Raw genomic sequence first — 115,343 nt, forward strand, 5'->3', positions numbered from 1 at the left:
CCAATTCGGCAGGGACTTTTTGACTGATTGTAATCAAACCTTCCATCTCAATCGGTGTTTTTCCTTCTTCATTTTCTGCGGTCAGTTTTACTTTATACACACCCTCTTTATCATAAGTAACGACAGGCTCATTTTCGGTACTTGTTTCAATATCGCCACCTTCAAATTCCCAAGTTACTTTGTCCGTATTGGAAGAAGATGTATTTGTGAAACTAATTTGTTCCCCGGGAGCCGCCAATGTTTTAGAAGCCGTAAAACTTGCTTTTGGTAATGTATTATCTGGCCATTCAAAAGAGATTGGATCTGATGCCATGCCTCGATTTCCAAGAGCATCAACGGGAACTATTTCCAATTTTGTCTGTTGCACGTTCTTTTGTCTTTCCAGTCCATTGATGTAATGTGTCGTCGCAGGTGTTGCACCTAGGAAAGAACGAGTATTATCTTTATTTATTCGATAAATTTCATAATGTTCTGCTTCACTGTCTTTACTATCCCATGTCAAACGAATCCCTGCATAATTACTTTCTTCTTCATCAAAAACAACATCTTCCACTTCAGCATTTGCAACAGCCATTTTTTCTGTAGCAGGTGAGTCCGTCATTGCAAGCTGTCCTAAATGTAATTCATAAGTGTCATTTGTTTTTTCTGAAGTTATTTTATAAGAAAGTGATGTGACTGTTTTTCCTGCAAATTTTTCTAATGAATACTTCAAGGTTGTCCAATCATTTGTTACTTTTTGACTTGATGCAACTGTTTCTGTACTTCCGTCTTCAAACGTCAAGACAATCTCCAGCTTGGTAGCATCTGATGCTTTAGCGGTTGTAGTTATCTCTGAATCTTTTGTTAGCGTTGTTTCCATTCGATAAAGCTTCGCTTGGCTAACCGCATTTTTTGTCATATTTCCTCTAAACAATAATGAATTACCTCCATTGAAAGCATCTGCATAATCCATTCTAATTGATAAATCATTGTTATTTTCATGCTCCATTATCCAACGGTAAGTCGGCATGATATCTTGCATGCTTCGGTTATTCCAATCTAGACTTGATACCTTTTGGCCTTTGATAAAATAATTATACCCATTTCCTGTATTGAAATTCGTTACAAAAGGCAAAGAAGTGATTGCTGTTTGCTCCAGCGCATACGTCGAAACTCCCGGCCAATCTTGCCCTTTTAAGGCGATATTTTGAGTTGGATCTCCCTTGTCATTGACCCAAAAACGTTCTTCTCGATTTTGAAAATCATCTGGATCACTAGCAGAACTGTACGTCCAACTAGGAACGTATAATCCCAAAGAAGTATAAGGGACACCTTTATCATCCACAAATAACTCCCAATCAACTGGGGTAGCGTAACCTTTTTCTTGAACATCGATTCCTGCAAATAAATCATAAGGATCAATGCCTAATTCATTTGCTTTTTTCTTAGATGCTTTCAAAAGTTCCTTGCTTGCTAATTGCTCCGTATTCCACCAAAAATTCAAAAACATGCTATCCGCTACTGGATTCATGTCTGCATCTACTAAATAAGCTTGGTTTTGATCGGTCAAAGCATTTTGCCAATCCATTTTTCCTTCAGATGTCATCGAATCATACCACATGATATCTAAATCAGCTTGTTTCCCTTTAAATTCTTTGATAAATTCTTGCATCAAATCGGCATGTTCTTTGTTCAATCCACCAGCTTTATCTGCTGTTTGAGCATTTTTGTTTTCTTTAGCTTCATCAAAGCTAGTCACAACTGTATCTGTTTCTTGGTTAATGAACCAGCCATCAAACCCGTAACTTTGCGCAACTTCAATCAGCTTGTCAACTAAAGGAAATGTCCCATTAGCATCTTTTTCCAAGAAAGTATCTAGCCATTCGATTTTTCCACCATGCGCAGTTTGTGGAAAGAACACAGTTCCTAACACTGGCACACCATTTTTATGAGCCGCATCAATCACATCCGGACTTGGTGGAACAATAATTCCTTCACCAGATGAACCCCCCCAGTAAACTAATTGATCGATATATTGCCAGTTAGAAAAAACATTGGCATCAAAAGTGTTCACACCTCGTGGTGCATTGCCACTGGTACTACTGTTCATAATGGATAAAGCGACTACTTTCATCTCTGTATTTTGTGTTTTATTTGAAGGAATCAACTTTGTTTTATCTACCCGTTGTGCCAATGGTACAGCACTAACATTGTATTTTGCATCTTCGTCTTTTGAAAAGTCCCATTGCAATAACTCTTCTGGAAACCAATAAGAAGATTCTGGCTGATTAGCCATCCCTCGATCAACTTTTGCTTCTTCCGTTTCTTGATAGTCAATCGAATTTGACTCTGCTTGATTTTTGACGCCACATCCTGAGACACCAACTACACCAATTGCCAACAACAGCCCTACTCCACTTTTAAACCAACACTTCATCCATGATTCCTCCTATAGTTTTTTTATCCCAGTAAAATGATAGCGCTTACTTAGAGATAAGTACATGAACAAACTATAGAAATGTGAATACAAAATATAGATTCAAACTAATTTATTATGTGCGATTTTTTCTTTGTTTTCAATGAACTAATTCGGCTATGTCGAGAACCAAGTATAAAAAACCTGCAAAAAAACAGACCCCATCCGAAGATGAGGCCTGCCAAATATTGCATAAACAATAATTTGATTATTCTGCAGCGTTTTGATCTTTGAGACCGTATTTTTTGTTGAAACGGTCCACACGTCCGTCTGCTTGTGTGAATTTTTGACGTCCAGTGTAGAATGGATGTGAGTCAGAAGTTACTTCGACACGGATTACTGGGTATGTATTACCGTCTTCCCATTCAACTGTTTCTTGTGAAGATTTTGTTGAACCTGACAAGAATTTGAAACCAGTTGTTGAATCCATGAATACTACTGGATGGTAATCTGGATGAATGTTTGCTTTCATAGTTTTTTCGCTCCTTTGCCCTGCTTCATTTGCTGAACCAGAGTTGATTTGTCGATTTACAACAGTAACATCTTATCATGTTTCATTCAAGGTTGCAATTATCTTTTTTGATTTCTCATTTGATTTTTCTTACCAAAGGAAACATCTTGAAACTCCGCAAAAAATTGTTGATTGTTCTTCGTTTTTCGTAAGAAACGAATCAATTGCTCAGTGTATTCCAAAGAATCACCAATCATATTTTTCCGTAGCTTCCAAATTTCTTCTAATTGCGCACTTGGAATCAATAACTCTTCTTTACGAGTTCCTGATTTTTTGATGTCGATTGCTGGGAAAATTCTTCTTTCTGCCAATTCACGTGACAATTGGAGTTCAAGATTTCCCGTTCCTTTGAACTCTTCGTAAATGACATCGTCCATTCGACTACCCGTATCGACTAAAGCAGTTGCTAGAATCGTTAAGCTCCCGCCTTCTTCAATATTACGTGCCGCTCCAAAAAATTTCTTTGGTTTGTACAACGCAGCTGGATCAATCCCTCCACTTAAAGTTCTACCACTTGGCGGAACGACTAAGTTATAGGCTCTGGCAAGTCGCGTGATACTGTCCATTAAAATGACAACATCTCGCTTATCTTCAACCAAACGCATTGCACGTTCTAAAACTAATTCCGCGACACGCGTATGATTCTGTGGTTGTAAATCAAACGTTGAAGACACCACATCACCTTTTACGCTACGCTCTAAATCGGTCACTTCTTCTGGTCGTTCATCAATTAATAAAACAATCAATTCAACATCAGGATAATTCTCAGTGATGCCATTTGCAATTTCTTTTAAAACCGTTGTTTTCCCTGCTTTAGGTGGAGCAACGATTAAGCCACGTTGACCAAAACCAACAGGAGAAAAAATGTCAATCATTCGTGTGGATAATCGATTAGTAGTCGTTTCTAACGTTAACTGTTCTTGTGGATAAAGAGGTGTTAGTGCTGGAAAATGAGGGCGCTCTTTCGCTTCTTCTGGGTCTTTTCCATTGACACTTTCAACATGCATCAAGCCATAATAACGTTCTGATTCTTTCGGTGGGCGGGCTTTCCCGGCAACTTTATCCCCATTTCTCAAACCAAAACGGCGAATTTGTGAAGCAGAAATATAGATGTCTTCTACACTGGGACCATAATTAATTGGACGTAAAAATCCATACCCATCTTGTCCTACGATATCTAAAATTCCTTCCATATAATAGAATCCTTGTTTTTCTGCTTGTGCACGAATGACAGAGAGTGCGAGTTCTTTTTTATTCATTTTACTGTAATAAGGAATTTTAAAATCCTTTGCGTAACTGTAAATTTCTTTTAACGTTTTATTTTCCAGCTCCGCCATTGTCAAATAATCGCTCATTCGGCCTCCACTTCCTCAATCATTTCAATTGATGCACCTAAAGCAGTCAACTTTTCAATAATATGATCATAGCCACGTAAAATATATTCGACATTATAAATTGTCGTCGTTCCTTCTGCTAGCAACCCAGCAATAACTAAACAAGCTCCTGCACGAAGATCAGATGCCACAACTTCTGCCCCATGTAACTTACTTGGACCATTTATAATAATCATGTTTCCTTCAACTGAAATGTCTGCACCCATTCGCGCTAGCTCAGGTACATGATTGACACGCTTGGCATAGATCGTATCAATGATTTCTGCGGTGCCAGATGTCATTAACAATAATGGCGTCAATGGTTGTTGCAAATCTGTCGCAAAACCTGGATATGGATAAGTCATCACATTCACAGCTTTCAACTCCATCGCCGGATAGACTTCAATCTCGTCCTCACTGATTTTCATTTTGACACCAATTTCTTGTAATTTAGCAATGAAGCTTTCAAGATGCTCATAAATAACGTTTTTTACTTTTATTCCATCTCCTGCAGCTGCTGCAAGAGCTAAGTACGTTCCCGCCTCAATTCGGTCAGGAATCATGAAATGACGACAACCATGTAATTCATCAACACCGTCGATACGGATAATGTCCGTACCTGCACCACGAACGTTTGCACCCATGTTGTTCAATAATGTCGCAACGTCAATAATTTCTGGCTCACGAGCCGCGTTTTCAATAATTGTTTGGCCTTTTGCTTTTACTGCCGCAAGCATGACATTGATTGTCGCACCTACAGAAACAACATCCATAAAAATTCGATTTCCTTGCATTTGGCCATTTTCAGTTCGCAAATACATTGCGCCATGTTCATTTGTAACTTGTGCGCCTAGCGCCTCGAATCCTTTAACATGTAAATCAATTGGTCGCGGACCTAAATAACAGCCACCAGGCAAGCCAACTACAGCTTCACCAAATTTTCCTAATAATGTTCCCATAAAATAGTACGATGCACGTAAACTATTGATTTTCCCATTTGGCATTGGCACAGATACGATTTCTGTTGGATCAATTTCTAATACGTTATTTGAAAAAGTAATCTTTGCACCCATAATTTCTAAAATTTCAATTAATGAATGGACATCCTGAATATCAGGGACACCTTCTAAAATCACTGGGGAATTTGCTAAAATAGCCGCCGGAATCAATGCCACAGCACTATTTTTTGCCCCACTAATCGTTACTTCACCTGTTAGTGAACGGCCACCATTGATAACGATTTTCTTCATAAAATCCACCTATTCTTAATTTATTCATACTCGCTAATTTTACCATAGACTGTCATTTTTCAAAAGCTTGGGATCATATCTACACATAAACAACTTTTTATTGTCCCTTTCGACCACTTTTTTACAAAAAAAAAGAGACTGAAAAATAATTTTCCAGCCTGCTTTCTATTTACTAATTTGAACTATTTTTTCTCAAACGTTCTTTGAATAATCAAGTGCTTTATTCACTTTGTCACTTGACGATGAATTTGATAAACAGCACCAATCATGCCTGCATCATTTTGTAATTTAGCTGGGCGAACAGCAGCAATCGTTTTGTTTTTAAGATAATGAATTGATTCGTGACGATTCATCACTTCTTCCAAACGTTTTTGAAATCGTTGATTAAATTCCTCGTTGGAACTGATTCCTCCACCAAATAAAATCAGTTCTGGATCAAAACAACTAATCAGATTCAACATTCCCACAGATAGATCTGTTAAAAATTGTTCTACTATATTGATTGCCAGCACTTCTCCTTCTGCCTCTCTTTGAAAAATTTCTCGAGCATCTAAAATCATTGGTGCAGCTGCATCTAATTTTTTTTGGCTCAAATTATATTGATAACAGAGACCGCCAACGGTTGCTGCTCGTTTGTTCCACGAAACTTCTTCGATATCGCCTTCTGCTGGTAAGTGATCAATGATACTCCACCCAAATTCGCCAGCCATCCCATGAGCGCCTCGAAAAACTTCCCCATTGAGCACGATTCCTCCGCCAATACCTGTTCCTAAAACAATGCATAAATAATTTTCTAGCCCTTGTGCATTCCCAATCCAATGTTCTGCAATCGCTGCGGCATTCGCATCATTTTCGATAGAAACGGGCAAGCCAGTTAGTCGTTCCAGTTCTATTTTGATATTGGCTCCATAAAAAGGTCTAATTGCACCAGCAGTAAGCATGTATCCATCTTCTTGGATAATACCTGGCGCACTAATACCAATCCCCTCAATTTTTTCATATCGTTTTTGAGCATCTTTCACGATTGTATCTAGCTCAACCAAAAAGTCTGCCAACTGATAATTTGTTGGAATTGCAGATTTTTCTAAAATATTCCCAACTTCATCTAGAACACCATATTTGACAGTCGTTCCACCAATATCAAATCCTACATACATATGATCAACTTCCCTCTTCTAAATTCTCGTACGAATGAAAAACGCCCAACAATAACTTTGCTTTGATAAAAATGATCGTGCCGATTCCTAAAAAGAGCCATGCAAATAATAAACTTGGCAAATAAAGAGGCAGCATTATCCCTCCACCAATTGTTATAAAAAACAACAGGATACTACTTGGTAAATGTTTTAGTGATAAGATGCAAGCATTGACCAATGTTCCTGTTAAATTATTTTCAAAACGAGCAATTAACGGAAACAGATATAATCCCATCAAAACAAGTAATGTGACAAATAACATTACTAAATAATAGGCAATTTTATTTCCAATCAATAACGGTTGAATGAAAGGCAACAGAAAAAAAACACCACTACTCACACCCAAAATCAGCAACCACATTTTCGTTGCCAGAACAAAATTTTGTTTAAACTGATGAACATATTCTTTATACAAGATGCCTTCTCTATGATCTACCATTTTATAAGCAGTCCCATAAGCACTAGCCATCGCCGCACCAATTGTGAGTACTGGTAAACAGGAAAGTATAAAAATAATCGTCAATAATAGCACTTGATAAATTCGTTGCATTCCTTCGTAGATTTTACCTTCTGTACTAAAAATTTTTTGCATTTTTTTTCCTCCTGAATAATCCTGTTCACACAAATCAAAAAGATGGTCACAGATTAGAAATGTTTCGTTGCTCGCATTTTAACTTTTCGTCACAAGGTAGTTCAGTCATTTCGCCTCAATTCAAAACTATGGCACTTATTTTGATTCTTTGAACATTTTTAGCCGTCATTCAGCTAGCTTATTTGAACGAACTCTGTTTATTTCGTAGGTGTTCACAGACTTCTTTTTTCAAAAAGAAGTCGAGCTTCTCGAAAATTGATGCGTACATTTTTGAGAAACTCTTTTTTATTTAAGACTTCTTTTTTATTTTTAAAGATTACATCGCTAATTTTTCTTTATTCTCTTGAATTTTCTCATTACGAACTTTATTCACATCATCGATTTTGTTTTCTTCTTGGAACGTTTTGTACTTAGCTAATAAATCATCTAGTTCTTTTTCATCTTTAGCACGTAACATACCAACCAATGTTGTACTCCAGTTTGTTTGGATGGCACTTAAGGCACGCGCTTCTTGACTTCCAGCATCTGGTCCAATATTTTCCGTTAAGAATTGAGAAGTTAGTTTGCCTTCTCCCCATTGTTGCATTTGTTTAACTGCATCAACGTAGGAATCATCGTTCATTGCTTTAAAACGGTCATGACCAAACTGGATAAATTCACCCATTCGATACTCCAATTGCCATTTTTCTGGATCTTCTTGTTGAATTTTTCTTGCTTCATCTGTCCATTGTACTTTATCACCATCTTTGGTATAAGTTTCGCCTTCAATCCCAAAGTTCGTTAACATTTCTCCTTCATCACTTAGCAAATAAGTAAATAATTGGATTGCTTTTGCAGGATCTTGACAATTTTTACCAATATAGTTGATCATCCAACCAGAGATACCTGCCTGTGTTAACGTTGGATCATTTCCTTTGGTGCTTTGAATTCCATCAACTGCAATGTATTCAGAATCAGGATTAGCAGCTTTAAATGTTTGCAGCGGGATACCTTGGTTAACAAATGAACCAATCATTACAGCGCCATATTTTCCAGTTTGTAATTTTTCTTTGAATTTATCACCATCATCAGTAAACGTGTCATCCGAGATATTTCCATCTTCATGGACTTGGCGGAATGCTTTGACCCATTTGATATAATCTTCGTCTAAATTACGATCGTAGTAATCATCACCATCTGTATAAGGAACACCCAGCATATCTTGAACCACACTATCCATTGAACCATTGGATGAACCATCTTTGGCAAAGTCATTAAATCCAAACGGAATCAATTCAGGAAACTGTTCTTTGATTTTCTTCATTCCAGCAACAAAACCATCTGGTGTAGTGAAATCTGGTTTGCCAATTGCTTCATAGACATCTTTTCGAATAATGAACGCATCACGGGCAAAAATATCACCACTGTCAAAATCTGCTTGAACATTTGAATAATCTGGATAGCCATAAGATTTTCCATCTGAGAGTTTGTACCAGTTTAATGTTTCTTGACGTGCCACTTGATTGAAATATGGATCATACTTTTCAGCTAGATCTTGTAATGGAAGCGCCCAAGAGTTGGCTTTTCTAGCTACTTGTGAATTTGAATCAAAGACAGTCACGATATCTGGCATGTCACCACCAGCAAAATAAGTATTTAATTTTGTGTCATCACCTGTGATGAATTTAATATCAATATTCAAGTCTTCTTTTACTTTTTTTGTCACCATATCTTTCCCAAATTCAGTATTCCACCAGTCGGCATTGACATACCAAGTTAATTTCGTTGCCTCTTCTTTTTTATCTAACTTCCAAGCAGGTGTATCTTTCTCTGGTGTATAGCGATCTTCAATTGAGGGAAGTTCTACTGTTTTATCTGCTGATGCTTCCTCTTTGCCGCTACCACAAGCACCTAAAGCTAGTAACACCGTACTCGTTAATGCCAACATACCTACGACCTTTTTCTTTGAGACTCCAAACATTGATTATTCCTCCTATTCTTTGACTGCCCCAAGCATCATGCCTGAGATAAAATGTTTTTGTAGCAATGGATAAATGATTAAAATTGGAACGGTCGTAACAACGATCGTTGCCAACTGTACTCCTTTAGATGTAGTACTGATTTCAACAGCAGCATTCAATCCTTGCTGCGAAGCTGCCTGAGATTGTGTAATGATTTCATAAAGTTTCATTTGTAATGGATAGAGTGCTTTATCCGTAACATACAGTTTTGCTGTCATGAAATCATTCCATTGCCAGACACCGTGAAAGAGGGCAATTGTTGCAAGTGCTGGCTTTGATAATGGCACAAAAATTTTTAAGAAAACGCCCCAATCGCTTGCGCCATCAATTTTTGCTGACTCTTCTAGTGAAGTCGGTACATCACGGAAAAAATTCATTAAAATAATAACATCATAGTATGACAACAACGCCGGGATAATATAAACCCAAAAAGTATTCAACAGGCCTAACGATTTGATTAATAAATAGGTTGGGATCATTCCCCCTGAGAAAAACATCGTAATAATTCCCATTGTCGAGTAAAGATTGCGACCTTTTAAATTGCGCTTAGACAAAGCATAGGCCATAATTGCACAAAAAGCCGTATGTGCTAACACACCAAGAACCGTTTTTCCAATCGAGATAATCAATGCCTGCCACATAGAGGAATCGCCAAGCACTTTTCGATAGTTATCCATCGAGATTTCCGAAGGCCAAAAGACAAAATCTCCTTTTGCCAAAGCATCACTTGAAGCAAAAGAGGAAGCAACAATATTCCAAACAGGTACGATAATCATGATTGTGAAAACTAGCAAGAGCAAGACATTGACAAAGTTAAAGATCTTACTGTCTTTGTCTTGTACAACATTACTCTTGGGTTTTGATAAAGATAATTTTCTTTTTTCCATCGTCTTTACTCCTTTCTTATAAAACGGACTGATTATCGTTTAATTTCTTAGTTACGATATTCGTTGCAACCAGTAAGATAACTGAAATGATTGAAATACCTAATCCAACAGCCGTGGCGTAAGAAAAATCTCCCTGCATTAAACCAACTCGATAAACATATGAATTGATTACTTCTGCTTTGGGTTGATTTTGTGAGTTCATTAAAACCAATGTCTGATCTAAATTCGAATTAAATAAACCGCTTACACTAAGGATCAAGTTTAAAGAAATAATATTTCGGATCATCGGGATCGTGATACTCCAAATTTGACGCATTCGAGTGGCACCATCCATTTTTGCTGCTTCGTAATACGTGGGATCAATTCGTGACATCGTCGCAAGGTACAAAATCGTTCCCCACCCGGCTTCTTTCCATACATCAGATAAAGAAGCAATCCACCAATATTTTCCTGCATCCAACATATGGTTTTGCTTCGCTTGGATACCAATGAAATTCAAAAGTTCATTAATCATTCCGTTAGAAGAAAACCAAGTAATCAACATCCCGCCGAGTATGATCCAAGAAAGGAAATGTGGTAAGTAAGAAATCGTTTGGATCGTCCGTTTGAAGACGCTGTCTCTTAATTCATAAATCATCACCGCAATAATAATCGGTAGGACAAAACCAAAAGCTAGTTTTAAGCCACTAATTCCTAACGTATTGACCACTGATTGCCAGAAATATTTATCTTCCATAATAATTTTAAAGTTTTCCAGTCCCACCCATTGTGCACTTTCAATCGTATCAATCACTGTATAATTTTTAAAAGCAATCACTAAGCCATAGATGGGAATAAAGCTGAATATAATCATGTAGACAATACCTGGAATCGCCATCGATTGTAATTGCCACTGGCGACCAAAATTTCGAAACCACTTCTTGATACGAACGTTTAGTGTTGGTTTTACTTTTGCTTCCAACTGATCTTCCTCCTCGTTATTTTTCCTTTTAAATCTATTACGCTAACTTTCGTGTTTGTTACGCAACTCTTTCGCTGTTTCTCCCGCAATCAACTGGCAGTCTAAACTTTTATTCTCACCAGTTTTTTGGTTATCAATCAAATGCAATAGCTCAATAACTGCTTGACGTCCCTGCTCACGAATCGGATTCCGAATCGTCGATATCTTTGGTTTGAAATAACGAAGTAATTCAATATCATCAAACCCAACCACACTAAAATCTTCTGGTACCGACATGGCTAACCCTTCGATTGCTTTGATAACGCCGATTGCACTTAAATCATTTCCAGCAATCCACGCTGTAGGCCAGCTGTTCTTTTCTTGCATGTTTAAGTACTGTTTCATATTGTTAAAACTAGCTTTTTCTTCAAATAATCCTGGGATAATCCACTGTTCGTTAATTGTCAATCCAGCTTCCTTCATGGTCTCTTCAAAGCCTAAATAACGTTCATCACTATCATAGACACCTGGATGTCCGGGTAAAAAACCAATTTTTTGATGTCCTTTTTCAATTAAATACTGTGTCGCTAATTTTCCAGCCTTTCGAGAAGAAAAGACCACACTACTGATACTTTGATCCTCAATTTCTCGATCCATAAAAACAGCTTTGATTCCTTCTGACTGAATCGTACCTAGTGCTTCATCATCAATCAGATCTTCAAATCCGATAAACCCATCAACCATATTTCCTAATAGATGCGAGCTTAGCACCTTTTTATCAGAAGAAATAATTACGTTCACACCATAGTGATGCTGTTCTGCTTCCTTCACGATTGCTTCGATCAGGGTACTAAAGTAAGGACCGATAATCGTATGCGTATAAAAGCCAATCATATTGGTGTGTTTTGCTTTTAGATTTTTACCAAATAAATTCGGTGTATAATGCAGTTTTTTAGCCGCAGTCAGGACTTTTTCTTTTGTTTTTGGTGTTACCACATCAACATTATTCAATGCTTTTGAAACAGTCGCAATTGAGACATTCGCTTCTTGAGCAACTTCACGAATAGTTATTCGTTCTTTCATAACTCCCTCCAAATAAAAACGTTTTTATTTTTCTTAAATAAGTAAAGAAGTTTTTTTTACATTCACATCATAAATAAAAACGTTTTCAAAAACAATAACTTGTCCTCTTAATGGTTTTCGTTTCCCACTTTTGAAAAAAAAGTCATAGTGGCACAAGCTGTACCACTAAAAAAATTATGTTAGGAGAAATCGGCTTTCTGCCACAATATTCGCTACACTTTCCCCTAAAAATAAACGAAATCCGCCCGATTCAATCGTCTTTTTTAAATCTATATGACTATAGGCCAATTCAGCTGGCGAAACTACAAACTCGACTTTCTTCGTTTCGCCTGCAGCTAGTTCAACTTTTGTCCACTTCAAAAGTTCGATTTTTGGTCGAATAACTTCGGTAACCTCATCTTGGAAATAAAGTTGTGGTAACGCCCACCCTTTAATCTTGGAGTTATTCCTCACTTCAAAACTCACTGTCAACTCTTCCTCTTTTGTTAGCGTATCACTTGAGAGGGAAAAATTTTTATATTGAAACTCGCTATAAGACAATCCATGACCGAAACAGTACAATGGATGGTTTTCTTCATCCATATAGCGTGAAATATATTTTTCATGATAGTTTTCTTTTGTTTGTGGCCGTCCAGTCGACATCTCTTGATAAGAATAAGGCAGTTGCCCAACACTACGAGGAAAACTCATCGGTAAGTGTGCCGTAAAATTTTCTGCACCACTCAAAAGCATCGCTAAAGCATCTCCTGTTTGGCTACCTAAAAACCAAGCAGAAACAATAGCATCTACTTTCTCAACGACATCTGTCAGAACTAATGGGCGTCCACTAAAGGTCACTAAAATCTTTTCAATCTCATCTGTCGCTAATAAATCAATCAATTCGAGTTCGATCGCTGTTAATTTTAATTCTGCGCGACTTGCAGCTTCGCCCGCTTCTTCGCTTTTCTCCCCAACTGCGATGATAACTTTATCAGCGACTTGGATTGCTTGCTCAATTGCTTTTTTGTCAAGTTGGTCAGTCACTGAAATAAGCTGGACTTCAGAAAATTGCTGTTTTAGCCCACTAGCAAATGAAATGGCTTTTTTCGAATCGCCAATCCATGACCATGCTCCAAGTACGTCTTGTGTTGTTGCTTTCGTACCGATCAATAAAATTTTTTCTGTTGATTCTAAAGGTAGAACAGCATTATTTTTCAAAAGTACAGCAGAATTAAGAGCTGCTTGATAACTTAATTCTTGGAGTTCAGATAAATCAACCGTCACGTCCAGCCCACGATACGGATTTTCAAATAAGCCTAACTCATTCTTCAAAGTCAAGATACGCCAAACTGCTTCATCTAATTTTTTTAATTGCTCTTTTGTTTCAATCATTTCTGCAAGCTCATTTAAATAGCAATCTGTCATCATATCGATATCAACGGTTGCCTCGAAGGCTTTTTTTGCTGCTTCACGTGGGTTTTCAGCTACGCGGTGATTCATCAACTCAGCAATTGCTGCCCAATCTGAAATTACGACACCGTCAAAACCCAATTCATCTCGCAAAATTCCTTTAATCAGCTTTCGATTTCCCGTTACTGGTACCCCATGTAAACTATTGAATGACGTCATAACCATTTTTACGCCATTCGCAATTGCTCCTTCAAAAGCAGGCAGATAGTTTTGGTACAACTCAACATCAGAAAAATCTACCGTATTATAATCACGACCACCCTCGGCAGCTCCGTAACCAACAAAGTGCTTCACACAAGCCGCTACACGATGTGATTCTGTTGCTAAATTTGTTCCTTGATAGCCTTTGACATACGCTTCTGTTAATGCGCGAGAAAGTCTAGGGTCTTCACCATTACTTTCTAATACGCGTCCCCAACGAGGATCTTTGACATAGTCTGCCATCGGAGAAAAAGTTACTTGAATACCCTCACTGGCAGCTTCTGCGGCAGATGCCTTTGCTACTTTTTCAATCAATTCAGGATCAAAACTACTAGCTAGCGCTAATGGAATCGGAAAAATCGTTTCATAACCATGAATAACATCTGCCATAAACATTAAAGGAATCTGATGTTGACTGTGCGCTAAATAATCTTCTTGAATTTTTCTGACTTCCGTTCCTCGGTGGGTACCTAAAACAGATCCTACTTGATAAAGCTGATCCATCCCCATTGACCACTCTGACATTGGGCCAGTAATTTCTCCTTGATTTCCAAAAAAATTAGGCGTTACTTGAGCTAATTGCCCAATTTTTTCAGCTAGACTTAACTTGTCCATTACTTTTTTTAGTTCACGAATTTCCATGATGTGCTCCTTTAGGCTATTGATTTTCTTGAATCAATTTTTGATACCAAGCAAAGGAATCTTTTTTCAAACGAACCAAACTTCCCTTGCCTTCATTATCTTTATCAACATAAATCATACCGTAGCGTTTTTCCATTTCACCGGAACCAAAGCTAACTAAATCAATGATCCCCCAAGGTGTATAGCCCAGCAAATCAACACCATCAACATGTACAGCCAGATTCATTTGCTCAATGTGTTTTTGCAAATAGTCAATCCGATAGGTATCATGGACTTGCCCATCTTCTAATCGGTCGTAGGCACCAAAACCATTTTCAACAATAAAAAGAGGTAGATTATAACGTTCATAGACAACATTCAAGGTATAACGCAGCCCGACTGGATCAATTTGCCAACCCCAATCACTTGCTTGAACATAAGGATTTCGAACTACTTTTGCACCTGGAAAATCAGTGATGTTTTCCCCTGAAATCTCTGGTAAAGTCGTTACTGCACCAGACATATAATAACTGAAACCAATATAATCAACTGTTCCTTCTTTCAAAGCTTGTGTTTCGTCTTCGGTAATTTCGATTTGATACCCTTTTTCTTCCCAATATTTTTTGGCATAAGTAGGAATAACACCACGAGCATGAATATCAGAATAAAAGAAGCGACGATCCATTACTTTGACGGATGCCATTAAATCTTCTGGATTACAAGAATATGGATAAACTGATACGTACGCCATCATGCAACCAATTTGAAACTCAGGATTGATTTTATGTCCTAGTCGAACGACTTTTGCACTGGCAATCAACTCATTTAAACCTGCTTGAAAAGTCAATTCTTCTTTATTTTCACCCGCCTGAAAAAGCATGGCAGAATTGGTCCAAGTGTGTAGCTCATGTTGTCCGTCTGCCTGATTATTGATTTCGTTAAAGGTCATCCAATATTTCACTTTTTTCTGATAGCGTGTCATGACTGTTTCAGCATAATGAACGAAGAAATCAATCAACTTTTTGTTTTTGAATCCACCGTATGCTTCATGTAAATGATAAGGAATTTCAAAATGTGATAAAGTAATCACCGGTTCAATTCCATTTCTCAATAATTCATCAAATAAATCATCATAGAATTGCAAACCTGCTTCATTTGGCTCTTCCTCATCTCCATTCGGAAAAATTCTTGCCCAGTTGATTGATGTTCGAAACACGTTTAAGCCTAATTCTTTAAACAAAGCAATATCTTCTTTGTAACGATGATAGAAGTCGATTGCTTCATGGTTGGGATAATTTTTACCAGGGATCACACCTTTCGTAATTTCTCGTGCAACCCCATTTGCACCAGCTGTCATTACGTCAGCAATACTGATTCCTTTGCCGTCAGCATTCCAAGCACCTTCAATTTGATGAGCTGCTACTGCGCCACCCCATAAAAAATCTTTTGGAAATTTATTTGCCATTATTGGTCACCTCAATTAGTTAATGCCCTTAGTATAGTTAGGAAATCTGACTTACTCAATGCCTGTACAAAACTCTGGCATGAAATCCAGTAAATAGAAAAAAACACCATCATGGTACATTCTGTACCAAAATAGTGTTTTCCAAAACGCCATGTACCTAAAAGTAATAATCTTTTTAGTCGCGTTGTTGAAGTCGATCCGCGAGTTGTTCAATCAAAAAAATACAAGGTATCTGACTTGTTAAATCTTCATGTTTTTTTACTCGGCGAACATCCACATGATAGTCTAGCACATAATCAGACATTCGACTCAAGGTCGAATTGATATCTGAAGTAATGGCAATCGTCAAACAATCGTCTTGATTTCGGAAACCATTCACTACTTCAACCACCTCATTTGTCATTCCTGAAACGGATAAGGTCACTAGCACATTGTCACTCGTATTTTGCAGTTTCGATTTAATTGGATAAGTCGGATCAATTAATGGATAACTATTGTACCCCATCAAAGCAAAACGACGTGCCGCATACTCACAAATCGCCCCTGATGCTCCCATACCAAAAAAGACGATATTCTCACAATATTGGATTTTTTCCACAACTTGATTTAATTTACTTTCAATATCTTTACGAAAACTATCCCGACTCAAAATTGTCAAAGCCGCGTTAAAATCTTCTCCTTCTACCACACTCGTACTAAACTGACTGCGAAATTCAGTATAACTTTCATAACCTAGCTTACGAATCAAACGCATCACGGAAGATGCCGAGGTATGCGATTCTTGTGCAATGTCTCGTACGCGCATATACGGAACTTTATCCACATTGCTACTCATATAATGATAAATTGCTTGGTCGGTATCAGACAAAGCATTAAAATCAATATTACCAAAAAAACTCATTTGTTCTCCCCCTAGTTGCAACTAAATTCAAATTTTCCCACTTATTTCTATTTTTTCAAGTAGCGAAAAAACGGTTACAAAGCTTATTCTAGAACAAAATAACTCATAATAGCTAGCAAATCAAGTAAGGAATAATTTTTTAAATAGTTCACGATAAGATTTTTCAGATTTTTTGTTAAACAATTCAGGAACAAAGGAACAAAAATGTTTATGTAAGCCTCGTTTTATTTCGCCATTAAATCAATGAGGCTTCAATTAAGATTAACTCGTCATCTTCCATTTTGTGCATGACAGCAACCTCTTCTTTTTTTAATTTAGAGAAACGAAAATCTTTAGTAAACAAAAAAGAGTGAGACAAAACGAATCCGTTTTGTCCCACCCTTTTCATCAGTCAACAAAGGAAGCAAATTAAGCTTTGTTTGCTGAACCGAACCAGTCAATATGAGATTCTGCATCTTTAACGATTGCAGCTTTACCTGGTGCTAATAATTTACGAGGGTCAAATCCTTTACCTTCGCGGTCTTTACCAGCTTCGATGTATTCACGAGTAGCAGCAGCAAATGATAATTGGAATTCAGTATTAACATTAACTTTTGAAATACCCATTGAGATAGCTTTTTCGATTTGGTCTTGAGGAATACCTGATCCGCCGTGTAATACTAAAGGCATGTCTGGACCTACAGCATCAGCAATTGCTTGTAAGTGATCAAATGCTAATCCGTTCCAGTTTTCTGGGTATTGACCGTGAATGTTACCGATACCACATGCTAAGTAGTCGATACCTGTAGCAACCATTTGTTTACATTCTTCAATGTCAGCTAATTCGCCGTTACCGATGATTCCGTCTTCTTCTCCGCCGATTGAACCAACTTCACATTCTACAGAGATTCCTTTAGCGTGAGCTCTTTCAACAACGTCTTTAGCTAATTTCAAGTTTTCTTCGAATGGTAAATGAGAACCATCGAACATAACTGAAGTATAGCCGATTTCGATACATTCTAAAGCTGCATCGTAGTCACCATGGTCTAAGTGGATAGCAACTGGAACAGTGATGTTCATTGCTTCAACTAAATCAGTGATTAAATCTTTACATACTTTGTAACCACCCATGTATTTAGCTGCACCCATTGAAGTTTGGATAAGTACTGGTGCTTTTTTAGCTTCAGCTGCTTCAAGAATAGCTTGAGTCCATTCTAAGTTGTTTGTGTTGAATCCGCCGACAGCGTAACCGCCTTTACGAGCAGCTTTTAAAAATTCAGCTCCTGATACTACTGGCATAATAAAATTCCTCCTAAGTTTTGTAAAAACTAAATTTGTTAAGACAATTCTTAACCAACGACCTTATTTTACCAAACATTGTGGTACTTTTCTACTAAAATCATTGAAAATGAAAATTTTCAACAAGTTTTTTGTAAAAAAGAAACACAATAACGAACCACAATTAGATAAAAATACTGTTTTATTATGTTTCTTCTTCTCATTTAATAACAAAAAAACAAATAGAAAAAATCATTCTTTTTTCATAAACCCGCATTTATTTCACTTAATTCCTGCTTTTGACTCTTCCCGCAAAAAAACAGAGCAGTTTATGAAAACTACTCTGTTTGACCTATTTCTTATTTTGCTTCGCGATCTGCTAGCGAAGCACCAACAAATGCTTTGATTAATTTTTGTGGACGATTTGGTCGTGAAATCAACTCTGGATGGAATTGACAACCAACAAAGAATTTCTTCTCAGGAATTTCAACGATTTCAACCAAGCGATTGTCTGGTGAAACACCAGAGAAAACCAATCCTTGTTCTTCAAACATTTCACGGTATTGGTTGTTGAATTCATAACGATGACGGTGACGTTCTTGAACGACATCTGCCTCTTCGTATGCTGTTGCTGTTTTCGTTCCTTTTTTGATTTTACATGGATATAAGCCCAAACGAAGTGTGCCACCAAGGTTTTCAACATTTTCTTGGTCAGCCATCAAATCAATAATATTATTTTGAGCATCAGGATTTGTTTCAGCTGAAGCTGCGTCAGGAAGACCCACTACATTGCGTGCAAATTCAACACAAGCCATTTGCATACCTAAACAAATACCTAAAAATGGAATATCATTTTCTCTGGCAAAACGAATTGCTTCAATTTTACCTTCAACGCCTCGATCACCAAATCCACCAGGAACTAAAATTCCGTCAGCATCTTTCAAGCGTTCTGCGACATTTTCTTCCGTTAATTCTTGTGCTTTGACCCAATCCAATTCAATATCTGCATCATAAGCAAAGCCTGAATGTTTCAAAGCTTCTACTACTGAGATATAAGCATCAGGTAACTCAACATATTTACCAACTAAAGCAATACGGACTTTTTTCTTCAAGTTCAAGACACGTTCTTCTAATTCTTTCCATTCCGTCATGTCTGCTTCTGGTGTTTCAAGTTTCAAGTGCTCGCAAACAATTCGGTCCATCCCTTGTTTTTGTAGCAATAATGGAATGGAATATAATGTATCCACATCCGGTGATTCAATCACGGCTTCTGGTTCAACGTCACAAAATTGTGCTAATTTATTTTTTACGTTTTGTGAAACAGGTTGTTCCGTACGAACGACTAAAATATTTGGTTGGATTCCCAAGCCACGTAATTCTTTCACACTGTGTTGTGTTGGTTTTGTTTTCATTTCACCAGCAGCTTTTAAATAAGGAATCAATGTTGTATGCACGTACATTACGTTATCTGCACCAACATCAGCTTTCATTTGACGCAAAGCCTCCAAGAATGGTAATGATTCGATATCACCCACTGTTCCGCCAACTTCGGTGATGATGACATCAGAGTCTGTTAATTTTGCGGCACGCATGATCTTTTCTTTGATTTCATTTGTGATATGTGGAATCACTTGGACAGTTGCTCCTAAGTATTCCCCTTTACGTTCTTTACGCAATACTTCAGAATAGATTTTTCCTGTGGTAACATTGGAGTATTTGTTCAAATTGATGTCGATAAAACGTTCATAGTGTCCTAAGTCTAAGTCTGTTTCCGCACCATCATCTGTTACAAATACTTCTCCATGTTGATAAGGACTCATTGTTCCTGGGTCAACATTGATATACGGATCAAATTTTTGGATAGTTACCTTTAGGCCACGATTTTTCAACAAGCGACCCAATGAAGCTGCTACGATCCCTTTACCAATCGAAGATACAACGCCGCCAGTTACAAAAATGTATTTTGTCATAAATTCAAAAACTCCTTCTTGTTTTATCTGCAGGAAAAGTCCCAGAAAAAATAAAGAAAGCTCCCTATTCTTCTAACAAGAATAGGGAGCTGAAATTTCTGTAAACTTCTGACCCTTTAAAAGGGTGCCCAAGGAGTATAATACAAGCTCCAGAATTGAAAGTCAAGACATCAATTTGATGATTGCGATTTCAAAAAAATTTGTTGGTGTTGGAAGCATTCTAAACAACATAGCTCTAAAACAACTAAAATCAGTGTTGTCATGTGGGGTGCAGTTTTGGAAGCATTCTAAACAACATAGCTCTAAAACAGGTTGATTTCTCCATCAATCTGTAGATAGGTTTTGGAAGCATTCTAAACAACATAGCTCTAAAACTTATATTCTGGGTTTTTGTTTGTTTTTTCCGTTTTGGAAGCATTCTAAACAACATAGCTCTAAAACATGTTAAAGTCCTCTTTTCAATATATTTTTGTTTTGGAAGCATTCTAAACAACATAGCTCTAAAACAATCATAGAGTTTTTCAAGTGTTAGTGCTTGTTTTGGAAGCATTCTAAACAACATAGCTCTAAAACCTCGCAAAAAAATTCAAGGTTTCGTAATCGCACTACTCGTCCATAGCAAAACTTCAGTTAGAGTACTTCAACAATTGTTTTTTCTTATTATATCATGGGAAAATAAACCTGTGGGAAACAAAACATAATGGATGAAAAAAACACAGAGACAAAAGATTGCCTCTGTGTTTACTACTTTTTTGACTTAATAAAGTTCTAAATATTGTTCTCTTTCCCACTCAGAAACTGTTTGACGGAAAGCTGCCCATTCCAAACGTTTCGCTTCAACAAAGTTTGAGAAGATGTGTTGACCTAGTGCATCAATCATCACTTCATCTTTACGCAATTCTTTAATTGCGTTGTGAATCGTTGAAGGTAAATCTTGAATTTGCGCTGCTTCACGTTCTTCTTCATTCATCACATAAATATTACGGTCAACCGCATCTGGCGGTGTTAATTCACGACGGATACCATCTAAACCAGCTTGCAATAATACGGCCATTGCCAAGTAAGGATTTGCAGATGGATCAACTGAACGTAATTCTAAACGAGTGGATACGCCACGTGATTCAGGAACTCGAACTAATGGTGAACGATTATGCCCACTCCATGCAACGTAAACAGGTGCTTCATATCCAGGAACTAAACGTTTGTATGAGTTCACTGTCGGATTGCAAACAGCTGTGTAAGCACGCGCATGATGCAACAACCCACCTAAGAAATGATAAGCGGTTTGACTTAATTCTAACTCGCCATCTTTATCATAAAAAGCGTTGCCGTCTTCATTAAACAAGGACATATTACAATGCATTCCTGATCCATTGATTCCATATAATGGTTTTGGCATAAAGGTTGCGTGTAGGCCATGTTTTCTAGCAATTGTTTTGACAACCAACTTGAACGTTTGAATGTTATCACAGGCATCTACTACATCTGCATATTTAAAATCAATTTCATGTTGTCCTGGCGCAACTTCATGGTGAGAAGCTTCGACTTCAAATCCTAAACTCTCCAATTCTAAAACGATATCACGACGACAATTTTCCCCTAAATCTGTTGGGGCAAAATCAAAGTAACCGCCCTTGTCATTTAATGTCGTAGTAATTCCGCCATCCTCATCAAGTTTAAATAAGAAGAATTCAGGTTCTGGGCCTAAGTTGAAAGAGGTAAAACCAAGTTCTCTCATGTCTGACAACGCACGTTTTAAGTTTCCACGAGGGTCGCCAGCAAACGGTGTTCCATTTGGGTTGTAAATATCACAAATTAAACGTGCAACTTTTCCATGCGCACTCTCCCATGGGAAAATCATCCAAGTTGAAAGATCTGGATACAAATACATATCGCTTTCTTCAATTCGAACAAATCCTTCGATTGAAGAACCATCAAACATCATTTTATTTTCTAAAACCTTGTCAATTTGACTTACTGGAACTTCAACATTTTTGATTGTTCCTAAAATATCTGTGAACATTAAACGTAAAAAACGTACGTTTTCTTCCTCAATAATTCGTTTGATTTCTTCGCCAGTTATTTGTTTCTTTACCATGGTATCCCTCTTTCATTTTTATTTTTTTATTTTATTCAGTCATAGAATTGATGTTGCATTCCTTGCGACTGATAGTGCCCAGTTTTACTTAGCCCACCTTGTGATAACATTTCATCACGAAAGATTTGACGGACATCATGATCGGTCAATGGTCGTTTTTTCTTGGCTTCTTTTTTCTTCGCCTGCGCCATTTCATATACACGTTTGATTCCTGCCATATTCAGACCATCCGAAAGATAATCTTTGATTTCCAACAATGTATCAATATCATTCAACGAATACATACGACGATTTCCTTCGCTACGTTCAGGATGAACAAGCTCTTGCTCCTCATAATAACGAATCTGTCTCGCAGTTAGATCAGTCAACTTCATAACTGTACCAATTGGAAAAACTGACATTGAGCGTCGTAATTCCTTTTCTCCCATCAGATGTCCCCTTTCGTTTTCTAAGTTGAGAAAAGTGTACCAATTTATTTTTTACTTGTCAACGATTCATGTTAGGTTTTCTAACATGAAAGATAAAAAATTTTTCCGTACAAAAAAATGAGCTCTTTCTTTGCTAGAAAAAGCTCATAGATAGATTGATTATTTATTGATGGTAAACAGCATTCACTGCGTGAGAAACCGCAATTTTTACATGTTCAAAGGTCAAGCCACCTTGAATATACAGAGCATAGGGCTCTCTCAAAGGACCGTCTGCACTTAGTTCAATACTCGCACCTTGGACAAAAGTACCTGCTGCCATAATAATATCGTCTTCATATCCAGCCATATAAGAAGGAATCGGCGCAACAAATGAATCAATTGGTGAAAACTTTTGGATTGCTTGGCAAAACGTGACCATCGCTTCCGCATTTTCCATTTCAACTAATTGAATCAAATCCGTTCGTGGCTCATCCCAACGTGGTGTCGAACGTAGTTGATAACTCTCTAATAAAGCTGCCGTAAATACTGCACCTTGAATCGCTTGACTAACTACATGTGGCGCTAGGAAAAATCCTTGCAGCATATCATAAACATTCCCTAACATTGCGCCCCCTTCTGCACCAACGCCTGGTGTAGTCAAACGATAAGCCGCACGCTCAACAAACTCTTTTTTCCCAGCAATGTAACCACCCGTTTTCGCAATTCCACCACCAGGATTCTTGATTAATGACCCAGCAATGAGATCCGCACCAATTTGAGTGGGTTCCATTAGTTCAGCAAATTCTCCATAACAATTATCAACGAAAATGACCACATTTGGATCAATTTCATGCACAAATGTACACATTTCTTTTATTTTTTCAATCGTAAAGGATGGACGTGTAGCATAACCTCGTGAACGTTGAATCGCAACCACTTTTGTTTTGCTTGTCATCTTCTTTTTAACTTGTTCAAAGTCTACTTTTCCATTTGTTTGCAAGTCAACATGATCGTAGCCAATCCCGTACTCTTTAAACGAACCAATCCCGTTTCCGGCAACACCGATGACTTCTAATAAAGTATCATATGGAGTTCCTGTAATATAAAGCAAATCATCCCCAGGGCGCAATACACCAAAAAGGGCTGTCGCAATTGCATGTGTCCCCGAAACAATTTGTGGACGAACAAGTGCAGCTTCCGCCCCGAAAACTTGAGCATACACAGCTTCCAGAACGTCGCGACCTAAATCGTCATTTCCATAACCAGTTGATGGTAAAAAGTGAGTTTCTGATACTTGTTGCTCTCGAAATGCTGTTAATACTTTTGCTTGATTCGTCAATGCTACTTCTCGAACCTCCGCTAATCGCTTAGCAATCTTTTGATCCACTTCATCTATTTTTTCAACTAGCTCAGGCGCTAACTCAGCTGTCCAACTCATCTGTCATTCTCCTTATCCATTTCGAAGTACTTTTAGCAAAGCCTCTGACTTCATAGCTATTCTTTTCTTCGATAAATTCTTCACTTAACACCAAGGTTTGCCGCTTGATTTCACTTAACTGTTGCCCTGCCTCACTTGGTAAGAAAAGCGTATAGGGGGTTAGTAGTTCCATGATTTCTCGCTTGATTGCTCGTGTTAATTCTTGTTTTCCCGATTCACTTTTGGCTGAAATTAAACGATTAGGAAATAAAGTTGGTGTGAAAGCTCCACGATTGACTTGGTCTGCTTTATTATAAACAGTCAAGATTGGTACATCTTTCATTTCAAGTTCATCCATTAATTTCAAAACCGTTTGTTCCTGTAAAATTCGTTCAGGCGCGCTAGCATCTACGACATGTAGAAGTAAATCCATGTTTTGGCTTTCTTCTAACGTTGAATGGAACGCATCAATCAGTTGTGTTGGCAAATCTTGAATAAAACCAACAGTATCCGTCATCGTTACTTCAAACCCTTCAGGAAAATGCCATTTTTTTGTCAATGGATCAAGTGTTGCAAATAACTGATCTTTTGAATACGTATCTGCTTGGGTCAACAGATTTAAAATCGTTGATTTACCAGCATTCGTGTAACCAATTAGACCAATTTGAAAAATCTCATTGTTTTTTCGTTGTTGTCGATTGCGCTCACGATGTGCCTCAACTTCTTTCAGTTCACGTTTGACTGCATAGATTTTGTTGCGAATATGCCGACGATCCGTTTCCAGTTTTGTTTCCCCAGGTCCTCTTGTCCCAATTCCCCCGCCTAAACGAGATAAAGTCTTCCCTTGTCCCACCAATCGCGGCAACAAATATTCAAGTTGTGCCAACTCAACTTGCAATTTACCTTCTCTTGAACGCGCACGCATCGCAAAAATATCTAAAATCAATTGTACTCGGTCGATCACCGGCAATCCTACGGCATCCGAAATGATTTGGCTTTGTCGTGGCGTTAGCTCGTGGTTAAAAATAATCAAATCAGCTTCATAAGCAGTTGCTTGCTGGATTAATTCTTCTAATTTACCTTTACCAATCAATGTTTGGCGATCAACTTGCGGTCTTTTTTGTGTAAGCGAAAAAACCACTTCTCCTGCCGCGGTTTTCGTTAATTGAATCAATTCTTTCATTGATTCTGCAAAATAAGATTGATTTTTTTCCGTTTCGACCCCGACGATCACCACTTTTTCTTTCTCTTCAATCATTGTGATTCCTCCAGCCATTTTTGAATTTTCGTTTCAATTACTTGCTGTTTTTCGGGTTGCTCCACCAAATCAAACCACTGGGCAGTTAGTCGATTTCTAAACCAAGTGAGTTGCCGTTTTGCATAACGTCTGGAATTCTGTTTGATTTGTTCTGCGACTTCTTCTAAAGAATTCTGTCCATTAAAATAAGGGAAAAATTCTTTATAACCAATTCCTTGACTCGCTTGTGTGTCACCTAATTGATAAACAAAACGTGCCTCCTCTTCCAAACCAGCTTTTAGCATCAAATCCACGCGTAAATTGATTCGCTCGTAAAGCTTTTCTCGGTTCGTATCCAAACCAATCATGTAATAATCATAGAATTGTTTTGGCTGTTCTTTGGGAGCAGTAATACTGAAGCCTGTCATTTCTAAAACTTCCAGTGCCCGGACAACTTTTCGTTGATTGTTCCAATGGATTTTTTCTGCTGCTTCTGGATCTTTTTCCTTAAGCATCGTCCATAAAGCTTCGTTTCCATACTCGTCAGCAAATGCTTCGTATTTTTGGCGAACTATTTTTGTTTCCTCTTGCTGTTTGTCTGCAGCGCCTAATTGATAATCATAAAGTAAAGACTGAATATATAACCCCGTACCACCTGCAATAATTGGCAAATGACCTCGAGCCGTGATTTCAGCAATCAATTGTCTAGCAGACCGCTGAAAATCAGCAGCTGAGTAGCGTTGCGTCGGCTCAATCACATCAATTAAATGATGTGGCACGCCCGCCATTTCTTCTGAGGTGACCTTGGCTGTTCCAATGTCTAGTTTTCGGTACACTTGCAAAGAATCACCGCTAATAATTTCTCCATTAAATTTTTTTGCTAATTCAATGCTCAAAGCTGTTTTACCAACAGCCGTTGGGCCAACAATTACTAATACTTTTTCCATAAACATCCTACTTTTTCATAAATTGTTTCAGGCGAATGGCTCTCTCTGGATAATCGGTAATGATTCCTGTCACTCCAAGTCCATAACACCAATTGATTTCTTCTTCTGTATTGATTGTCCACGGTCGAATAGGCTTGTCAAAGATTCCTAATTGTTCGGGCTGTTCTTGCAACCAAGTTTTCTTAGGATGAACGCCTTCGATAAATTTGTTTTCCTTTGCATACATGATTTTATTTTTTGAAGTCCCTGTCAAAACATCTAATTGAACATCGGGTTCTAGTTTCGCCATGCGCTCCAAAGAAGCCAGGTTAAAACTGCAATACCCATGTTCAAACGGCCAAGACTGTTGCAACAAAGCAGACACTTTTTCCTCAATTTGAGGATACTCATACTTGTCTGTCTTTAATTCAATCATTAATACACCGCGATAGTTTTTTTGGAGCAAAAGGTTCAGTACCTCTTTTAACGTTGGCACTTTTGCCGCAGAAAAATCTTTGCTAAACCAACTACCGGCGTTCAACTTTTTGATTTCTTCCAACGTTTTTTCGCGAATCAATCCTTTACCATTCGTTGTCCGATCGACTTCTTCATCATGCATCACAACTATTTGGCCATCTGCACTAAGATGAACGTCTAACTCGATTCCATCTGAACCAACCCGAACTGCTTCGGCAAATGCTGGTAATGTATTTTCAGGATGCGTTCCGCTACTTCCACGATGTGCATAAATCTGTACCATATTCATTCACTCCAATCGAGTACTATTGTAACATATGGAAGAAGTTCTAGCTCAAGCACTGAGCCTAGTTGAACAAGTACATAAGCACTTCAAAGAACTTTCCCTGTTTTTAGATAGCTATGCATTTTTTGATTTCTTACTTTAAAAAGCTCACGAGTAAATTTGTTACTAAAAAACATTCATTGCGCAAAAACAAAAAATCGTTTTAAGAAAGTTTTTCTATTGACAACAAAAAAGAACCCTGACTCTCGTCACGGTTCTGTTGCTAGTTGATTTGCTAGTTAGCTCCACACGTCGTCTTTTGAAAAGAAGCCGATTGGTTGTTTCGTCAGATTTTTTAATTGCAATTTTTTCTCGTTAATCATCTCAGTCAAATTATCGCTAAAGTTTTCTAAAATGACACGACCACCTTTGTACGCGTACCCGCCTACTTTCATCGTTTCATCAGGTGAAAGAATTACTTTTCGATGAGCGATTGTTTTGAATAATTCATCTAAAATGTAATTAGGTAAATAAAAATTGTTTTGTGTCGCATATGATTGCAAATAAGCAAAGTCATCAATCGTGATGTAACAGTCATCAAATGCATCAAAGCTAACATACTCTTCCATTAAAGTCGAACGTTTTTGCAAAATCTCGTTGACCTTCTTATTCAATTGATTCAACGTTTCAATTTCTTTGACCTTTAGTTCTAGTTCACGTCGACGTGTTTCTTTATTTTCTAAATGACGCATCTGGATTGCCATGCCAAGATAGACAACCAACGCACCCAAAAGAACGCCAATAAATCCTATGATTCCCACTTCCAAATCTACTGCTCCCCCTTGTTTCTATTCTCTTTTTATCATAACATAAAGATGACTTTCTTCGATTAATTTATCGAAGTTTTTTCATTTGACCTTTGTTGACCAAAAAGGTATACTTCTTCTTAGGTATTAAGAATACTTTATGTTACACTAACTTTGAAAGAATTTTAAGGAGGAAATTTAGAATGAATTTAATTCCTACAGTTATCGAACAATCATCTCGTGGTGAAAGAGCCTACGATATTTATTCTCGCCTATTAAAAGACCGCATCATCATGTTGAGTGGACAAGTAACAGATGATCTTGCAAATTCAATCATTGCACAATTGCTTTTCCTTGATGCACAAGACTCTGAAAAAGATATTTATCTTTACATCAACTCTCCAGGTGGATCTGTGACAGCAGGTATGGCTATTTATGACACAATGAACTTTGTCAAAGCAGATGTTCAAACAATCGTTATGGGGATGGCTGCTTCAATGGGTAGCTTCTTACTAACTGCTGGTACAAAAGGGAAACGTTTTGCTTTACCAAACGCAGAAATCATGATTCACCAACCACTTGGTGGCGCGCAAGGCCAAGCAACTGAGATTGAAATCGCTGCTCGCCATATTTTACAAACCCGTGAACGCTTAAATAAAATCTTGGCTGAACGCACAGGTCAACCACTTGAAGTCATCGAAAAAGATACTGATCGTGACAACTATATGACTGCTCAACAAGCAAAAGATTATGGCTTGATCGACGAAGTAATGGAAAACAATTCTGCTTTAAAATAAGCATAAAAAGACTGGGACAAAACTAGAAAACCAGTCTTCCGTAACACCTTTTTCAATTTTAAAACCGCCTAAAGTTCGTTTTTGGAAACGAACTTTAGGCGGTTTTTCTATTTAGGATATTTTGCCTCAAACTTTTTTTACGAATAAACAGTGTTCCGAAAACAACTCCTCAATATAACTTGATAGCTTGCATTTACTTCAAAATATAAAATGCTATTTTTAATCCCTGCTCGCTAGATTGTCAGAGCTCAGCATTTTGCACCACAACTTTATCCACGGTGTTCCACAAGCAACTTCTCAAAATAATTCATAACTGTCTAAAAACATGAACAGCTATTTTTGTCAGTTGCTCTTTATTTTTTCGAAGCTGACCGCTTGGAACCACAACCTTTTCATTTAATATTTGCCTGCTAAATATTCTTGCCCTAACTCAATATAGTGTTGGATATTTGCTTGATTTTTTTGAATTTCTTCCTCCGTTAACGGACGGATCACTCTAGCTGGTCGTCCAAATGCCAAAACATTTGGTGGAATCACTTTGCCCTCGGTTACCAAAGATCCTGCCCCAATCAAACTATTCTCTCCGATTTGAGCATGGTTTAGAATTGTTGAACCCATTCCAATCAACGCACCTTTTTCTATTTTACACCCATGGAGCATACATTGATGACCAACAGTAACATTTTCTGCAATTTCTGTCGGCGCATCATGATCCACATGGATGATTGTTCCATCTTGAATATTGGTTCCTTGTCCTACCTTAATCCAGTTACTATCTCCTCGCAAAACGGCTTGATACCAAATCGTTACATCCTTTGCTAAAGTAACATCACCGACTACTGTTGCATTTGGTGCAATAAAGAGTTTCTCCATTTGTCTCCCGCCTTCACTCGTTATTTGTTCAAAGTATAGCAATACTTTTCAGTGAATACTAGAAAAACTAGACGAAAAAAGGTTGCAACAAAAGTCCACAGACTTCATGTTACAACCTTAAACTTCGTTTGAATCTTATAGTTGTTCTAAAACAGCTTCATAAGCTTCAACTTGTGCTAATAAACGTTCAATTTGTACTTCGTTTTCGATAAAATTGATTGAATTGCCTAGTTCTTCTTCTCGGCGTGTTGTCAAACGGTCGATTTCTTTTTTTGCTTCAGCAATTTGTTTGTTTAGGAATTGTTCCATTATTTCCATCTCCGTTTCTTCTTGATACTTTAACTGTATCACCAAGTTTTTGGAAAAACAAAAATTTCGCATCGAAAAATAATCTCTCATTTAACAAGTTAACACTACTACTCGACTTCTTCTGCAAATTGGCTGTTATAAAGTTTCTCATAAAAACCACCTTGCGCAAGCAAACTTTCATGTGTTCCTTTTTCGATAATTGATCCTTGATCCATTACTAAAATCAAATCCGCATCACGAATCGTCGACAATCGGTGCGCAATCACAAAGCTCGTGCGCCCTTTCATGACACGATCCATTGCCTTTTGAATCAAAGCTTCAAGACGTGTGTCAACTGAACTTGTTGCCTCATCCAAAATCAAAATCTTAGGATCAGAAATCACAGCACGGGCAATTGTTAATAACTGCTTCTGTCCAAGAGAAACATTGTCACCTTCAGCATTGATTTCCATTTCATAACCGTCTGGCATTGTACGAATAAAGTGATCGACATTCGCTGTTTTCGCTGCATCAACGACTTCATAATCAGTAGCATCTAATTTCCCAAAGCGAATATTGTCCGCAATGGTTCCTTCATATAACCAAGCATCTTGCAGCACCATTCCAAATAATGAACGGACATCACTTCGACTCAAGGATTTTGTGTCAATACCGTCAATTTTGATTGCACCGCTGTTCACATCATAAAAGCGCATCAATAAATTAATCAAGGTCGTTTTCCCTGCACCAGTTGGTCCAACTACAGCAACCATCTGTCCTGCTTTGACTTCAAAATTCAAGTCTTGAATCAACGGCTTACTTGGATCGTATGCAAAGTCAACATGTTCAAACTTGACTGCACCTTCAACAACCTCGGGTAAAATCGCATCAACTTCATTTAATGGTTCTTCTGGCTCATCAAGAATTTCAAATACGCGTTTTGTTGCTGCAGAAGCACTTTGCAATACAGAAGAAAGTTGAGTGATATTCCCCATTGGTTGACTGATTTGCCAAATGTATTGAATAAACGCTTGAAGTTGCCCCACAACGATTACACCAGTAATAACATAAAAACTTCCCATAACAGCCATACCAATATACGTTGCATAAGCAGTCAATTGAACTAATGGCATCATTAAACCAGAAATAAAGGCCGCTTTGAATCCAAAGTATTTTAGTTGATGATTGACAGCTTTAAAACCATCTAATGTTTGTTTTTCACGTCCATAAACTTTTAAAACAGTAAATCCTGTCATATTTTCTTGGACATATCCGTTCAAATCACCAAGTGAATTTTGCATGTTTTGGAAATCTTTTTGCGAAACATTCACGATTTTTTTAGAAATCCAAATGGAAGCTGGAATCATAATCATTGAGATAAGTGCCATGATTGGTTGGATATAAAACATCATCACTGCAGCCATTGCAATCGCAAGTACAGCATTGACAATTCCGATAAAAGCTTGCTGTAATGCACCACTCACAGCATCCACATCATTGGTTACCCGAGATAAAATATTACCTTGCTGGTTTTTATCAAAATAAGATACGGGCAAACGATTGATCTTTTCTTCGATATCACGACGTAAATCCTGCATCGCACTTTGCACCACATTCGTCATCAGCACACCTGATAACAATTGCGAAACACAGTAACCGATTCCGACAATCGTGATCCAAATCAGACATTGAATAATATAAGAAAAGTTGATTGGTTCATTGTTTGCTAAATTTCGGCTGATTTCCGTTGTTGGTAGCCCCGTTACATAAGGAAGAGCCGCATTGAACGCAACCGTTAAGACCGTAAATAAAAGAACTAGCATAAATGTTGCTTTATAAGGATTAATATAATGTGCCAGTCTTTTTAAAGAAGAAAATGTTTGTTTCATGCTAATTCCTCCTTCGATAGTTGAGAGGCAGCAATATCGTAATAGATTGGGCAATTTTCCAGTAATTCACGGTGCGTACCCATTCCAACAACTTCCCCTTCGTTCAACACAACAATTTTATCTGCGTGCATAATCGTTCCGACACGTTGCGCCACAATCAAAACAGTGGATTCCGTTGTTTCTTTCTTCAAGCGAGCACGAAGTTTCGCGTCTGTTTGGTAATCCAAAGCAGAGAAACTATCGTCAAAAATGTAAATTTCTGGTCGGCGGATAATTGCGCGGGCAATGGCTAATCGTTGCTTTTGTCCACCAGAAAAGTTTGCGCCTCCCTCTGAAAGATGTTCATTGAATCCATCTGGTTTACGAGAAATAAAGTCAGTGGCTTGTGCAATATCTGCTGCTTCTTTCATTTCTTCATCTGTCGCATCTTCTTTTCCGTAACGGAGATTTTCTGCGATTGTTCCAGTAAACAACAAGGCTTTTTGCGGAATAAAACCAATCTTGTCACGTAAAGTGCTTAAACGATAGTCTCGCACATCTACCCCGTCAATCAGAACTTCGCCTTCACTCACGTCATAAAATCGCGGGATCAGCTGGATCAAGGTTGACTTGCCACTCCCCGTACTTCCGATAAATGCAACCGTCTCACCTGGTGAAGCGGTAAAACTTACATTACGAATGACTGGTTCTTGTGCATGACCAGGGTAAGCAAATGTTACATTCTTAAATTCAACAAATCCTTTCGTTTTCGTTTCCGAAACACCTTCAGGATTTTCTGAAATCTCAGGTTGAGCATCTAAAGCTTCTTGGATACGCGAAGCAGAAACAGCTGCCCGTGGATACATCATAAAGACACTTGCAAAGAGCATGAACGAGAAGAGCGCATGGAAAATATATTCGATAAATGCAATCAAGTCCCCTACTTTTAGTGACCCAGCATCAATTTGTAGTGTCCCGCTCCAAATAATCAAGACCATTACAATATTAAACAGGAAGTAAAAACCTGGTTGTGCTACTGCCATCAAACGAAATAAACTTTTTGAGCTTGATGCATAATTTTCATTGACTTCGCCAAAACGTTTTTCTTCGAATTTTTCATTCACAAAAGCGCGGATGACACGCAGACCAGATAAATTCTCTCTTAGTATACTGTTGATTTTATCTAAATTCTTTTGTTGCTTTTTGGATAATGGTTCAGAAACTTTCGCAATCGCTATCACTGCGAGTAATAAGAAAGGGAGTGCGCCGACTACATACAGCCCTAATATCGCACTTGTCCGAACAACCATATATAGACTGACTGCAAACATCATCGGTGTCATAAAACCAATTCGCAAAATGTTTTGTAAAAACAACATAATCTGATACGCATCATTCGTCGTACGCGTAATCAGAGAAGAAACACCTAAATTTTCATACTCTTGATGCGAATAACTTTGAATTTTTTCAAATAAATCATCACGAATATCTGCAACAATATTCGTCGTGATTCTTGAACCAAAATAGCCTAAAAGAATATTTAAAATAATTCCGATAACGGTGATTACAATCATGACAATCCCTTGTTGTTTGACGTAATCAAAATCATCTTGTAATATCCCAAAGTCAATCATTCGCGCCAAAATCGTTGGTAAACCTAATTCAATGAGGATAAAACCAAATACACAAATAAAATTCAAAAGTAAGAATTTCTTGTACCTCATTGTGTAGTGCCACATTAACTTCACTTTCTCATCTCCCTTTTAAAAATTTCATTTTTTTGCCATTAAATCCCATGATAGCACACTAAAAACCTTATTAGAACACTTCACGTTCAAAAAATTACTGGAAATAAATCCTCAAGATTTTTTTAGGACTCTGCTGTTGATTTCTATACTTATTCCCCAATTTGTGCTAGAATAACAAGTAATTATTGTATAATTTTTTATACAAAGGTACGGTTGAAGAAAATTCCGAACAGAACAAGCAAAGCGAGGCTTGTCTCTTTGATTCAAATAATTAATTTGAGTCAAAGCATATCAAAATTCAGGTGGCTTGCCCACTCGTTTTGTGTTGTCTAAAAAATCAACTAGCTAAATTCCTGCGTATGCAGATAAAGGAGACAAAATAAATGATTTACAAAGTTTACTATCAAGAATCAAAAATCCGTAACCCTAAACGGGAAGAAACACAAGTGCTTTACATTGACGCGAAAGATGATGTCGAAGCACGTCAACGCGTTGAAGAAAATACCCCATACAATATCGAGTTCGTTCAACTTCTAGAAGGAAATCACCTAGAATACGAAAAAGAGAACGTTCAATTTACTTTAGTGGAGTTTTAAGATGAAACTTTCCATCAAAAATAATGAGACAGGCGTCTTTGCAATTGGTGGATTAGGTGAAATTGGGAAAAACACGTATGGGGTACAATTTCAAGATGAAATTATCATCATTGATGCTGGAATTAAATTCCCAGAAGATGATTTACTTGGAATTGACTATGTGATTCCTGACTACAGCTACATCGTTCAAAACTTGCACAAGGTGAAAGCTCTTGTGATCACTCATGGCCATGAAGATCATATCGGCGGTATTCCTTATCTTTTGAAACAAGCAAACATTCCTATTTATGCTGGACCTCTTGCATTAGCCTTGATTACAAATAAATTGGATGAACATGGCTTGCTTCGTGATGCTGAGCTTCACGAAATCAATGAAGATACGATTATTCGTTTTAGAAAAACATCAGTTAGCTTTTTCCGTACAACTCATAGTATTCCAGATGCTTTAGGTGTTGTAGTTAAAACGCCATCTGGAAACATCGTTGCAACAGGTGACTTCAAATTTGATTTCACACCCGTTGGCGAACCAGCTAACTTACACAAAATGGCACGTATCGGCGAAGAAGGTGTTCTATGTTTACTATCCGATAGTACGAACGCTGAAATTCCAACCTTTACAAAGTCAGAAAAAACCATTGGCTTATCCATTTTAAAAATCTTTGAAAAAATCGAAGGACGCATTATTTTTGCCAGCTTTGCTTCAAACATCTTCCGTTTACAGCAAGCCGCAGATGCAGCAGTCGCAACGGGTCGAAAAATTGCAGTCTTTGGTCGAAGCATGGAAAATGCAATCGTTAATGGACAACGTCTAGGCTACATCAATGTTCCTGATGGTACATTTGTCGATGCTCATGAGATTAATCGTTTGCCTGCAAATGAAACAATGATTTTATGTACTGGTTCTCAAGGTGAACCAATGGCAGCTCTTAGTCGTATCGCTAATGGAACTCACCGTCAAATTCAAATCCAACCAGATGATACTGTGATTTTTTCAAGCTCACCAATTCCAGGAAATACAACAAGTGTTAATCACTTGATTAATTTGTTATCTGAAGCTGGTGCTGAAGTTATTCACGGAAAAATCAACAACATCCATACTTCTGGTCATGGTGGCCAAGAAGAACAAAAATTGATGTTGCGTTTAATGAAACCAAAATATTTCATTCCCGTTCACGGTGAATTTCGAATGTTAAAAATCCATGCTTCCTTAGCACAAGATGTAGGTGTTCCTGCTGAAAACTGCTTTATTATGGAAAACGGGGATGTCTTAGCATTAACTGCGGACTCTGCTCGACCAGCCGGTCACTTTATTTCTGGCGATGTCTATATTGATGGTAGCGGAATTGGTGACATCGGTAATGTTGTCTTGCGTGATCGCCACACCTTATCTCAAGAAGGACTTGTGTTAGCTGTCGCTACAGTTGACATCAAGAAAAAAGAAATCTTGGCTGGACCAGATATCTTATCACGCGGCTTTGTTTATATGCGTGAATCTGGTGAAATGATCAACGAGGCACAGCGAATTTTATTCCACGCCTTACGAGAATGTTTGAACGCACCTGATTGCTCAGAACATAAATTAAAAGAAGCAATGACTAGTGCATTACAACCTTTCTTATTTGATCGAACAGAAAGACATCCAATGATTTTACCAATGATTATGACTCCCGATATGGGCGAATAACTAGCAACTTACTCCCACAAAATAAGTGAGAATAAACAAAAAAACACTTCTATTCCCTTCATTTTAATAATGAAGAAAGTAGAGGTGTTTTTTTGGTCTAAAAAAGTAACTTGTTTTTTCTCTTATTACCACATATTCACCTAAAAAAAAGACAGTAACCACATGAATTGTAGTTACCGCCTTTTGAATATTGAGTGAATTAAGCTTTCTCAACGTTTGTAGCTTGTGGTCCACGATCTGAATCTTCTACATCAAAAGTTACAGCTTGGCCTTCTTCTAATGTTTTGAATCCGTCGCCTTGAATTGCTGAGAAGTGAACGAATACGTCGCTTCCGTCTTCACGTGAAATGAAGCCAAATCCTTTTTCAGCATTAAACCATTTAACTGTTCCATGTTCCATTATATAATAGCCTCCTCGTGCATAAGAGCACTTATTTGTTTGTAACATTGCTCGTGTACGATAGAGGTGAACAAATGTCTAACTTCTATTCCCAAACAAAATTACACTATAATTGTACACTTGCTCAGTTTTTTTTGCAAGAATGTCACTTACTCCTCTTCCAGTAATCCCTCTTCTCTTAAGCTCAAATATTGCTTCGTACCAATAATCAAATGATCTAATACTTCGATTCCCATCAACTCGCCACACTCTCTCACCCGTTTAGTAAAATGTAGATCTTGTTTGGATGGAAGAACATTACCAGATGGATGATTATGCGCCAAGATGATTTTTGCTGCAGAAACTCTCACAGCAAAATGAAAAATTTCTCGTGGATGAGCAATCGACTGATTTAAAGAACCAATAAACAACGTTTTCTTCAAAATGAGTTGATTCTGGGTATCCAAATAAATACATACTAAATGTTCTTGTTGAAAATCACGCATCTCCATAATCAGCTGTTGCGCAAGGTCATAGCTTGAGCGTATCAGTGCACTTGCTGGTCGGGCTTCCACTTGAATGCGTTGACCTAACTCAATCAACGCACAAATTTCTAATGCTTTGACTCGACCGATTCCACGAATTTCCCGCAACTCAGTTAATGATGCTTGTCGTAATGCAGTTAAATTAGCAAATTTTTTCAAGACCTCACCTGCAATATCCATTACATTATATGGGTGTTGTCCTGTACGTAGTAAAATCGCTAGCAATTCTTGATCAGACAAAGCCTCTACACCATAAGATTCCATTCGCTCTCTTGGAAGTGATGTCGTCGGTACTTCTTTCATCAATCGTTTTCCCATAAAAAAACCTCCTATTCCGTTCACTATAACTTACGAAAAAAGAGGTGTTTTTTATCAAATAAATGTTGGAATTTCATGTAATGAAGAGACCACAGCAACTGTTTTATCTGCAAGTTCAGCAGATGGCTCCAATAAATCTGGTACCATAATAACAGGTATTTCTGCTGCTTCTGCTGCTAAAATCCCATTTTGTGAATCTTCTAAAATCAAGGTATTTTCTTTAGTTGTTCCTAACTTTTGTTGCGCTAATAAAAAGATTTCTGGATCTGGTTTGGCACGTTTTACATTTTCAGCAGAAACGATCATATCAAAACGAGTCAATAAATTATTTTTTTCTAATAAGAGTTCGATCACTTTTCGTTGATTGCTAGAAGCCACCACTTTAGGAATATCTTGTTCCTCCAAGAAATCTAGTAGTTCCATCACACCAGGCTTTAGTTGAACATTTCCGGAAGCAAAACGAGTAAGCGTTTCCTGGAAAGACTCGTCAATAAATCGCTGAACGGTTTCTCGGCCATACTCAGCAAAAATCTCATGATAATTTGCCCAGACTTCTTCATCAGAAACACCGAGAAAGCGCAAATAAAATTCTTTATCGTACGGAAAACCCATTTGATCGGCTACCATCTGAGTTGCTTCATAATAAACCATTTCTGTATCAAACAATAAGCCATCCATGTCAAAAATCACTGCGTTAACCTTCATCATTTCCTCCTAATTCAACTAATAGTTTACGAACTTCTGAAATAAAGTAAAGAGAACCTGTTACCAGTAATACATCTTCGTCTGTCATTTTTTCTAAAATTTCCGCTAATCCAAATTGCCAAAGTGAAACGATTGACACTTTTTGATTGGCTAAATCTGCTACTTGATCCAGTTCAATTGCTTTTGGATACTCAAATGTAGTGAGATAAATATGGGCGTTAGGAATATCTTGTAATTGTTGCAACATACTATTTACATTTTTGGTAGTCAATGCCGAAAACAAGATATTGATTCGATAACCAGAAAATTCTTTTTTCATATTTTGAACCAATCGCTTCATCGCATGGGGGTTATGTGCACCATCTAAAATAACTAATGGTTCTTCACTTAAACGTTCCATTCTGCCAGGCCAGTGTGCTTGTTTCAAGCCATTTTTGACTTCTTTTTCGCGAAACGGCAATTTTTCCATTTGGCAATAAAGTGCATACAATTCAATAGCAACGCCTGCATTTTCTACCTGATGTTGGCCCAACATACTTGTACTTAGACCGACCATTTTTCCGGATTCATTATAAAAGTCAAAAACTTCACCCCAATTTTTTGCTGGATGTTGATAGATGACTCGATACTCTTCACCAAATAAATAATGTTTCGCATTTTTATTTTTAGCTGTCTCATTAATCACGGCTAATGCATTTGGTTCAATTTTCCCTGTCACAACGGGTATACCTTGCTTAATGATTCCCGCTTTTTGTGCTGCAATTTCTTCTAGTGTTTTTCCAAGAACCTCCGTATGATCCAGCCCAATCGTTGTGATGGCTGTCAGCATTGGCTGGGCAACATTCGTTGAGTCCAACAAGCCACCTAAGCCAACTTCAATAATTGCGATATCGACCTGTTTTTCTAAAAAATAATCAAATGCCATTGCAGTTAAAGTTTCAAACTCCGTAATTCCAGCAACTACTTCAAATTTATCAAGATGTTCAACCAGTGGCTGATACTTTTCCACTAATTGAATCAATTCTTCATCAGGAATTCCTTTCCCATTGATTGAAATTCGTTCATTAAATGTTTCAATGTAAGGAGAGGTAAAGGTTCCTACTGTTAACCCTGCTTCTTCTAACAAACAACGTAGATATGTCACAGTTGAACCCTTGCCATTGGTCCCAGCAATATGAATCGTTTTGACTTTTTTTTCTGGGTGATCAACGACTTCCAGTAATGCATTCACGCGATCTAAACCTGGACGTGAGCCAAAAGGTAATCGGCTATGGATCCAAGCAATTGCTTCTTCAATTGTCATCAACAATGCCCCCATTTCTCTTTCATTATAGCAAAAAGAACGGCTGAAAGAAGTGTTCCGCTTAAAGAAAACCGAAAAATCATTCAAAATCAGCTTTCTACTTTTTTATTTTGTCTTCTTCTGAGAAAAAGACAAAAAATTTCTTAGTCTTCATTTCAAAAAAAGAGAAGACCAAAAAATTCTGGCCTCCCCTTTATGCTTAAATTTCTTTAGTTGTAAGCATTATTTTGTTGAAAGTAGTTCTTTTTTCACTGTTTAGCCAATCGTACGCAAACTTTCAATACGATCTTTAACAGCGGCTTGTTTTTCTAAATAATCTTTTTCTTTTGCACGTTCTGCCTCAACAACATCATCAGGCGCATTGGATACAAAACGTTCATTACCAAGTTTTCCTTGAACTCGTTTCACTTCACCTGTCCATTTAGCTAATTCTTTTTCAAGACGTTTGATTTCTTCTTCAATATTGATCAATCCAGCCAATGGTAAGAAAATTTCAGCCCCTGTTAGGACAGCAGACATTGCTAAATCTGGTGCAGTAATCTCACTTGAAATAACTAATTCTTCCGGATTACAGAAACGTTCAATATAATTGGTATTCTCAACCAAGAATTGATCAATTTTGGGATCCGTCGTCTTAATCAATAGAGTGATTGGTTTTGATAACGGTGTATTCACTTCTGAACGAATATTACGTACTGCACGAATCAACTCTTTTAGAACTTCCATTCCTTTTGAAGCTGTTTCGTCATCAAATTCAGGACGAACAACAGGATAGTTAGCAACAACCAATGAAGTACCTTCATGTGGGATATGTTGCCAAATTTCTTCCGTTACAAATGGCATGATTGGATGCAACAGACGCAAGATTTGATCTAACGTGTGGACTAAGATACTACGTGTTGTTTGTTTTGAATCAGTATCATCCCCGTAAAGAACTTCTTTGCTCATTTCGATATACCAATCACAAAAGTCATCCCAGATAAAGTTGTACAATTGACGACCTGCTTCACCAAATTCAAAGTGGTCAAATAAATCTGTTACTTTAGCAACAGTTTCATTTAGACGTGTCAAAATCCAACGATCAGCAACTGATTTTTCACCAGTTAGATCAATGTCGTTAATTGTCATGCCTTCCACATTCATGATAACAAAACGTGAAGCATTCCAAATTTTATTGATAAAGTTCCAAGCAGCATCCATTTTTTCATAACTGAAACGCATATCTTGTCCTGGCGCAGAACCATTTGATAAGAACCAACGAAGTGCATCAGCACCATATTTTTCAATGACTTCCATTGGATCAATTCCGTTGCCCAGTGATTTACTCATCTTGCGACCATCTTCTGCACGAATCAATCCATGGATTAAGACGTTATTAAATGGTCGTTCCCCAGTAAACTCTAAACTTTGGAAAATCATTCGGCTAACCCAGAAGAAAATAATATCGTAGCCAGTCACCAATGTGCTTGTTGGGAAATAACGTTGATAGTCTTCACTCTCTGTATCGGGCCAGCCCATTGTTGAAAACGGCCATAGAGCAGAGCTGAACCATGTATCTAAAACATCAGGATCTTGTACCCAGTTTTCGCTATCTGCAGGTGCTTCCATTCCAACATACATTTCGCCAGTTTCTTTGTGATACCAAGCAGGAATTTGATGTCCCCACCATAATTGACGAGAGATAACCCAGTCATGCACATTGTCCATCCAACGTAAGAACGTCTGGTCAAAACGTGGTGGGAAAAACTCTACGGCATTATCTGTTTCTTGGTTTTCAATTGCTTTTTGAGCAAGTGGTTGCATTTTAACAAACCATTGTGTTGATAAGCGAGGTTCAACAACAACTCCTGTACGTTCAGAGTGACCGACACTATGCGTCATCGTCTCGATTTTGATTAAACGCCCAATTTCTTTTAAGTCATTGACAACCGCTTTTCTTGCTTCAAAACGATCCATACCAGCATATTTTCCAGCTAACTCGTTCATTGTGCCATCTTCATTCATTACATTGACACGAGGTAAATCATGACGATTACCAACCTCAAAGTCATTCGGATCATGTGCTGGTGTAATTTTAACAACACCTGTTCCAAATTCCATATCAACGTACGTATCCGCAACAACCGGAATTTCTTTGTTAACTAATGGTAAGATAACTGTTTTGCCAATCAACTCTTGGTAACGTTCGTCATCGGGATGAACGGCTACTGCTGTATCCCCAAGCATTGTTTCCGGACGCGTTGTTGCAATCTCAACAACACCAGAGCCATCAGCTAGTTCATAGCTCATATGGTAAAATGCGCCTTCGATGTCTTTGTGGATTACTTCAATATCAGATAACGCCGTTCTAGCTTGTGGATCCCAGTTGATAATGTACTCACCACGATAGATCAACTCTTTTTCATATAAAGTCACGAAAACTTTACGGACAGCTTCTGACAAACCATCATCCAAAGTGAAACGTTCACGACTATAGTCTAAAGACAATCCCATTGTTGCCCATTGTTCCCGGATATGGCTAGCATATTCTTCCTTCCAATCCCAAACTTGATCGATAAATTTTTCACGCCCTAAATCATAACGAGAGATTCCTTGCTCACGAAGCTTTTCTTCTACTTTTGCTTGCGTTGCAATTCCTGCATGGTCCATTCCTGGTAACCATAATGTATCGAAACCTTGCATTCTCTTTTGGCGAATCAACATATCTTGTAATGTTGTATCCCAAGCATGACCCAAATGTAATTTACCTGTTACATTTGGTGGTGGAATAACAATCGAATAAGGTTTCGCTTTCTTGTCACCACTCGGTTTGAATAAATCTTGATCTAACCAGTTTTGATAGCGACCAGCTTCAACTTCTTGCGGATTGTATTTTGTTGATAAGTTTTTTTCTTCCGTCATCCTGTTTCCTCCTTTAAAATAAAAAAAGTCCTAAAATACTTTCGTATTTTAGGACGTATAATTTACGCGGTACCACCTAATTTGTACTAGCAAGTTTTGCTACTACCTCTCAAGTGAGTTAACGATCACGACTCGTTTATCTCTACTCCCTCATTGAATAGCATAATGAGATTCAAGACAAAGACTTCCAAGCTACCTTCACCAGCTATTATTAAGAACGTTTCAGCTATTCGCTCTCTCTCTAAAAATAAATCACTAGTTACTCCTCTTGTTCAACGTCATGATTCATTCTACATTCCTTTTTTTTATGTGTCAACTAGACTTTATTATTAGCTAACAGTTAAGAGAAAACAGTTGAATAATTTTCGTCAAAATAAATCAGGGTTTGCAGTTCTGTTGTTAAGTCAATGTACTGAATATTGATATGCTCCGGCACAACGACCCGGTCAGGTGCAAAATTTAAGATAGCTGTAACTTCACTTTTGACAATTTCATCAATAGCTGACTGTGAGTATTTGCTTGGCACAGTGGTAATCGCTACGCTGACTTGCATTTCTTTTGAGACTTCGGCAAAACGTTCGATTGGATAAATCGTTAAGCCATCTATTTCTCGGCCAATTAGTTCAGGATCATTGTCAAACACACAAACGATATTTAAGTTATCATTCCGACGAAAGTTATTATGTCGTAAAGCTTTTCCTAAATTTCCATAACCAACTAACGCGATTCTTTTTTCTTCACGGGTATTTAAAATACTATTAAAAACTTCGATTAGGAAAGGAACATCATACCCATAACCACTTCTTCCCAACTCGCCAAGATGTGAAAAATCTCTTCGAATCGTTGCAGGCGGTACTTGCGTAATCTCACTAAATTCTTTTGATTTGATGCGAACAATTCCTGAATCATCCAACATCTTTAAGTAACGTAAGTATAACGGTAAACGTTTTGCTGTTGCTTTTGGTAACGTTTCAGATTTTTTCAACTCTCGCATGTTCAAAGCTCCTTGTTCATATTTTCACATATTTAGTGTATCATGTTTGAATCGTTGGAACAAGCTTTCATCCCAATGAAAAAAGCAAAGGACAATAAAAATCATCCTTTGCTTTCTAGTTAGTCAATCCATTAATCATCTAGTTCTTTGCTATTTTTAAAAAAATACCTGCTTGTTATTATTTGATTTCGAAGTAACCCCTCGAAATCACTCATAACTGTTCAAAAATATAAAAGCTATTTTTGTCAGTTGTTCATTATTTTTTGGAGCTGGACGTTTTGCGCCACAACCTTATTTACGGTGTTCCCAAAGTAGCTTCTTCGGTAATAAGTCCTCTTTTCTTAAAAATATGGAAAACTATTTTTAGAAAAGCTTTCTTATTACTTGAAGCTAAGCACTTTGCGCCACAACCTTATTTACGGTGTTCCCAAAGTAGCTTTTTCGGTAATAAGTCCTCTTTTCTTAAAAATATGGAAAGCTATTTTTAGAAAAGATTCCTTATTACTTGAAGCTAAGCACTTTGCGCCACAACCTTTTTCACGGTGTTCCCAAAACAACTCCTCCACATAGCTTTCAGTCATCTCAAAATATGAAAAACTATTTTGAATGCCTGCTCGCTATCTTTTCGGAGCTGAACATTTTGCGCCACAACCTTTTACAACAAATCAGCAAATTCCTCTTCTTGCTCCTGAGCAGCTTCCACACGAATACCCTCGATTTTCAACCCTGCCAGCGCACGCTCAATCATTTCATCAATCGCTAAACGCTCTTCATACTGATGAACTTTATCCAAGTTTGGACGCGTTTTTGGTTGTGGCGGCGCAAATATAGTACAGCAGTCCTCGAATGGCTGAATGGATAACTCAAATGTATCAATTTTTTCAGCAACTTCGATAATTTCTAGTTTGTCCATTGTTGCCACAGGACGAATAATTGGTGTATTTGTTACTTCATTGATTGCAACCATACTTTGCAATGTTTGAGAAGCTACTTGGCCTAATGATTCACCATTTAAGATAACCAACCCATTGCGAATGCGACGGATTTCATCCGTTAATCGTAACATCATTCGACGAGTAATCGTCATCCAGTATCCTTGTGGGACTGATTTTTTAATTTCTTCTTGAATTTCTGTAAATGGTACTTCAATAAACTGAATTGTTCCCACATAAGGTGCTAACTTAGCAGTTAAGTCTTTTGCCTTTTGTAAGGCTTGCTCACTTGTATAAGGTGGGCTAGCAAAATGAACAGCTTCAACTTCGACACCACGTTTCATAGCAAAATAGCCCGCAACAGGTGAGTCGATCCCGCCAGATAACATTAACATCCCTTTACCACTTGTTCCGACAGGTAGTCCCCCCGCACCTTTGATTGTTTCATAAGACAGGTAGGCGCCATCCCGACGAATTTCCACACGTAATGGAATATCTGGTTTTTTCATTTGAACGTTGATTTCTGGGAAAATATCGAATACAGCGTTTCCCAGCGTTTGGTTCAATTCATTACTGGTTAATTCAAAATCGTGATCGCTACGTTTCGCAACAATTTTAAATGTTTGCTCACCTGTATAAATTTCTTTCATGATTGCTTGAACACTATCTTTTAAGACTTGAACATCTTTTTCTACACGAATACTTGGTGAAAAATTTTGAATACCAAAAATTTTTGCAAGTTTTGGTATAACCAAATGACCATCTGCACCATTTAACAATAGATGCATGCGATCACGATCTGCATGAATTTTGATTTCTGGAAATTCTTTTAACGCTTGACGCACATTTTGTGCCAACTGCATAATAAACGTTTTGCGATTTTTCCCTTTTGTTGATAGTTCACCGTAGCGAACCATAATTTCACTATATTTCACAGGAACACTCCTTCATTTAATTAATAGCTGAGAACTTTTGATAAAGTTGTTTAAAAATAATCATAAACTGTTCTACTTCAGCCATTGAATTGCTTTCATCCAAACTAATTCGGACAGCAGATGTCGCCAAATCATGAGGAACATGCATCGCATGTAATGTACTACTAGCCATGTGTTTACGAGAAGAGCAAGCACTCGTTGTTGAAATAAAGATTTGTTTTTCTTCCAACGCATGTACGAGTACTTCACCACGAATTCCTTTTAATGAAAAACATAAAATATGTGGCGCATACTTTTCTCCTTCAGAAAATATCGTCACCTTGTCATACGTTTTCAGCGCACCGATTAATGCCGTTTTAAGATTTTGTGTATGCTCAGGTTTTCGTGCTTTCGTATCTAAAGAAAGTCGTAATGCTTTTGCCATTGCGACGATTGCAGGAACATTCTCCGTCCCGCTTCGTTGATTGTTTTCTTGTCCTCCACCAGTTAGTAAAGGTGCTAAGCGACGACCTTTTTTCCAATAAATAAAACCAATTCCACGAGGTCCATGAAATTTGTGCGCAGAAAATGTCGCAAAATCAACACGTTCGGTTAACCATTGGTCAAATGAAACTTTTCCAATTGCTTGTACGGCATCAACATGAAAGTGAATTTTTGGATAGTCTGTTAAAAATTCACTGATTTCTTGAATTGGTTGAATGGACCCAACTTCATTGTTGACACCCATGATTGAAATCAGCACGGTTTCTTTGCGAACTAGTTTTTTAAGCTCTTCTACAATCACGAAACCATTTTTATCCACAGGCGCAATACTAACTTCCATTCCTAATTCTTTCAGTTGTTCGGCGGTTTCACTCACTGCGGGATGTTCGATTCCAGAAATAATCAAATGATTGCCATATTCACGTTTCTCAATCATTGTGCCTTTTAGAACCCAATTGTCTCCTTCTGTTCCACCAGAGGTAAAATAAATTTCTTCTGGAGTTGCGCCAATAAGCTCAGCAATCTGCTTTCTTGCCTGTTGTAATAAACGATTGGCTTGGTTACCCAAGTCATGTAAACTTGATGGATTCCCAATAATCCGCTGACTTGTCTTCACATAGGCATCTAAACTTTGCGGAAAAATTGGGGTTGTCGCGCTATTGTCAAAATATATCATAAGAAACCCCTCTTTTTTGAAATTCTTTTCTATTATAACGGTTGTCCTATATGCTTTCAAGAATTCTTTTTTTGCAAGAGGTTGTGGTGCAAAACGCTCACCTCCGAAAAGATAGCGAGCAGGCATTCAAAATAGTTTTTCATATTTTGAGATGACTGAAAGCTATGTGGAGGAGTTGCTTTGGGAACACCGTGAAAAAGGTTGTGGCGCAAAACGTTCAGCTCCGAAAAGATAGCGAGCAGGCATTCAAAATAGTTTTTCATATTTTGAGATGACTGAAAGCTACGTAGAGGAGTTGCTTGGGATACACCGTGAATTAGGTTATGACACCAAGCAGTCAGCTCCGAAAAGATAGCAAACAACTGACAAAACACTACCTCTCCAAAAAAAATTTTCCACAGCTTACTTTCTTCCATTAAACAGACAAAAAAAGAAAGTAGGATCAGTTTCCTACTTTCTTTTCTTTATTTATTGTTGATTATGCAAACTAAGCGTTGGCTAACTAAACTAAGTCAGGATTATTGAAGTAAAAATCTTCAATTCGCTTAAATGCACCTGGTTCCACACGTTCTAATGCTGTGCCGATTTCATCCAAAGCTTCTTGATATTGATTTTCTTTATTAAATAAATAAAAACTTTTATCAATTGCTTCTTTGATTTCTGCATGAGTATGACGATAACGATTTGCATATTGCAACATTTGTTCAGTCAATGCAGCAGCATCTACTAAGTCATGCGTTTTCTTATCCAGTAGTTCCAAATCTTCTTCGCAAAGATCAACTAAGCGATTGACTTCTTCCATGTTGATTCTGATTTTATTCAAAACAACACTTAATTCTTCAATTCGGTCAGTTGCTACGTAGAAGAACTCTAGATAGTCTTTTGGTAAGCCTGGCAAACGTTGTTTTTCAACAAAACGTTTTAGACTACGCAATTTAAATTCAAACACATCGATTTTTTCTTGCGCAATCTTTTCACCTTTTCGTAATTCATGTATTGAGTCATCGATTTCAATTTGCTGAGTTTCGATATCTTCCAAGACTTTGAAGACATTCTTGTAAAAAGTCCGTACTTCAGAATAAGGAATCTCATGTTTCTCAATTTGTGGTGTCATCTGTGTATTTTGGCGCTCAATTTCTTCCACTTCAGATTGGAAACCACGTACTCGACCAATCTCGTTATGATTTAGTGCATAGCTTTGAGAAGTGTGATCCAATTCAATCAGTAATTGACGATTGTTTTTTGTTGCATGTGTGATATACTCGTCAATCGTTGCTTGATTTTTCATCACATATGCTTTGGCTTCCATTTCTCTTTCTAATACATCGTATAACGAATCGATCAAATCAGCTGTTTCACGATTTTCGATTTCAACCGTTTCAACTTCTGTTTTTTCGAGATTCGCAAGTGAACTTTCAATTCGTTTGTTCACACGCTCAATATCGTTCGCAAAATCTTCCTCTGGGAAAACATATTCTTCCTTCAAAAGCTTTGTATAAGTGTCGTTGATCTCTTCGATTTGTTCTGGGAAAGTTGTATTCAAGTCTTCGAATAAAGGTGGTACTTTTTTCATCCAAGCTTCAACTTCATACGTACGCTTTTCAGCATTATCCAAAACTTCACGGGCTTCGACAGGATCACCTGAGGTATTTAACGTTACAAATTTAGTAAATTCATCTTCAATCGTCTTAATTTGTTTGCGTAACTCAGCGATTGCCGGACCGTACTCGTTTTCGTCCTCATTGACTTTTTTCTTCAATTCTTCATAGACATCCAAAGCTTGTTGGACAGCTAAAGAGTTACGTTCTTCTGTTTCGCGCAATTCTTTTAAACCATCACGGATCTCAGTAACTTCTTTTTCCATTTTATCCATAGTAGCTTCAGCAACTAGGACAGCTTTCTTGCCTTTTAAAAATCGAAAACTTTCATTGAGGTTCTCAACTTCAAAAATTTGGCTTTCTAACTCAGCAAATGAAGAGGTAGATATGTCGTTCCATTTTTGACTCCATTCACGAAAAGTATTTTGGCTTTGCCCAACCAGATGCATCTTCTTTACATCATCAACTTCTTCTATCACAGGCAAGTCGAATAATTCTTCCTTGCGTTTTTCCAAAGCATTCAACCGGTCTTGATTTTTTTTCTTTAGCAAATAACCAACCAGAAAAACGACGATGGCTACAATAATAATTGCAGTGACGATTCCGATGATAACATTACTTCCCATTTAAGGTTCCTCCGTTTTCAATGTGCATCTCTTTACGCACGAAATAACATTCTTTCACGCATAAAAACCAATAGTAATCTTTCGTGTAAAAAGACATCTATCTTAGATTATAGCACACTCTTTTCGAGCATTCACTAACTTAGAAAAAAATCTTTCATTTTTATCTAAGCAAAACATAACGATATTTTGGTTATTTAATTTACATTCAGACTTGAACTTAATCAAGAAACAATTACTCTTTTTCTGTGATTTTTTGTTGTGCTTGAGCAATTTGATTCGCAATTTCTTGTTTAATTCGTGGCTCAGGCGCGTAGTCTTTTTCCCAATTTTCAGGTTTCAATACTTTATTGGTCACAGGATGATAATGTGGTTGTTGATCTGGAAAGAGTTTTCCCATATTTGCTTGATGCACAATATCAAAAATGTTCGTTGGATCAACGCCTAAAAGTGAAAATGATCCGTAAGTAAAGTACAAGATATCTGTTAGTGCATCAACTTGCTCAACGAGTGGCTGTTGCCCCCAGTGTTCTTTGGTTAGCATCTTTTGTTCTGCTTGATCGATTGCTTCATGAAGTTGTTGGACAGCCTGATGAAGCTGATCCTTTTGCCCATTAGTCGTTGCAGCAATCAGCTCGACTAATTCTTCTGCTTTGAATCCAGCACGATAAATCGCTTCTTTTTCTGAAAATGCAGTGGGCTGCTCTGGTTTTCTTGGATCAAATACTGCATGAAATTCTTCCACTTGCTCAAAAGGCGTCTTGTCTGACATCTTGTTTATTCCCTTTCATTAATCCTTAATTGGTTTATTTTGATGTTCCGATTCCAAAGTGTTGAAATGCTGCAAATATCCCGGCTTGGTCGTTTGTTTTCGTGATATAATCTGCGGCTGCTTTTACGCTCGGCTGCCCATTTTCCATCGCGACACCAATACCAACACCTTTCAACATCTCTACATCATTAAAATGATCGCCAAACGCCATGATTTCGGACATTTCAATGCCTTTTGCTTTGGCAAATGCCTGAATTCCTAACAATTTGGACCCCCCTTTAGGAATCATGTCAACGGTATAGGTATTCGAACGTTGAAACGTACACTCTGGGAAAGTTTTACTTAATTTTTGTTGTTCCGACTCTGCACTCAACAAAATACATTGATAAACTGGCTCTTTCAGAATGGGCAAAGTTTCATACCTTTCTTTTTGTCGGTGTGGACTAAAAAGTTGCAACATTTTTTTTAATAAACGGACCGGAAATTTTTTTGGTAATAACGCAACTAAACGTTTGATATTTGTTGACTGGGCAAGAAGCATTGTAGACGATCCTTCTAAACGATCTCTTCCGCCAAATAAAATTTGTCGATGATTTTCATCTGAAAATACAACGATTTTTTGTAAAACAGCTGGTGTAAAAGGCTGACTAACCAGTGTCTCTTCTGCTGTAAAAACAAGTTGACCATTGTAGACCACATACATATCAAGATCTAGCCCGTCTAGCATTTCCTCTAATCGTATAGGACTTCGCCCTGTAGCTACCCCACATAAGATTCCTTGTTTCTGGGCTTCCTGGATTGCTTTTTTTGTTGACGCAAGCACTTTTGAATGACTATTAACCAGTGTGCCATCGATATCAAAAAAGATTGCTTTAATCATATGTCTCCGACTCCTTCTTAGAATAAGTCAATCTGGGTTGGATTCAGTCCCTCTGGCCTAAGCCCCAAAATACGTTGTAATGCCAACGCATTTTCAGCAGCATCTCCACCAGAATTATTATTGAAAATAATTCCGATTTCTTGCGTTTCGTCTTTTAAAGCGATGATTTCTTGCGCTAATTCTTCTAGTTCTTCTTCCGAATAACGGTAAAGTGTTCGTTTCTTGCGCCAATCTGCATCATTTGCTTGCCAGCCTTGCACATTTCGACCGTGAAAACGAAATAAAGTGAAGGCCTCATTCGTGATAAACAAATCTCGAGGAACCGTTGCATTCAATAATTGCGGCTCATCAATAATTGCTAATGAAAACTGTGCACGACGCATAAATTCATGTGTTCTTTCTAAATAGTTTTCGCTGTACCAAGAATAGTCACGTAATTCAATTGCGACAGGTAAGCCCTTAAACCAAGCATGTAATTTGCGTAAATATGCGACACTTTCTTTTGTACATTTAAACGAAGCAGGAAATTGAATCAAAAAGCAAAATAACTTACCAGCATCACTCATCGGCTTCATCACATCTAAAAACTTATCAATCATTTCTTCCTCAGACTGATAATAGTCTTGCCAATTTCCCTGACCACTAATACCTTGATAGGCTTTCACAACAAAACGAAAAGAATCAGGAACTTCTTGAATCCATTTTTCAACAGATGTTTTCCTGGGAATTCCATAATAAGCGGTATCTAATTCAACAAGCGGTAAAAATGCGCCATATTCAAACAAGGTATTATTTTTTTTACCGGTTAATTTATCATGTTCTTTAAATGAGGTCAGACCTACACGAATCATCTACTTCCCTCCTAATTTGTTTTAGCAAAGAGCTTTCTAAAAATGAAAAACTCAACTGCATTCTCCGCTAAGATAGTGGAAAATAAGCTGAGTTATCTAAATACTTCCATAAGCATAGACTTTTATTTGTCTTTTTATCAACAGAATCAACCAAATCTCACTTGTTTTCATAGATAGCAAAACTCTTTTATATAGTATACAATAAGCATGAAACTCTATGCAAAATTATTGGTAAGGAAGTCGTCGAATGAAAAAAATTCTTGTACTACACACTGGCGGAACAATCGCCATGAAAGAAAATGTTTTAACCGGTGGCGTCAGTCCAGATGTTGCCAATCCATTAATGGATGCAGAAATCCAAATTCCCGAAAATGTGGAGCTATTAGTTGAAGATATCTTTAATCTTCCCTCCCCACATATCATGCCAAATCATATGCTGATTTTGAAGAATCGAATTCAAGAAGCGATCAAAGCTGGCGTATCAGGTGTCGTTATTACACATGGTACAGATACATTAGAAGAAACAGCTTTCTTTTTAGATACAACGATTGGCGAGCAACTTCCGATTGTCTTAACAGGGGCGATGCGCTCTAGTAATGAACTTGGTAGTGACGGCTTATATAATTTTGAAAGTGCGATTCGAGTAGCTAGTTGTGCTGAAGCAAAAGATAAAGGTGTCCTGATTGTGATGAATGATGAGATTCATTCCGCACGTTACGTAACGAAAACACACACCACAAACGTAGCTACTTTCCGAACACCAACCTTAGGTCCCATTGGTTTAGTTACTAAAAATCGAATTCTTTTTATGCAAGAACTCTTGCCTACTCGTCACTTAGATATTGCAACAGTGGATGGTGTCATTCCAATTGTAAAAGCCTATGCAGGAATGCACGGAGAATTGATTGAAGCACTAGCTCACACTAAAGTAGATGGCTTGGTTATTGAAGCCCTCGGTGCAGGGAATCTTCCACCACAAACACTTGCTGCATTAAAAAAACTACTTATTCAAAAAATTCCAATAGTTCTTGTTTCAAGATGCTTTAATGGGATTGCTGAACCAGTCTATGATTATTCTGGTGGCGGTAAAGAACTGGAAGACATGGGTGTGATTTTCTGTGATAGCATCAATAGTCAAAAAGCACGACTAAAATTGTTAATTGCGCTCAACTATGGTCTTTCTGGGAAAGAACTAGTTACATTTATTCATAACTAAAGAAATCAAAACAAAAAGAGGTTGGAATGTACCAAATGTACAGCTATTCCAGCCTCTCTTTAATTATTTATGCTCCCATATGATATTCGCTTCACAGTAAATTTGATCCTGCATTCGAATTTCATGTCTAGTTTTAACACCATTTTCCACAGGAATTTGTTCAAAATGACTTTCGATTTCGTGACCATACTCAACCTCTTTATCAAAGCGAATCACGACACTTTTTGGTACATGCGTTGTTAAGAACTCACGTCCCAAAACATCAATCATCCAGTTAAAATACATTGCATTATTCACATGCTGATTGCTATCAATGTCATAAAATCGAACGCGATAAGGCAACATAAAACCTGCTTCAATTTTCTCGATTTTCGGTTGTCTTTTGATTTTTTTGATTTTTTCACTTTCAAAAGGTGCGATGATTTCTTCATTCACACTACTCATTTTTCGATTCACAAAGTCCATCAAAACAAACACAGAATCAATCTTTACTAATTCATTTCCTGCTTCATCATGAATCCAGAAGTTTCGATAACAAAAATATTTATTATACTCCATTGCTTGGGTTGTCACATTGACGATTTCACCCACTCGTGGAAGTCGTGTAATTTCCATCGAATAATTAGTTATCACCCATGTTAACCCAAAATTTTTGATAAAGTCACTACTTCTCCCCAGCGAATCACTTTGATCCTCTGATGTTTTAATTACGATTCCTAGCATTGCTGGAAAAGTCATCGTTTGATTAATATCACATTCGTAATATGCTACTTCATGTTTTCTGGAATATTTCTTTGCCAAAAAATTATCCTCCTCTTACTTCCTAGCTAATAATTGATCAACTTGCGCACCATAACTTTCGCCAAACATATTCAAGTGAGCAAGTAAATAATATAACTGATAGACAGGTAAACGTTCTTCCCAGCCTTTATCCAGCGGATTTAGTTCTTGATAGCCTACTAAAAATTCAGGGCGAAAACCGCCAAATAACTGACTCATGGCTATATCTTGCTCGCGATTACCATATGAAACAGCTGGGTCAATCAACACTGGATGTCCTTGTTGGTCAAAGAAAACATTACCACTCCACAGGTCACCATGCAAGAGGCTCGGGATAATCTTTTGTTTCCCGACATCTCGTAAAAAAGCTTCTTTGAATCGAAAAAATTTTTCTTGTCGCCAGTGATTCCAATGATTATTCGCTTCTGCAATCATGAGTTGCTTTTCTAGTCGATTCTTAAAGAAAAAGGTCCACCAATTTTCTTCAAAAGTATTCGTTTGTTCCAAAATACCTAAATAATTATCTTCATAAAAACCAAATTGTGGTGCCGTTGCTTGATGTACTGTTGCCAAGGCACGTCCTAAGTCTGCTTGATCCCCACTTCCAGGCTCAATCCATTCCATTAGCAAGTAAGCTCCTTCGATTGTTTCGCCTAATAAATAGGTTTCAGGAACTCTGACATAAGGTGACAGTTCTTTCAAACCATTCACTTCGACTTCAAAAAAACGACGTTTGACTTTTGGGTGAATCTTTAAAAAATAAGTTCTCGTTTGGTCTTCGATTCGATATGCCTGATTGACATCCCCACCAACAACTGGTACAACTTTACCAGTCAGATTTAATTCTTTTAGCACCGATTGAATTTCCATCTTATTCCCCCCTAATGTAAATAACTCAGCCCTTTCATTTCTCAATTACCCACAGCACTTATTTAACCTTTCTGTTATTAAAAATTATAGCATAGCTGATTAAAAAAACATTGTTCCTCGATTGAAGAACAAAACTAAAAAAACCAGTTCAGAGCAAATCAAGTCAATGATTTGTCTAAACTGGATTTCTTTCGAATAATCAACTATTTAGGCCATACAGCCCATACTATTTCGATTAAGCTAAAGCGCCCATTGGATCCCAAGGTGCTAAAACAATTGGTTCTGCGTTAAATGCCGCAAGTTGTTCTTCAGTTAATAAGTCTTTTCGAACAACGATTTGATAAGTATACTCATCCATCCATTCATCACTCATTACAAAGAAACCTTTTGTTCCAACTTTTTCTCCCCAACTATTTTCAACTTTCCATTTAGTTGATTGATCGTCCACTAGATCAACGCCCGTTAAGACCATTGCATGGGTCATCAAGCTTTCACCAAAATCTAAACGTTCAGCTTTAGTCATTGTAAAATCAACATCGAATAAATCATTCATATCATACGCGTCTAGCGCCATGATTCCACTATCTCTAGTTGAAGATTGACCTACATCGCAGCCAAACCAAACAGATTCTCCTTGTTCCAATTGTGCAATCGCTAATTTTTTAAATGTTTCCATATCAACATTTAGATATTTAACTTCTTTTCCACCAACGACATTACCTAACATTTCAACTGTATATGAGCGATCAAAAGGCTTATCTTCAGTTGGCGCATTAATGATGCTAACATAATCGTCCAAATTCACACCAACATACTTATCGTAAAACGTTTTTGGTGTTAGATTTTGGTCGATATGGTAATTTTTGTCTTCATCACGGTATTCAAAATCAAAAGATTCTGGTGGTGTGCCTAATGAAATAGCCAAAAATTGATACACTTCTTTAAGCATTCCTTCTTTTTTAGCTTGAATTACTGCTTCAGGTAATCCTTCAGCAACCATTTTGCGCAAAGTAACTGCATCTTTACGTAAAATTTTGTTTAAATAATTATTTAAGTCGCGAGAATTAGAACTATTTGCACTTTCTGGCATAACAGATTTAGGAACTACTCCATATTTTTGGAATAAAGAAACAATCATATCCCATTGGCCGCCATCTTGTTGTGGTGTTGCTAACAAGAAGGCTACTTTACGGCTTGTTAAATCCTCTTTACCAGTTGCAATAACATTTTCATAGAAATAATTTGCTTTTTCATACTTATCCCAGAAAAAAGTATAATTCTGTGATAATTCAAAATCTTTTAATTGAAATTGAGTAAGCATTTTATGACGGAACGTATTCAATGCTGCAAACATCCAGCAGCGTCCAGATTGTTTTTGATTTGCGACATTCCCTGTTGCTAAATCAATTGAAAATACGGGTGTATTTGCAACATGAGCAGAAATATTTTCTGCTGATGCAGAAATTCCGTTTTTCACAACGGTACGCTGTAGCGCCTGTTGTTTATTATTTTCTAAAAATTGTTCCTCAAATTTTTTTGTCATCTCAGGTGTAATAGCTGACATCCAATCATCCTTTCCAAATCCATGATACAACCATCATTCTACTCTTCTACTCTACTAATTTCAATCTGCTAAATAGACTTTCCCAAGGAGGACAACTATTCAAATGGAAAACAAAAAAACACAACTCCAAAAAGTTGTGTTTTTATTCTTACTCCGGCAGTAGGACTCGAACCTACGACATCATGATTAACAGTCATGCGCTACTACCAACTGAGCTATGCCGGAATCAAGTACATAAATATAATAGCAATTTATTCCATCACGTGCAATACTTTTTTTGTTTTTTTTATGGTTTTTTTGCTAGAAAAAGATCATTGTTCTTTCCGTTATTTTCAAATGCGGTAAACTACTTTCTCATTCATAAAATACCATACAAAATAATTCTCTAACTCACTTATTTCCAATCCATTATGTTCACTTTTCACTATAAATAGGATTGACAAATTTCAATATTTTCGCTATTCTATTAGTTGTAAAAATATTCATGCCGCTTTAGCTCAGCTGGTAGAGCACCACCATGGTAAGGTGGGGGTCGACGGTTCGAGCCCGTCAAGTGGCTTCCTTAAAGGCATCAGAATGTGTTATAAAAACACCCATTCTGATGTCTTTTTTGATTATTTATTTTCCAGCTCTCTTAACCAATGCTCATTGAATTAGGATTCAAGAACTGCTTAGACTTATTTAACTAAAATAAGGTGTACAACACTCGTGACTAAATTTTAGCCTGGAACTGTTCTTTTCTTTTTTAACTCTCCTCACTCAAAACTTCTTGCAACGATTAAACCATCGTCTGATTTTATAGTGACCACTCTCTCACTAACACACTAACTAAATAAAACGTTATAATTAAGTATAAGATTATTTTATTTATCCTTAAATGTGAGGAGGGATTTCAATGCTTACAACACTTACTACTAGTTTGATTTCTTTTATCAGCACCAATATTGATGACATTTTTATATTAACCATTTTATTTTCTCAAGTTGGAAAAAATTTATCAAAAAAAGATATTGTTCTTGGACAATATTTAGGAGTAGGGCTCTTAGTTCTATTTAGTATTTTGGCATCTCACAGTTTGAATCGAATTCAAACGGAGTATTTAGGTTTGCTAGGCATCATTCCAATTTTTCTAGGAATTAAGTCTTGGCTTGATTTTGTGAAAAATAAAAAAAGAACTGCTTCAATCGAGAAAGACTCCTCAGCTAACAAAGCAGATCTCACAGATGAAACTCTATTAACAAGTGGCTTACGACCACATTTTTTAAATGTTACTCTTTTAACTCTTGGCAATGGCTCAAATAATATTGGAATTTACGTCCCCCTATTTAGTAGGTATTCTGTCATTGATTTAATTTTAACTGTTCTTATATTTATAATTATGATTGCTATCTGGTGTTATTTCAGTTTCAAATTAGCCAATCTTTCCTTTATACAGGAGGAACTTCATCGGCATCAAGTATTTATTATACCAGTCATCTTTATTGGCTTAGGAATCTATATTCTTATTGACAGTGGTTTGTTTAACTAAAAAAACTCTCTAATGTATCAAATATTTATACATTAGAGAGTTTTTCTTATTTAATTGAAGAGTTGCATTAGACAATTTTGTTAGGGCGAAGATCCACTAATTGAACATGGCTGTCTAACATACCACTAGGACTCGATAATTGGAATACACCTAGTCGCGTATCAAGTGACAAAGTCATCGCTTCATCCATGTACATTTTGGAGTAGTCTTTCACATAAAGCTCGCCTACATCACTATCCAAAACTAATTGATAGTCTTCTCTTTTTTGTGTTTTGTCTAAAATCAATAGACGAAAGCTAGTGTCTAATGAGCAGACACCCATTTTAGAATACACACCTACGCCATCATCTAGATCAAGAATTACAGTTGCTTCTTCATCTAAATATTTTTGTAATCGTTCTTGTGCTTCAGTAGAAATTTTTAAATACATTATTTAAAACCTCCTTTATTCTTCCAAAAAAATGCTAACACATATTAATAAATATAGCGAGACACTTGCCTCATCGACTGACACAACAAAAAAAGAAGGAAGAAATCTTAACGATTTCTTCCTTCTTTTTAGTACTCCGGCAGTAGGACTCGAACCTACGACATCATGATTAACAGTCATGCGCTACTACCAACTGAGCTATGCCGGAATAACACCAGCGTGGCGACGTCCTACTCTCACAAGGGGCAACCCCTCACTACAATCAGCGCTAAGAAGCTTAACTTCTGTGTTCGGCATGGTTACAGGTGTATCCTTCTCGCTATCGCCACCACACTGTGGTGTTATCTTATTGAGTTTGCTTTTGCTCACTCAAAACTGGATTTGAAGTAATCTCAACTCTACCGAGTTTTTTTCTTTTACCATTCTTGGTTAAGTCCTCGATCGATTAGTATCAGTCCGCTCCATACATCACTGTACTTCCACTTCTGACCTATCTACCTGATCATCTCTCAGGGATCTTACTTTCTTAAAGAAATGGGAAATCTCATCTTGAGGTGGGCTTCACACTTAGATGCTTTCAGCGTTTATCCCTTCCCTACATAGCTACCCAGCAATGCCCTTGGCAGAACAACTGGTACACCAGCGGTAAGTCCATCCCGGTCCTCTCGTACTAAGGACAGCTCCTCTCAAATTTCCAACGCCCGCGACGGATAGGGACCGAACTGTCTCACGACGTTCTGAACCCAGCTCGCGTGCCGCTTTAATGGGCGAACAGCCCAACCCTTGGGACCGACTACAGCCCCAGGATGCGACGAGCCGACATCGAGGTGCCAAACCTCCCCGTCGATGTGGACTCTTGGGGGAGATAAGCCTGTTATCCCCAGGGTAGCTTTTATCCGTTGAGCGATGGCCCTTCCATGCGGAACCACCGGATCACTAAGCCCGACTTTCGTCCCTGCTCGACTTGTTGGTCTCGCAGTCAAGCTCCCTTCTGCCTTTACACTCTTCGAATGATTTCCAACCATTCTGAGGGAACCTTTGGGCGCCTCCGTTACCTTTTAGGAGGCGACCGCCCCAGTCAAACTGCCCATCTGACACTGTCTCCCACCACGATTAGTGGTGCGGGTTAGAGTGGCCATAACGCAGGGGTAGTATCCCACCAGCGCCTCCATCGAAACTAGCGTTCCGATTTCTACGGCTCCTACCTATCCTGTACATGCGGTACAGACACTCAATATCAAACTACAGTAAAGCTCCATGGGGTCTTTCCGTCCTGTCGCGGGTAACCTGCATCTTCACAGGTACTAAAATTTCACCGAGTCTCTCGTTGAGACAGTGCCCAAATCGTTACGCCTTTCGTGCGGGTCGGAACTTACCCGACAAGGAATTTCGCTACCTTAGGACCGTTATAGTTACGGCCGCCGTTTACTGGGGCTTCAATTCGTACCTTCGCTTACGCTAAGCACTCCTCTTAACCTTCCAGCACCGGGCAGGCGTCAGCCCCTATACTTCATCTTACGATTTTGCAGAGACCTGTGTTTTTGATAAACAGTCGCTTGGGCCTATTCACTGCGGCTGATCTGACGATCAGCACCCCTTCTCCCGAAGTTACGGGGTCATTTTGCCGAGTTCCTTAACGAGAGTTCTCTCGCTCACCTTAGGATTCTCTCCTCGACTACCTGTGTCGGTTTGCGGTACGGGCCGTTGTTTTCTCACTAGAAGCTTTTCTTGGCAGTGTGACATCAGGAACTTCGGTACTATTATTTCCCTCCCCATCACAGCTTGTCCTTAAAAAATTAAGCATTTGACTCAACCTAAGACTTACTGCTTGGACAGACATTTCCAATCGTCTGCATTCCTTAGCCTCCTGCGTCCCTCCATTGCTCAAACAAAAACAACGGGTACAGGAATATCAACCTGTTATCCATCGCCTACGCCTTTCGGCCTCGGCTTAGGTCCCGACTAACCCTGGGCGGACGAGCCTTCCCCAGGAAACCTTAGTCATTCGGTGGACAGGATTCTCACCTGTCTTTCGCTACTCATACCGGCATTCTCACTTCTAAGCGCTCCAGCAGTCCTCACGATCTACCTTCAACGCCCTTAGAACGCTCTCCTACCATAACACCATAGGTGTTATCCACAGCTTCGGTAATATGTTTAGCCCCGGTACATTTTCGGCGCAGGGTCACTCGACTAGTGAGCTATTACGCACTCTTTAAATGGTGGCTGCTTCTGAGCCAACATCCTAGTTGTCTGTGCAACCCCACATCCTTTTCCACTTAACATATATTTTGGGACCTTAGCTGGTGGTCTGGGCTGTTTCCCTTTCGACTATGGATCTTATCACTCACAGTCTGACTCCCGGATATGAATGAATGGCATTCGGAGTTTATCTGAATTCGGTAACCCGAGATGGGCCCCTAGTCCAAACAGTGCTCTACCTCCATCATTCTCAATTCCGAGGCTAGCCCTAAAGCTATTTCGGAGAGAACCAGCTATCTCCAAGTTCGTTTGGAATTTCTCCGCTACCCACACCTCATCCCCGCACTTTTCAACGTACGTGGGTTCGGTCCTCCAGTGCGTTTTACCGCACCTTCAACCTGGACATGGGTAGATCACATGGTTTCGGGTCTACGACTACATACTCAAACGCCCTATTCAGACTCGCTTTCGCTACGGCTCCGTCTCTTCGACTTAACCTCGCATGCAATCGTAACTCGCCGGTTCATTCTACAAAAGGCACGCCATCACCCATTAACGGGCTTTGACTTGTTGTAGGCACACGGTTTCAGGTTCTATTTCACTCCCCTTCCGGGGTGCTTTTCACCTTTCCCTCACGGTACTGGTTCACTATCGGTCACTAGGGAGTATTTAGCCTTGGGAGATGGTCCTCCCGGATTCCGACGGAATTCCTCGTGTTCCGCCGTACTCAGGATCCTCCTAGGTGTCTTCCAAATTTCATCTACGGGGTTTTTACCCTCTTTGACTGACTTTTCCAAGTCATTCGATTATCTGAAAAAACTACCATATCGGAGTCCTACAACCCCAACAAGCAAGCTTGTTGGTTTGGGCTTTTCCCGTTTCGCTCGCCGCTACTCAGGGAATCGAATTTTCTTTCTCTTCCTGCAGGTACTTAGATGTTTCAGTTCTCTGCGTCTACCTCAAATATGCTATGTATTCACATATTTGTAACATCCTATAAAAGATGCTGGGTTCCCCCATTCGGAAATCTCTGGATCATAGCTTACGTACAGCTCCCCAAAGCATATCGGTGTTAGTCCCGTCCTTCATCGGCTCCTAGTGCCAAGGCATCCACCGTGCGCCCTTATTCACTTAACCTTATCAACCTTACGGTTGGGTTTTGACATCATTTCTAGCGATAGAAACTAGTCAAGAAAAATAAGCAATTGAACTTATTAAAAAACTCATTCAACGCGGTGTTCTCGGTTTGTTTTGATCTTACTTCAAATATCCAGTTTTCAATGAACAAAGTGTTTTGAGAGTAAACCTCTCAAAACTGAACAAAGTAATGATGACAAACGTGTGTAGTCTCCGTAATATTCCTTAGAAAGGAGGTGATCCAGCCGCACCTTCCGATACGGCTACCTTGTTACGACTTCACCCCAATCATCTATCCCACCTTAGGCGGCTGGCTCCAAAAAGGTTACCTCACCGACTTCGGGTGTTACAAACTTTCGTGGTGTGACGGGCGGTGTGTACAAGGCCCGGGAACGTATTCACCGCGGCGTGCTGATCCGCGATTACTAGCGATTCCGGCTTCATGTAGGCGAGTTGCAGCCTACAATCCGAACTGAGAGAAGCTTTAAGAGATTAGCTTAGCCTCGCGACTTCGCGACTCGTTGTACTTCCCATTGTAGCACGTGTGTAGCCCAGGTCATAAGGGGCATGATGATTTGACGTCATCCCCACCTTCCTCCGGTTTGTCACCGGCAGTCTTGCTAGAGTGCCCAACTAAATGATGGCAACTAACAATAAGGGTTGCGCTCGTTGCGGGACTTAACCCAACATCTCACGACACGAGCTGACGACAACCATGCACCACCTGTCACTTTGCCCCCGAAGGGGAAGCTCTATCTCTAGAGTGGTCAAAGGATGTCAAGACCTGGTAAGGTTCTTCGCGTTGCTTCGAATTAAACCACATGCTCCACCGCTTGTGCGGGCCCCCGTCAATTCCTTTGAGTTTCAACCTTGCGGTCGTACTCCCCAGGCGGAGTGCTTAATGCGTTAGCTGCAGCACTGAAGGGCGGAAACCCTCCAACACTTAGCACTCATCGTTTACGGCGTGGACTACCAGGGTATCTAATCCTGTTTGCTCCCCACGCTTTCGAGCCTCAGCGTCAGTTACAGACCAGAGAGTCGCCTTCGCCACTGGTGTTCCTCCATATATCTACGCATTTCACCGCTACACATGGAATTCCACTCTCCTCTTCTGCACTCAAGTCTCCCAGTTTCCAATGACCCTCCCCGGTTGAGCCGGGGGCTTTCACATCAGACTTAAGAAACCGCCTGCGCTCGCTTTACGCCCAATAAATCCGGACAACGCTTGCCACCTACGTATTACCGCGGCTGCTGGCACGTAGTTAGCCGTGGCTTTCTGGTTAGATACCGTCAAGGGATGAACAGTTACTCTCATCCTTGTTCTTCTCTAACAACAGAGTTTTACGATCCGAAAACCTTCTTCACTCACGCGGCGTTGCTCGGTCAGACTTTCGTCCATTGCCGAAGATTCCCTACTGCTGCCTCCCGTAGGAGTTTGGGCCGTGTCTCAGTCCCAATGTGGCCGATCACCCTCTCAGGTCGGCTATGCATCGTGGCCTTGGTGAGCCGTTACCTCACCAACTAGCTAATGCACCGCGGGTCCATCCATCAGCGACACCCGAAAGCGCCTTTCAAATCAAAACCATGCGGTTTCGATTATTATACGGTATTAGCACCTGTTTCCAAGTGTTATCCCCTTCTGATGGGCAGGTTACCCACGTGTTACTCACCCGTTCGCCACTCCTTTTCTTTCGGTGGAGCAAGCTCCGGTGAAAGAAAAAGCGTACGACTTGCATGTATTAGGCACGCCGCCAGCGTTCGTCCTGAGCCAGGATCAAACTCTCATAATAAAAGTTAGAACAATCTTTCGATTGTTAAGCTCAATTTGTTTGCTAGCATATTGCTTGCTGTTTAAAAATGTTTGTTGTCTTGAATTGAATCAAGACGCCCTACACATTTGGTTTGTCTTACTTTGTTCAGTTTTCAAAGGTCTACTTGAATTGCCGTAGCAACTTTTATATCATATCAGAGTGATGTTTGAATGTCAACTCTTTTTTTAAAAAGTTTTTTTGATTTCGTTTAAGAAATCTTTCAACAACTCATTTATCATATCGCATCGTTTGTTATTTGTCAAGAACTTTTTTGAAGTTTTTCTTGATGAAATCAAGCTTCATAAGCAGCCCTTTTTAAACGACTTAGTTATCTTATCATGTGATAATTCACATGTCAACAACTATTTTTCATGTTATTTACGAAAGTTTCATGAATGTTACTTTCGCTTCAACGTTGTCTAATTTATCATTCTTTTTTTGATTGGTCAACTGAATTTTTGACCTTTTTCAAACAGTACTCAGACTGTTTTTCTTCCTAATTTTCGTGTTTTACGAACAAAGTCTCTGGTTAAGCTTTAAAATGGCTATAAAAGCATTATAAACCGGAACATTCTACTTGTTTTTTTGTTTAAAACGGCAAAAAAAGAAGATTGAATTTTTTTCAATCTTCTTTTTATTTTTGTATTTTCTGATTAGAAAAGAGGAACACCCTCTACTTCGTAAGTCCCAAGAACAGCTCGCATCTGCCCTGATTCTTCCCAAAGATAGCCTTCTGCCAGCTCACCATCCTGATTCTTCTGCTCTGTTTCAAAAACAAACAACGGAACATTTTCATGTCCGATATGGGTGTTGGTCAACTCCATTAAGTTGATTTGACTCACATCAATATGAACGATTTCCTTTAAAAAATTAAGCATATTGGCTAGACCAGTCTTTCCTTCAGAAAGATCTGCTAACGCGAATTCTAGCGTATCATCAATTGAATGAACCAGAAATCTCTTTGATCCATCCTCCAAATGCAACATAATTGTACCAGCGACTCTTTTGTTTGCCAAAATCTCCACCTCGATCAACTTGTTCTTGTTCTATGGCTTACAAAAAAATTTTAGCATATTTTCAGAAAAAATACACTTTTTATTTCTTGTTTTCTTTTTTCTCCAATTCAATCAATGCTTCTTTGATCCAGATGGGTAGTTGTTCTTCGATTGTTTTAAAACCAATTTTTCTATTTTTGTTTGTAAAATACCTTTTTCTACGGTGTGCAACTACTGGACTGTTGTTCTCTAAAGTTCTTAAAGATAAACTGATTTTTTGAGAGTACTCATCAATATCAATAATTTGTACTCTGATTGGTTGTCCGATTGTTAGCAATGCATGAATATTTTTTGTATAACCTGATTGTACTTCTGAAACATGGATTAATCCCTGCGTTTCCTCGTCAAGAGAAACAAACGCACCATAAGGTTGTATTCCAGTTACTTTTCCTTCAATTATTTGTCCAATTTTATAAGTCATTTACTTCCCTCTCTTCGCATCTTTCATTATACTGTATATGATTTAAAAAAAGAAGTTTTGAAAATAAACAAGTGAAATCGGAGGCTTTGAAATGGTAGAATTCGATCAACAAATAACGAGAAAAAATACGCATAGCGTAAAATGGGATGGTATTACTGAAACATATCATGCATCTGATTTGTTACCGCTTTGGGTAGCAGATATGGATTTTCTTTCTCCCAAAAGTGTCACTCAGGCTTTAAGCAGCTATGTTCAAAACGGTTTGTTTGGTTACTCAACGATTTCCAATGAATTATATAACGCTATTATTCAATGGGAAAAGGAACAGCATCAAGTCACCATAAAAAAAGAAGAGATTGTCTTTTCAAGTGGTGTTTTGTCCAGTCTAGCTGTAGGTATCCAAACGTTTACTGAAATAGGCGATTCAATTATGATTCATGATCCTGTTTATCCACCTTTTTCTTCTATAGTAGAAAACAATCAGCGAAAGTTGGTTCGCAGTTCTTTAATAGAAAAAAACAATCATTTCGAGATGGACTTTGCAGATATGGAACAAAAGATACAACAACACAATATCAAAGCCTTCATTTTATGTAACCCTCATAATCCTGGCGGTCGTGTGTGGTCAAAAGCTGAATTAACTCAGTTAGCAGACCTGTGTTTAAACTATCAGGTTTTCATATTCAGTGATGAAATTCATCAGGACCTTATGCTGTTTGGCAATCAGTTCACATCAATGTTGACAATCAATCCGAAACTTCATGATCAAATGATCGCATTTACTTCCGCCACAAAAACATTTAATTTAGCGGCAATTAAACATTCGATGGTTTTTATCAAAAATAAAAAACTTAAAGCAGCTTTTACACAACGTCTCTTAACTAATCAGCAACAAGAAATCAATACATTTGGCTTAATTGGTACACAGGCAGCTTACGAAACTGGTGAAACTTGGCTTTCAGAGTTGCTTCCTTATTTAGAAGAAAATGTTTCACTTGTTTGTTCCTTTTTTCAAGAAGAAATGCCAGATGTTCGTGTTATGAAGCCTGAAGGGACTTACCTAATGTGGTTAGATTTTTCCGCTTACGAAACAAATGATCAAGAATTGCAAGACTGTTTCATTAAAAAAGGAAAAGTTGTCTTGAACCCAGGAATTTCTTTTGGCCCAGCTGGACATTGTCATATGCGTTTGAATGTTGCCTGCCCTAAAGCGACTTTATTAGAAGGATTACAACGAATCAAACACTCTTTTGAAAAGTAATTTTCTATTTAATTTTTTATAAAAAAGCAAAAAGGGACTGTGACAAAAAATTTGTCACAGTCCCTTTTATACGAATAAAAGATGTTCTCAAAGCAACTTCTGCGGCAGTAAGCTGAAACTTCGTCAAAATTTGAAGAACAATTTCTAAAAATTTTTACTTATTACTTGAAGTTCAACGCTTTGGACCACAATCTCTTTTACATTATCAGTACATTTTCTGATAGTTATTCTGCAATCTCAATTGTTTCGATTACTACATCATGGACTGGTCGGTCTTGTGGTCCACGTTGTACATTTGCAATTTCATCAACAACAGTCATTCCTTCAACAACATGACCAAAAACTGTGTGACGGAAATCTAGCCAAGGTGTACCTCCACCCTTATAAGCTTCGATAACTTCTGCGGGGAAACCGGCACCTTCAAGTTGTCCAAGCATATTAGCAGGAACATTTTCATTATTTACGATAAAGAATTGGCTCCCGTTAGTATTTGGACCAGCATTCGCCATTGATAATGCACCACGTAGGTTAAATAATTCACGGCTAAATTCATCTTCAAAGCTTTCACCGTAGATGCTTTCTCCTCCCATACCTGTTCCAGTTGGGTCGCCACCTTGGATCATGAAATCAGGAATGACACGGTGGAAAATGACACCATCGTAGTACCCTTTTTTAGCTAATTCAATAAAATTTTGAACAGTTTTAGGTGCTAATTCAGGAAATAATTGAACTGTGATGTCTCCGCGATTTGTTTTGATTGTTGCTTTTGGGCCTTTTTCATTTGCTAAATCTAATTGTGGAAATGCCATGTTTGGTTCCTCCTAATGTTTTCTTACTACCAAATAATAACATAATACCGAATGTCTATTCAAAAAACTAGATCAGATTACTAAAAAGAAAGTTTAAACTCCAAGTAAAATTAATTTATTTGAGAAGCATTCTCAGTTGAATTCTGCTATAGTGTGTCTGGAGGAGGAGTTTTTTATGGACATTTATGACATTACCATTATCGGTGCTGGACCCGTGGGTATGTTTGCCGCATTTTATGCAGGAATGCGACAAGCAAAAACAAAGATCATTGACAGTTTACCCCAACTTGGTGGTCAGTTAGCGACCTTGTATCCAGAGAAATATATTTACGATATCCCAGGGTATCCTGCAATTAAAGCAAACGAATTGGTCGGCAATCTTGAAAAGCAATTGACGACTTTTAATCATACATTTCATTTAGAAGAAGAAGTTCTTTCCATTACACGCGAAGAAGATGTGATCGAAATCATTACAAACAAAGGTATCCATTATTCAAAAGCGGTGATTTTAGCACTCGGAAATGGCTCTTTTCAGCCAAGAAAATTAACTATCGAAGGTGCCGACGCCTTTGAGAACAACGGTTTAGATTATTATGTCAATGATTTAATGAAATACGCTGGCAAAAAAGTAGCAATTGCTGGTGGTGGCGATTCTGCGATTGATTGGGCATTGATGCTTGAGCCAATTGCTAGCGAAGTCTATCTGATCCATCGTCGAAGCGAATTTCGTGGCCATGAACACAGTGTTGCTCAATTAAAAAATTCATCTGTTCATTTATTGACACCTTATTTGATTGAAGATTTAGCTGGGGAATCAAACCAGTTAACCGACCTTCGTTTAAAAAAGGTAAAAAGCGATGAAACGATTGATTTAAGCATTGATTCTTTGATTGTCAATTATGGGTTTACTTCTAATTTAGGTCAGATTGCTTCGTGGGGGCTGGAAAGTTCTCGCCAATCAATCATGGTAAACTCCGATATGTCGACCTCAATTCCTGGAATTTACGCTGCAGGCGATATTTGTTCCTATGATGGCAAAGTGAAATTGATTGCTACAGGATTTGGTGAAGCACCCACTGCGGTTAACAATGCACTACATTACATCAATCCCAAAGAACGGGCACAACCTGGACACAGTACCAGCTTGTATGATAAACGACTTCGTCCTGAAAGATGACTAGCATCCACTTGTAATAAACCTCAGATGCAAAGGTATCCTTCTTGCTTTTTTACTTGATTAAGCTAACATGAATATATAGACTATTTGAAGGAGGAATACCATGGTTATTAAAAAGGAAACATTAGAAGAAAAAGCACGTGCTCTTTTACTTGAACGCGGTGTAACAATTGAAGATATTGCAGAATTAGTTATGTTTTTACAAAAAGATTATATTACTGATTTAACTTTAGCGGATTGCGCAGAAAGCGTTGACTCGGTTCTAACAAAACGAGAAGTCCATAATGCAATCATCACGGGAATCCAGTTAGATATTTTAGCTGAACAAAAACAGTTAATGGAACCTTTACAACATATTATCGAAGACGATGAAGGCTTGTATGGAATTGATGAAATCCTCGCCTTATCTATTGTTAATGTTTACGGAACGATTGGGTTTACCAACTACGGCTACATTGACAAAGTGAAACCAGGGATTTTAAAACAATTGAACCGACATGATGGCGATCATGTCCATACTTTTTTAGATGATATCGTTGGTGCGATTGCCGCATCTGCAGCAAGTCGTTTAGCCCATGCTGAACCTGAAAAACGCAGTCGTTTGACACAATAAAATGAATCGGTAACAAGTTAGCAGTGCAATATTGGCTGTCACCAACAGAATGGTACTGTGACAGAAATGATTAACTCCAAGAAATATGAGAAGCCGTTTTCGAAAATGACTTCTCATATTTTTGTGAAAATTTGATTGATTACTGAAGGAGGTGTGACAAGGCTTTTGTCACACCTCCTTTTTCTCCACTAAAAGTAAAAGAAACGCCCTCAAAAATAAGCCAGATTTGGTTTATCTTTGAGAGCGTTTCTTGTTGAAAAAGTTATCTTTTCTTTCTTAACTCATGCTTTCCAAGGAACAGGAAAATAGCGAAAAAGAGTTCAAGTAAAACAAAAAAGAGAACAAAACTATGCATAAAAAATTCTTCCGGTAACACATTGATAATTGGATCAGTTCGAGGATCGAATAACCAATCGTCATTGTTGAAAAATGTTTCGTGAAAAACAATGAAGAATCGATCAAAACCGATTAGCATAAAAAATCCAATAACCACTGGCGCAAGCATCCCAAACTGAAACGGACGTATTAATCGCCAGAAACGTTTATTTTTCCATAACGAATAAACAAATAAGCTACTTGGTATCAACGTGACTAATAACACAGCATAATCAATGAAAAAAAGAACACGAACTTCACGAAAATGGTGTGCGCCACTGGCCGAAACAGGAAAATCTGGCAAACTCAGTACAGATTGAAACGGATTATTCAAGTATTTCATCAATTCATCAAAATTCTGAAGCAACGTTTGCTGATCCAGAGACGTGTACCGCAAAATATGCAAATAATCAATATCAAATACATAGAGCGGTCGAAAATTGATAGTCAAGGCAATCGCTAGACTAATCAAGGTCAGAAATAAGCTAGTCAACCCCAAATACTCAAGCCATTGTCCCTTACGCTTACCCATTTAGAACTGCCACTCATCTAATGAATTTTTGACAAATGTAGCTGGGACTGGTAAATGAGGTACATCTTCTGCCTTGGTAAACCCAGATAGAACGAGCAACGTGTCAATTCCGTTTTGGATACCGGCTTGAATATCTGTTTCATAGTTATCACCAACCATGATTACTTCCTCTTTTTGAAGTCCTAAGATTTCTACTGCCTTATCCATGATGATTGCTTCTGGCTTACCAATATAGATTGGAGTTGTTTGAGTAGCTGTTTCAACGAAGGAAACCACTGAACCTGCACCGGGTAGCAACCCGCGTTCAGTAGGAATATTCTTGTCTGGGTTTGTTCCAATGAACGTTGCCCCTTTTTGAATTGCAAGCGTTGCTGTCACCACTTTTTCGTAGGTTAAATAATTATCTAATCCAACAACAACGTAATCTGGGTTTTCTTCTTCCCATTCAAATCCAGCTTCCAAAATCAGGTCAATTAATCCTGACTCCCCAATAACAAAAACTTTCTTACCTTTTCCATCTGTTTGCATAAAATCAATCGTCGCTAAACTTGCCGTATAAACTGTTTCTGCTGCGACATGAATATCGAATTCATCTGCCAAACGTTTTGCAACTGTAGCAGGGCTCTTCGTCGTATTATTAGTAACGAATAAAAAGGGTAACTCACGTTGTTGTAATTCTTCGACAAAACGTTTCCCTGCAGGAATCGCTTCTGTTCCACGATAAATCGTTCCGTCTAAATCAATCAAATATCCTTTATAACTCATGCTCACGACTCTTTTCTTTTTCTTATCGTAAAGTTTGCTTTTTCATTTGCTGGCTGCTCTACTGATTCTTTAGCAGCAGTCGCTTTTTTGGGCGTCTCCTTACGTTTTTTAATGACAGGTTTCTTATGACTAGAAGACACTGGACCTTTCTTTTCATCAATGTACGCTGTCTGATTGTAATTTTTTTTCTTTTTGCGACGTTGTGCTGGCTTTTCCTTTTTGTCTCCCCCGCCAATGCGCTCGATAACAAAATAAGCACAACCAAAATTGCAGTATTCATAAAGATAATCTTCTAATGAATCAATCCGCTGATCCGGATGGGCACGTCGATTGTCTGCACGGAAAAATCCTTTCAGGCGAAGCTGTTCATAGCCCCAGTCCCCAACGATATAATCATAACGAGACAACACATCACTGTACCGCTCGCCAAGTTTTTGTGCGTCAAACCCTTCACGGTGATTGGCTACTAGACGAAATTGTCGATCACCAACTAAAAAATTACTATCATCTAAAGGTGTCACAAGTTCCCCTTTGATTTTTTCTGCTTTAGGCTTTTCTTCAACGATTTCTTCTAAAGCAGTCGTTAGTTCATCTGTGACAAGATTTGTTGCTTCACTTTCAGCTGTTGCTACGGTTGTTTCTTTCGTTTCTTTGTTTGCAACTGGCTGTTGTTTCTTTTCTTTTGGTTTTGCAGACATACTTTCACCACCTATTCCTAGTCATTATACCTTGTTTTTATTTGATTGGGTAGTGAGCTTTCAAGTAATCACCCACAACACTACGAATAAACTCTGGGAACAGAAATTCATTTTCGCCGGCAATCTCAATCGTCGGGAAAAACGGTACAAACATGAAATGGTCAACCGTCGTAAACGAATATCTTTCTTTCTCATTGATTGGTTGATTTTGAAAGAGTACTTGATGATTTACTTCATCGTAGGTAATACCATTGTAAACGATTTGTCCAAATATTTTCCCTCGAAATCCCATCCCATTCATAGGAAAGTTACGTAAGAAGTTGCGATTTTTTTCCATTTCCAAAATTAATCGAATCAAATCTGCTCCTTTAACGGTTACATTCAATAAGTGCATTGGATGTGGTAACGCAGTGTGAAGCTCATCTTGGTCGATAATTCCGGCGGGGATATCCGTCAAAAACAAGCCACTATTCAAAATTGCCGCCTTCGTCTTGCCACGTTCTTTGATTGCTTCTAATGCTAGTTGAATAAAGGGTTCTTCACCAAAAACATCCATTGTTAGTGGAAATGGTAGGTCAGCGACCTTTTTAGCTTTTAAAAGTGCGTGCCCTTCTGCCAAATAACTAGCGATTTCTTGCGCATCTTCTGCAAAGACTGTCAATGACTCAGTGGGAATTGCTTGTGCAGAATATTTCACAATTTTTTTATTCTCATCTAACGTCAATTGAACTTCTCCTACATACTGACCATAACGACCAGCTGCGGCTAATTGAACGCCGTTGATCACTTCGCCATTAGGAAAGAGATGATGTGTATGTGAACCTAAGATAACATCTATTGCTGGTAATTCTTTTGCAATTTGGATATCATCTTGAATACCCAGATGGCTCATCAACACTAACACATCGACTTTCGGACGTAATTCTTCCACCATTTCCGGTAATATATCATACGGATTTCGGATATCCCAACCGTTTGGACTATACGTTAAAGGAAAAGGTGCCGTAAATGCCAGCAAACCGATTTTTGTCTGCTGCTTCGTTTCGATAATCTTGTATGGCTTCGCCCATGCTGGTGGCTGCAATGTTTTTTTGTCAAATAAATTTGCTAATAAAACATCAAAATTAGCTTCATCATATAGATGATTCAAATCATGTTTTGAATTTCCAACACCTTCATTGTTTCCAATCGTTGCGGCATCGTAACCAATTTCATTCATCAGTAAGACATTGGCTTGACCATTCGTTGCTTCCGATAAGGGATGCCAACGGTCAACGAAATCTCCTAGGTCCACTGTAACAGTCGTTGTCTGTACTTTCTTTTCACTTTCACGTTTTCGTTGCTCTAAAAAGCGTCTGATTCTGGGCCAGTTTTCCAGATGTGAATGGAGATCATTTGTGTGTAATAACATTATTTTTTCCATCTTCTCGCCTCTCTTCTCGACCATCATACCACAGAGCTATTTTTTCCTTCCAATAATGATCCTGAGTATTATTTACTTCAAAAAAATAGAATAAAAAAATCATTTATGGTTTCTTTAAGCTAACCTAGTTATTATTAAGTCATTCCCAAAACATTCATTTTTTTCATTCTTTACCTCCAACCTTGCCAGCCTCATTTTTTCTATTGAGGCTGGTCTTTTTGACAAAAAAAGCGCGCCTTTGACTTCAAAAGAAGCTATTGGCACACATTCATTCCTAATATTTAGTTGGTTCACTTATTTTTTGGGCAAAAAAAAACAGGTATAGCATTCCTGTTCATCAATCAGCTATTTTTTATATTCAGACACATGGCGGAGCCTACTTAGTGCTGCTTCCTTCCGGATCTGACACGCTTCATAAGCCCACCATTGTCCTAGCCTTTCGGCAAGAAATAGTATACCGCATTTTTTCCATTCTGACTAGCTTTTTTTCGATTTCTTTTTTTTCGTACGCAACTGACGGAAGAATGTTGACAAAATTCCTCCACATTCCTCTTCCAAAATACCCCCTTCAACGGTGGCTTGATGATTGAAGCGTTCATCCGTCAATAAATTCATCAACGTTCCAGCAGTTCCACCTTTTGGATCATAAGCACCAAAATAAACTTCTTTGACACGTGACAAAATCATCGCACCACTGCACATTGGACAAGGCTCTAGTGTTACAAATAACTGTGCTTCTTCTAAACGCCAGCTACCAACAGCTGCACAAGCTTCTTTAATTGCAAGCATCTCTGCATGGGTTGTGGCATCTTGCGTTGTTTCTCGTAGATTATGCCCCCTACCAATTACTTGATTATCTAAAATCACCACTGCACCAATTGGGACCTCAGCTAACTGTTCTGCTTTTTTAGCTTCTTCAAGAGCGAGGCGCATCCATTTTTCTTTTTCTTGTTGCGATAACTGTTCTTCGTTCAACAAATTCCCTCACTTTTTTCTCGATTATTTTTCTTCAGCATAACTTTACCATATAAAAAAAAACTTGTAACTAGCTTGTCCTTTTGATGAGGTTTTTTTATGGTAAAATAGCGGTGAGGTGAAGCACATGAATCAAGCACAATTACTAGAATTATATCCAAATGCTCAACTTAAAGAATTTCCTTCCGCATCACCATCGATTCTTTCTTTAGCTACTGGTGACGCCTTTCTTTGGTTTGAAAAAAAATCGTTAGCTCCATCTGAAATCAGTCTTTTGAAAGCGTTATTCCCAATGGCTACCAATCCAAAAAACCATCCTTGGTACCATTATTTATTCGAACAACAATCATTAACATTAGATCGTTCCTATCGAATCATCCAGTTACATGTATCAGCAAAGGATGACTTTTTGCAAAAGGAATGGCAAGAAACGTTACTAGCGATGTTTTATGAACCTGCAGATTTCTTTTTCTATAGCCAACAAGATGCACTACTGATTGAGCCTAAAGGGAAAAATTTTCTTCCAGTTTCTGAACTAAATGGTATTTTTCAATCATTAGATATTGACTTTGAAATTACAACAAATGTTTTTGTCGGCGCTTTTCATGCACCTTCGCAAGATTTTGGAACATTGTTTGCTGAAGAACGAAAAATTTTTCTTACAGAAAAACGCTCCCCACAAAACAGTCAAGCTGTGTTTTCTCTACAAGATGTTGCCCTGCACTACTTTACAACAGAGGGAATCAAAGAGAATTTACTTATCCAAAATTATCAGCTCTTGCTTGAAGAAATGGATATGGAAGAAATCATCTTAGCGTTGTGGAATCATTTGGGCAATATCAGCTCCGCTGCCAAAACTCTTTTTCTTCATCGTAACACGTTGAAATATCGGATAGAAAAGTTTCAGGAAGCAACTGGCTTTAATTTAAAGCAAGCAAATGATCTTCTTTTTTGTTATCTTCTAATCATCCAAATGTCTCCTACCAAAAAAAATAATTAAAAAAAGTGAGCGTTGCGACTAGCCTGACTAGTCCAACACTCACTTTTTTTGCTGTGCTTTTTTAACACAAAAAATTACATAATTTTATCAACTAAAGTCATCAAACGCTCACGCAAATCATCCGTTGAATCTTTTAGCGTGTCACCATAAACAGAGATTTTCTTGCGGCCTTTTTTGATTTTTTCTAAAACACCCATCAAAGAGTCCAAATCACTATCCGATAAGTCATCGACTAATCCTAATAGCTTTTCATTTCCGTCAAACTTATCATTAACAAATTTTTTGACTTTGCAACGATTAGACATATGACGAATTTTTTCCACCACTTTACCTGACACAACTGCTGTAGTTGCTACACCAGCAGCAGCCATGATACCTAAACCGATTGTTACTTTTGTTGATGTTTTCATAAGTCTTCAGCTCCTTTTTATCTACTTCTATCATAGCATAGACAAAAAAATAAACGAACTATTTCACTCGACTCATGAAGCACCATTACTTAGCTGCAACTAAGCGAATATCAGTTAGGACTTCTGGTAAGTCCTCATCTAGTTCGGCCAACTTACTCCAGATTGCTGTCATTGTTTCATAAAACTCACGAGAATTTTCGTCAGAATTTAAACTCCCCAAAATATTCAGCCACAAAAGTTCAACTAGATAAACTTCACTAACTCTAGTATGTTCATTTAGATGAGTCTTAAAACTTAGCTTGAATAAAGCTGCTAAGTCTAGATCAGACTGGAAGACGATTCCACGAACGCTTTCGTTCACTGCAAAAAATTCTTTCAATAAGTGGACGATACTAAAAAAGTCCGTCATTTGATACGTGTCTAAATATTTTTCAAAGCTCTTTTTGATTTCATCAATAATTGTTTCTTTTAACACACCAATGGAATCAAAATGTGCATAAATCGGATATGTCGAACAGCCACAATAAGCTGCTAATTTTCTAGCAGTAATCGAATGCAACCCAAACTCTTCTGCATAGACCATACTTTTAAATAGTAAATATTCTTTACTAAAATTGGTTACTCTACCCATTTCTTTCACCCTCTTCATTTGATTTTATGATTCACAGTAATATTTTTCTCTAACGATTCTTTGCCAATATCCTGCGTAACTTTATGTAGGGGGAAAGCGTATAGAAAAAGTTATGATTTCTTATGATAAATATAACAGCAATCATCCGATAAAATAGTAGCTGATATCCTGCGTAATAGACCTGTGACTAGGAATGATTTGGTCGCACATAGCCAATGGATTATTCATCTCAAGCTTAGCTATACTGTTATATTTTGTACGTCTAAAAGAAATTTCATTACTTTTTTCTAACTTGACAAAACGCGCTTGGACATAAACAATAGAATAAACAACTAAATAATAACTTTAAAATAACAAGTTATATTATAAAGGTCTAATACCCTGTGAGAATAACATAGTATGAAAACACTTACCACTCACACTTTATGACCTATCCTGTACATATTTAGGAGGAAAGGAGTTTCGAAATGTTAGTTGATGCAAAAAAAAAGGAACTACTTGTTCTGTATGAGATTATCCAAAGCGATACTTGTTCCTTACAAGATCTTTCAAATAAACTCGTGATTCCCAAACGGACGGTGAAAGACTTGATACGAAAACTTAACCAAGCGATTAGTCAGTTACTTGAATTTCACTCTTTTATTTATTCGACTCATAAAGGAGAGATTCAGATCAATGAACACTATGAAAAAACAAAAATGCAGGTATTCTATTACTTGAAATTAATCTTTTTACGCGAATCCCAGCGTTTTAATTACTTATTACTTTTGATGGACAGCCCTGACGCTTCAGTTGCCAAGGAAGAGTTGACCCAAAAATTATATATTTCTTCTTCTTACTTAGAAAAATTAACTACGCGAATCAATAAGGATTTAAAAAAATTCAATCTACAAATTATTTCTTCCAATAATTGTTATACCTTATCTGGAGATGAATTATTGATTCGAATCTATATATACATATTTCTATCGGATGCCTTTCAAGGACCTGAATGGCCATTTACAACAATTGATTTAGCAACAGTGAAGCAGGAAATTACTCTGTCAGATGCATTCCAGCTTCCCTTTCATTCCGAGACAGAGCAAAAAAATATTTATTTACTCTATGCGGTGTTTAAACTTCGAATCAAGCAGGCTTCTTTCTTAGAACCACTCGAAAATGATATTCAGCAATTACTGAAGCTACTCTTTCACACCTGTGATTTAACCGGTTCGTTTAAACAAAACATGCCTGTGGAGCTACCCGAAAAACATACGGAGAACGAAGTGTTTGTGCTCAATTTTATGATTCTTTGTTTCTTCCCAAGTTGGGTCCACGTCCAACAGAAATTAACCATTGGTAAGTGTTTTATGCAAACAGATCATGTTTTTTGTCAATTCACACAAAAACTAACTGTTCAATTAGCCAAGCATTTTCCAACCATTGATACAACTGAAAAAATTGCCTTCTATCACTACTTCATCACGCTTGCGTTCACTTTTGTTTCATTGTTAGGGGAATCAATCATTGAATTTCATACGCTCTATTTCCCCACTGTAACAGAAACGGTGTCGGCAGATGACTCGCAAGTGCAATTAATTCTCACAGAGATCAACGCTCTTTGCCCAGCCAAGTTGCGTTCAGTTCACGTCGCTCACTATTTGGGTTCACTGATCTATCAATTGATTCGTTCTGAAACAGATACACAACTGTTGATTCATTTAAAAATGACGAAGACCTTAACTGGCAATTATCATCTGAAAAATCGTTTGGAAAAGTTGTTCAATCACGAAACGATTCTTCTTACCTTTTCACCAGAAAAAGCGGACTTGATCGTTACTGATTGGTTTGAAGCAGCACAACAAGCCATCCCTTCTTTTTATTGGAATCTAACAAATGAAGAAGTCAGCTGGCAAAAACTTGTCTTACTTATCCAAACACTCTATGACAAAAAAACACAGATCAACACGACGCAAAACTTGTTACCTGCGCCAAACAACCACTAAAAAGAAGCACCGGCATTTATCAACTGACAAAAGCCGGTGCTTCTTTTTATTCTTACTTATTGCTTTGCTGTTTATCCTTTAGTCTCGACGGTTGTTTCCGCCAAACAACAAAATCAAGCGGAGTAATTGTAGGAAAGTTGCTAGTGCTGCTGCGACATAAGTTAATGCTGCAGCAAACAAGACGTGACGCGCCATTGGCACTTCATCTTCAGTCAACAAACCGCCCTCACTTAATATCTGTAACGCACGTCTTGACGCATTGAATTCAACTGGCAGTGTCACTAATTGGAATAACAACGCCAATGAAAAAGCAAAAATCCCGATATTAATCAACGTGTAATTCCAACTAAACAAAACGCCGACCATAATCAATGGCAACGAAATTGCAGAGCCAAAATTAGCTACTGGAACCAATGCTGCACGAATTTTTAACGGTGCATAACCAACAGCATCTTGGACTGCGTGTCCGCATTCATGGGCTGCCACACCAATTGCAGCAACTGAAGTCGATTGCGCTGTTGCTTGTGATAAGCTTAGCATTTTATTTCCAGAATTATAATTATCTGTTAGATTCCCGGCGATTGGTTGGACACCTACGTTTTGGATGTTTTGACTGCTCAAAATATATTGGGCAGCTTGTGTTCCTGTCACATTATTTTTGCTACGGATTTTATCATATTTCTTGAATGTGCTATTGACATATGCCGAAGCAATACCTGAAATGGCTAACCCGATGATGACCAAGATAAACGTTGGATCAAGTACATTATAGATCCCGTACATTTAAGCTCACTCCTTTTCATTTTCTTTATTCTACCATGAGAAGAGAGAAAAAAATGTGAAGAGACTTTGAAGCTTTTAGTTTTTCTTAACGAACTCAGATTTCAACTTCATTGGACCAAAGCCATCAACTTTGCAATCAATATTGTGGTCGCCTTCAACTAAACGAATATTTTTGACTTTTGTTCCTTGCTTAATTGCACCAGAAGCACCTTTGACTTTTAAATCTTTGATGACTGTTACACTGTCACCTTCTGCCAAACGATTCCCATTTGCATCAAGCACAACAAGTTCGTCTTCCATGTTCTCGGTTTGTTCGGCGCTCCATTCATGACCGCATTCTGGACAAATAAATAATCCTCTGTCTTCATAAGTATACTCAGACCCACAAGTTGGGCAATTTGGTAATGTCATCTTCTTTCTCCTTTAAAATCTATTATTGAGCATCATTGTAACGAAAAAAAGTTACTTTGAAAAGAGTGCTTGTGAATTTTGTACAAAAAAGAGCAAAGAAAATGACTGATGTGCTGTAATTCTCCCAAAAGTCGCTTTTCTTTACTCACTTATTACCTTTTTCGATTATTTTTGTTGGTAATCCTGACACAAAGTTTGAATTTCTTGATAGATTTCTTCTACTTCACGTAAATCTTTTGCATTTGCACCACTTGCTAGTGGATGTCCGCCTCCGTGATGACGCTTTGCTAGCTCATTGATTACAGGACCTTTTGAACGCAAACGAACACGGTAATGTCCTTCTGGTTGTTGAACAAAGATTCCCCAAGCCAAGACTTCATCTATGACACCAGGCAAAGCAACGATTGCTGCGGTTTCAGAATCATCAATCCCGTAGTCAGCCAACAATTCTTTTGATAAAAGCACGCGACCAGCACCGTTATGGTCAACCTCAAGATGTTGGTATAAATATCCTGAAAGTTTGGCAACTTTCATTGGCATTTGCTCTAATTCACGATTTAATTGACCAGCATCAAATGGATAGCTCATTAAGACAGCGGCAATTTCTAATGTTCGTGGAGTTGTTGCCGGATATAAAAATCTTCCCGTATCGCCAACAATCCCACCATAGAGTAACCGTGCTGCAGTTGCGTTGATCGTTAGTTCATCTGGAAACATCAAAGCAAATGAAGCAATCATTTCGCTACAGCTGCTTGCCTTCGTGTCTACCCAAACGAGGTCACCATAAGGCTCATCGTTTGGATGGTGGTCAATTTTAATCAACTGATCGCCTAATGGATAACGGTCATCACTGATTCGTGGCGAATTCGCTGTGTCCGTTACAATGACTAATGCCCCTTGATAAAGTGCATCATCAATTGATTGCATTTCTGCTAAAAAACGAAGTCCTTCAACAGTTTCACCTACCTGATAAATTTCTTTTGTTGGAAAACTTTCTCGCAAAATCTCCGCTAACCCGACCTGTGAACCAATTGCATCTGGGTCGGGGCGTTGGTGGCGATGAATGATAATTCGTTTCGCTGCCTGAATTGCTGTTAAAATTTCTTGTTGGATTGTTAGTTCCGTTGTGTTTCTCATGTCTTCCCTGCTTTCTAAGAACGTTCCATTACTTGGCAAACAACAATTGCTTTTGCCACAATAATATTTTCAATGTACACTTCAATATCTAGTTTTGCTGAACGACGCCCGATTTCTAACACACGTGGTTGAATATCTAATTCACTCTCTAACTGAATTAAGCGTAAGTAATGAAGGTTCATTTGTTCAATCAAAATATTACGTCGTTGGTTCAACAACATCGTTTTTTGGGCGACATCTGAAATAATCTCACTTAATACCCCAAATGAAATCGTCCCTACGCCGTTAACCATTTGTGGTGTTACTGTAAATTTGAATTTAGGATTGTCCAGACGGCTTCCTTCACGATCGGTTTCAATCGTTTGGATATCCCCCGAAATTTGATCCGAAATCGTATCAGCAATTTGTGGTTGACGCTGAACCAGCTGCATAGCCTTCATCACATCTTGACGCGTAATGACACCTTCTAATGTCAAATCATCTGAGACTACGGGCATCACTTCAAGTCCATCCCAAATCATTTGATGGCTTACCGAAGCAACACTCATCGTTTTCTTGACACTAATTGGCTCTTTCGTCATTACTCGTTCAATGAGCTGATTTTCAGATTTCCCTAAAATGTCCTTGGCTGTCACGATTCCCATCAACCGTTGGTGGCGATTAACAACTGGAAAGCGTGAATGCTGGGTTTCTTCTGACAATCGTTGAAAATCAGCAACGGTTTCCGTTGGCAAAAGATGATATGTTTTTTCTGCTGGCATATAAATGTCGCTGACTAACATAATATCTTTTTTGATTAATTGGTCACTTAGCGCACGGTTAATCATGGTTGCAACAGTAAAGGTATCATAAGTTGTCCGCAAAATCGGCATTGCTAGCTCGTCTGCTAATTGAGAAATCTCTGGTGTTGTTTCAAATCCCCCAGTAATCAACACAGCTGCACCATCTTCTAGTGCTAACTTTTGGACATCCGTTCGATTTCCCACAATCATTAGCGAACCAGGAGTGATATAGCGTTCCATCGCATGTTTCGTCATTGCCCCAATCACAAACTTGTTGAGATCTTTATCTAACCCGGCTGCGCCTCCTAACACATCTCCTTCAATAATTCGGACAACTTCACCAAAGGTCAAACGTTCAATATGCTTCTTTAATTTTCGCTCGATCCGAATCGTTCCAACACGCTGGATGGTTGATACTAAGCCAATATTTTCAGCATCTTTGATTGCTCGATAAGCTGTACCTTCACTGACATTCAGTTCCTTCGCAATACTCCGCACAGAAATCCGATTGCCCACTGGTAAACTTTCGATATATTCTAAAATCAAATCATGTTTTGTCGCCATTTTTCCCCTACACTTCCAGCGTATCTGATACGCTCATTATTTTTCCGACATTTGCTGGTAATAAATCAAGAAACACTTGCGGATCTTGCTCGATTACCGGAAAAGTATTGTAATGGATTGGTACAACTTGTTTTGCACCAATTCGTTTGGCTGCGCGCGCTGCATCCTCTGGGCCCATCGTGTAAGTATCGCCGATCGGTAAGAAAGCAACATCAATAGCAAATTGTTCTGCCAGTAAAGCTAGGTCACTAAAATCAGCTGTATCACCAGCGTGGTAAATCGTTTTTCCTTCTGCTTGAAGAATGATTCCACTAGCTTCTCCCATATATTGAATGATTCCATTGACCTCATAACTTGAACTATGTTGCGCAGGAACCAGTTTTACTTCACCAAAAGGAAATGGATGCTTACCGCCAAGATTCATCCCAAATGCGTTCACACCTCTTGTTTGGGCATAGTCGGCAATTTCAACGATACTGATAATTGTCGCTTGGTTTTTTTGTGCAATTGGAATCATATCTCCAATATGGTCGCTATGACCGTGTGTTACTAAAATCCAATCTGTCTGCACTTCATCAACTGTTAAATCCGTTAATTTGTTTCCAGTAATAAACGGATCAATCAACAAACGTTGCTTGTTTTCCATCTCAATCGAAAGACAAGAATGACCATGATAAGTAATTTTCATTTCTTCACTCCTCACAGATTTTTGGTTTGTGTACCTAAAAAGAATAAAACGATTTCAACCTCATTGCTTCAATGAAACAAACCGCTTTCCTCACTTATTTTTTTTGAAATTTTAGTACAGTATGTTCTTTTTTATTGTAACAGATAATACAGAATTCACCAAGCAGACCTATTCTTATTTTTTTAGAAAAAAACAGAGATTCTTGGCTAAAATTCCAAGAATCTCTGTCTCTTCTTCCAAAATAATGGGTAATTTGTTCTCGTAAACAATCTTAGCAAATCAGAAAAGGGTGTCACAAATGCTTTGTCATACCTTCTGTTCCTGAATAAATGGTGTTCCCAAAGCAACTTTTTCGATAATAAGTCCTCTTTTCATAAAAGTATGAGGAGTTATTTTTAGAAAAGATTCCTTATTACTTGAAGTTAGCCACTTTGCGCCACAACCTCTTTTCACGGTGTTCCCAAAACAGCTTCTCCAGATAGTTTACATTCACTTCAAAATATGGAAAGCTATTTTGAGCGATTGCTCACTATCTTGTCAAAGCTAAGCGTTTTGCGCCACAACCTCTATCCACGGTGTTCCCAAAGCAACTCCTCGAAATAATTCATAACTGCTCATAAATATGAAAAGCTATTTTTGCCAGTTATTCTTTATTTTTTCGAAGCTGAACGCTTGGAGCCACAACCTCTTTCCACGGTGTTCCCAAAACAACTCCTTCAGATAGTTTACATTCACTTCAAAATATGGAAAGCTATTTTGAGTGATTGCTCACTATCTTGTCGGAGTTAAGCGTTTTGCGCCACAACCTTTTTCCACACATCTTTTTGATCACTGGAGTTTACGAGCCTTTGATCAAATCTGCATAGGTCGGTTCGACAATTGCATCCAAATCTGTCCGCGCTAATAAAATTCCTCGACCTAATTCCCCACTAGAAATCAAAAGTTTGGACTGTTTTTTTAAAGAATGATCAAACACAAAAAGATCTTCTGGATGTTGAAGTTTAATACCAATCGGTGTATTTGCACCATGTACATACCCAGTGTGTGCAAAAACAAAATCCATATCAGGTAATCCTACCTTATGATTTTTTGTAATTTCTCGTGTTTTTTTATAATCAAGGCGTGCATCCAGTGGCACTAAAGCAATAATAATGCCGGTCTTGTCCCCTTTTAATACTAGATTTTTGCAAACGAGATCAGCCGACAAACCTTTCGCGGCTAATGCAGATAAAAAGTCTGTTTCCTCGACACTTGCTAAATCAATAACTTCAAACGGAATCGCCTTTTCTTCTAGATATTGTTCCACTCTGGTTTTAGTCATACATCATCAATTCCTTCCATGCTTATTATTCTAACGGATTTATTCTCTGACATAAGAAAAAAGTAGAAGACCACCAAACTGGGGAAATCTTCTACCTTTTTGCTTGTTTAGAACGAAAAATCTCTAGCGCTTATTTTTTACCACGTCGTTGTGTTGCCTCCATAATAACTGGTAAAATCACTGGACGACGTTTTGTTTGTTCGAATAAGTAACGGCTCAACTGATCGCGGATGTCTTGTTTTAATTTGCTCCACTCAAAATCATCACTTTCCAAGTGTTTATTGACGATTTCTTCAATCATCACCGTACATTCTTTCATCAAATCACGACTGGCTTTAACATAAACAAACCCTCGCGAAGTAATCTGTGGTTTTGAAACGATTTTCTTTTCTCGACGACTGATTGTAACGACAGCCACAAAAATCCCATCTTCAGATAAAATTTTGCGATCGCGTAACACGATATTCCCAATGTCACCAACACCAAGCCCATCAATCATTACGTTTTCAGCACTAGTTGTACCAGCAACGCTCATTCGTTTATTTTTATATTCTAAAATGTCACCACGACCAGTGATGTAGATGTTTTTGTAAGGAATGCCAACAGCATGTGCCAAGTCCGCATGTGCTGCTAATTCACGATATTCCCCTTGAACAGGGATAAAGTAAGTTGGACGCATGAAGTTTAACATTAATTGCAAGTCATTCGGATTTGCATGACCAGAAACACGCATGTTTTCTGAAATCAGCTTCACTGTTCCGCCAGCGCGATAAATCATATCTTCCGTTTTTGCAACCATTGTTTCCATCGCTGTACTTGGTGTGGTCGTAATGTAAACTAAGTCGCCTTCTTCGATTTTCAGATTGCGATGTGTGCCATTCGCCATTTTTTGTAATGACTTGATTGGTTCACCCATTCGACCTGTTTCAAGAATGATTAATTCTTCTGGTTCATAGTTTTTCATTTCTTTTAAGGTTACCAATAAATCTTCACTTGGTAATTGAACTTTTTCCAAACGCATAGCTGTCCGGATGATTCGTTCAAAATCTTGACCAGTCAAAACAACTTTTCGATTTGCTTTGGCTGCAGCATTCAACACTTGTTGCACTCGTTGTAAGTTACTTGCCACGCAAGCAACGATGATTCGGCCTTCCCAGTACTTGATTGTATCGAAAACTTCATCTGCGATTTGCAATTCAGAAGCAACAGGTGCTGGGTTTTCAGCATTCGCTGATTCACTAAGAAGTGCTAGGACGCCTTCCTTACCAATCTCTGCCAAGCGTGCATAATCTGTTTGATACATCGGGATAGCCGTTTGGTCAAATTTAAAATCACCTGTATACACAATATTTCCTTCTGGCGTTTTCAAATTGATTCCGACAGAATCGGGAATCGAATGTGTTGTGCGGAAAAAACTAACGATTGTTTCACCAAAATCAATCTCAGTGTGTTCATCCACAACATGGAAATCTTTGAACCCCTTTGCCTCTTCATTGCGACTAACACTTATTTTCGCTAATTCGATCGTTAACTCTGTCCCAAAAACTGGAACAGCTAATTTAGATAAGAAATAAGGCAACGCGCCAATAGCATCAGCATGTCCGTGTGTCAAAAACACACCAGCCACTCGATCCACATTTTCTTCTAAATATGTGAAGTCAGGAATAACGACATCAATCCCCAAAAGTTCATTTTCTGGATATTTCAATCCACAGTCTAATACAAAAATATCTTCTCCAACTTCTGCGACATACATATTTTTCCCATTTTCGCGGACACCGCCTAATGGAATAATTTTAATGGTACTCACAAATTTCACCTCTTCTATGACATCACTTTCAAATGATGCCAATTCTCTACTTATATTAATTACTAATCTATTTAACTACTAATTTATTAACGAATTACTTTATTGCTGACTGATTCATTGCAGTAAATAATCAAAAATAAAACTATTTTTTTGATTGCTTATACAAAAGTCAACGAGACTCTAAAGGCAATCCTTACATAGAACTGTTGCTTTCCTATCTATTCTTTTGCCATTATTCATCTTGTTCGTTTTGGATAAGTGTTTCTCGCTTTACAATGAATCTTTCCTTAAGCAATAACTGATTGCATCCAAGCCAAATAATTTAGCTGTCGCTATCATTATACAACAAAATCAGCAAATCGCTAGCATCTACAATTTGTTTCCTACAGCCTTCTAAAAAAGTCCTAGACCTTTTTTCTTTTCATTCAACACAATCAAAGACAGGAAAGACTTCAATGGACCAGCACCTGCAATTTTCTTACATTTTCGCTCTTACTGATTTTTTGCCACTTGCTCGAAACATACTTGTTACATTTTAGCACATTTTGAGCTATAACTATAGCTTGTTTTTATTCCGATTGATTTCCTTTGATTTTCTTTCTTCGTCATTAAGGTTCATTTAAGTTAGACCTTTTACAATTTGGCAATGCAACACTATAGGAGGGATTGAAAACAATGAATTTTATCAAACGCGCACTAAAAAGTACCAAGGTGAAATGGGGGCGTTCGCTCCTCTTATTCGCCGTTTTTACAGCTATTCTAGTCTTTGTTCTCGCGGGTCTAACCATTCGCAGTGCAGCAGAACAAGCCGCTAGCGAAGCACAAAAAGAAGTCGGAGCAACCGTCACACTAAGTGCTAATCGCGAGGCAAGTTTCCAAAAACCAGCTGAAACAGCAACTAGCGAAACAGATTCAGATGGGACAGCCCAAGAAAGAATTGACCCGGGAAGCTTTTCATTAACACCTGTTTCATTAGAAGATGCGCAAAAAATTGCTGATTTAGCAGATGTTAAGAGCTACTCTTTTGAAAGTTCCGCTTCTGCATTAGCAAGTGATGGGATCACAGCCATTTCAAGTTCTGATTCAACAGATAGTTCTGCAGAATCAACCGACGCAAATCAGCCAATGGGAGGCGGCATGCCTGGTGGTGGTCAAATGACACAAGCCGACTTTCAAGTCACTGGTGTTTTAGCTTCCGCACAAAACAGTACTTTTTCAAGTGGAACAGCCACGATTACTGATGGTGAAGGAATTGATGAAAGCGATAAAGATACGAATCAGGTTTTGATTGAACAAACATTAGCAACTGCCAATGATTTAGCTGTTGGTGATACATTTACGATTACTAGTTCTGAGGACGAAGAAACGACTTATGAACTGACCGTAAAAGGAATCTATGAATCTAGTGCAAGCAGTAATAGTATGGGCATGCAATTCAGTATGATGAATCCCTCAAATACTTTGTATACTTCTTACACATTAGCCAATGAATTAAATGGCACAGCCGAAGACAATACAATTGATTCTGCTGTCTATACGCTAGCCGACCCAGAAAACATGGATGATTTTTTAGCAAAAGCAAAAAAACTAATTGATACAGATACTTTCAGCTTGCAATCAAATGATGCGGCTTACCAATCAATGTTAGAACCTTTGAACAATGTCGCAAGTTTTTCCAAAAATGTGGTCTTGTTAGTTGCTGTTGCCGGCATTATTATCTTGACTTTGATCATCATGATCACCATCCGTGAACGTCGTCATGAACTTGGTGTCTTACTTTCATTAGGCGAATCTCGAATCAAAATCATTTTACAATTATTCACTGAAGTAGCTTTATGTATGATTTTAGCCCTAGGTGTGGCAGCAGTTAGCGGAAACGTAGTTGCCAATGTGGTTGGGCAACAACTGCTAGAACAACAAACAAGCTCTGATCAAAACACACAAACCAATGATGCAAAATCTCAGCGACCAGACGGTGAAAATCCTGGTGGACGCGGTGGGCAAATGGGTGCACCTGGTGGCAGCAGTAATCCATTCGCTGTTTCCGATGAAGTCAGCGAACTTTCTATCAATGTAACGCCAACGCAAATCGGTTTCCTTGCCTTAGTTGCTTTAGGAATCAGCTTACTTTCCGTTTGCTTAGCTTCGATCGGAATCTTGCGTTTGAATCCACGAAAAATTTTATTGAATTAAAGGAGGTACACACATGTTACGAACAGAAAACTTAGGATTTTGGTATCAAAATCCAGCAGATGCACTTTATCAAGCTGTGGCTTTAACTTTTGAAACAGGCAAAATGTATGCAATTTTAGGTGCGAGTGGTTCCGGAAAAACAACGTTTCTTTCATTGATTTCTGGTTTAGACAATCCTAAAGAAGGCACAGTGTATTATGAAGATCGGCCCTTAGCAAAAATTGGTCTGCGAAATTATCGTAAAAATGACGTTTCGATTATTTTCCAAGCGTACAACTTGCTTCCTTACCTTTCTGCAGTCGATAACGTTGTGGCAGCCATGGAAATTTCTCAAACAAAACAAAAAAATCGGCGCCAAATCGCACTTGAACACTTAGCACGAGTTGGCATTGATGAACAAATGGCTCAAAAAAAAGTAACATTACTCTCTGGTGGACAACAGCAGCGAGTAGCTATCGTTCGCGCAATCTGTTGTGATCATCAGTTGATTGTCGCTGATGAACCCACTGGAAATCTGGATGAAACAACGTCTCAAGAAATCGTTCAGTTGTTCCAAGAAATCGCACATGAACAAAATCGTTGCATCATCCTTGTTACTCATGAATTAGAAGTCGCCAAAAAATGTGATGAAGTTTATGAGTTAAAAAACAAAGAATTCACTCGTAAAATGCTCTCTTTTGATCACGAATAATGAAACCAAAAAAGCTGTGACAAACGTATTGTCGCAGCCTTTTTTTGAATAGACGATGTTCCCAAAATATGAAAAGCTATTTTTGAAAAACTTTCTTATTGCTTGAAGCTAATCGCTTTGCGCCACAACCTCTACCTACGGTGTTCCCAAAGCAGCTTCTTCGGCAATAAGCTCTCTTTTCAGAAAAATATGGGAGACTATTTTTAGAAAAACTTTCTTATTGCTTGAAGCTAATCGCTTTGCGCCACAACCTCTACCTACGGTGTTCCCAAAACAACTCCTTGATATAGCTTGCAAGCACTGCAAAATATGAAAATCTATTTTGAGTGCTTGCTTGCTATCTTGTCGGAGCTAAGCGTTTTGAGCCACAACCTTTTTTTAAATTTCCCTAAATCCGCCTCTAGTCCCAAGTTTTCTCAAGCACCTTGTAGTAAACTAAGTGAAATCATTGAATTACTTATTCAATTCATTTTTAACAACTTTTGGAGGTCAACATGAAAAAAACTAAACCAAAAACATGGACACTGCTTGCCACAACTTTAATCACAGGTCAGGTCCTTTTAAGTACACCGTTAGCTTTTGCTCAAGACACAACAACAAGTGAAACCGTTGCGACTACTTCAACAACAAATCAAGAAACGAGTCAATCTAGCAGCCAATCAGAAAAAATTCAAATCAATGCTGTTGCACTTGGCAACGCATTAACAAAAGAGCAACAAGACTATACCTTAAATAAATTAGGAATCAAAGGTGAAACACCAATTTACACAACCAACGGAACTGATCTAATGAACTATATTCCTGATGGTGGCTTTAATCAAGAATGGGCAGTCTACAGTTCGGTTCGTATGCAAACCTTGGCAGATGGAAAAGGAATCAACGTTGACATTGCCACACCCGAAAATATTACCAAAATTACCGCAGCACAATATCAAAATGCTGCTTTGACAGCTGGAATCACAGATGCTCAGCTAACGATTGCCTCTGCTGTTCCAATCGACGGTTCTGGTGCACTAGCCGGGGTCTACAAAATCGTCGAAGAGTCTGGCGGAATCATCAACAAAGACCGCGTAGAAGTTGCGCAAGATGAGATGAATGTTCTTTCTTCAATCACCGAAGAAAACAAGGACAAAGAAGGCTACTCTGATGAGGCCTTGAATGCAGCACAAGAACAAGCCAAAGCAGAATTAGCAACTAAAACCAAAGACGGCCAGCAACTAACCAAAGAGGAAATTCAGCAAACTGTCGAAACAGCTTTAAAGGATCACGGACTTGCAGACATTCTGACGACAGATCAAGTCAGTGAATTAACTTCACTCATGAGCGATATGAAAGACAAAAATATTTTTGAAGACTTCGTGAATGAACTAGACTTAACTGAAACTAAAAAACAAATTGAAGAGAAATCTAAAGGACTCTGGGCACAAATCAAAAACTTTTTCAGTGGCCTGTGGGACTCAATTACAAGCATGTTTGAATAATAAAAACAAAAGGATGGAACAAAACGAAATGACGTTTTGCTCCATCCTTTATTTTTTAGTCTAAGGTATCAAAAGTAATGACCTATTTATCTTTTTTTGAAAGCTTATCTTTGACATCTTCAAAGCCTTCTTTGATATCGTCACCAAGGTCACGAACTTTTTCTTTGATATCTGCACCTAAAGATTGTGCTTTACCTTCAACCTCTTTTGATTTATCACCAGTTGCTTTACCATAAGCTTCTTTACCTTCACCGACTACTTTGTCCTTCAAGTCTTCTGAACGTCCTTTTAAATCTGCCATGATGCTTCCTCCTTGATAAATAATGATTAATGTTTGTTCTATTTATAGAGTAACATCAACCAATTATTCAGACAAATAGAACACCTCAGTCCATTATTTTTTCATTAACGAAGTTGTTCAAATGTTCCCCACACCTTGACTTCTTTTTCTTGAACCATTACTTTTCCCTTGGCGATCACTGTATCAATTGCCAGTGTGTCTGCATCAAGTAAACATAAATCAGCATCATTTCCGACTTTGATTTGTCCTTTTTTAGCTAGCTTCAGCACACGTGCCGGATTAGAAGTGATTGCTCTTAGTGCGATTTCCAACGGAATATTCTCTTTCTCGACTGCTTCTTTGATTCCAACCAATAATGCGCGGGCACTTCCAATACCCATTCCTAAGAAATGATTATTTTCATCAAAGTAAGGTAAGCTTCCTTGACCATCCGAAGTCATCGTAAAGTTATCTAGAGAAACACCTTCTTCAATCACTCGCTTTAAAGCTTGACTAAACCGAATTTCGCCATCGGTTTTTTCCCAAAAATCAGGATCTTCACTTGCGGTAAAATCAATCGTTCCCCCTTGCTTAGCAAACGCTAAACAAGCTTCAAATAAATCTGCTGTTCGATTCGCATGCGTTGGCCAAAATTGTGTAATTGGAATTTCAGTTTCTTCCACAACACGTGTCAACAATTCCAGTTTTCTTGAACCACCACCTAAGTGGACGTTGGTAATTCCTGCTTTGCCAGACAACATACCGCCAACGCGTGCATCTGCAACTGCTCGAGAAAATTCTTCAAATGTTGGTTGGGAAGAACGGTGATCAGAAACCGCAATTTCTCCAATTCCAATTACTTTATCAACTACTAGAAAATCTTTGATCAATGAATCTGTTATCGTTTTGACTGGCAAACGATACGAACCTTCATAAACATATGTCGTGATTCCCTCTGCTTCCAGTCCGCGTGCTTTACTAATCAACGCAGTCATATCACGTCCTTGACCATCAGTTCCCAAACATCCAACGACTGTCGTCACGCCAGCACTAGTTAACTGACTAAGAGTTACTTCCGGCGTCCGATTTTGAAAACCACCTTCACCGCCACCACCTAAAATGTGAAAGTGACCATCAATAAAACCTGGAGTCAAGATTTTCCCTTGACCATCAATTTCTTCTAGCTCAACTTCTGCAAAATCACCAGTCAATTGTTCTTCCATGGCAATGATTTCATTTCCTGAAAGTAAAACATCCATTACGCCTAAATAATCTGGTGCATAAACTTGTGCCTGTCGAATAATTTTCATGATTTTCCTCCATTTCTTTTAAAAAAAGGATGAACGAAGCTCAGCTAGCTGACCTGTCCATCCCTTCACTTTATTTTTTATTGTAACCCAATTGCAATCGCAATCATAATAAAAATTGTTCCCAAAATAAATAAGAAGCCTTGCATTTTGATTTGGAACTTCGCCCATTTGGCCCACTCGATTCGAGCAACACCTAGCACACCAATCAAACTAGCCGAAACTGGCGTGAAGGCATCCATAAATCCAGAACCAAGCTGGTAAGCTAAGACAGCAACTTGTCTTGAAACACCAACCAAATCAGCAAGTGGTGCCATGATTGGCATTGTTAACGCTGCTTGACCAGAGTTTGATGTGACCACTAAATTGAACAAGCTTTGGAACAGGTACATTGCCCATGCACCAATCACAGCAGGTACACCAGTTAAGACTGTTCCAATACTGTGCAGTATCGTATTCAATGCGGAAGGAACCGAAGCATCTGAACCACCCAATACGAGTAAAATTCCTTTTGCCATACCAACAACAATCGCTGTTCCAGCTAAATCAGCTGCACCTGATTGGAAAGAAGAAGCAACATCATTAATCTTCATATCATTCAGATTAAAGATTACTGCAATGATCCCTGCAGCTAATCCCATGACAAAGAATTGTGAAGCAATTTCTGGGATATAATATCCTTTTTGTGTTACTCCCCAAATGATCCAAACTAAAACGATCAACATTTCAGCTAAGATCAATTTATGACCAAGTGTGAAAGCTTTTTTCTCGTCTGTTGTTTTTTCAAGATGATCACGGAAGTAAGCATCTGATTTATAGGTCACAGAACTAGCTGGATTTTTACGAATTCGTTCCGCATAAATCATTAAGTAAACAGCTGATAACCCCGTTACAATCACCCACATAATCAAACGGAAAGTTGCCCCAGACAATACTGGAATCCCAGCAATCCCTTGCGCAACTGCAACACTAAATGGACTCATCCAAGATGTTGCATTCCCAATCTGCGAAGCAACGTAGGTGACCGTCACTGCGACAATCGAGTCATACCCCAGCGCAATGACGAACGGTACCATGACCATTGAAAACGGAATAACTTCTTCTGCCATTCCAAACGTCGCGCCCCCAAAAGAAAAAGCAAAGAATAATAGCGGTAAGGCTAAACGTTCAAGTCCTTTTGTTTTACTGATAATGGCATAAATTCCTGCATCGATTGCACCCGTTCGCATGATAATCCCAAAAGCACCACCAACAACCAAGATCAGTGCCGCAATTCCGACTGCAGAACCATATTTATCACCGGAAACTAACCCTTCAAACACAAAATTCAGGAAGCCAAATCCACCAAAATCGTCCGTTCCCCAAACTCTTGCTGTTTTGTGTAGTTTTTTCGACGTGTCATAAATATTATCTCCGTACTCGTCATAAAGTACTTCATCTGTTAAAGCAATCTCATCTAATTTTTCTTGTGTTAACTGTTTTTCGCCAGCAGCAAGTACATCTTCTAATCCGGCTTCTGGAACATCCAATTTCTCACGTTCCGCTGGATTATCTTGTAATTTTTCTAATTGATCGAAGACATACCCTTTATCAAGTGCATAAGCATAACGGAAAGAGTCTTGACGAAGTACTGTTCGTGTACTTGTTTCTCCGTTTGCGTCTTGGTATTCGATCTCCTGTGTGCTAAATCGACCAGCTGGTACCAAAAACGTTAAGATCCAAGCAAAGATTACTACACCAAAAATAATGACATACGTATGTGGTGTCGTTAACTTGGTGAGGTCTCGCTTGTTTTTTTCCGAAGAAGGATTTTTCTTCAAGTAGTTTCTTCCTTTCTGTTCACAATGATATTGTGATGAATAAAAAATGGATAATCAAAAAGATTATACAGGAAAACTTCTTCACTCACATGAATAATTTATTAGAAAATAATAAGCGAATAATACAACACAAAGCATTGAATTCATTGTATTAAGCAACCAATTCATTAGAATTTTTTTCGTCACCAAGCAAATTTAAACCAAAATTCCCACGAATTTATCATACTGTTTCATTAAAAACAAACGAATAATCTTAACATTTCTTTTTAATAACCAGAAAAAAAAACATACATTATCTGTAAAACCTTGATCTGTAAACTTTTTTATTACAAAAGGTAAACTTCGTTGCATAATTGATAACAAATGTATTATAATCATGGTGTAAAGAGTTTTGGGGAAGACTCTTTCATCAACGTGTATAAAGAGAGAAGAAAGAATTGGCAACAATTCTTTCTTCTCTCTTTTCCTTTTTATTTTTGGTTAAAACAAGACCGTTTCAGTTGTTTCAATATACTTCGCACCTAATGGATACGCATAAAGCGTCACACCTTCCTTGACTGAAAGATTCAATTCACTTAAGCGACGCATCATTTCCTGAACCTCCTCCGCTGTCAATGAATGGGACGCAATTACGGGGTTGATTCTTTGATTTTTCCCTTCACTATCTGAAAAGATCAACTGTAGTTTTTTCATTTTCTCTTCTCCCTTAACTCTTTCGATAACTCGTTGCTTCCGTTTTCAACACAGAAGCGAATTTTACTTCTTTTGGCGTCAATAATTGAAAAATATCTCCTAAAGCCAACACCTTTTCATCTTCTGGATTAGGAATGATCGACCCAATCGTTTGACGATATTCTTCCTCTGTTTCCAAATTTGTAAAATAAATCGTTAATTTGGTACTTTCTAATTTTTTCTCCATCAGTTTCTCCCTTCTTGATTCGTAAGTAGTTAGAACAACGTCTGCACCGGTTCATTCATCATTCGTTTACTCACACCACTAGTAACGCGTTCAGAATGAACAATGTCAAAATTTTAGTTGATTTTTTCATCATGCCACCGTTTTTTTAGTTTTTTTCGCCAATTGGCTAATGTTTGTCTACTTGCTGGCGCAGGATAGTGACTACTTCGAGCTTTTTCTAAGCGATACTCCAAAAAACGTTTTTCTTTTACTGATAGTTTGTGCCAAAGAAAACACATTGCCAGTCTTTGATCTGCGAATTCATACGAAGAATCAGATGATCCAGTAGAAAGTCCACTTATTAACTGTTGCTCTTTTTCCTCATTCGCTGCTACTAAAATTTCTTGCTGGCGCCATAATTTTCGTTGATGTGCTTTTATTTTCCAGACAATTTTTTGAAATAAATAACCTATCGGATAAGCCGCTTCAAAACTTTTTTGCGTTGCAAATTCCCGTACCACTTCAAAGAAAGCAATCCGCGCTAATTGAACATACTCCTCGTATTCCTGATTGTTTTGATAAATCCCACATTTCATTACCACCTTGTGATACAGCTTTTCGTATTTCTGACATAGATCTTCTAACTCTTTTTGCTCCATCTTTTTCTACCTTTTCCATTTTTCCGGCCGGTACCCACAGCTTAAGAAAAAATGAATTCACTGTAAAAAATAAAAAGAGCTTTTACTCGTCAAAAATTGTCCTATCCCCATATGCTAAACTGTAGCTACACGAGGAATTATGACATTATTCTTGGAGGTAGTTTATGATTATATCCTGCAAAAATCGTTATACCATCAATGATTTAACAACTATTTATTGTGAATCGGCATTTGTTTCTTCTATTGAAAGAAAAGAATCCTTTTCCAAATCAGAACAACTTTATTTTTTATACCAAATTCCTTTAGATATCGAAATTTATGCACTGCTTCCAGACACAACCACAAACTTCAAGCGTTGCTGGATAGTTTTTCAGCATGAATGCATGTTGGTGGCAAGCTCTGCACAAGAAATCATTACTTATCTACTAGACAGCCATCACCAGCTAAAATTAAGCTGGTATCTCAAAACGATGCGCACACTTCTTCCCGTTAACCACTACAAATTACCGGCAGCGATTCGTACTCAAAGTTTGCTACCATTAGAATCTGCAAAAAAAGTAACCACCATTTGGTTTAACCCATTACAAATTCAGCTGATTGAAGAACAAGCTTTTCAAACAACGATTCAGTTAACGAATCAGCTCCGTTTTCTTTCTCCAATCAAGAAGCGAAACTTAACAAAAAGAATTCGCCTCGCGTTTTCTTGTCATTTGATGATCTACACAGACTTCACGCCAGTCAATAGTCCAATATTTTTCCCATTCTTTCCAAAATCAAACTGGTTAGTCCGTTCCTTCCAACAGGTTTTGACACATCAGCAACATTATCGTCGTGGCACTTTTTTTCGCCAATATCAACAAATCATTTTTCAGGAAGGACAACAAGATTTTGAATAGTAATCATGTTAAATCGTTTACCCATTTTGTTATAAATTTATTTAAGAAATTGTAAATAACTCGCAACTTCTAGGTCAGCATGCTATACTACTGCTGAGAACTTGAAGGAGTGAGAGTTATGTTAGTACTATTACTAATTGCTATTTTATTGATTATTGTGAGTTCTTATATTTTAAGTTCCGAAGCATTTGTTGATGCCAAAACGATCGTTCGGGACCCACGAAAAATCATGTCTTTTGCAAAAGCATTTTGCTTGGCTGCTTTCGCTTTATTTTTTGGACTCATCTAATCTAACAGCAAACAAAAATAAGGATTGGACAAAAGGAAAGAACCTTTCAGCCGACCCTTATTTTTTTATCTTCCCCAGCTTATCGCTAAAAAAACTCAGAGCAACCAGTGAAAAGGTTGCTCTGAGTTTTTCGTTAATAATTTTTTTTTATTTATTCTATTTCAATTGTTCTTTTAATTCTTTTTGGATTCGAGCCAATTCTTCACTGCTTGCTCGTTGATAAGAAATGCCATTTTCTCCAGTTGTGCCATCGCCAGTAAATGAATCTCCAGCTAACTGTTCTGAATGAATTGTTGAAAAGGCATCACGATAATTTGTCGCTAACACTTTAATCGTATCCCAAGAAACATCTGTCGTTGCATTATTGCCCAAAGCTTCCAGCAAGTTTGTATAGTTTGTCAATGTATCGACTGATTTCACTTTGTTGATGATCCCAGAAATCACCTGACGTTGACGATCTTGACGGCCGTAATCGCCTTTTGGATCATCGTAACGCATCCGTGCATATTTCACAGCATCTGCGCCATTCAAGGTTTGTTTACCAATTGGAAAATCAGTTCCATCATAACTAAACGTCAATTTATTATTTACATCAACGCCACCAACTGCATCAACCAAGTCTTGCATTCCTTTCATGTTGATTTCCGCATAATGATCAATTGGAATATCTAACATGTTCTCAACTGTCGCAATAGACATTGCCATCCCACCAAACGCATATGCATGGTTGATTTTATCACTTGTCCCATGCCCAACGATTTCCGTGTAGGTATCACGGGGAATACTTACTAAAGTCGTGGTCTTCTTCTGTGGATTGACCGTTGCAACCATAATTGAATCCGAACGGCCTTGATCCGTTCGACCAAAGTCTCCCGTATCCACACCTAATAGTAAAATTGAGAATGGATCGCCTGCGTCATAATCAATTTTTTTATCTCGTTTTGATTCAGTAATTCGATCAACTGTTTCATAAGTCTTATCCGCTGTTGACTTCACATCAAAATAAATTTTCCCTGCGTACACGGCAATCCCCGCAATGATAATCAACAAAATACTTAAAATCCATAAAAAAACTTTTCGTCCCGTGCCCATTCGTTTTTTCTCAGCTCTTCTCATCTTTTTTTCCCACTTATCCTTTAATTTTTTCTCAACAGTTATTAAGATAACAAGTTGATCTCGCTTCACTTTCTTAGATAACGATACCAAAATGATTCTAACTTTTCAATGAGATTTCAAACAATTAAAGGTTTGCTTTAAAGTCTATAAGAAGGCCTTAACTTTTTGTGGATTATTCTTTTATTCAATCAGCCATTCATCCACATCAATCATTTGGTCGACTGTTATCCACACTTTTTTGTGAAACACCAAAATAAATAACTGAATATATAATAAAAACATTATTATTTAAGCTATTTAACTACTAAAAATAACTAACTATTCATTACTTGTCACGGATTTACACCTTAGAAAATCGTTTTCTTTTCATAAAACTGTTTCTCTCGCTGTGGAACACAGAATTTTTGCCCATTTTCCACACTAATTACTGTGGAAAACTCTTGGACTGACAATCCCTTAATCTGAATATGTCTCTTTTTGAAGTAAAAACTGAGCAATGAAATAGAGCATCTGCTGAAGTAAAAGCATGCTAGAAATGGAGGCTGTTCCACAAATTGCTGGATCTAACTCAGGTAAAGTCAGCACTGTATCATGCAATTTTGCATGATTATCTAAAACCAAATCTGCAATCTCAAATAACCGTAAGCCACTGCTGTGCTGTGATTTTATACTTCTGGATAAATCAAAACCCGTCACGATGATTAATGGATATTCATGTTCCTTGATCCACTGTGCAAGTTCAATAATAGCTGGGTTACGCCCTTCATTTGACAACAATAAAAAAATGTCTTGCGGCTGGGCATCTACCTGTTCAATAATCGCTTGTCCGGTTCCCTCTAGCCTCTCATAAATACCATTAGCTGGATTTTTGATCAACTTTCCAGGAATAAGCTCTGGAAGCTGTTCCCAAAATTCAAAAGCAACGCCACCCAACGTTCGACTAGCAAAAATCTGTAACCGTCCCCCTACAGCTACCCGCTGAGCAATCCAAGTTCCTGCTTGAATCATTAATTGTTCTTCTACTCGTAGTTTTTCTTCCAACTGCTGATAATAATCAAAATAACGTAAACTCATTAGTCTCCCCCACGAATCAAAATCAATAGAAACAGCTGCCCACTAAAAGGAAAACAACAAATTAGTGATTGACGCCTTATTTTTACTTGTCGTTATTTTTCCCCAACAAAAAAAGGTATTGAGCGTCTAGCCCAATACCTTGACATAGCAAATAAACAAGCGTGCAACCTTCACAAAAATCTACATAGGGGTAGAAATTTCACCTTAGATTAGGTACAATAAAAAAGGTCGATGCACTGCATTGACTATGGCAAAATGATTGGTCAGCGCGTACTGACAAGTCATTCCCTGCTTCTTAGCGCCAACTAAGAAGTAGGGAGCCTTTTTTTATTCAGCTGTTTCTATCTGTCACCATTGTAAGGAAACTATTTGCTGAGTGCAAGAGGTGAATCTTAAAAAAACAAGAGTACGTTATCTTTTCATAATTATAATCTTGTTATTATATACTATTTTTACTAGCTTATCAGCCGTTACAAAGCCTTTATCATAACACTTTTTCAAATAACAAGCAGTCAAAATTTAATTAAATAAATTTCATTCACATACACTCACCTACAAAATGACTAAAAAAGAGGCTGGAGTCAACATAGTACACCCAAAAGTTAGATCAAACATCTAACTTTTGGAATAGACTACTCATCCAACCTCTTTTTCTTCTTTCACTGAGCGATACGGAGCCGCATGCTTTCCTTTTTTGATCAAATGCATTCGATGCCCCAGATAAGGGATACAAACTACTACATATAAACTAATCAAAACGGCTGCAAAGATCAGCGCCACTTCGATGTTAACTGCTATTTGCAACATTAAGCTACCAAGTGCAATCGTTGCTAAATACCATACGAAAATCAATCCTTTTTCTTTGCGTCTGACCATCTGAAACATGATATAAAAACTGACACAAAAGAAAGGTAATAAAATCAGCCAATTGCTTCCTTCCAGTAACCACTTCAGTCCATCTAATAATGATTGAGCGATTGCTATTAGTTTCTCCATGAACTTCACACCTTCTATTTAAATTCCGTTTGACAAAAACTCTTCACTAGTTTACTACTAATTCAAAAAAATTGTTAACGTTTCTTCTTTAATATCGTTCTATTTTTGTACATTTAAGCAAAAATTAAAGCTTCTTTTAAGCACAGATTCGTGCACTTCCTTAGACAAAACGATTCTTTTTTTCCAGTACTAGCTGTTTTTGAATTCGAGAAAAATCAGTAATGCCGTCCAACACTTCATAAAAACCTAAAATCTCATTAATTTCTTGTACACTCAATCCATCCACAGCTTTATGTCCAGCTTCAGCTAATGCCTTTTGTTCTCGCCAAAAATCGTTAACTGTTTGCACTGAATGTTCTGCGAGCTCATATACATGCCACTGATCTGCCAGCGTCTGGATCAACAACTGTTTCTTTTTCACAATGGCAGTACTCTTTAATTTGTCATACCCATAGTCCTCTTTCCACAGCAAATAACTTTGTTTCGTTGGAAATAAGATTTCTTGTACCTCTTTATTGGTAAAACCCAAAAAATGAAGTAATAAAAAATAGCGCGGATTGATTACTGTTTCTTTTTTGGGAACACGATTCGTTATTTTCTGATTCTCTACTAAAAGTGTGGCTAACTGTTTTATTTTTTTAGGTGCTACTTTTTGAGAATGATACCACTCAGGATTTTCATTCAAGAGTTCAAGTAACTGCATTCGGGCAACTTTTTTCAAAGCTTTGTCTTGTTTATTCATCACAATCGGCTTGTACAACGTCAGCCACCCACACTTCCCTCCACTAATCTTAAGTAAAAATGATGTCTGCTATCTATTTTATAGCAAACCAGTCAGCTGTCAAATAGAAAAAGGTTGTGGCGCAAAACGTTTAGCTCCGACAAGATAGCGAGCAAACACTCAAAATAGTTTTCCATATTTTGAAATGAATGCAAGCTATATGGAGGAGTTGTTTTGGGAACACCGTGGATAAGGTTTCGGCTCCAAGCGGTCAGCTCCAAAAAAATAATGCGCAACTACCAAAAATAGCCATTCATATTTTTGGACAGTTGAGAGTTATTGCGAGTAGTTGCTTGGGGAACACTTCGCAACAAAATCATCCCCCACTCTGCTATCACTCAAAGTTCTAAAACAAATCATCCAAACACATAAAAATAGAGACCAAACAACCCGGCCTCTACTTCAAATCAATTACTCGATCAATTACTTTAATTCTTTTCCTAATTCAATCAGATATTCTTTTAGCGTTTCACCAATTTCTGGGTGCTGCAATCCATATTCGATACTCGTTTTCATGTAGCCAAACTTATCTCCGACATCATAGCGTGTACCTTTAAATTCATGTGCAAATACACGTTGACTTTTGTTCAGTTCATCAATCGCATCCGTCAACTGAATCTCGTTACCCGCACCAGGTTTTTGTGTTTCCAAGATAGTAAAGATTTCTGGATTTAACAGATAACGTCCAATAATAGCCAAATTACTTGGTGCGTCTGCTGGATCTGGTTTCTCCACAAAATCTTTCACACTGTAAACATCATCTGAAACAATTTCACCAGGATTGATAATGCCATATTTCGATGTATCTTCATACGGAACACTCATAACAGCGATTGTTGAAGATGTTGTTTGTTCGTAATCATTCATCAATTGTTTTGTCAAAGGTACATCATCCACCATTAAATCGTCCCCCAGCATCACAATAAAAGGTTCATCTCCTACGAAAGCTTTCGCCTGTAATACAGCATGACCTAAACCTTTTGGATGAGATTGACGAATGAAGTGTAAATTAACGTCTGTCGTTTCTTCGACTAATTTCAATAATTCATTTTTTTCTTTTTCACGTAAGTTTGTTTCCAATTCAACATTTGAATCAAAGTGGTCTTCAATTGGTCGCTTTGCTTTTCCGGTAACAATTAAAATATCTTCGATCCCTGAAGCCAAAGCCTCCTCAACAATAAACTGAATCGTTGGCTTATCAACGATTGGCAACATTTCCTTTGCCATCGCTTTTGTGGCAGGTAAAAAACGTGTGCCTAATCCTGCTGCTGGAATCACAGCTTTTCTAACTTTTGTCATGATTTGTTCGTTCCTTTCTCACAATCATCTATTTAAAATAGAGGTTCTCATTCAAATATTATAGCAGAGGTAAAATAGGAAACCTACTTTCTTTCGGTTTTATACTCAGTAAAAAAGAGAGCAAGATGATGTTTCCCTTTTGCTCGCTCTCTTTTAATTATTTACATAAATTCATTTTCTGTTTTACCATCGCGCAACATGATGTCTTTTGCAGCTTGCTTGATATCTTTATCTTCATATAACACACTATAGATGGTCTCAGTGATTGGCATTTCCACGTTTAATTGCTTAGCTAGTTCAACAGCGGCTTTGGTTGTTGAAACACCTTCAACAACCATCCCCATATTTTCTAGAACTTCAGGTAATTTATGCCCTTGTCCTAATAAGTTTCCTGCACGCCAGTTACGAGAATGAACACTTGTACAAGTAACAATCAAATCACCGACACCGCTCAAACCGATAAATGTCAGTGGGTTAGCACCCATAGCTACACCCAGACGACTGATTTCAGCTAAGCCGCGAGTCATGATAGCCGCTTTTGCGTCATCACCAAATCCTAGCCCATGGATGGCACCAGCGCCAATCGCGATAATGTTTTTTAATGCAGCACCTGTTTCTACACCAATCACATCGTTATTTGTATAGATTCGGAAATAATCGTTCATAAATAAATCTTGAACAAATTCTGCTGCTTTTTGATCAATACTTGCAGCCGTAATTGTCGTGATATCATGAACAGCAACTTCTTCTGCATGACTTGGACCAGAAAGAACAACGATTGCTTGGCGTTTTTCTTCTGGAAGCTCTTCTGCAATCACTTCTGAAATACGTTTGTGTGTCCCTTGTTCCAGACCTTTACTTGCATGAATGATGATTGGTTTCGTATTCATTTTTTCTAACAATTCTTGTGCAACTGAACGAATCGCTTTTGTTGGGACAACGAATAACACAGCATCGGCACCATCAACAGCTTCCGCTAATTCTTTATATCCGACAATTGATTCAGGAATTTGCAAGTCTGGTAAAAAATGTTTATTGGTATGATAGTTATTGATTTCATCAATTTGTTCAGGAACGTTTCCCCAAATTCGAACATCATGACCATTTTCTGCTAAGGTCTGCGCTAGGGCAGTCCCCCAAGAACCCGGGCCTAAAACTGCGATTTTTTTCATTAAATTTCTTCCTTTCAATTGTGAATCTAAAAATTATTTAATCGTAAATATTAACATTTTACCTTATTGTTGCTCATATTTCATGTAATAGTAGGAATCATTGTCAGGTACATTCTCACGAATCAATTCTTTATCTTTTAGATAGAATTTATAACTCTTAATTTCCGAATTAATATGAAATGTTTTTGAAATATAATAAGTATCTTTGCTGTTGATCAAATCAGGAATATCACTATTATCTAATTTTTCAAAAAACGTTTGCTCTTCCTTTTTCAGCTTTGAATTATAATAATCAGCAGAGACAATAAAGCTAGTTTGTTTTAGACCTAAGTAGTTATTTTTTTGTTTAATCGTAGCCATGATACGTCCAGTAAATAATTTATTATCTGCGTATGTGCCTATAAATATATTTGACTGATCAATAGGCGAGAAGCTTAGTTTTGCATCCGATTTCTCCCATTTTACATGATTAAACGATGTAACTTCTTCTCCACGATAAATTTCTTCTGAAAGATAAAATTTCCCACTAACAGTTGAAAAGTCTGCAACAGGTGACAATTTAGAATAAACATTTTGATAGTACCATACACCAATTCCACCAACTATCAGTATCAATAGTAACATAATGCTAGTAATGAGCCATCCTTTAGATTTTTTCCCAGTGGTTCTTTTAGCCATAAATATTCCTCCTTTTCAGTATAATTTTTTATTCTTTAGTTATAAGTCGTAATATTTCTGCTTTTGTTTCGAAAAAATTATTTTTGGGGAGATCAAGTTTTGTTAATCTCCTTCCACCAATTTTAAATAACTCTCCTACTTCTCGTGTAACTCCAGTAAGAGTTAGATTAGTATCTACGGATTTTTTCAACTGATTGAATTTTTTGACTAGTAAAATTGGATTCTTTTTTGCCTGAATTTTTTGCTTATATAAACGTAACACATGTTCTTGTCTTGAAAAAATAGCAAAATGTTCAGAACTATCTGGATAACATGTGAAAAATATTTCTAACTCTTCTAGTGTCACTTTCTGCTTACCACGTTTAAAGTCAAATCCTTCTTGAGTAAATTCATAAGGATTTGAGATAGTAACTACTCCATTTTGCGATAATTCTTCCATAATTATTTTTAAAAGTTTTTCTTTAGTTATCACAATATAAGTTTTAACTTGTAGCCCGAACTCTGAAGAAAACCATTCTATAAACTCTAATCTATTAAGAGACGAGAACTGTTTGCCTAAATGTTCATTTTTTTTTGCTGTAGTTTCAGGAAGTAAACGAATCAATATGTTTTTTTCATTCGTAGAACAATAATAATAAAAAGTACTTCTTTGACTATCATCAATAACTAATAACGACTCCATTTAGATTTCCTCCTAAATATAATCAACAAATTTTGCTCGGAATTTTAAATGGATATGTGAACCAATAATCAAAAAGATAAGTGTTATACACCAAAATATTAATCCATATGTTCCTTTATTCCAAAACCATTCTCTTGATAAGAAAGTATCTCTAAAACCGTCAATTAAATAATAAATAGGATTCAACTTTAAAATTTTTACCAGTCCTTCAGGTAAATTTTTCGTATCAAAATTCCAAATTGCTCCAGAAATGTACAAAAACAGTCTAATTGTTGACTGTAACATAACATGATAATCTCTAATTAACGTGCTGATAGTTGCATTAAACAATCCAAATGCAAATAAAAAGACAATCATTGAAAACAAATAATATGCATATTGTAGCCAATAAAGTGAAGGGAATACTCCACCCACAACTAAGAGGAGAACTACAAAAACTGTCATCCAGAAGTATGAAATGAGATTACTAGTAATCGAAATTGAAGGCAATATACTAACCGGAAATTTCATTTTAGAAACTAATCCTACTTGTTTATAGATACTATTTGAAGATTTTAAAATTGTTGATTGCATAAAAAACCAAGTCGTAATTCCTGGAAGCATCCATAAAATAAACGGGATTCCAGATATCGATCTACCACCATTAAGCCCCAAACCAAAAACTAAGTAGTAAATTGCAATTTGGATAATAGGATTTAAAAATTGCCAAAGAAGTCCTAAATAATGATTCTGATAGGTGGCCTTTTCTTCATATCTCGACATTCTTATAATCGTTTGTAAATTACTAATTTGTTCTTTTATAATAATTTGTACTTCCTTCATAATTAATTCTCCCCACTCTGATTAAATGTTTCAGGTATATTGATTACTTCACCTGAGTGTAAAGAATCTGTCTCTAGCCGCTCATTTGCTTCCAGTAGTTCTTCTACAGATATATTATTACTGTAAGCAATTTGGCTCCAAGTATCTCCTGGCAGAACAGTATATGTTTTCACTTTGTTACTACTGGACTGGATCATTTCAGATGATTTTGTTGTAGAGTTTCTTGTACTTTCTGTCGTTGATTCGCTTATAGTTTTCTGAGTACTCGACTTAACTTTGTTTTCTGCTGGATCTTTTTTACTCTTAGTTATATGTTTTTGAATAAAAACAATTGGATTCTCTAAGAAAAATGTCAACGATTTTCCCGAAAAACTAATCACTGAAAATAATAATGTTAAAAAAATTAAACACACTAAAATGATCTTAGTTGAGTTTTTCATATTATCTCCAACCTGGTTACGTTGTAATTTACTTTGCAGGTCCTTTCGTTCAGACCTCAGTAAAAGGGTTGATTCTTGTCTTTTTGCTACTTCCTTATCATATAAATTTTCTAAACTAAAACTACTTTGCTCAGATTTATATCTTTTTTGATATTCTTTTTTTTCTTCTTTAGATAACGACTTAAACCATTTTGTAAATTTCTTATATTCAACAATTACTTCATTAGTAGGTCCGAATGCTTTTAAGTCTCCATAATGCATCCAAATCGTTTTATCACAAAGTTTTGCTACTTGACCTAATGAATGACTCACAAAGAAAATGGTCTTTCCTTCTTTTTTAAAATCTAAAATTTTATCAACACATTTTTGATAAAAAGTATCATCCCCTACAGAAAGGGCCTCATCAATAATTAAAATATCAGGATTTTGATGCACAGCTATAGAAAACCCTAAACGTGATTTCATCCCACTTGAATAACTTTTAACAGGCTGATAAATAAAATCTCCCAAATCAGCAAAATTTATGATCTCTTCAATATTTTCATTGATTTCCTTGTTGCTCATTCCAGACATTGTACACTTTAAGCGGATGTTTTCTATTCCACTCAAGGGATTTTTTAGTCCGGCTCCTATTGTCACAATTGATGTTTCACCCGAAATTACTAGCTCTCCAGAAGTCGGAGGAATTATTCCGCCAATAATATTAGAGAGGGTTGATTTACCGGAACCATTTATACCAATCAAACCGACAGCTTCTCCTGCAAAAACATCAAAAGATACACCTTTAAGCGCCCAAAACTGCGGAATTTCTTCTTTGCGAGTTCCAAACAAGCTTTTTAATTTGTCAGATTTTTTTTGGATTAAATCATATTCCTTGGTTATATAACTTGCATGAACTTTTGTCTTTTTATCTAAATCACTCATTTTTTGGTCCTTTCATTTAACTAAAACATCATCTATTAGTCAAAGGTACTTTCGAGAATCTCTTTCCATAGTTTATCCACTTTATGTCTACTTTCATCAAAATCAACTGTATTAGATCGATCATTTTTTCGCCAATCATTACTAATTCCTTTAAAGTGTCTGTGATGAATTCCCTCAATCTCATCGGGAACAAATCCAGGCGCAAATTTATGGAGCCAAAGCTGGATATTTGTCGGTATTCTTCTAGGATCAAACGCATATTTATATGTCGTAGCTGGACGCTCTGTATCATAATAGTAGAAATCCGAGAATTTAGGAATTGAATCATGATTTGAACGTATATTCTCTATCCATCTACCATTGAATCGAACTGCTCCTGAAGCACTATCCTTAATATGATCAAAAATTGTCCGTTTATCGTCACAAACAATTAGTTCATCAATATCACAGTTAATTACTCCTGCGCTTTTTAGAAAGAATCTATTTCTAGAATGTTCTAACATAACATATTGTGCATAATCCGAATCATGATTACCTGGTCTGGTTCCGATTGGTCCAAATTTATAATGCCAATCGACAACATATCCCTTTTTTAAACCATTGACACTTTGAAGGGTCATGAGTAACTCTTCATTTGTATAGGTCTCCGAATTATTATTATAAACAATCACACAGTCTACATTATGATTTTTTACATAAAAAGTTGCCCAGTCTTTTATCCAACTCAAATTATTATCTTTATTAATTGCCACCAAACAGTTTAAATCTTTAAAATTATCTAGAATATCCTTTCCAATAGTTCCGTTGGCATGAAATCTTCCTGCATCAATTTTAAAACTTCTATCTGGCTTATTATAACTTTCATGATAGCTTAGAGGGAAGATGACTTTTTGTTCTTTCCACCCATTTTCTACCACAGGAAAATCAGTACGTTTTGATCCAAAAAGTGTATATTCAGCCATTTGGAAAAGACTTTCTAAATTTCTAAATGCTGGACCCGAAAAGAACACTTTCCCATTTGATTCAAAGACATCATAATATACTGTTTTATAGTCAAATTTTTTCACGTAATCTTTTTGTCTTTCTTTAAAGGGTCTTGGTGCTCGTCGAGCTACTGGAAAATCATCATCAATTGCTGCGCCTGAAGGAACTATAACTTCAAACGAATCAATAGTATACTTATCTTTTTTTTCAATTAAAGATGAATTATAAAAGTTAATTTGTTTTTGTTTTTTAATATTTTGAGCTTCATTTAAAATAACAGCTTGATCTACATCTTTCATAAAATGTTTATAAAAGTTTGATTCAAAATGATTAATGCTATGGTCTCCTGGTGCCATGATATCAGCGTGGTATCCATAGTCATAACTATCTATAACATTCGCTAAAGGAATCAATGAAAGCAGGTAATCAGAAAAAACATTTGCAATCATATTGAAAGTCTTTACATCTGTATCTTTTTTAGGAAAAGGTACCAGTTCACGCTTTTCATTTAGGTAAAGATTTGCGGAATTTGTCCGATTTACAATGATCCGGTTTTCAGGAACCACCTCTAAAACTTCTGAAAGAAAATACTTTGCATTTTTCTTAAATTCTTCGAAATAATCAGCAAAATTTTCCTTTGCTTGGTATAAGGTAAACTTCGGATATTTTTTCATATATTCATAATTAAAATACGCATTTGTCAATCGAGAACCATCTGGATATTCAATATAGCCTCTTTGAATATCACCATGAAGATCGATAATCAAGTAATCAGGTTGAACTTCAGACAGTTGTTTGAAAAACAGCTTATTCCGTTCAGATTTAGACCATATCTGTGGATTAATATTTAATTCTTTATTCAGAGCCGGATCGTCCATAGTCCTAGGAATATTCTCGCCAAATGTGCATAGTGAACTTTGAAATTGAGTAAGTACGATATTATATTTATTTTTGTAGTCTGGATTATAGAAATCTGTTGATGTAAATGCCCGTCTTGAATAGCATGAACCAAATATCGCAATTTTTAGCTTTTCTTTTTTCGTAGCATTAAAAGATAAAAGAGCTTCTCCTTTTTCACCCTCTACTACTTCCTTTGAGTTATTGCTTTTAGAATATTTTATTTTAATCATTGTTCCATCAGAAAACTGTAAAAAAAGTGAGTATCTTCTCTTAGCATTCACTGTTTTAAAGCGATACATACGATCAACAATAATTTTATACATTTTCTTATCTTTCAAAGGTACTGGTGTTATAGGTACATTCATAAACTCAGTCATTATGTACCTTTCACCTAGCGCGTCAATCAAAATTAAATTTGTAGCTAGTGCTAAGTTCAATGGAGATTCTAATTGAATTTCAGCTTGCTCACCATTCATTTTAAATTGAGTTAGTACAATGTTTTTTACACTTCTAAAATGTAGTGCAACATTTCGCTTAGCGTTATAAAAGCGATATGTTAACAAGTCAGACGCGCGTTGGAACTGGTTCATTGCATCTGGAATATCTAATTTATAAGTTTTTTCCTTATTATCGATTTCTTTGAAAAAGTCATAAATCGTTCCATCGACTGTCTCTTCACTAATAATCTTCATTAAGTCATCTACTGAAGCTATTTTATAAGTTTCACTCTTGTCATAAGCAAATACAGTTTGATGCATTCTTTTTTTTAGTATGACAGGAAAATCAATAAAGTGCTCTATCATCAGTTACTCACTCCTATTTTTTATTTTTAACAAGGTCTTCTTAGTAATAGGTCTGATACCACCATTTTTTTTCGATTTAACGTTAGAATTTACGATTGCCTCATAAATCCGCTTCGAATTATCATGATCCATCAATGAGAAATACTCCTTACGCATATTTGCATAAATATCTTTTTCTACGAACCCATTTTTTATTGTTTCTTGAATAAGCGCGATTAACTTATCTGAAGTATATGCTACGTCACCAAATAAATCAGTCTTAGGATCCATGTAAAGTCCTTCATATTGTAAATATTTTTCTATATCAAATTGGAAAAAGACACATGGTTTCTTTAAGTAATACATTTCCCAAATCACACTTGAATAATCTGAAATCATCATTGAACTCTTCATAATCAACTCGTCCATTGGGACTTCTAAAAATTCATATTTATCGATTATTTCTGGGTCAATTTCAAATAAATCAATATATTCTTTGAACTTTGGATGTAAGAAAAAAGCGATTCTTACATTGTTAGCTACAAGCAACTCTTTTAATTCTTTAGAAGCTAAAAATTGACTGTATTCTTTAAAATAATCCGTTTGAATAAATTTTTCTTTAGGTAGACCGTCCATCCACGTCCGCCAAGTTGGCATTACAAAAATTTGACGATAGGGAATTTCGGTTGTTCTGTCTCGCATAACATCCCAACGGGCCAATCCAGTCACAGCTACTTCCTCTTCTTCATACCCCCACTCATTGATTACTAAACGTTTTTCATATTCTGAAGGTACAATTACTAAATCAAAAACATTTCTATTTTTATAAAAATCGGGAACTTTCTTCAAACCGTTCACACCATGTTGCAAATAAGCTAACGGTTTTTCTGTTAAAACACGCCCCATATAAGTTTCTTTTTGCTTTAAATTATAAACATTCCGCTTAGTATCAGAAGAAATTAGCAACGTCGAAGAAAATAGATACAAGAAATATTTAAACGACATAAAGTTCAGGGTACGATCTTTCTTATCAGCTAAGAATTTTGCTTCGGTTGCATATTTATCAATCACATAATAAAACTGATCATGTTTTTTGTTTTCATAACAATAATTAAAAAAGTGATACCCACTATCATGAGCTGAGGAAGCTAGTTTTTCAAACCCTATCCAAATATCTTTTTTAGCAAAGTACGGCTTCATCAATCGAGCTAAATAATAAGCAGATTTTTCTTTAAAATTATTCCACTTGGTTTCATAACTTTCTCTTTTTCGATAAGTAAAAGAGATATCCTCACTAATTGTAATGTATGGGTACATTAAAAAATCGTCTTGTGTATGATACTGATACTTAAGTGTGTTACTTCTAATATTTCGTTTAGCAGCTTTGCTCGCTTTATTTATGCGTACAAAGTAACGTTGTTCATTTATATTTGTCTCAACATACAAATCCCAATATAATGGCTCAAAATCATATATTGATAAATCAATTGTCGTTTTAATTAAAAGGTGATTTTTCTTTTGATCAATAGTAAAGTCAGTTATTTTTATCCGTTCTAGCGTATCTTTATTGCGCTTCACTAGTAAAACACTTTGAACAGATATCTCCTCTTTATTTTTTGTTTCTAGTTTGCAAGTTAACCTTACTTTTGGTTTTTTATAAACAAAATCAGCTACTTGCGTTTTTATTTCATAACGCTCTTTAGCTAAGTTAGATAAGTTGTTTTTTACAAGCGATAAAGTATTGCTGTTAGTCAAATATAATTCAAAATGTTGAGAATAAGCTGTCTTATGCTGACCATAAGTTACTACCCCAAAAAAACGATTCTTTTTATCTTTGGGTAATTTATCTTTATTGGCCAAACGCATCAATTGATATTGCCCTTCGCTAAAAACATATAGATAAAAATCAAAGCGAGCTTTTTTTAATTCAGCTGCTTCGTCCTCCATGAAACTGCGTAAACTACAGTAGTAATAATCATCCTTGTTGTTCAAAGGAAGAATATAATTCAACCCTTGCCCTCTTTTATTGATGATTAATTGCGCATTTTCAAGATGTCTTTCTAACTGAAAGCTCAGCTGATAGTCCGTTAGTTCCAAATTAGAAAACTTAATTTTAACATGTTTTTTTAATTCTTGATTTGTAAAAGAAGCTGGGGTTTTTGTTTTCTTTAATAAATAAAGTTCATTATTTTCTATAAGTAAATCTTCTCCAACATTATCTCCCGCTAGGAAGACTTTTTTGATTGAAGTAAATATTTGCTGATTTCCAAGATATAATTTTACTTTCCCACATAATTCAGGAAAAAAGTTTCGCTTAAAGGTAATTTGTCCATCCTTCACTTTACCAAATAACCAACGTTCCCCTATCAAGAGAGAAGCTTCCACCATTGAGTGAACAGCTGGTGCAGTCAGAACAACTGATTCATTCGTCACTTCTATATTAGTTACTTTCATCTCTAAATTGTGGTACTCCGTATGTTTCATTTTACTATTTGCTAAAAATTTAACACCATCAAATACAATTAATCGACCGCTGACGTGAGTAACATAATGTTGTGCAATAGACACCTCATAATTATGATCCACTAAAAAATCAATTGCACAGATATCTTCACCCAAGCAGAAGAATATTTGAGGGTTTCTATCAGTTTTATTTAGATTAATAGTCGCTAGTTCATTATCCTTCCTCCCAATTATAAGAGGCTCGGCCATTACTCCAGTGAAATTTGTACTTCGATACGGGACAGTCTGGATACAAAATCCCGCTACCGACTTCGAAACAATTCTATAACTATGGGCTTGTTCATCAGTTAAAAACAGTTGGCTTTTATCCTCTACAAGAAAAATTTCATTTCCCAAATTATCGATAATTTTAAATTCATCAGTTATAAAATGTTCAATATTTAGACTATACGTATCCGTATTTTCTTTTCTAAAAGGAAATCTTTCCCCAGAGACTGAAATTAGTTCACAAGGCTCTTTTCTTGTAATATAGAATCTACCCTCAAAAATCCGTACACTGTTCATTATTGATCCACTCTTTCTTTGACTATTGTTTCATAAATTCTTTGACTATTTTCACGGTCATGATAATTAAAATATTTTCCATATAATTCTTGATAAGGTTCCTCCAAAACAAAATCTTGAGAAATCGTTTGTTCAATTGTGTTAATCAACTGGTCAACTGTTATGGCACGTCTACCAAATAATTCCGTTTCCATGTCAATATAGCTTCCTTCATATTCATTATATTTTTCATAATCAAATTGGAAAAATATAACAGGTTTCTCCATATAGAACATATCCCAAGTAACAGATGAATAATCACTAATCATTAATGAAGATGCCATAATCATTTCGTTTACTTTAATATCACCAAAAGCGTATAGTTGTACTCGTTCACTTGGAGCACTAAATTCAGAAATGTAATTTTTGAATTTTGGATGTAAGAAAAAGATAATTTCTAAATTATTCTCTTTTAGAATTGTTTCTAACTTGCTTGAAGATAAAAATCCCATATAGTTATTATAATAATCCGTCTTGATAAATTCTTCTTTCGGCATATCTTCCATCCATGATCGCCAAGTTGGCATAACAAATATTTTTTTGCGTTCTTGCAGATTCGAATGATCTTCTAGTAAATCCCAACGTGAAAAACCGGTAACTGCAATTTCATCTTCATCGTATAACCAATTTTCATGTAAAATGTCTTTCTCAAAGTCGGATGTCGCAACTACCATATCAAAGTTGCCTCGTCCTTTGCTTTTCTTAAATACGTCTGAACGTTTTAATGCGGTAACTCCATGCTGTAAGAATACACTTTTCTTTTCTTGAATTGCTTTTGCAGCACGACCAGATCTCACTCGAATATTATGCACATGTCGTGGCGTTTCAGATGCAATCAATAACTTAGAAGCATATAACATAACAAAGTAGCGATAAGACATATGAGTAAGAATATTTTTATGTTCCTTTTTGGCATTTAAATAGTCTTTCGAATCCTTTGATAACACATAGTAATACTGTTTTTTGAGATTATTTTTCTGTACATAATCAAACATTGCATAGCCATTATCTTGCGCCGTTTGAGAAAATTTTTCAAATCCTAGCCAAATACGTTGCTTGTCCAAATACTTTTTGAACAAACGATAAGTTAAATAGCCTGCTTTATCCTTAAAACTTGTCCATTTATTTTCATAATTCTCTTTTTCTCTAATCATAAATGCAATATCGTTAGAGAACGTAACATACGGATATATAATTTTAGATTTATCATCGTTCAACACACTATTATCCAAATAATCTGCTTCAACTTGATTCAATATTTCCTTTTGTGCCCCTTTTACTTTAATTGGATAAATCACTTCATTAAATTTCATTCCAACGAATAGATCCCAATACAGCGGGAAAAATTTATCCCAATCCATTTCAAAAGAAAATTCAAATTCATTTTTTGTTTGATTGATCAATTTACAATTGATTTGCATGTTATATTCTTTACTTCGTAATTGCAAATAAGCATTTTCCACTTCAAAATGTTCTTGACTATCTATTACTATTTTGAATACATAGCCGTGTCCAGTTTTTCTCATACCTTTTAATTTTGTTTGCACTTGAAAGTATTCTCTTGCACCAGCAGTATAGGTAGAAAATACGCCACAAATAATGTTACTTTTTGTTGTATAAACTAAGAATGATTGCTCTTCAGTTAGTTGAGTTAAACTCAATCCTTCCTTACGCTTTTTACTCTTTTTCATGCGTAACTTGCATTCCTCATATTTTGAGTAAGGCGTCTCAAAAGAAAGGCGAAAATCAAGACGTGGAAACTCTCCTACTGAGTTTTCAATAAGTGATGTTAAATCAAAACGGATAGCTGCATCGTTTTCTGTTCGAGCCTTACTTTCTAAAATAAATGTTTCCTTCGTTGCGCGTTTGATAACTTTTAACTGTATAGAAGATTCGATGCCATCTAGTTCAGGAATAGTTAAGTTTAGGAACTGATTCTCCATCGTTAATTTTGTTACATCTAAGTCTTTCGTAATCATTTTTTTCATGAATTTTAAATATGCAGGATATGCATCTTGCAATAAGCTGATTCCTTTATCCTTATTGACATACAAACCAACATTATATTTTTCAGGTTGGTCCTCCTGAGCGGCCCACTCCATCAGTAATTTCCCAGGAAGTTTCTCAACTATACTATCTTTGATTTTTAATGGCGAACGCTTAATTGCTTCAGACGTGATTTCTTGAAGATAAAAATCACCATAAAGTTTTGTATCTTGTTCCAGTTCGCTCTTTATATCTGAAAGATCAGCAGAATAGCTACCATCTTCCATCAGGGACAAATGAATTAAAATCAAGTCATTTTTTCCACGGCGTTTCATTATTAAGTTTTGTTTCAAAGAGAATTTCTTTTCTGGTACTAAAAATAGTTTTTCCCCTTCAGACCAGATATTCTTGATTCCTACAGATTTCGTAACTTTGACTGGATAATTCTTAGCTATAAAAGTTTCATAATCATAAGTTATCAACGTGGTTTGCTTGTGATGTTGAATGAGTGAATAGCTTAATACATTCTGAGGTTGAACTTTTAAGTCTAAATAAATTTTTTGCTTTGTAACACCATTGATTCCTATAATTTTATATTCTTGATTTGGTGAAAGAGGTGTCTCCAATAGATCTAATGTGAATCGTTCACCCGATTTTTGCCAAGGAATATAAAGTTCTTTTGTTTTTCCTTCCAAAGCAATTTCTTCTAGATTATTTATTCTGATTTCTAAGCTACTAAAATTATTTTTTAAAACCGGTTGTGCGTTTATGAGTGGTTCAATCCAAATAGAATTTCCTTTAATAAAAAATTTCACTTGGTTTCCAATGATTTCAGGGTATTTTTTTAAAACATGTAATTCTTTTTTGGAAAACTTATAAGGGACAAATTCTTGATTTTCTTTTTTAAATAGTTGGATTTGTTGACTTGGTAACAAAGTAAGACATTCTTTTGTCAACTTAAAATAATCTGCTTGTTGCGTTTGAATATATACATTTTGTAAATTCTGGATATCCTGTACAGAGGTTACAACTGCTTTATTTCGGATAAGCATTGTTTGTTGTACATTTTCTAGTAGGAAGAATGATTCTGATAAAGGATAAAATTGAGCATTTCCATTTTCTACTTCTGAAGTGACAATTTTCGTAGCAACGTATTGATCTAATACATATTCAACAAGATACAAAGAAGAACTACTGAAGCTTTGGATAACTGTTAGCTCCTGAATCACTTCGGTTAGATTAACAGAAAGTTTATTATCTTTTTGGTAGCCATTAATTCTCAAATAGTAACCAGCTTCATTTTTAACAAAGAAATCGACTTGTCGATAGTCTGCGATTTCTTCAATTGTCAAATGAGTATTTGTCAATTGAGCTATGATTTGTCCATCATTTTTTACGATTTGCTTTGGAGAAATCATGTAGTTAAATATCTTCGATTCAGAAATAAAGAAATATTTTTCTTCTAATAAATGGATAGGTAGCGAGCTATCTGATCTATCTGTTAACTCAGTAACCTTGATTGTTCCAAAAATAGTGACTATTTGTAAGGGACGATTAAAAATATTTAATCCCTGAATAGAAACGCGATACCCCATTCCTTCTTTACTTGCAAGCATTTGATGCGTTTTTCCAGATATACATTCTGTCAAGTAAAATTCTTCAATTATCTCTTCACCAGATAATTCAATATAAATTGATTGATTATCATAAATTAGCTTCTTAGCTACTAACGTTGTTTTCAATTTGTTCACCTCATAAGCAATATAGGAATGTTAAAATTTCCTTTTATCCGACGATATCGTTGACGCGTATTCTAACCATTTCAACTAGTCGATTTCTTTTTATTCTTTGTTTTATTCTATTTATTAAACTAGGTTTGTATCGTTTAATCTCTTCAAAAATCCTAGCTGAATTTTGATTATCTATATAGGGAAAGATTGTTTTTGCATGTGCGCTCACATCGCTTAAAAGATAACTTTTTTGTTTCATTTGTAAAATCAAAGATTTTGCATCAAAACAGCGAATTTCTTGTAACTCTTCATTAAGATCAAGATAACTTCCTTGCATTTGTTGATATTTTTCTATGTCAAATTGGAAAAATATTGTTGGTATTCCTTGATACAAGGCCTCCCAATAAATGCTGGAATAATCCGTTATTAAGCATTCACTCTCAGAAAGAAGTTTGTTTAGCGGAACATCCCCCATTGGAATAATACGTAGGTTTTTATGTGCAGAAACATCAAACAATTGAATATATTCTGCTAATTTAGGATGAATATAAAAAACAATGGTGTATCCTTCAATTTCTAAGAATTTTAGTAGTTCGCGATTTGATAGCAATTGAGAATATTGTTGAAAAAAATCTGATTTAATGAATTCTTCTTGGGTTAGATCCTCTAACCAAGTTCTCCAAGTTGGCATAATTAAAAATTGTTTTTTCTTTATCAAATTACCTTTATTTTTTTGTAACTCATCCCATCTAGCTAACCCTGTTACCACAATATTTTGAGGAGTATATTCTAAATATTTTTGAACTATTTTTTTCTCCCACTCTGCGGAAGTAATAAAAAGCTCTGCTTGATTATTCGAACGTGTTGCATTAAATGTATTATCAAGTTTCTTAAGACCTAAAACACCATGTTGAAGAAAGACATATCTTTTTTTATCTAGAATGGGTTTGATTGGTCCTGTTTGTACACGCCAAGCATATCCATGTCCCTTAGATTCCGAAGCAACAACTCTTTTAGCTATAAGTAGCAAAAATAAATGTTTCACGCTCATAAAATCAACTCGACGTCGATGATAGTGATTTAACTTGTTATACTCTGGTGACTCTTTTTTTATTACAAAATAGGCACGTTGACTAGTTTTTTCTTGTAAATAGTTGAAAAAATAATACGAATTATCTTGTGCTGTATTTGAGTATTTTTCATGAATCAGCCAAATATCGTTCCCTAAAAAAAAGAGTCCTATAGTATGAGCCAAGATATAAGCAATCCATTCATTTTGTTTGTATTTTTTCGTCTCATATTCGCTAAAAGGACGAAAATTAAGACTGATTGCATACTTCATTGTTTGATATGGATACACTATGTTATCATCTATTTTTGACTGATACCTTCCCGAAAAGTACTGTAATTTTAAATATAAAAAGAATGACTTATTGATTATTCTACAATCATAGCTTTCTTTCTCACCTTTGCATTCTAAATATAAATCCCAGTAATAATACTCCCAGTCATATGCAGCTAGATCAATTGAAAAGACAAGCTTTTTTCCAGTTTTCTTTATTGGTTGTAATTGATAGGCAGCTGTTAAAGTTCCTCTGTGTTGGATTTTTAACAAATAGGCAAATCCTTCACGATATTCTATTGGAATCTTAACTTCTAAAATCAATGATTGCTTTTTCTTCAAAGCTAACAATTTAGCC

94 protein-coding genes, 3 tRNA genes, 3 rRNA genes, 1 other RNA gene, 1 CRISPR repeat array and 1 other annotated feature (2 of these 103 cut by a window edge) are annotated in these 115,343 nt (G+C 37.1%); of the genes, 16 read left to right on the forward strand and 85 right to left on the reverse strand.

Translation table 11 applies throughout. The features are described from left to right. The 22 genes from IGJ66_RS09115 to IGJ66_RS09220 form a co-directional block, all read right to left on the reverse strand. A protein-coding gene (locus tag IGJ66_RS09115; protein WP_430616520.1) for an endo-beta-N-acetylglucosaminidase crosses the window boundary here: on the reverse strand, window positions 1–2,416 show its 5' portion. 428 nt of this gene lie to the left of the window's left edge; only the first 2,416 of its 2,844 coding nucleotides appear in the window; the start codon lies at window positions 2,414–2,416; its stop codon lies beyond the left edge, outside the window. Between the two features lie 247 nt (window positions 2,417–2,663). Then, a complete protein-coding gene (locus IGJ66_RS09120) occupies window positions 2,664–2,927 on the reverse strand; it encodes a type B 50S ribosomal protein L31 (protein ID WP_067480331.1) in 264 nt (87 codons plus the stop codon). 98 nt (window positions 2,928–3,025) lie between these two features. Further along, on the reverse strand, window positions 3,026–4,321 hold the full coding sequence (rho, locus tag IGJ66_RS09125) for a transcription termination factor Rho (RefSeq protein ID WP_067480328.1): 1,296 nt from the start codon (window positions 4,319–4,321) through the stop codon (window positions 3,026–3,028). Beyond that, window positions 4,318–5,589, reverse strand: a complete 1,272-nt coding sequence (locus IGJ66_RS09130; RefSeq protein WP_430616521.1) for a UDP-N-acetylglucosamine 1-carboxyvinyltransferase — start codon at window positions 5,587–5,589, stop codon at window positions 4,318–4,320. Before IGJ66_RS09130 ends, rho begins: the two co-directional genes overlap by 4 nt. A gap of 224 nt (window positions 5,590–5,813) precedes the next feature. Continuing rightward, window positions 5,814–6,746 carry an ROK family protein gene (locus IGJ66_RS09135; RefSeq protein WP_430604789.1) on the reverse strand — a complete coding sequence of 311 codons (933 nt, stop codon included), beginning with the start codon at window positions 6,744–6,746 and terminating at the stop codon, window positions 5,814–5,816. A 4-nt stretch (window positions 6,747–6,750) separates the two neighbouring features. Continuing rightward, complete coding sequence (locus tag IGJ66_RS09140) at window positions 6,751–7,377, reverse strand: YesL family protein (protein ID WP_430616522.1); 627 nt, start codon at window positions 7,375–7,377, stop codon at window positions 6,751–6,753. 316 nt (window positions 7,378–7,693) lie between these two features. Next, a complete protein-coding gene (locus tag IGJ66_RS09145) occupies window positions 7,694–9,337 on the reverse strand; it encodes a sugar ABC transporter substrate-binding protein (RefSeq protein WP_067480317.1) in 1,644 nt (547 codons plus the stop codon). Between the two features lie 12 nt (window positions 9,338–9,349). Beyond that, window positions 9,350–10,264, reverse strand: coding sequence for a carbohydrate ABC transporter permease (locus IGJ66_RS09150; protein ID WP_067480314.1), 915 nt, complete (start codon window positions 10,262–10,264; stop codon window positions 9,350–9,352). A 16-nt stretch (window positions 10,265–10,280) separates the two neighbouring features. Further along, complete coding sequence (locus IGJ66_RS09155) at window positions 10,281–11,141, reverse strand: ABC transporter permease (protein ID WP_197485188.1); 861 nt, start codon at window positions 11,139–11,141, stop codon at window positions 10,281–10,283. 126 nt (window positions 11,142–11,267) lie between these two features. Continuing rightward, a complete protein-coding gene (locus IGJ66_RS09160; protein ID WP_430616523.1) occupies window positions 11,268–12,287 on the reverse strand; it encodes a LacI family DNA-binding transcriptional regulator in 1,020 nt (339 codons plus the stop codon). Window positions 12,288–12,461: 174 nt separating this feature from the next. Further along, window positions 12,462–14,579, reverse strand: a complete 2,118-nt coding sequence (locus IGJ66_RS09165) for a glycoside hydrolase family 3 N-terminal domain-containing protein (RefSeq protein WP_430616524.1) — start codon at window positions 14,577–14,579, stop codon at window positions 12,462–12,464. A gap of 16 nt (window positions 14,580–14,595) precedes the next feature. After that, entirely contained in the window at window positions 14,596–16,023 is a 1,428-nt protein-coding gene (locus IGJ66_RS09170) for a 6-phospho-beta-glucosidase (protein WP_430616525.1), read from the reverse strand. 175 nt (window positions 16,024–16,198) lie between these two features. Further along, a complete protein-coding gene (locus IGJ66_RS09175; protein ID WP_071869271.1) occupies window positions 16,199–16,924 on the reverse strand; it encodes a MurR/RpiR family transcriptional regulator in 726 nt (241 codons plus the stop codon). 408 nt (window positions 16,925–17,332) lie between these two features. Continuing rightward, complete coding sequence (locus IGJ66_RS09180) at window positions 17,333–18,202, reverse strand: class II fructose-bisphosphate aldolase (RefSeq protein WP_067480296.1); 870 nt, start codon at window positions 18,200–18,202, stop codon at window positions 17,333–17,335. Between the two features lie 338 nt (window positions 18,203–18,540). Further along, the gene (locus IGJ66_RS09185) at window positions 18,541–20,151 is read right to left on the reverse strand and encodes a CTP synthase (protein ID WP_067480293.1); all 1,611 of its coding nucleotides are present in this window, start codon (window positions 20,149–20,151) and stop codon (window positions 18,541–18,543) included. 206 nt (window positions 20,152–20,357) lie between these two features. Continuing rightward, window positions 20,358–20,724: a CRISPR direct-repeat array (repeat unit 36 nt; unit sequence GTTTTGGAAGCATTCTAAACAACATAGCTCTAAAAC). A gap of 184 nt (window positions 20,725–20,908) precedes the next feature. Continuing rightward, the gene (glnA, locus tag IGJ66_RS09190) at window positions 20,909–22,249 is read right to left on the reverse strand and encodes a type I glutamate--ammonia ligase (RefSeq protein WP_067480290.1); all 1,341 of its coding nucleotides are present in this window, start codon (window positions 22,247–22,249) and stop codon (window positions 20,909–20,911) included. A gap of 35 nt (window positions 22,250–22,284) precedes the next feature. Further along, the gene (locus tag IGJ66_RS09195) at window positions 22,285–22,677 is read right to left on the reverse strand and encodes a MerR family transcriptional regulator (protein ID WP_067480287.1); all 393 of its coding nucleotides are present in this window, start codon (window positions 22,675–22,677) and stop codon (window positions 22,285–22,287) included. 163 nt (window positions 22,678–22,840) lie between these two features. Continuing rightward, on the reverse strand, window positions 22,841–24,094 hold the full coding sequence (locus tag IGJ66_RS09200; RefSeq protein WP_075491925.1) for an aminotransferase class I/II-fold pyridoxal phosphate-dependent enzyme: 1,254 nt from the start codon (window positions 24,092–24,094) through the stop codon (window positions 22,841–22,843). Next, window positions 24,078–25,331: a GTPase HflX gene (gene hflX / locus IGJ66_RS09205; protein WP_067480282.1), complete on the reverse strand. Its 1,254-nt coding sequence runs from the start codon at window positions 25,329–25,331 to the stop codon at window positions 24,078–24,080. Before hflX ends, IGJ66_RS09200 begins: the two co-directional genes overlap by 17 nt. Beyond that, window positions 25,328–26,257, reverse strand: a complete 930-nt coding sequence (miaA, locus tag IGJ66_RS09210; RefSeq protein ID WP_067480279.1) for a tRNA (adenosine(37)-N6)-dimethylallyltransferase MiaA — start codon at window positions 26,255–26,257, stop codon at window positions 25,328–25,330. Before miaA ends, hflX begins: the two co-directional genes overlap by 4 nt. 7 nt (window positions 26,258–26,264) lie before the next feature. Next, window positions 26,265–26,996: a glycerophosphodiester phosphodiesterase gene (locus IGJ66_RS09215; protein ID WP_075491921.1), complete on the reverse strand. Its 732-nt coding sequence runs from the start codon at window positions 26,994–26,996 to the stop codon at window positions 26,265–26,267. A gap of 281 nt (window positions 26,997–27,277) precedes the next feature. Further along, a complete protein-coding gene (locus IGJ66_RS09220; RefSeq protein WP_071869273.1) occupies window positions 27,278–27,805 on the reverse strand; it encodes a hypothetical protein in 528 nt (175 codons plus the stop codon). Window positions 27,806–27,987: 182 nt separating this feature from the next. On the opposite strand from IGJ66_RS09220, the gene clpP reads away from it, so the two are divergent. Continuing rightward, window positions 27,988–28,581 (forward strand): ATP-dependent Clp endopeptidase proteolytic subunit ClpP, encoded by a 594-nt coding sequence (gene clpP / locus IGJ66_RS09225; protein WP_067480270.1) that lies wholly within the window; start codon window positions 27,988–27,990, stop codon window positions 28,579–28,581. 396 nt (window positions 28,582–28,977) lie between these two features. Here the strand turns inward: clpP and IGJ66_RS09230 are convergent, their stop codons facing one another. From IGJ66_RS09230 to efrA, 4 genes are all read right to left on the reverse strand, one after another. Continuing rightward, window positions 28,978–29,454, reverse strand: coding sequence for a gamma carbonic anhydrase family protein (locus IGJ66_RS09230; protein WP_071869274.1), 477 nt, complete (start codon window positions 29,452–29,454; stop codon window positions 28,978–28,980). A gap of 135 nt (window positions 29,455–29,589) precedes the next feature. Then, window positions 29,590–29,763 (reverse strand): hypothetical protein, encoded by a 174-nt coding sequence (locus IGJ66_RS09235; protein ID WP_370629887.1) that lies wholly within the window; start codon window positions 29,761–29,763, stop codon window positions 29,590–29,592. 107 nt (window positions 29,764–29,870) lie between these two features. Then, window positions 29,871–31,631 (reverse strand): multidrug efflux ABC transporter subunit EfrB, encoded by a 1,761-nt coding sequence (efrB, locus tag IGJ66_RS09240; RefSeq protein WP_067480260.1) that lies wholly within the window; start codon window positions 31,629–31,631, stop codon window positions 29,871–29,873. Further along, entirely contained in the window at window positions 31,628–33,358 is a 1,731-nt protein-coding gene (gene efrA / locus IGJ66_RS09245) for a multidrug efflux ABC transporter subunit EfrA (RefSeq protein WP_067480257.1), read from the reverse strand. The genes efrB and efrA overlap by 4 nt, the downstream gene beginning before the upstream one ends. 383 nt (window positions 33,359–33,741) lie before the next feature. Here efrA and IGJ66_RS09250 point away from each other — a divergent pair, with 383 nt between their 5' ends. Together IGJ66_RS09250 and rnjA are read left to right on the forward strand one after the other, a co-directional pair. Further along, window positions 33,742–33,954: a DNA-directed RNA polymerase subunit epsilon gene (locus tag IGJ66_RS09250; protein ID WP_067480254.1), complete on the forward strand. Its 213-nt coding sequence runs from the start codon at window positions 33,742–33,744 to the stop codon at window positions 33,952–33,954. A gap of 1 nt (window position 33,955) precedes the next feature. Next, window positions 33,956–35,638: a ribonuclease J1 gene (gene rnjA, locus IGJ66_RS09255; RefSeq protein WP_067480251.1), complete on the forward strand. Its 1,683-nt coding sequence runs from the start codon at window positions 33,956–33,958 to the stop codon at window positions 35,636–35,638. A gap of 199 nt (window positions 35,639–35,837) precedes the next feature. Here the strand turns inward: rnjA and IGJ66_RS09260 are convergent, their stop codons facing one another. From IGJ66_RS09260 to IGJ66_RS09315, 12 genes are all read right to left on the reverse strand, one after another. Further along, window positions 35,838–36,038, reverse strand: coding sequence for a cold-shock protein (locus IGJ66_RS09260; RefSeq protein ID WP_067480248.1), 201 nt, complete (start codon window positions 36,036–36,038; stop codon window positions 35,838–35,840). A 149-nt stretch (window positions 36,039–36,187) separates the two neighbouring features. Then, window positions 36,188–36,880, reverse strand: coding sequence for a RadC family protein (gene radC, locus IGJ66_RS09265; protein ID WP_067480245.1), 693 nt, complete (start codon window positions 36,878–36,880; stop codon window positions 36,188–36,190). 54 nt (window positions 36,881–36,934) lie between these two features. Next, entirely contained in the window at window positions 36,935–37,585 is a 651-nt protein-coding gene (locus IGJ66_RS09270) for an HAD family hydrolase (RefSeq protein WP_067480242.1), read from the reverse strand. Then, complete coding sequence (locus IGJ66_RS09275; protein ID WP_067480238.1) at window positions 37,575–38,888, reverse strand: bifunctional folylpolyglutamate synthase/dihydrofolate synthase; 1,314 nt, start codon at window positions 38,886–38,888, stop codon at window positions 37,575–37,577. Before IGJ66_RS09275 ends, IGJ66_RS09270 begins: the two co-directional genes overlap by 11 nt. Window positions 38,889–39,143: 255 nt before the next feature. Further along, a complete protein-coding gene (locus tag IGJ66_RS09280) occupies window positions 39,144–41,789 on the reverse strand; it encodes a valine--tRNA ligase (RefSeq protein ID WP_067480235.1) in 2,646 nt (881 codons plus the stop codon). Between the two features lie 46 nt (window positions 41,790–41,835). Next, window positions 41,836–42,074 (reverse strand) — a binding site (T-box leader). A gap of 55 nt (window positions 42,075–42,129) precedes the next feature. Then, window positions 42,130–42,783, reverse strand: coding sequence for a redox-sensing transcriptional repressor Rex (locus tag IGJ66_RS09285; protein WP_067480232.1), 654 nt, complete (start codon window positions 42,781–42,783; stop codon window positions 42,130–42,132). Between the two features lie 655 nt (window positions 42,784–43,438). Further along, complete coding sequence (thiI, locus tag IGJ66_RS09290) at window positions 43,439–44,650, reverse strand: tRNA uracil 4-sulfurtransferase ThiI (RefSeq protein WP_430616526.1); 1,212 nt, start codon at window positions 44,648–44,650, stop codon at window positions 43,439–43,441. Window positions 44,651–44,666: 16 nt separating this feature from the next. After that, a complete protein-coding gene (locus IGJ66_RS09295; protein WP_071869413.1) occupies window positions 44,667–45,809 on the reverse strand; it encodes a cysteine desulfurase family protein in 1,143 nt (380 codons plus the stop codon). Window positions 45,810–46,311: 502 nt separating this feature from the next. Further along, a complete protein-coding gene (locus IGJ66_RS09300) occupies window positions 46,312–48,033 on the reverse strand; it encodes a septation ring formation regulator EzrA (protein WP_430616527.1) in 1,722 nt (573 codons plus the stop codon). 232 nt (window positions 48,034–48,265) lie between these two features. Further along, entirely contained in the window at window positions 48,266–48,802 is a 537-nt protein-coding gene (locus IGJ66_RS09305; RefSeq protein WP_067480217.1) for an HAD family hydrolase, read from the reverse strand. Between the two features lie 34 nt (window positions 48,803–48,836). Further along, window positions 48,837–49,682, reverse strand: coding sequence for a Cof-type HAD-IIB family hydrolase (locus tag IGJ66_RS09310; RefSeq protein ID WP_067480214.1), 846 nt, complete (start codon window positions 49,680–49,682; stop codon window positions 48,837–48,839). A 17-nt stretch (window positions 49,683–49,699) separates the two neighbouring features. Continuing rightward, window positions 49,700–50,533, reverse strand: a complete 834-nt coding sequence (locus IGJ66_RS09315) for a DUF72 domain-containing protein (protein ID WP_430616528.1) — start codon at window positions 50,531–50,533, stop codon at window positions 49,700–49,702. A 247-nt stretch (window positions 50,534–50,780) separates the two neighbouring features. On the opposite strand from IGJ66_RS09315, the gene IGJ66_RS09320 reads away from it, so the two are divergent. Further along, window positions 50,781–51,749, forward strand: a complete 969-nt coding sequence (locus IGJ66_RS09320) for an asparaginase (protein ID WP_430616529.1) — start codon at window positions 50,781–50,783, stop codon at window positions 51,747–51,749. Window positions 51,750–51,812: 63 nt separating this feature from the next. Here IGJ66_RS09320 and IGJ66_RS09325 read toward each other — a convergent pair whose 3' ends face one another. The 4 genes from IGJ66_RS09325 to IGJ66_RS09340 form a co-directional block, all read right to left on the reverse strand. Next, window positions 51,813–52,550 carry an acyl-ACP thioesterase domain-containing protein gene (locus IGJ66_RS09325; RefSeq protein WP_430616530.1) on the reverse strand — a complete coding sequence of 246 codons (738 nt, stop codon included), beginning with the start codon at window positions 52,548–52,550 and terminating at the stop codon, window positions 51,813–51,815. Window positions 52,551–52,565: 15 nt separating this feature from the next. Then, complete coding sequence (locus IGJ66_RS09330) at window positions 52,566–53,399, reverse strand: fructosamine kinase family protein (RefSeq protein WP_071869408.1); 834 nt, start codon at window positions 53,397–53,399, stop codon at window positions 52,566–52,568. A gap of 235 nt (window positions 53,400–53,634) precedes the next feature. Beyond that, on the reverse strand, window positions 53,635–54,963 hold the full coding sequence (locus tag IGJ66_RS09335; RefSeq protein WP_430616531.1) for an aminopeptidase C: 1,329 nt from the start codon (window positions 54,961–54,963) through the stop codon (window positions 53,635–53,637). A 151-nt stretch (window positions 54,964–55,114) separates the two neighbouring features. After that, window positions 55,115–55,188: transfer RNA gene (locus IGJ66_RS09340), tRNA-Asn, on the reverse strand. A 261-nt stretch (window positions 55,189–55,449) separates the two neighbouring features. On the opposite strand from IGJ66_RS09340, the gene IGJ66_RS09345 reads away from it, so the two are divergent. Both IGJ66_RS09345 and IGJ66_RS09350 read left to right on the forward strand, forming a co-directional pair. After that, a tRNA-Thr gene (locus tag IGJ66_RS09345) sits at window positions 55,450–55,522 on the forward strand. A gap of 336 nt (window positions 55,523–55,858) precedes the next feature. Next, window positions 55,859–56,491: a cadmium resistance transporter gene (locus tag IGJ66_RS09350; RefSeq protein ID WP_067480202.1), complete on the forward strand. Its 633-nt coding sequence runs from the start codon at window positions 55,859–55,861 to the stop codon at window positions 56,489–56,491. Between the two features lie 67 nt (window positions 56,492–56,558). Here the strand turns inward: IGJ66_RS09350 and IGJ66_RS09355 are convergent, their stop codons facing one another. From IGJ66_RS09355 to IGJ66_RS09385, 7 genes are all read right to left on the reverse strand, one after another. Further along, the gene (locus IGJ66_RS09355) at window positions 56,559–56,921 is read right to left on the reverse strand and encodes an iron-sulfur cluster biosynthesis family protein (RefSeq protein ID WP_067480199.1); all 363 of its coding nucleotides are present in this window, start codon (window positions 56,919–56,921) and stop codon (window positions 56,559–56,561) included. A 134-nt stretch (window positions 56,922–57,055) separates the two neighbouring features. Beyond that, window positions 57,056–57,129 (reverse strand) — tRNA-Asn (locus tag IGJ66_RS09360). A 9-nt stretch (window positions 57,130–57,138) separates the two neighbouring features. Continuing rightward, window positions 57,139–57,254, reverse strand: a 5S ribosomal RNA gene (rrf, locus tag IGJ66_RS09365). A gap of 92 nt (window positions 57,255–57,346) precedes the next feature. Next, a 23S ribosomal RNA gene (locus IGJ66_RS09370) occupies window positions 57,347–60,260 on the reverse strand. 229 nt (window positions 60,261–60,489) lie between these two features. Continuing rightward, window positions 60,490–62,050, reverse strand: a 16S ribosomal RNA gene (locus IGJ66_RS09375). The 16S, 23S and 5S rRNA genes sit together here with 1 tRNA gene alongside, the layout of an rRNA operon. A gap of 674 nt (window positions 62,051–62,724) precedes the next feature. Beyond that, window positions 62,725–63,087 (reverse strand): hypothetical protein, encoded by a 363-nt coding sequence (locus tag IGJ66_RS09380; protein WP_067482451.1) that lies wholly within the window; start codon window positions 63,085–63,087, stop codon window positions 62,725–62,727. A gap of 79 nt (window positions 63,088–63,166) precedes the next feature. After that, window positions 63,167–63,547 carry a CvfD/Ygs/GSP13 family RNA-binding post-transcriptional regulator gene (locus IGJ66_RS09385; protein ID WP_349702685.1) on the reverse strand — a complete coding sequence of 127 codons (381 nt, stop codon included), beginning with the start codon at window positions 63,545–63,547 and terminating at the stop codon, window positions 63,167–63,169. A gap of 91 nt (window positions 63,548–63,638) precedes the next feature. On the opposite strand from IGJ66_RS09385, the gene IGJ66_RS09390 reads away from it, so the two are divergent. Further along, window positions 63,639–64,808, forward strand: a complete 1,170-nt coding sequence (locus IGJ66_RS09390) for a MalY/PatB family protein (protein ID WP_430616532.1) — start codon at window positions 63,639–63,641, stop codon at window positions 64,806–64,808. Window positions 64,809–65,032: 224 nt separating this feature from the next. On the opposite strand, the gene IGJ66_RS09395 is transcribed toward IGJ66_RS09390, so the two are convergent. Next, window positions 65,033–65,617, reverse strand: a complete 585-nt coding sequence (locus tag IGJ66_RS09395) for a peptidylprolyl isomerase (RefSeq protein ID WP_067482457.1) — start codon at window positions 65,615–65,617, stop codon at window positions 65,033–65,035. Window positions 65,618–65,792: 175 nt separating this feature from the next. Between IGJ66_RS09395 and IGJ66_RS09400 the strand changes: the two genes are divergently transcribed. Further along, on the forward strand, window positions 65,793–66,794 hold the full coding sequence (locus IGJ66_RS09400; protein WP_284590992.1) for an NAD(P)/FAD-dependent oxidoreductase: 1,002 nt from the start codon (window positions 65,793–65,795) through the stop codon (window positions 66,792–66,794). Between the two features lie 103 nt (window positions 66,795–66,897). Further along, entirely contained in the window at window positions 66,898–67,407 is a 510-nt protein-coding gene (locus tag IGJ66_RS09405; RefSeq protein WP_067482460.1) for a phosphatidylglycerophosphatase A family protein, read from the forward strand. Window positions 67,408–67,669: 262 nt separating this feature from the next. Here IGJ66_RS09405 and IGJ66_RS09410 read toward each other — a convergent pair whose 3' ends face one another. The 6 genes from IGJ66_RS09410 to tadA all read right to left on the reverse strand — a co-directional run bounded on the left by IGJ66_RS09410 (window position 67,670) and on the right by tadA (window position 72,178). After that, entirely contained in the window at window positions 67,670–68,314 is a 645-nt protein-coding gene (locus IGJ66_RS09410) for a TIGR01906 family membrane protein (protein WP_067482462.1), read from the reverse strand. Next, window positions 68,315–69,079 (reverse strand): TIGR01457 family HAD-type hydrolase, encoded by a 765-nt coding sequence (locus IGJ66_RS09415; protein WP_270346493.1) that lies wholly within the window; start codon window positions 69,077–69,079, stop codon window positions 68,315–68,317. Window positions 69,080–69,081: 2 nt separating this feature from the next. Then, on the reverse strand, window positions 69,082–69,777 hold the full coding sequence (locus IGJ66_RS09420) for a YutD family protein (protein WP_067482466.1): 696 nt from the start codon (window positions 69,775–69,777) through the stop codon (window positions 69,082–69,084). Between the two features lie 37 nt (window positions 69,778–69,814). Further along, a complete protein-coding gene (locus tag IGJ66_RS09425) occupies window positions 69,815–71,200 on the reverse strand; it encodes a bifunctional metallophosphatase/5'-nucleotidase (RefSeq protein ID WP_095803767.1) in 1,386 nt (461 codons plus the stop codon). A gap of 352 nt (window positions 71,201–71,552) precedes the next feature. Beyond that, window positions 71,553–71,637, reverse strand: an RNA gene (gene ffs / locus IGJ66_RS09430) — signal recognition particle sRNA small type. A gap of 40 nt (window positions 71,638–71,677) precedes the next feature. Beyond that, window positions 71,678–72,178: a tRNA adenosine(34) deaminase TadA gene (gene tadA, locus IGJ66_RS09435; RefSeq protein WP_373419147.1), complete on the reverse strand. Its 501-nt coding sequence runs from the start codon at window positions 72,176–72,178 to the stop codon at window positions 71,678–71,680. Window positions 72,179–72,302: 124 nt separating this feature from the next. On the opposite strand from tadA, the gene IGJ66_RS09440 reads away from it, so the two are divergent. Continuing rightward, window positions 72,303–73,175, forward strand: a complete 873-nt coding sequence (locus tag IGJ66_RS09440) for a helix-turn-helix domain-containing protein (RefSeq protein WP_071868889.1) — start codon at window positions 72,303–72,305, stop codon at window positions 73,173–73,175. Window positions 73,176–73,249: 74 nt separating this feature from the next. Here the strand turns inward: IGJ66_RS09440 and IGJ66_RS09445 are convergent, their stop codons facing one another. Both IGJ66_RS09445 and IGJ66_RS09450 read right to left on the reverse strand, forming a co-directional pair. After that, window positions 73,250–73,585 (reverse strand): hypothetical protein, encoded by a 336-nt coding sequence (locus IGJ66_RS09445; RefSeq protein ID WP_067482472.1) that lies wholly within the window; start codon window positions 73,583–73,585, stop codon window positions 73,250–73,252. Window positions 73,586–73,670: 85 nt separating this feature from the next. Further along, window positions 73,671–74,216, reverse strand: a complete 546-nt coding sequence (locus IGJ66_RS09450; protein ID WP_067482473.1) for a TetR/AcrR family transcriptional regulator — start codon at window positions 74,214–74,216, stop codon at window positions 73,671–73,673. 467 nt (window positions 74,217–74,683) lie between these two features. Between IGJ66_RS09450 and IGJ66_RS09455 the strand changes: the two genes are divergently transcribed. Then, window positions 74,684–76,201, forward strand: a complete 1,518-nt coding sequence (locus IGJ66_RS09455; protein WP_430616533.1) for a helix-turn-helix domain-containing protein — start codon at window positions 74,684–74,686, stop codon at window positions 76,199–76,201. A 78-nt stretch (window positions 76,202–76,279) separates the two neighbouring features. Here IGJ66_RS09455 and IGJ66_RS09460 read toward each other — a convergent pair whose 3' ends face one another. The 7 genes from IGJ66_RS09460 to IGJ66_RS09490 form a co-directional block, all read right to left on the reverse strand. Then, entirely contained in the window at window positions 76,280–76,984 is a 705-nt protein-coding gene (locus IGJ66_RS09460; RefSeq protein WP_270608280.1) for a zinc metallopeptidase, read from the reverse strand. A 75-nt stretch (window positions 76,985–77,059) separates the two neighbouring features. Beyond that, complete coding sequence (locus tag IGJ66_RS09465) at window positions 77,060–77,395, reverse strand: zinc ribbon domain-containing protein YjdM (RefSeq protein ID WP_430616534.1); 336 nt, start codon at window positions 77,393–77,395, stop codon at window positions 77,060–77,062. Window positions 77,396–77,560: 165 nt separating this feature from the next. After that, a complete protein-coding gene (locus IGJ66_RS09470) occupies window positions 77,561–78,532 on the reverse strand; it encodes a DHH family phosphoesterase (RefSeq protein ID WP_071868886.1) in 972 nt (323 codons plus the stop codon). A 14-nt stretch (window positions 78,533–78,546) separates the two neighbouring features. Beyond that, window positions 78,547–79,878: a DRTGG domain-containing protein gene (locus tag IGJ66_RS09475; protein ID WP_067482483.1), complete on the reverse strand. Its 1,332-nt coding sequence runs from the start codon at window positions 79,876–79,878 to the stop codon at window positions 78,547–78,549. Window positions 79,879–79,885: 7 nt separating this feature from the next. Next, window positions 79,886–80,566: a metal-dependent hydrolase gene (locus tag IGJ66_RS09480; protein ID WP_430616535.1), complete on the reverse strand. Its 681-nt coding sequence runs from the start codon at window positions 80,564–80,566 to the stop codon at window positions 79,886–79,888. Between the two features lie 838 nt (window positions 80,567–81,404). Beyond that, window positions 81,405–81,887 (reverse strand): YbaK/EbsC family protein, encoded by a 483-nt coding sequence (locus IGJ66_RS09485; protein WP_430616536.1) that lies wholly within the window; start codon window positions 81,885–81,887, stop codon window positions 81,405–81,407. Between the two features lie 130 nt (window positions 81,888–82,017). After that, on the reverse strand, window positions 82,018–83,697 hold the full coding sequence (locus IGJ66_RS09490; protein ID WP_067482489.1) for a ribonuclease J: 1,680 nt from the start codon (window positions 83,695–83,697) through the stop codon (window positions 82,018–82,020). Between the two features lie 675 nt (window positions 83,698–84,372). Between IGJ66_RS09490 and IGJ66_RS09495 the strand changes: the two genes are divergently transcribed. From IGJ66_RS09495 to IGJ66_RS09505, 3 genes are all read left to right on the forward strand, one after another. Next, window positions 84,373–85,890, forward strand: coding sequence for an ABC transporter permease (locus IGJ66_RS09495; protein WP_430616537.1), 1,518 nt, complete (start codon window positions 84,373–84,375; stop codon window positions 85,888–85,890). Window positions 85,891–85,903: 13 nt separating this feature from the next. Then, a complete protein-coding gene (locus IGJ66_RS09500; RefSeq protein ID WP_067482493.1) occupies window positions 85,904–86,581 on the forward strand; it encodes an ABC transporter ATP-binding protein in 678 nt (225 codons plus the stop codon). A 494-nt stretch (window positions 86,582–87,075) separates the two neighbouring features. Further along, window positions 87,076–88,062 (forward strand): DUF1002 domain-containing protein, encoded by a 987-nt coding sequence (locus tag IGJ66_RS09505; RefSeq protein ID WP_071868882.1) that lies wholly within the window; start codon window positions 87,076–87,078, stop codon window positions 88,060–88,062. Between the two features lie 82 nt (window positions 88,063–88,144). On the opposite strand, the gene IGJ66_RS09510 is transcribed toward IGJ66_RS09505, so the two are convergent. The 6 genes from IGJ66_RS09510 to IGJ66_RS09535 all read right to left on the reverse strand — a co-directional run bounded on the left by IGJ66_RS09510 (window position 88,145) and on the right by IGJ66_RS09535 (window position 92,963). Continuing rightward, window positions 88,145–88,363 carry a CsbD family protein gene (locus tag IGJ66_RS09510; protein WP_067482497.1) on the reverse strand — a complete coding sequence of 73 codons (219 nt, stop codon included), beginning with the start codon at window positions 88,361–88,363 and terminating at the stop codon, window positions 88,145–88,147. A 104-nt stretch (window positions 88,364–88,467) separates the two neighbouring features. Next, on the reverse strand, window positions 88,468–89,652 hold the full coding sequence (gene iadA, locus IGJ66_RS09515; RefSeq protein ID WP_067482499.1) for a beta-aspartyl-peptidase: 1,185 nt from the start codon (window positions 89,650–89,652) through the stop codon (window positions 88,468–88,470). A 77-nt stretch (window positions 89,653–89,729) separates the two neighbouring features. After that, a complete protein-coding gene (yfcC, locus tag IGJ66_RS09520; RefSeq protein WP_071868881.1) occupies window positions 89,730–91,469 on the reverse strand; it encodes a putative basic amino acid antiporter YfcC in 1,740 nt (579 codons plus the stop codon). 480 nt (window positions 91,470–91,949) lie between these two features. Beyond that, on the reverse strand, window positions 91,950–92,162 hold the full coding sequence (locus IGJ66_RS09525; RefSeq protein ID WP_067482503.1) for a DUF2922 domain-containing protein: 213 nt from the start codon (window positions 92,160–92,162) through the stop codon (window positions 91,950–91,952). 13 nt (window positions 92,163–92,175) lie between these two features. Further along, window positions 92,176–92,388, reverse strand: coding sequence for a hypothetical protein (locus tag IGJ66_RS09530; protein WP_067482505.1), 213 nt, complete (start codon window positions 92,386–92,388; stop codon window positions 92,176–92,178). Between the two features lie 113 nt (window positions 92,389–92,501). Further along, window positions 92,502–92,963 (reverse strand): hypothetical protein, encoded by a 462-nt coding sequence (locus IGJ66_RS09535; RefSeq protein ID WP_430616538.1) that lies wholly within the window; start codon window positions 92,961–92,963, stop codon window positions 92,502–92,504. A gap of 227 nt (window positions 92,964–93,190) precedes the next feature. Here IGJ66_RS09535 and IGJ66_RS09540 point away from each other — a divergent pair, with 227 nt between their 5' ends. Then, window positions 93,191–93,922 (forward strand): hypothetical protein, encoded by a 732-nt coding sequence (locus IGJ66_RS09540; protein WP_271027408.1) that lies wholly within the window; start codon window positions 93,191–93,193, stop codon window positions 93,920–93,922. A gap of 118 nt (window positions 93,923–94,040) precedes the next feature. Next, a complete protein-coding gene (locus tag IGJ66_RS09545; protein ID WP_157495844.1) occupies window positions 94,041–94,211 on the forward strand; it encodes a hypothetical protein in 171 nt (56 codons plus the stop codon). Window positions 94,212–94,367: 156 nt separating this feature from the next. Here the strand turns inward: IGJ66_RS09545 and IGJ66_RS09550 are convergent, their stop codons facing one another. From IGJ66_RS09550 to IGJ66_RS09615, 14 genes are all read right to left on the reverse strand, one after another. Further along, entirely contained in the window at window positions 94,368–95,327 is a 960-nt protein-coding gene (locus IGJ66_RS09550) for an LCP family protein (RefSeq protein WP_244897437.1), read from the reverse strand. 456 nt (window positions 95,328–95,783) lie between these two features. Then, complete coding sequence (locus IGJ66_RS09555; RefSeq protein WP_067482511.1) at window positions 95,784–96,401, reverse strand: SIS domain-containing protein; 618 nt, start codon at window positions 96,399–96,401, stop codon at window positions 95,784–95,786. Window positions 96,402–97,037: 636 nt separating this feature from the next. Then, the gene (locus IGJ66_RS09560; RefSeq protein WP_067482513.1) at window positions 97,038–97,397 is read right to left on the reverse strand and encodes a hypothetical protein; all 360 of its coding nucleotides are present in this window, start codon (window positions 97,395–97,397) and stop codon (window positions 97,038–97,040) included. A gap of 160 nt (window positions 97,398–97,557) precedes the next feature. After that, window positions 97,558–98,157, reverse strand: coding sequence for a hypothetical protein (locus IGJ66_RS09565; RefSeq protein WP_271027409.1), 600 nt, complete (start codon window positions 98,155–98,157; stop codon window positions 97,558–97,560). Between the two features lie 444 nt (window positions 98,158–98,601). Next, window positions 98,602–99,477 carry a UTP--glucose-1-phosphate uridylyltransferase GalU gene (gene galU, locus IGJ66_RS09570; RefSeq protein ID WP_430616539.1) on the reverse strand — a complete coding sequence of 292 codons (876 nt, stop codon included), beginning with the start codon at window positions 99,475–99,477 and terminating at the stop codon, window positions 98,602–98,604. A gap of 161 nt (window positions 99,478–99,638) precedes the next feature. Next, window positions 99,639–100,649, reverse strand: coding sequence for an NAD(P)H-dependent glycerol-3-phosphate dehydrogenase (locus tag IGJ66_RS09575; RefSeq protein WP_071868877.1), 1,011 nt, complete (start codon window positions 100,647–100,649; stop codon window positions 99,639–99,641). A gap of 63 nt (window positions 100,650–100,712) precedes the next feature. Beyond that, window positions 100,713–101,327 (reverse strand): hypothetical protein, encoded by a 615-nt coding sequence (locus IGJ66_RS09580; protein WP_285603220.1) that lies wholly within the window; start codon window positions 101,325–101,327, stop codon window positions 100,713–100,715. A 28-nt stretch (window positions 101,328–101,355) separates the two neighbouring features. After that, complete coding sequence (locus IGJ66_RS09585) at window positions 101,356–102,009, reverse strand: hypothetical protein (protein WP_430616540.1); 654 nt, start codon at window positions 102,007–102,009, stop codon at window positions 101,356–101,358. Between the two features lie 12 nt (window positions 102,010–102,021). Further along, window positions 102,022–102,831 (reverse strand): ABC transporter permease, encoded by an 810-nt coding sequence (locus IGJ66_RS09590; protein ID WP_430616541.1) that lies wholly within the window; start codon window positions 102,829–102,831, stop codon window positions 102,022–102,024. Between the two features lie 2 nt (window positions 102,832–102,833). After that, window positions 102,834–104,195, reverse strand: coding sequence for an ATP-binding cassette domain-containing protein (locus tag IGJ66_RS09595; RefSeq protein ID WP_430616542.1), 1,362 nt, complete (start codon window positions 104,193–104,195; stop codon window positions 102,834–102,836). Between the two features lie 35 nt (window positions 104,196–104,230). Then, entirely contained in the window at window positions 104,231–106,882 is a 2,652-nt protein-coding gene (locus IGJ66_RS09600) for a DUF6270 domain-containing protein (protein WP_430616543.1), read from the reverse strand. Between the two features lie 3 nt (window positions 106,883–106,885). Next, window positions 106,886–109,888, reverse strand: coding sequence for a CDP-glycerol glycerophosphotransferase family protein (locus IGJ66_RS09605; RefSeq protein WP_430616544.1), 3,003 nt, complete (start codon window positions 109,886–109,888; stop codon window positions 106,886–106,888). After that, the gene (locus IGJ66_RS09610; RefSeq protein WP_430616545.1) at window positions 109,888–113,655 is read right to left on the reverse strand and encodes a CDP-glycerol glycerophosphotransferase family protein; all 3,768 of its coding nucleotides are present in this window, start codon (window positions 113,653–113,655) and stop codon (window positions 109,888–109,890) included. Before IGJ66_RS09610 ends, IGJ66_RS09605 begins: the two co-directional genes overlap by 1 nt. Before the next feature lie 43 nt (window positions 113,656–113,698). Beyond that, on the reverse strand, window positions 113,699–115,343 hold the 3' portion of the coding sequence (locus IGJ66_RS09615; protein WP_430616546.1) for a CDP-glycerol glycerophosphotransferase family protein. Its footprint extends 713 nt past the window's final position; 1,645 of the gene's 2,358 nt are visible here — the last part of the coding sequence; its start codon lies off the right edge, out of view; its stop codon occupies window positions 113,699–113,701.

Source organism: Enterococcus sp. DIV0176, assembly GCF_050528535.1.
Lineage (GTDB): Bacteria > Bacillota > Bacilli > Lactobacillales > Enterococcaceae > Enterococcus_B > Enterococcus_B thailandicus.

Excerpts from the sequence above, each read along its gene's own strand:
- IGJ66_RS09580 (WP_285603220.1), bottom strand. The coding sequence starts at position 101,327 with ATGGCTAAAAGAACCACTGGGAAAAAATCTAAAGGATGGCTCATTACT.
- radC (WP_067480245.1), bottom strand. The coding sequence starts at position 36,880 with ATGGGAAAACGATTGATGAAAGAAGTACCGACGACATCACTTCCAAGA.
- IGJ66_RS09175 (WP_071869271.1), bottom strand. The coding sequence starts at position 16,924 with ATGAGTTTTTTTGGTAATATTGATTTTAATGCTTTGTCTGATACCGAC.
- IGJ66_RS09385 (WP_349702685.1), bottom strand. The coding sequence starts at position 63,547 with ATGACTTATAAAATTGGACAAATAATTGAAGGAAAAGTAACTGGAATA.
- IGJ66_RS09495 (WP_430616537.1), top strand. The coding sequence starts at position 84,373 with ATGAATTTTATCAAACGCGCACTAAAAAGTACCAAGGTGAAATGGGGG.
- IGJ66_RS09135 (WP_430604789.1), bottom strand. The coding sequence starts at position 6,746 with ATGTATGTAGGATTTGATATTGGTGGAACGACTGTCAAATATGGTGTT.
- IGJ66_RS09260 (WP_067480248.1), bottom strand. The coding sequence starts at position 36,038 with ATGGAACATGGAACAGTTAAATGGTTTAATGCTGAAAAAGGATTTGGC.
- IGJ66_RS09320 (WP_430616529.1), top strand. The coding sequence starts at position 50,781 with ATGAAAAAAATTCTTGTACTACACACTGGCGGAACAATCGCCATGAAA.
- IGJ66_RS09500 (WP_067482493.1), top strand. The coding sequence starts at position 85,904 with ATGTTACGAACAGAAAACTTAGGATTTTGGTATCAAAATCCAGCAGAT.
- efrB (WP_067480260.1), bottom strand. The coding sequence starts at position 31,631 with ATGAAACAAACATTTTCTTCTTTAAAAAGACTGGCACATTATATTAAT.
- rnjA (WP_067480251.1), top strand. The coding sequence starts at position 33,956 with ATGAAACTTTCCATCAAAAATAATGAGACAGGCGTCTTTGCAATTGGT.
- IGJ66_RS09310 (WP_067480214.1), bottom strand. The coding sequence starts at position 49,682 with ATGATTAAAGCAATCTTTTTTGATATCGATGGCACACTGGTTAATAGT.
- IGJ66_RS09185 (WP_067480293.1), bottom strand. The coding sequence starts at position 20,151 with ATGACAAAATACATTTTTGTAACTGGCGGCGTTGTATCTTCGATTGGT.
- IGJ66_RS09285 (WP_067480232.1), bottom strand. The coding sequence starts at position 42,783 with ATGCGAGAGTTGAAAAAATCTGAAACGTTACCAAAAGCAACAGCAAAA.
- IGJ66_RS09555 (WP_067482511.1), bottom strand. The coding sequence starts at position 96,401 with ATGAGTTTACGTTATTTTGATTATTATCAGCAGTTGGAAGAAAAACTA.
- IGJ66_RS09595 (WP_430616542.1), bottom strand. The coding sequence starts at position 104,195 with ATGAGTGATTTAGATAAAAAGACAAAAGTTCATGCAAGTTATATAACC.
- IGJ66_RS09455 (WP_430616533.1), top strand. The coding sequence starts at position 74,684 with ATGTTAGTTGATGCAAAAAAAAAGGAACTACTTGTTCTGTATGAGATT.
- IGJ66_RS09450 (WP_067482473.1), bottom strand. The coding sequence starts at position 74,216 with ATGGGTAGAGTAACCAATTTTAGTAAAGAATATTTACTATTTAAAAGT.
- IGJ66_RS09600 (WP_430616543.1), bottom strand. The coding sequence starts at position 106,882 with ATGATAGAGCACTTTATTGATTTTCCTGTCATACTAAAAAAAAGAATG.
- IGJ66_RS09540 (WP_271027408.1), top strand. The coding sequence starts at position 93,191 with ATGATTATATCCTGCAAAAATCGTTATACCATCAATGATTTAACAACT.
- IGJ66_RS09170 (WP_430616525.1), bottom strand. The coding sequence starts at position 16,023 with ATGGCAAATAAATTTCCAAAAGATTTTTTATGGGGTGGCGCAGTAGCA.
- IGJ66_RS09230 (WP_071869274.1), bottom strand. The coding sequence starts at position 29,454 with ATGGAGAAACTCTTTATTGCACCAAATGCAACAGTAGTCGGTGATGTT.
- IGJ66_RS09200 (WP_075491925.1), bottom strand. The coding sequence starts at position 24,094 with ATGAGTTGGACAGCTGAGTTAGCGCCTGAGCTAGTTGAAAAAATAGAT.
- IGJ66_RS09145 (WP_067480317.1), bottom strand. The coding sequence starts at position 9,337 with ATGTTTGGAGTCTCAAAGAAAAAGGTCGTAGGTATGTTGGCATTAACG.
- IGJ66_RS09525 (WP_067482503.1), bottom strand. The coding sequence starts at position 92,162 with ATGAAAAAACTACAGTTGATCTTTTCAGATAGTGAAGGGAAAAATCAA.
- IGJ66_RS09475 (WP_067482483.1), bottom strand. The coding sequence starts at position 79,878 with ATGGCGACAAAACATGATTTGATTTTAGAATATATCGAAAGTTTACCA.
- IGJ66_RS09150 (WP_067480314.1), bottom strand. The coding sequence starts at position 10,264 with ATGGAAAAAAGAAAATTATCTTTATCAAAACCCAAGAGTAATGTTGTA.
- IGJ66_RS09605 (WP_430616544.1), bottom strand. The coding sequence starts at position 109,888 with ATGAACAGTGTACGGATTTTTGAGGGTAGATTCTATATTACAAGAAAA.
- IGJ66_RS09195 (WP_067480287.1), bottom strand. The coding sequence starts at position 22,677 with ATGGGAGAAAAGGAATTACGACGCTCAATGTCAGTTTTTCCAATTGGT.
- IGJ66_RS09545 (WP_157495844.1), top strand. The coding sequence starts at position 94,041 with ATGTTAGTACTATTACTAATTGCTATTTTATTGATTATTGTGAGTTCT.
- IGJ66_RS09155 (WP_197485188.1), bottom strand. The coding sequence starts at position 11,141 with ATGGCGATTCCAGGTATTGTCTACATGATTATATTCAGCTTTATTCCC.
- IGJ66_RS09465 (WP_430616534.1), bottom strand. The coding sequence starts at position 77,395 with ATGACATTACCAAATTGCCCAACTTGTGGGTCTGAGTATACTTATGAA.
- IGJ66_RS09485 (WP_430616536.1), bottom strand. The coding sequence starts at position 81,887 with ATGACTAAAACCAGAGTGGAACAATATCTAGAAGAAAAGGCGATTCCG.
- IGJ66_RS09510 (WP_067482497.1), bottom strand. The coding sequence starts at position 88,363 with ATGGCAGATTTAAAAGGACGTTCAGAAGACTTGAAGGACAAAGTAGTC.
- IGJ66_RS09270 (WP_067480242.1), bottom strand. The coding sequence starts at position 37,585 with ATGAAGGTTAACGCAGTGATTTTTGACATGGATGGCTTATTGTTTGAT.
- IGJ66_RS09315 (WP_430616528.1), bottom strand. The coding sequence starts at position 50,533 with ATGATTCGTGTAGGTCTGACCTCATTTAAAGAACATGATAAATTAACC.
- IGJ66_RS09560 (WP_067482513.1), bottom strand. The coding sequence starts at position 97,397 with ATGGAGAAACTAATAGCAATCGCTCAATCATTATTAGATGGACTGAAG.
- IGJ66_RS09445 (WP_067482472.1), bottom strand. The coding sequence starts at position 73,585 with ATGAAAACATCAACAAAAGTAACAATCGGTTTAGGTATCATGGCTGCT.
- IGJ66_RS09215 (WP_075491921.1), bottom strand. The coding sequence starts at position 26,996 with ATGGTACAGATTTATGCACATCGTGGAAGTAGCGGAACGCATCCTGAA.
- IGJ66_RS09505 (WP_071868882.1), top strand. The coding sequence starts at position 87,076 with ATGAAAAAAACTAAACCAAAAACATGGACACTGCTTGCCACAACTTTA.
- iadA (WP_067482499.1), bottom strand. The coding sequence starts at position 89,652 with ATGAAAATTATTCGACAGGCACAAGTTTATGCACCAGATTATTTAGGC.
- IGJ66_RS09165 (WP_430616524.1), bottom strand. The coding sequence starts at position 14,579 with ATGGAAATTCGTGAACTAAAAAAAGTAATGGACAAGTTAAGTCTAGCT.
- IGJ66_RS09350 (WP_067480202.1), top strand. The coding sequence starts at position 55,859 with ATGCTTACAACACTTACTACTAGTTTGATTTCTTTTATCAGCACCAAT.
- clpP (WP_067480270.1), top strand. The coding sequence starts at position 27,988 with ATGAATTTAATTCCTACAGTTATCGAACAATCATCTCGTGGTGAAAGA.
- IGJ66_RS09440 (WP_071868889.1), top strand. The coding sequence starts at position 72,303 with ATGAATCAAGCACAATTACTAGAATTATATCCAAATGCTCAACTTAAA.
- IGJ66_RS09180 (WP_067480296.1), bottom strand. The coding sequence starts at position 18,202 with ATGCCAGTAGTATCAGGAGCTGAATTTTTAAAAGCTGCTCGTAAAGGC.
- hflX (WP_067480282.1), bottom strand. The coding sequence starts at position 25,331 with ATGATTGAAGAGAAAGAAAAAGTGGTGATCGTCGGGGTCGAAACGGAA.
- IGJ66_RS09415 (WP_270346493.1), bottom strand. The coding sequence starts at position 69,079 with ATGAGTTATAAAGGATATTTGATTGATTTAGACGGAACGATTTATCGT.
- IGJ66_RS09420 (WP_067482466.1), bottom strand. The coding sequence starts at position 69,777 with ATGTCTGCAAAACCAAAAGAAAAGAAACAACAGCCAGTTGCAAACAAA.
- IGJ66_RS09405 (WP_067482460.1), top strand. The coding sequence starts at position 66,898 with ATGGTTATTAAAAAGGAAACATTAGAAGAAAAAGCACGTGCTCTTTTA.
- IGJ66_RS09300 (WP_430616527.1), bottom strand. The coding sequence starts at position 48,033 with ATGGGAAGTAATGTTATCATCGGAATCGTCACTGCAATTATTATTGTA.
- IGJ66_RS09530 (WP_067482505.1), bottom strand. The coding sequence starts at position 92,388 with ATGGAGAAAAAATTAGAAAGTACCAAATTAACGATTTATTTTACAAAT.
- IGJ66_RS09335 (WP_430616531.1), bottom strand. The coding sequence starts at position 54,963 with ATGTCAGCTATTACACCTGAGATGACAAAAAAATTTGAGGAACAATTT.
- IGJ66_RS09480 (WP_430616535.1), bottom strand. The coding sequence starts at position 80,566 with ATGAAAATTACTTATCATGGTCATTCTTGTCTTTCGATTGAGATGGAA.
- IGJ66_RS09280 (WP_067480235.1), bottom strand. The coding sequence starts at position 41,789 with ATGACGGAAGAAAAAAACTTATCAACAAAATACAATCCGCAAGAAGTT.
- rho (WP_067480328.1), bottom strand. The coding sequence starts at position 4,321 with ATGAGCGATTATTTGACAATGGCGGAGCTGGAAAATAAAACGTTAAAA.
- IGJ66_RS09330 (WP_071869408.1), bottom strand. The coding sequence starts at position 53,399 with ATGGAAATTCAATCGGTGCTAAAAGAATTAAATCTGACTGGTAAAGTT.
- IGJ66_RS09355 (WP_067480199.1), bottom strand. The coding sequence starts at position 56,921 with ATGTATTTAAAAATTTCTACTGAAGCACAAGAACGATTACAAAAATAT.
- IGJ66_RS09425 (WP_095803767.1), bottom strand. The coding sequence starts at position 71,200 with ATGGAAAAAATAATGTTATTACACACAAATGATCTCCATTCACATCTG.
- IGJ66_RS09390 (WP_430616532.1), top strand. The coding sequence starts at position 63,639 with ATGGTAGAATTCGATCAACAAATAACGAGAAAAAATACGCATAGCGTA.
- IGJ66_RS09275 (WP_067480238.1), bottom strand. The coding sequence starts at position 38,888 with ATGACAATTGAAGAAGCAATTGCTTGGATCCATAGCCGATTACCTTTT.
- IGJ66_RS09400 (WP_284590992.1), top strand. The coding sequence starts at position 65,793 with ATGGACATTTATGACATTACCATTATCGGTGCTGGACCCGTGGGTATG.
- IGJ66_RS09250 (WP_067480254.1), top strand. The coding sequence starts at position 33,742 with ATGATTTACAAAGTTTACTATCAAGAATCAAAAATCCGTAACCCTAAA.
- IGJ66_RS09305 (WP_067480217.1), bottom strand. The coding sequence starts at position 48,802 with ATGTCAGACAAGACGCCTTTTGAGCAAGTGGAAGAATTTCATGCAGTA.
- IGJ66_RS09120 (WP_067480331.1), bottom strand. The coding sequence starts at position 2,927 with ATGAAAGCAAACATTCATCCAGATTACCATCCAGTAGTATTCATGGAT.
- IGJ66_RS09590 (WP_430616541.1), bottom strand. The coding sequence starts at position 102,831 with ATGAAGGAAGTACAAATTATTATAAAAGAACAAATTAGTAATTTACAA.
- IGJ66_RS09295 (WP_071869413.1), bottom strand. The coding sequence starts at position 45,809 with ATGATATATTTTGACAATAGCGCGACAACCCCAATTTTTCCGCAAAGT.
- IGJ66_RS09575 (WP_071868877.1), bottom strand. The coding sequence starts at position 100,649 with ATGAAAAAAATCGCAGTTTTAGGCCCGGGTTCTTGGGGGACTGCCCTA.
- IGJ66_RS09160 (WP_430616523.1), bottom strand. The coding sequence starts at position 12,287 with ATGAAAGAACGAATAACTATTCGTGAAGTTGCTCAAGAAGCGAATGTC.
- IGJ66_RS09550 (WP_244897437.1), bottom strand. The coding sequence starts at position 95,327 with ATGAGAAGAGCTGAGAAAAAACGAATGGGCACGGGACGAAAAGTTTTT.
- IGJ66_RS09460 (WP_270608280.1), bottom strand. The coding sequence starts at position 76,984 with ATGTACGGGATCTATAATGTACTTGATCCAACGTTTATCTTGGTCATC.
- glnA (WP_067480290.1), bottom strand. The coding sequence starts at position 22,249 with ATGGTAAAGAAACAAATAACTGGCGAAGAAATCAAACGAATTATTGAG.
- galU (WP_430616539.1), bottom strand. The coding sequence starts at position 99,477 with ATGACAAAAGTTAGAAAAGCTGTGATTCCAGCAGCAGGATTAGGCACA.
- IGJ66_RS09470 (WP_071868886.1), bottom strand. The coding sequence starts at position 78,532 with ATGAGAAACACAACGGAACTAACAATCCAACAAGAAATTTTAACAGCA.
- IGJ66_RS09410 (WP_067482462.1), bottom strand. The coding sequence starts at position 68,314 with ATGGGTAAGCGTAAGGGACAATGGCTTGAGTATTTGGGGTTGACTAGC.
- miaA (WP_067480279.1), bottom strand. The coding sequence starts at position 26,257 with ATGGAAAAAGTATTAGTAATTGTTGGCCCAACGGCTGTTGGTAAAACA.
- IGJ66_RS09130 (WP_430616521.1), bottom strand. The coding sequence starts at position 5,589 with ATGAAGAAAATCGTTATCAATGGTGGCCGTTCACTAACAGGTGAAGTA.
- IGJ66_RS09235 (WP_370629887.1), bottom strand. The coding sequence starts at position 29,763 with ATGGAACAATTCCTAAACAAACAAATTGCTGAAGCAAAAAAAGAAATC.
- IGJ66_RS09535 (WP_430616538.1), bottom strand. The coding sequence starts at position 92,963 with ATGAAATGTGGGATTTATCAAAACAATCAGGAATACGAGGAGTATGTT.
- IGJ66_RS09395 (WP_067482457.1), bottom strand. The coding sequence starts at position 65,617 with ATGGCATTTCCACAATTAGATTTAGCAAATGAAAAAGGCCCAAAAGCA.
- IGJ66_RS09140 (WP_430616522.1), bottom strand. The coding sequence starts at position 7,377 with ATGCAAAAAATTTTTAGTACAGAAGGTAAAATCTACGAAGGAATGCAA.
- IGJ66_RS09585 (WP_430616540.1), bottom strand. The coding sequence starts at position 102,009 with ATGGAGTCGTTATTAGTTATTGATGATAGTCAAAGAAGTACTTTTTAT.